The organism is Pseudomonas spelaei, assembly GCF_009724245.1.
Lineage (GTDB): Bacteria > Pseudomonadota > Gammaproteobacteria > Pseudomonadales > Pseudomonadaceae > Aquipseudomonas > Aquipseudomonas spelaei.
Genome location: NZ_WNNK01000007.1, coordinates 1 through 115,068, shown reverse-complemented (window position 1 = coordinate 115,068; position 115,068 = coordinate 1). Strand labels below are relative to the sequence as shown.

At 59.3% G+C, this 115,068-nt stretch carries 98 protein-coding genes, 1 other RNA gene and 1 pseudogene (1 of these 100 only partly in view); 52 read left to right on the top strand and 48 right to left on the bottom strand.

Annotation, left to right across the window (positions count from 1 at the left end; genetic code table 11):
* On the bottom strand, positions 1–253 hold the 5' portion of the coding sequence (gene dacB, locus GNF76_RS10350; RefSeq protein WP_155583067.1) for a D-alanyl-D-alanine carboxypeptidase/D-alanyl-D-alanine endopeptidase. 1,208 nt of this gene lie to the left of the window's left edge; the window shows 253 of its 1,461 coding nt (coding positions 1–253); the start codon lies at positions 251–253; the stop codon falls past the left edge of the window.
* Between the two features lie 238 nt (positions 254–491).
* Between dacB and GNF76_RS10345 the strand changes: the two genes are divergently transcribed.
* The gene (locus tag GNF76_RS10345) at positions 492–836 is read left to right on the top strand and encodes a YggL family protein (protein ID WP_155583066.1); all 345 of its coding nucleotides are present in this window, start codon (positions 492–494) and stop codon (positions 834–836) included.
* 55 nt (positions 837–891) lie between these two features.
* Here GNF76_RS10345 and GNF76_RS10340 read toward each other — a convergent pair whose 3' ends face one another.
* Positions 892–2,082, bottom strand: a complete 1,191-nt coding sequence (locus tag GNF76_RS10340; protein WP_155583065.1) for a benzoate/H(+) symporter BenE family transporter — start codon at positions 2,080–2,082, stop codon at positions 892–894.
* 224 nt (positions 2,083–2,306) lie between these two features.
* On the opposite strand from GNF76_RS10340, the gene GNF76_RS10335 reads away from it, so the two are divergent.
* The gene (locus tag GNF76_RS10335) at positions 2,307–3,071 is read left to right on the top strand and encodes a GntR family transcriptional regulator (protein WP_017134778.1); all 765 of its coding nucleotides are present in this window, start codon (positions 2,307–2,309) and stop codon (positions 3,069–3,071) included.
* A gap of 124 nt (positions 3,072–3,195) precedes the next feature.
* On the opposite strand, the gene guaD is transcribed toward GNF76_RS10335, so the two are convergent.
* The 4 genes from guaD to xdhA form a co-directional block, all read right to left on the bottom strand.
* The gene (gene guaD / locus GNF76_RS10330; protein ID WP_155583064.1) at positions 3,196–4,500 is read right to left on the bottom strand and encodes a guanine deaminase; all 1,305 of its coding nucleotides are present in this window, start codon (positions 4,498–4,500) and stop codon (positions 3,196–3,198) included.
* A 7-nt stretch (positions 4,501–4,507) separates the two neighbouring features.
* A complete protein-coding gene (xdhC, locus tag GNF76_RS10325) occupies positions 4,508–5,350 on the bottom strand; it encodes a xanthine dehydrogenase accessory protein XdhC (RefSeq protein WP_155583063.1) in 843 nt (280 codons plus the stop codon).
* Between the two features lie 118 nt (positions 5,351–5,468).
* The gene (xdhB, locus tag GNF76_RS10320; RefSeq protein WP_155583062.1) at positions 5,469–7,868 is read right to left on the bottom strand and encodes a xanthine dehydrogenase molybdopterin binding subunit; all 2,400 of its coding nucleotides are present in this window, start codon (positions 7,866–7,868) and stop codon (positions 5,469–5,471) included.
* Entirely contained in the window at positions 7,861–9,309 is a 1,449-nt protein-coding gene (gene xdhA / locus GNF76_RS10315) for a xanthine dehydrogenase small subunit (protein WP_178123266.1), read from the bottom strand. Before xdhA ends, xdhB begins: the two co-directional genes overlap by 8 nt.
* A gap of 280 nt (positions 9,310–9,589) precedes the next feature.
* Here xdhA and GNF76_RS10310 point away from each other — a divergent pair, with 280 nt between their 5' ends.
* The 8 genes from GNF76_RS10310 to GNF76_RS10275 all read left to right on the top strand — a co-directional run bounded on the left by GNF76_RS10310 (position 9,590) and on the right by GNF76_RS10275 (position 20,806).
* Positions 9,590–10,249 carry a GntR family transcriptional regulator gene (locus tag GNF76_RS10310; RefSeq protein WP_155583061.1) on the top strand — a complete coding sequence of 220 codons (660 nt, stop codon included), beginning with the start codon at positions 9,590–9,592 and terminating at the stop codon, positions 10,247–10,249.
* A 2-nt stretch (positions 10,250–10,251) separates the two neighbouring features.
* Positions 10,252–13,740, top strand: coding sequence for a chromosome segregation protein SMC (smc, locus tag GNF76_RS10305; protein WP_178123265.1), 3,489 nt, complete (start codon positions 10,252–10,254; stop codon positions 13,738–13,740).
* Between the two features lie 259 nt (positions 13,741–13,999).
* Positions 14,000–14,854 (top strand): cell division protein ZipA, encoded by an 855-nt coding sequence (gene zipA, locus GNF76_RS10300; RefSeq protein ID WP_155583060.1) that lies wholly within the window; start codon positions 14,000–14,002, stop codon positions 14,852–14,854.
* Positions 14,855–14,941: 87 nt separating this feature from the next.
* On the top strand, positions 14,942–17,299 hold the full coding sequence (ligA, locus tag GNF76_RS10295; protein ID WP_155583059.1) for an NAD-dependent DNA ligase LigA: 2,358 nt from the start codon (positions 14,942–14,944) through the stop codon (positions 17,297–17,299).
* A 185-nt stretch (positions 17,300–17,484) separates the two neighbouring features.
* Positions 17,485–18,651, top strand: coding sequence for a zinc-binding metallopeptidase family protein (locus GNF76_RS10290; RefSeq protein WP_155583058.1), 1,167 nt, complete (start codon positions 17,485–17,487; stop codon positions 18,649–18,651).
* Positions 18,652–18,773: 122 nt separating this feature from the next.
* Positions 18,774–18,870: signal recognition particle sRNA small type (gene ffs / locus GNF76_RS10285), an RNA gene on the top strand.
* Positions 18,871–19,137: 267 nt separating this feature from the next.
* Positions 19,138–20,184 (top strand): N-acetylmuramidase family protein, encoded by a 1,047-nt coding sequence (locus tag GNF76_RS10280; protein ID WP_155583057.1) that lies wholly within the window; start codon positions 19,138–19,140, stop codon positions 20,182–20,184.
* Between the two features lies 1 nt (position 20,185).
* Positions 20,186–20,806: a hypothetical protein gene (locus tag GNF76_RS10275; protein ID WP_155583056.1), complete on the top strand. Its 621-nt coding sequence runs from the start codon at positions 20,186–20,188 to the stop codon at positions 20,804–20,806.
* Positions 20,807–20,866: 60 nt separating this feature from the next.
* Here the strand turns inward: GNF76_RS10275 and GNF76_RS10270 are convergent, their stop codons facing one another.
* Positions 20,867–21,730, bottom strand: a complete 864-nt coding sequence (locus tag GNF76_RS10270) for a LysR family transcriptional regulator (RefSeq protein WP_155583055.1) — start codon at positions 21,728–21,730, stop codon at positions 20,867–20,869.
* Between the two features lie 102 nt (positions 21,731–21,832).
* Between GNF76_RS10270 and GNF76_RS10265 the strand changes: the two genes are divergently transcribed.
* Positions 21,833–22,801: a DMT family transporter gene (locus GNF76_RS10265; protein WP_155583054.1), complete on the top strand. Its 969-nt coding sequence runs from the start codon at positions 21,833–21,835 to the stop codon at positions 22,799–22,801.
* Here the strand turns inward: GNF76_RS10265 and GNF76_RS10260 are convergent.
* Complete coding sequence (locus GNF76_RS10260; RefSeq protein WP_155583053.1) at positions 22,715–23,086, bottom strand: VOC family protein; 372 nt, start codon at positions 23,084–23,086, stop codon at positions 22,715–22,717. The genes GNF76_RS10265 and GNF76_RS10260 overlap by 87 nt on opposite strands.
* Positions 23,087–23,237: 151 nt before the next feature.
* Positions 23,238–23,552, bottom strand: coding sequence for a helix-turn-helix domain-containing protein (locus GNF76_RS10255; RefSeq protein ID WP_155583052.1), 315 nt, complete (start codon positions 23,550–23,552; stop codon positions 23,238–23,240).
* Positions 23,553–24,013: 461 nt separating this feature from the next.
* Here GNF76_RS10255 and GNF76_RS29925 point away from each other — a divergent pair.
* From GNF76_RS29925 to GNF76_RS10220, 8 genes and pseudogenes are all read left to right on the top strand, one after another.
* Positions 24,014–24,343 (top strand): annotated as a pseudogene (locus GNF76_RS29925) (PAS domain-containing protein); the annotation flags it as partial.
* 357 nt (positions 24,344–24,700) lie between these two features.
* On the top strand, positions 24,701–25,579 hold the full coding sequence (locus tag GNF76_RS29920) for a methyl-accepting chemotaxis protein (protein ID WP_379652561.1): 879 nt from the start codon (positions 24,701–24,703) through the stop codon (positions 25,577–25,579).
* A gap of 18 nt (positions 25,580–25,597) precedes the next feature.
* The gene (locus GNF76_RS10245) at positions 25,598–27,289 is read left to right on the top strand and encodes a putative bifunctional diguanylate cyclase/phosphodiesterase (RefSeq protein WP_155583051.1); all 1,692 of its coding nucleotides are present in this window, start codon (positions 25,598–25,600) and stop codon (positions 27,287–27,289) included.
* Positions 27,290–27,431: 142 nt separating this feature from the next.
* On the top strand, positions 27,432–29,486 hold the full coding sequence (dnaX, locus tag GNF76_RS10240; protein WP_155583050.1) for a DNA polymerase III subunit gamma/tau: 2,055 nt from the start codon (positions 27,432–27,434) through the stop codon (positions 29,484–29,486).
* A gap of 66 nt (positions 29,487–29,552) precedes the next feature.
* Complete coding sequence (locus GNF76_RS10235) at positions 29,553–29,891, top strand: YbaB/EbfC family nucleoid-associated protein (RefSeq protein ID WP_155583049.1); 339 nt, start codon at positions 29,553–29,555, stop codon at positions 29,889–29,891.
* 271 nt (positions 29,892–30,162) lie between these two features.
* On the top strand, positions 30,163–31,197 hold the full coding sequence (locus GNF76_RS10230; RefSeq protein WP_155583048.1) for an NADP-dependent oxidoreductase: 1,035 nt from the start codon (positions 30,163–30,165) through the stop codon (positions 31,195–31,197).
* 66 nt (positions 31,198–31,263) lie between these two features.
* Positions 31,264–31,866 carry a recombination mediator RecR gene (gene recR, locus GNF76_RS10225; RefSeq protein ID WP_155583047.1) on the top strand — a complete coding sequence of 201 codons (603 nt, stop codon included), beginning with the start codon at positions 31,264–31,266 and terminating at the stop codon, positions 31,864–31,866.
* A gap of 196 nt (positions 31,867–32,062) precedes the next feature.
* Complete coding sequence (locus GNF76_RS10220) at positions 32,063–33,211, top strand: acyl-CoA dehydrogenase family protein (RefSeq protein ID WP_155583046.1); 1,149 nt, start codon at positions 32,063–32,065, stop codon at positions 33,209–33,211.
* A gap of 127 nt (positions 33,212–33,338) precedes the next feature.
* Here the strand turns inward: GNF76_RS10220 and GNF76_RS10215 are convergent, their stop codons facing one another.
* A complete protein-coding gene (locus GNF76_RS10215; RefSeq protein ID WP_155583045.1) occupies positions 33,339–33,887 on the bottom strand; it encodes an adenine phosphoribosyltransferase in 549 nt (182 codons plus the stop codon).
* A gap of 74 nt (positions 33,888–33,961) precedes the next feature.
* The gene (fnr, locus tag GNF76_RS10210) at positions 33,962–34,696 is read right to left on the bottom strand and encodes a fumarate/nitrate reduction transcriptional regulator Fnr (protein WP_155583044.1); all 735 of its coding nucleotides are present in this window, start codon (positions 34,694–34,696) and stop codon (positions 33,962–33,964) included.
* A gap of 155 nt (positions 34,697–34,851) precedes the next feature.
* On the opposite strand from fnr, the gene GNF76_RS10205 reads away from it, so the two are divergent.
* Positions 34,852–35,316 carry a hypothetical protein gene (locus tag GNF76_RS10205; RefSeq protein ID WP_155583043.1) on the top strand — a complete coding sequence of 155 codons (465 nt, stop codon included), beginning with the start codon at positions 34,852–34,854 and terminating at the stop codon, positions 35,314–35,316.
* 7 nt (positions 35,317–35,323) lie between these two features.
* On the opposite strand, the gene hemN is transcribed toward GNF76_RS10205, so the two are convergent.
* The 16 genes from hemN to ccoN (GNF76_RS10125) form a co-directional block, all read right to left on the bottom strand.
* Positions 35,324–36,706: an oxygen-independent coproporphyrinogen III oxidase gene (gene hemN, locus GNF76_RS10200; RefSeq protein ID WP_155583042.1), complete on the bottom strand. Its 1,383-nt coding sequence runs from the start codon at positions 36,704–36,706 to the stop codon at positions 35,324–35,326.
* A gap of 103 nt (positions 36,707–36,809) precedes the next feature.
* Positions 36,810–37,493: a sulfite exporter TauE/SafE family protein gene (locus GNF76_RS10195; RefSeq protein WP_155583041.1), complete on the bottom strand. Its 684-nt coding sequence runs from the start codon at positions 37,491–37,493 to the stop codon at positions 36,810–36,812.
* Entirely contained in the window at positions 37,486–37,704 is a 219-nt protein-coding gene (ccoS, locus tag GNF76_RS10190; RefSeq protein ID WP_155583040.1) for a cbb3-type cytochrome oxidase assembly protein CcoS, read from the bottom strand. The genes GNF76_RS10195 and ccoS overlap by 8 nt, the downstream gene beginning before the upstream one ends.
* A 22-nt stretch (positions 37,705–37,726) precedes the next feature.
* On the bottom strand, positions 37,727–40,177 hold the full coding sequence (locus GNF76_RS10185; RefSeq protein ID WP_155583039.1) for a heavy metal translocating P-type ATPase: 2,451 nt from the start codon (positions 40,175–40,177) through the stop codon (positions 37,727–37,729).
* Between the two features lie 115 nt (positions 40,178–40,292).
* On the bottom strand, positions 40,293–40,832 hold the full coding sequence (locus GNF76_RS10180) for a FixH family protein (RefSeq protein WP_155583038.1): 540 nt from the start codon (positions 40,830–40,832) through the stop codon (positions 40,293–40,295).
* Positions 40,833–40,847: 15 nt separating this feature from the next.
* Positions 40,848–42,263 (bottom strand): cytochrome c oxidase accessory protein CcoG, encoded by a 1,416-nt coding sequence (gene ccoG / locus GNF76_RS10175; RefSeq protein WP_155583037.1) that lies wholly within the window; start codon positions 42,261–42,263, stop codon positions 40,848–40,850.
* Positions 42,264–42,469: 206 nt separating this feature from the next.
* A complete protein-coding gene (locus tag GNF76_RS10170) occupies positions 42,470–42,880 on the bottom strand; it encodes a type II toxin-antitoxin system VapC family toxin (protein ID WP_155583036.1) in 411 nt (136 codons plus the stop codon).
* A complete protein-coding gene (locus GNF76_RS10165; RefSeq protein WP_155583035.1) occupies positions 42,880–43,134 on the bottom strand; it encodes a type II toxin-antitoxin system Phd/YefM family antitoxin in 255 nt (84 codons plus the stop codon). The genes GNF76_RS10170 and GNF76_RS10165 overlap by 1 nt, the downstream gene beginning before the upstream one ends.
* 125 nt (positions 43,135–43,259) lie before the next feature.
* A complete protein-coding gene (gene ccoP, locus GNF76_RS10160) occupies positions 43,260–44,237 on the bottom strand; it encodes a cytochrome-c oxidase, cbb3-type subunit III (RefSeq protein ID WP_155583034.1) in 978 nt (325 codons plus the stop codon).
* Positions 44,234–44,419, bottom strand: a complete 186-nt coding sequence (locus tag GNF76_RS10155; protein WP_003175465.1) for a CcoQ/FixQ family Cbb3-type cytochrome c oxidase assembly chaperone — start codon at positions 44,417–44,419, stop codon at positions 44,234–44,236. Before GNF76_RS10155 ends, ccoP (GNF76_RS10160) begins: the two co-directional genes overlap by 4 nt.
* 6 nt (positions 44,420–44,425) lie before the next feature.
* Entirely contained in the window at positions 44,426–45,034 is a 609-nt protein-coding gene (gene ccoO / locus GNF76_RS10150; protein ID WP_011060240.1) for a cytochrome-c oxidase, cbb3-type subunit II, read from the bottom strand.
* Positions 45,034–46,476, bottom strand: coding sequence for a cytochrome-c oxidase, cbb3-type subunit I (gene ccoN, locus GNF76_RS10145; RefSeq protein WP_155583033.1), 1,443 nt, complete (start codon positions 46,474–46,476; stop codon positions 45,034–45,036). The genes ccoO (GNF76_RS10150) and ccoN (GNF76_RS10145) overlap by 1 nt, the downstream gene beginning before the upstream one ends.
* Before the next feature lie 472 nt (positions 46,477–46,948).
* Positions 46,949–47,896 (bottom strand): cytochrome-c oxidase, cbb3-type subunit III, encoded by a 948-nt coding sequence (ccoP, locus tag GNF76_RS10140; protein ID WP_155583032.1) that lies wholly within the window; start codon positions 47,894–47,896, stop codon positions 46,949–46,951.
* Positions 47,893–48,093, bottom strand: coding sequence for a cbb3-type cytochrome oxidase subunit 3 (locus GNF76_RS10135; RefSeq protein ID WP_155583031.1), 201 nt, complete (start codon positions 48,091–48,093; stop codon positions 47,893–47,895). The genes ccoP (GNF76_RS10140) and GNF76_RS10135 overlap by 4 nt, the downstream gene beginning before the upstream one ends.
* 3 nt (positions 48,094–48,096) lie before the next feature.
* Complete coding sequence (ccoO, locus tag GNF76_RS10130) at positions 48,097–48,705, bottom strand: cytochrome-c oxidase, cbb3-type subunit II (RefSeq protein ID WP_155583030.1); 609 nt, start codon at positions 48,703–48,705, stop codon at positions 48,097–48,099.
* A gap of 10 nt (positions 48,706–48,715) precedes the next feature.
* On the bottom strand, positions 48,716–50,140 hold the full coding sequence (ccoN, locus tag GNF76_RS10125) for a cytochrome-c oxidase, cbb3-type subunit I (RefSeq protein WP_155583029.1): 1,425 nt from the start codon (positions 50,138–50,140) through the stop codon (positions 48,716–48,718).
* Positions 50,141–50,219: 79 nt separating this feature from the next.
* On the opposite strand from ccoN (GNF76_RS10125), the gene GNF76_RS10120 reads away from it, so the two are divergent.
* Positions 50,220–50,912, top strand: a complete 693-nt coding sequence (locus GNF76_RS10120; protein ID WP_155583028.1) for an alpha/beta family hydrolase — start codon at positions 50,220–50,222, stop codon at positions 50,910–50,912.
* An 85-nt stretch (positions 50,913–50,997) separates the two neighbouring features.
* Here GNF76_RS10120 and GNF76_RS10115 read toward each other — a convergent pair whose 3' ends face one another.
* On the bottom strand, positions 50,998–52,563 hold the full coding sequence (locus GNF76_RS10115; RefSeq protein WP_155583027.1) for a methyl-accepting chemotaxis protein: 1,566 nt from the start codon (positions 52,561–52,563) through the stop codon (positions 50,998–51,000).
* Positions 52,564–52,703: 140 nt separating this feature from the next.
* On the bottom strand, positions 52,704–53,495 hold the full coding sequence (locus GNF76_RS10110; RefSeq protein ID WP_155583026.1) for a CPBP family intramembrane glutamic endopeptidase: 792 nt from the start codon (positions 53,493–53,495) through the stop codon (positions 52,704–52,706).
* A 777-nt stretch (positions 53,496–54,272) separates the two neighbouring features.
* Here GNF76_RS10110 and GNF76_RS29815 point away from each other — a divergent pair.
* The 6 genes from GNF76_RS29815 (at position 54,273) to GNF76_RS29915 (ending at position 58,493) form a co-directional block, all read left to right on the top strand.
* Positions 54,273–54,713: a glycosyltransferase family protein gene (locus tag GNF76_RS29815; protein ID WP_343037817.1), complete on the top strand. Its 441-nt coding sequence runs from the start codon at positions 54,273–54,275 to the stop codon at positions 54,711–54,713.
* 4 nt (positions 54,714–54,717) lie between these two features.
* A complete protein-coding gene (rfbB, locus tag GNF76_RS10100; RefSeq protein WP_155583025.1) occupies positions 54,718–55,788 on the top strand; it encodes a dTDP-glucose 4,6-dehydratase in 1,071 nt (356 codons plus the stop codon).
* Entirely contained in the window at positions 55,785–56,681 is an 897-nt protein-coding gene (gene rfbD / locus GNF76_RS10095) for a dTDP-4-dehydrorhamnose reductase (RefSeq protein WP_155583024.1), read from the top strand. Before rfbB ends, rfbD begins: the two co-directional genes overlap by 4 nt.
* Positions 56,682–56,683: 2 nt before the next feature.
* Positions 56,684–57,568, top strand: a complete 885-nt coding sequence (rfbA, locus tag GNF76_RS10090; protein WP_155583023.1) for a glucose-1-phosphate thymidylyltransferase RfbA — start codon at positions 56,684–56,686, stop codon at positions 57,566–57,568.
* Entirely contained in the window at positions 57,568–58,113 is a 546-nt protein-coding gene (rfbC, locus tag GNF76_RS10085) for a dTDP-4-dehydrorhamnose 3,5-epimerase (protein ID WP_155583022.1), read from the top strand. Before rfbA ends, rfbC begins: the two co-directional genes overlap by 1 nt.
* Positions 58,114–58,241: 128 nt before the next feature.
* A complete protein-coding gene (locus GNF76_RS29915; protein ID WP_178123263.1) occupies positions 58,242–58,493 on the top strand; it encodes a transposase in 252 nt (83 codons plus the stop codon).
* Positions 58,494–58,679: 186 nt separating this feature from the next.
* Here GNF76_RS29915 and acnA read toward each other — a convergent pair whose 3' ends face one another.
* Positions 58,680–61,421 (bottom strand): aconitate hydratase AcnA, encoded by a 2,742-nt coding sequence (acnA, locus tag GNF76_RS10075; protein ID WP_155583020.1) that lies wholly within the window; start codon positions 61,419–61,421, stop codon positions 58,680–58,682.
* Positions 61,422–61,611: 190 nt separating this feature from the next.
* Here acnA and rlmM point away from each other — a divergent pair, with 190 nt between their 5' ends.
* Together rlmM and tusA are read left to right on the top strand one after the other, a co-directional pair.
* The gene (gene rlmM / locus GNF76_RS10070; protein WP_155583019.1) at positions 61,612–62,685 is read left to right on the top strand and encodes a 23S rRNA (cytidine(2498)-2'-O)-methyltransferase RlmM; all 1,074 of its coding nucleotides are present in this window, start codon (positions 61,612–61,614) and stop codon (positions 62,683–62,685) included.
* Between the two features lie 27 nt (positions 62,686–62,712).
* On the top strand, positions 62,713–62,964 hold the full coding sequence (gene tusA, locus GNF76_RS10065; RefSeq protein WP_063032275.1) for a sulfurtransferase TusA: 252 nt from the start codon (positions 62,713–62,715) through the stop codon (positions 62,962–62,964).
* Here the strand turns inward: tusA and GNF76_RS10060 are convergent.
* On the bottom strand, positions 62,961–64,343 hold the full coding sequence (locus GNF76_RS10060) for an MATE family efflux transporter (RefSeq protein WP_178123262.1): 1,383 nt from the start codon (positions 64,341–64,343) through the stop codon (positions 62,961–62,963). The genes tusA and GNF76_RS10060 overlap by 4 nt on opposite strands.
* A gap of 285 nt (positions 64,344–64,628) precedes the next feature.
* Here GNF76_RS10060 and pdxB point away from each other — a divergent pair, with 285 nt between their 5' ends.
* Positions 64,629–65,771 (top strand): 4-phosphoerythronate dehydrogenase PdxB, encoded by a 1,143-nt coding sequence (gene pdxB, locus GNF76_RS10055; protein ID WP_155583017.1) that lies wholly within the window; start codon positions 64,629–64,631, stop codon positions 65,769–65,771.
* Between the two features lie 51 nt (positions 65,772–65,822).
* Here pdxB and GNF76_RS29310 read toward each other — a convergent pair whose 3' ends face one another.
* The gene (locus GNF76_RS29310; protein ID WP_169355618.1) at positions 65,823–65,996 is read right to left on the bottom strand and encodes a PA1571 family protein; all 174 of its coding nucleotides are present in this window, start codon (positions 65,994–65,996) and stop codon (positions 65,823–65,825) included.
* Positions 65,997–66,241: 245 nt separating this feature from the next.
* On the opposite strand from GNF76_RS29310, the gene GNF76_RS10050 reads away from it, so the two are divergent.
* Positions 66,242–68,017, top strand: coding sequence for an ABC transporter transmembrane domain-containing protein (locus GNF76_RS10050; protein ID WP_178123261.1), 1,776 nt, complete (start codon positions 66,242–66,244; stop codon positions 68,015–68,017).
* 116 nt (positions 68,018–68,133) lie between these two features.
* Here GNF76_RS10050 and GNF76_RS10045 read toward each other — a convergent pair whose 3' ends face one another.
* Both GNF76_RS10045 and GNF76_RS10040 read right to left on the bottom strand, forming a co-directional pair.
* The gene (locus GNF76_RS10045; protein ID WP_155583015.1) at positions 68,134–71,940 is read right to left on the bottom strand and encodes a hypothetical protein; all 3,807 of its coding nucleotides are present in this window, start codon (positions 71,938–71,940) and stop codon (positions 68,134–68,136) included.
* A gap of 378 nt (positions 71,941–72,318) precedes the next feature.
* A complete protein-coding gene (locus GNF76_RS10040; RefSeq protein WP_155583014.1) occupies positions 72,319–74,247 on the bottom strand; it encodes a transglycosylase SLT domain-containing protein in 1,929 nt (642 codons plus the stop codon).
* A 212-nt stretch (positions 74,248–74,459) separates the two neighbouring features.
* Between GNF76_RS10040 and GNF76_RS10035 the strand changes: the two genes are divergently transcribed.
* Entirely contained in the window at positions 74,460–76,379 is a 1,920-nt protein-coding gene (locus GNF76_RS10035) for an ATP-binding cassette domain-containing protein (protein WP_155583013.1), read from the top strand.
* 182 nt (positions 76,380–76,561) lie between these two features.
* On the opposite strand, the gene GNF76_RS10030 is transcribed toward GNF76_RS10035, so the two are convergent.
* Complete coding sequence (locus tag GNF76_RS10030) at positions 76,562–77,002, bottom strand: universal stress protein (RefSeq protein WP_155583012.1); 441 nt, start codon at positions 77,000–77,002, stop codon at positions 76,562–76,564.
* 104 nt (positions 77,003–77,106) lie between these two features.
* Between GNF76_RS10030 and GNF76_RS10025 the strand changes: the two genes are divergently transcribed.
* The 7 genes from GNF76_RS10025 (at position 77,107) to GNF76_RS09995 (ending at position 85,421) form a co-directional block, all read left to right on the top strand.
* Entirely contained in the window at positions 77,107–77,544 is a 438-nt protein-coding gene (locus tag GNF76_RS10025; RefSeq protein ID WP_155583011.1) for a hypothetical protein, read from the top strand.
* 504 nt (positions 77,545–78,048) lie between these two features.
* Entirely contained in the window at positions 78,049–80,196 is a 2,148-nt protein-coding gene (gene fadB, locus GNF76_RS10020; protein WP_155583010.1) for a fatty acid oxidation complex subunit alpha FadB, read from the top strand.
* A gap of 29 nt (positions 80,197–80,225) precedes the next feature.
* Positions 80,226–81,401 carry an acetyl-CoA C-acyltransferase FadA gene (gene fadA, locus GNF76_RS10015; RefSeq protein WP_010176360.1) on the top strand — a complete coding sequence of 392 codons (1,176 nt, stop codon included), beginning with the start codon at positions 80,226–80,228 and terminating at the stop codon, positions 81,399–81,401.
* Positions 81,402–81,499: 98 nt separating this feature from the next.
* Positions 81,500–81,736, top strand: coding sequence for a DUF1653 domain-containing protein (locus GNF76_RS10010; protein WP_010176359.1), 237 nt, complete (start codon positions 81,500–81,502; stop codon positions 81,734–81,736).
* A 114-nt stretch (positions 81,737–81,850) separates the two neighbouring features.
* Positions 81,851–84,472, top strand: coding sequence for a type I DNA topoisomerase (topA, locus tag GNF76_RS10005; RefSeq protein WP_155583009.1), 2,622 nt, complete (start codon positions 81,851–81,853; stop codon positions 84,470–84,472).
* 128 nt (positions 84,473–84,600) lie between these two features.
* Positions 84,601–85,122 carry a DUF6586 family protein gene (locus GNF76_RS10000; protein ID WP_155583008.1) on the top strand — a complete coding sequence of 174 codons (522 nt, stop codon included), beginning with the start codon at positions 84,601–84,603 and terminating at the stop codon, positions 85,120–85,122.
* Positions 85,123–85,187: 65 nt separating this feature from the next.
* Positions 85,188–85,421: a hypothetical protein gene (locus GNF76_RS09995; RefSeq protein WP_003218969.1), complete on the top strand. Its 234-nt coding sequence runs from the start codon at positions 85,188–85,190 to the stop codon at positions 85,419–85,421.
* An 86-nt stretch (positions 85,422–85,507) separates the two neighbouring features.
* Here the strand turns inward: GNF76_RS09995 and sulA are convergent, their stop codons facing one another.
* Both sulA and lexA read right to left on the bottom strand, forming a co-directional pair.
* Positions 85,508–85,984 (bottom strand): SOS-induced cell division inhibitor SulA, encoded by a 477-nt coding sequence (gene sulA / locus GNF76_RS09990; RefSeq protein ID WP_155583007.1) that lies wholly within the window; start codon positions 85,982–85,984, stop codon positions 85,508–85,510.
* A 10-nt stretch (positions 85,985–85,994) separates the two neighbouring features.
* Positions 85,995–86,603: a transcriptional repressor LexA gene (gene lexA / locus GNF76_RS09985; protein WP_003172575.1), complete on the bottom strand. Its 609-nt coding sequence runs from the start codon at positions 86,601–86,603 to the stop codon at positions 85,995–85,997.
* A 263-nt stretch (positions 86,604–86,866) separates the two neighbouring features.
* Here lexA and GNF76_RS09980 point away from each other — a divergent pair, with 263 nt between their 5' ends.
* Together GNF76_RS09980 and nagZ are read left to right on the top strand one after the other, a co-directional pair.
* Entirely contained in the window at positions 86,867–87,574 is a 708-nt protein-coding gene (locus GNF76_RS09980; protein WP_155583006.1) for a TetR/AcrR family transcriptional regulator, read from the top strand.
* A 174-nt stretch (positions 87,575–87,748) separates the two neighbouring features.
* Positions 87,749–88,759 (top strand): beta-N-acetylhexosaminidase, encoded by a 1,011-nt coding sequence (nagZ, locus tag GNF76_RS09975; RefSeq protein WP_155583005.1) that lies wholly within the window; start codon positions 87,749–87,751, stop codon positions 88,757–88,759.
* A gap of 112 nt (positions 88,760–88,871) precedes the next feature.
* Here the strand turns inward: nagZ and GNF76_RS09970 are convergent, their stop codons facing one another.
* The 3 genes from GNF76_RS09970 to mfd are packed head-to-tail and all read right to left on the bottom strand — an operon-like array spanning position 88,872 to position 95,605.
* On the bottom strand, positions 88,872–91,565 hold the full coding sequence (locus tag GNF76_RS09970; protein ID WP_155583004.1) for a DEAD/DEAH box helicase: 2,694 nt from the start codon (positions 91,563–91,565) through the stop codon (positions 88,872–88,874).
* Between the two features lie 9 nt (positions 91,566–91,574).
* Positions 91,575–92,144: a CsiV family protein gene (locus GNF76_RS09965; protein WP_155583003.1), complete on the bottom strand. Its 570-nt coding sequence runs from the start codon at positions 92,142–92,144 to the stop codon at positions 91,575–91,577.
* An 11-nt stretch (positions 92,145–92,155) separates the two neighbouring features.
* Positions 92,156–95,605, bottom strand: coding sequence for a transcription-repair coupling factor (gene mfd, locus GNF76_RS09960; protein ID WP_178123260.1), 3,450 nt, complete (start codon positions 95,603–95,605; stop codon positions 92,156–92,158).
* Between the two features lie 339 nt (positions 95,606–95,944).
* Here mfd and GNF76_RS09955 point away from each other — a divergent pair, with 339 nt between their 5' ends.
* Positions 95,945–97,408, top strand: a complete 1,464-nt coding sequence (locus GNF76_RS09955) for a glyceraldehyde-3-phosphate dehydrogenase (protein WP_155583002.1) — start codon at positions 95,945–95,947, stop codon at positions 97,406–97,408.
* A 164-nt stretch (positions 97,409–97,572) separates the two neighbouring features.
* On the opposite strand, the gene tcuC is transcribed toward GNF76_RS09955, so the two are convergent.
* On the bottom strand, positions 97,573–98,871 hold the full coding sequence (tcuC, locus tag GNF76_RS09950) for an MFS transporter (RefSeq protein WP_155583001.1): 1,299 nt from the start codon (positions 98,869–98,871) through the stop codon (positions 97,573–97,575).
* Between the two features lie 278 nt (positions 98,872–99,149).
* Here tcuC and GNF76_RS09945 point away from each other — a divergent pair, with 278 nt between their 5' ends.
* The gene (locus GNF76_RS09945; protein WP_155583000.1) at positions 99,150–100,163 is read left to right on the top strand and encodes an FAD:protein FMN transferase; all 1,014 of its coding nucleotides are present in this window, start codon (positions 99,150–99,152) and stop codon (positions 100,161–100,163) included.
* A 190-nt stretch (positions 100,164–100,353) separates the two neighbouring features.
* Positions 100,354–101,748 (top strand): Si-specific NAD(P)(+) transhydrogenase, encoded by a 1,395-nt coding sequence (sthA, locus tag GNF76_RS09940; RefSeq protein ID WP_155582999.1) that lies wholly within the window; start codon positions 100,354–100,356, stop codon positions 101,746–101,748.
* A 42-nt stretch (positions 101,749–101,790) separates the two neighbouring features.
* On the opposite strand, the gene GNF76_RS09935 is transcribed toward sthA, so the two are convergent.
* On the bottom strand, positions 101,791–102,513 hold the full coding sequence (locus GNF76_RS09935) for a glycerophosphodiester phosphodiesterase (protein ID WP_178123259.1): 723 nt from the start codon (positions 102,511–102,513) through the stop codon (positions 101,791–101,793).
* A 65-nt stretch (positions 102,514–102,578) separates the two neighbouring features.
* Positions 102,579–103,163, bottom strand: a complete 585-nt coding sequence (locus GNF76_RS09930; protein ID WP_155582998.1) for a PilZ domain-containing protein — start codon at positions 103,161–103,163, stop codon at positions 102,579–102,581.
* 94 nt (positions 103,164–103,257) lie between these two features.
* Between GNF76_RS09930 and GNF76_RS09925 the strand changes: the two genes are divergently transcribed.
* Genes GNF76_RS09925 through GNF76_RS09915 form a run of 3 tightly spaced genes read left to right on the top strand, consistent with a single transcriptional unit; the run spans position 103,258 to position 106,502 of the window.
* A complete protein-coding gene (locus tag GNF76_RS09925) occupies positions 103,258–104,508 on the top strand; it encodes a lipoprotein-releasing ABC transporter permease subunit (RefSeq protein ID WP_155582997.1) in 1,251 nt (416 codons plus the stop codon).
* 7 nt (positions 104,509–104,515) lie between these two features.
* Complete coding sequence (gene lolD / locus GNF76_RS09920) at positions 104,516–105,199, top strand: lipoprotein-releasing ABC transporter ATP-binding protein LolD (protein WP_020372622.1); 684 nt, start codon at positions 104,516–104,518, stop codon at positions 105,197–105,199.
* Between the two features lie 58 nt (positions 105,200–105,257).
* Positions 105,258–106,502 (top strand): lipoprotein-releasing ABC transporter permease subunit, encoded by a 1,245-nt coding sequence (locus GNF76_RS09915; protein ID WP_155582996.1) that lies wholly within the window; start codon positions 105,258–105,260, stop codon positions 106,500–106,502.
* Between the two features lie 114 nt (positions 106,503–106,616).
* On the opposite strand, the gene GNF76_RS09910 is transcribed toward GNF76_RS09915, so the two are convergent.
* On the bottom strand, positions 106,617–107,972 hold the full coding sequence (locus GNF76_RS09910; protein WP_155582995.1) for a heavy metal sensor histidine kinase: 1,356 nt from the start codon (positions 107,970–107,972) through the stop codon (positions 106,617–106,619).
* Complete coding sequence (locus GNF76_RS09905) at positions 107,972–108,652, bottom strand: heavy metal response regulator transcription factor (protein ID WP_155582994.1); 681 nt, start codon at positions 108,650–108,652, stop codon at positions 107,972–107,974. The genes GNF76_RS09910 and GNF76_RS09905 overlap by 1 nt, the downstream gene beginning before the upstream one ends.
* 157 nt (positions 108,653–108,809) lie before the next feature.
* Here GNF76_RS09905 and copI point away from each other — a divergent pair, with 157 nt between their 5' ends.
* On the top strand, positions 108,810–109,340 hold the full coding sequence (gene copI, locus GNF76_RS09900) for a copper-resistant cuproprotein CopI (RefSeq protein ID WP_155582993.1): 531 nt from the start codon (positions 108,810–108,812) through the stop codon (positions 109,338–109,340).
* Positions 109,341–109,408: 68 nt separating this feature from the next.
* A complete protein-coding gene (gene queF / locus GNF76_RS09895) occupies positions 109,409–110,239 on the top strand; it encodes an NADPH-dependent 7-cyano-7-deazaguanine reductase QueF (RefSeq protein ID WP_155582992.1) in 831 nt (276 codons plus the stop codon).
* Positions 110,240–110,752: 513 nt separating this feature from the next.
* On the opposite strand, the gene GNF76_RS09890 is transcribed toward queF, so the two are convergent.
* Both GNF76_RS09890 and pcrP read right to left on the bottom strand, forming a co-directional pair.
* Complete coding sequence (locus GNF76_RS09890; RefSeq protein ID WP_155582991.1) at positions 110,753–111,016, bottom strand: DUF4404 family protein; 264 nt, start codon at positions 111,014–111,016, stop codon at positions 110,753–110,755.
* Between the two features lie 110 nt (positions 111,017–111,126).
* Positions 111,127–111,738: an HAD superfamily inactivated hydrolase PcrP gene (gene pcrP, locus GNF76_RS09885; RefSeq protein ID WP_155582990.1), complete on the bottom strand. Its 612-nt coding sequence runs from the start codon at positions 111,736–111,738 to the stop codon at positions 111,127–111,129.
* Between the two features lie 198 nt (positions 111,739–111,936).
* Here pcrP and GNF76_RS09880 point away from each other — a divergent pair, with 198 nt between their 5' ends.
* On the top strand, positions 111,937–112,626 hold the full coding sequence (locus GNF76_RS09880) for an MlaA family lipoprotein (RefSeq protein WP_155582989.1): 690 nt from the start codon (positions 111,937–111,939) through the stop codon (positions 112,624–112,626).
* A gap of 60 nt (positions 112,627–112,686) precedes the next feature.
* On the opposite strand, the gene GNF76_RS09875 is transcribed toward GNF76_RS09880, so the two are convergent.
* On the bottom strand, positions 112,687–112,986 hold the full coding sequence (locus GNF76_RS09875) for a PilZ domain-containing protein (protein ID WP_178123258.1): 300 nt from the start codon (positions 112,984–112,986) through the stop codon (positions 112,687–112,689).
* A gap of 277 nt (positions 112,987–113,263) precedes the next feature.
* On the opposite strand from GNF76_RS09875, the gene rssB reads away from it, so the two are divergent.
* Complete coding sequence (rssB, locus tag GNF76_RS09870) at positions 113,264–114,445, top strand: two-component system response regulator RssB (protein ID WP_155582987.1); 1,182 nt, start codon at positions 113,264–113,266, stop codon at positions 114,443–114,445.
* Positions 114,445–114,927 carry an anti-sigma factor antagonist RssC gene (rssC, locus tag GNF76_RS09865; protein ID WP_003218919.1) on the top strand — a complete coding sequence of 161 codons (483 nt, stop codon included), beginning with the start codon at positions 114,445–114,447 and terminating at the stop codon, positions 114,925–114,927. The genes rssB and rssC overlap by 1 nt, the downstream gene beginning before the upstream one ends.
* The last annotated feature ends 141 nt before the right edge of the window (positions 114,928–115,068 follow it).

The following is a 115,068-nucleotide window of genomic DNA, read 5'->3' as shown; positions in this document are numbered from 1 at the left end:
GGGCGGCGTAGGTGGTGACCAGTTTCATGGTCGACGCCGGGTTGACCGACACATCGGCATTGAACACGGTAGGTGTGCCTGGGCCGTTGAGGGGAATCATCACCAGGGACAGGGCATTGTTTTGCAACTTGGCCTTCTGCAGGGCTTCCTGGACTTTGGGGGGCAGACTGGTATTGACGGGAGCGGCAGCGACGGAGAAAGCCAGGGGAAGAAGAACACTGGCGAGCAACAATGGACGCAAAGATTTGATCATAAGTAATGAAACCCTGCTGCTGAGTAGGGTGAAAAAAGGCGAGGGGTATATAAGAAAAATCCCTCAGTGGTCACGAAAGTGTCGGCATTATGCCCCAAGCTTGATGCACTTGTGCCTGAACGATAGCTGCTAATCGCGGTTTTTTTTACTCGCCATGCACCGCCCATCCCAGAGAGTCGGGCAAAGGCCTGCTTAAACTGCTAAAGTGCCGCCCGTTATTACTTATGAGGATTGTTCCATGGCGACTAACCGTTCCCAGCGTCTGCGCAAAAAACTGTGCGTTGATGAATTTCAAGAGCTGGGCTTCGAGCTGAACCTGGATTTCAACGAAGGTTTGGACGACAAGGCTATCGACGCTTTCCTCGACGCATTCCTGAAAGAAGCGATGGAGGCTAATGGCCTCGGCTATGTGGGCGGCGATGACTACGGTCTGGTTTGCCTGCAGAAGCGCGGCTCGGTCAGCGAAGAACAGCGTGTTGCTGTTGAAGCCTGGCTCAAAGCCCGTAGCGAGCTGAAAAGCGTTGAAGCCAGCCCGCTGATGGACGTCTGGTACCCGGAAAAGCCGATCAATCCGGTAGCCTGATGTCATGAAAAAGCGACCCGCCCGGGTCGCTTTTTCGTTATGGCGTCTTAAAGAGTCAGGCCTTGCGCCAGTTCAGAATCACCAGCGTCAACACCCCCGCGACAATCCCCCAGAACGCCGAGCCGATGGAAAACAACGTCAACCCCGACGCGGTGACCATAAAGGTGATCAGTGCTGCTTCACGCTCCTTGGGCTCATTCATGGCAATACTCAGGCCATTGATGATCGAGCCAAACAACGCCAGTGCCGCAATCGACAGCACCAGTTCCTTGGGCAGGGCCGCGAACAAGGCCGCCAGGGTGGCGCCAAATACCCCGGCAATTGCGTAGAAGATCCCGCACCAGACCGCCGCCGTGTAGCGCTTGTTGCGATCCTCATGGGCATGGGGCCCGGTGCAGATCGCCGCGCTGATGGCCGCCAGGTTGATGCCGTGGGAGCCGAACGGCGCCAGCACCAGCGAGGCCAGGCCGGTGGTGGTGATCAGGGGCGAGGCCGGCACGTTGTAGCCATCGGCCCGCAGTACCGCGATTCCCGGCATGTTTTGCGAGGTCATCGCCACCACGAACAGCGGAATGCCGATGCTGATGGTCGCGGCCAGGGAGAAGTGCGGCGTGGTCCACACGGGGGTCGCCACTTCCAGGTGGAAACCACTGAAATCCAGCAGTCCCATCAGGCCGGACAAGGCCGTGCCGATCAGCAACGCTGCCAGCACCGCATAGCGCGGCGACAGGCGTTTGACCACCAGGTAGGTAAAGAACATTCCCAGCACCAGCGCTGTTCGGTGTTGTGCGGCGACGAAGATTTCGCTGCCGATCTTGAACAGAATCCCCGCCAGCAACGCCGCCGCCAAGGACGCCGGGATGCGTTTGACCAGTTTTTCAAAGCTGCCGGTGAGCCCGCAGATCGTCACCAGCACCGCGCAGGTGATGTAGGCGCCGATGGCCTCACCGTAGCTCACGCCGCCCAGACTTGTGATCAGCAGCGCTGCGCCGGGTGTAGACCAGGCGATGGTGATTGGCGTGCGATAGCGCAGGGACAGGCCGATGCTGCACACCGCCATGCCGATGGAAATCGCCCAGATCCACGATGAAATCTGCGCCGTGGTCAGGCCGGCGGCCTGTCCGGCCTGGAACATCAGTACCAGGGAGCTGGTATAGCCGGTCATCATGGCAATGAAGCCGGCGACGATAGCCGAAGGCGAGGTATCGGCCAGTGGGCGCAGTGGCGCCTGAGTCGCGTCGGTCATGGGGCAGTGTTCCTTTGTGCCTGGGGCTTATTGTCAGATTCAAGCCTAAACTCAAACGTAACGACTCATTGCAATACAGCCGGCGCTGCAAACAGCCGTACAGTCGTGTTGGCGCAACGGGTTGTGTACAATGTGCTCTGTTTTTACGCGATACTTGCCAGCGACCCTCAATACCGTATTACAGTCAACGTCAATTCGCCGCCGTTCTCCCGACCCGAGTGCCCATGAACGAACAGTTGCAACCCCTCAAGAAACAGCCGCGAGCCGGTAAGGCCGGTCGCAGTGGAACCCAGGACGATATCGTCTACGCGCATATCTTCGAGGCGATCCTTGAACAACGCCTGGCGCCCGGTACCAAATTGAGTGAAGAAGCACTGGGCGAAATCTTCGGCGTGAGCCGCACCATCATTCGCCGGGCATTGTCGCGCCTGGCCCATGAAGGCGTGGTGTTGCTGCGGCCCAATCGTGGTGCGGTCGTGGCCAGCCCGAGTGTCGAGGAGGCCCGCCAGGTGTTCCTCGCCCGGCGTCTGGTGGAACGTGCGATCACTGAATTGGCGGTGCAGCATGCCACAGCCGAACAGTTGGCCGAGTTGCGCCAGATGGTCAATGACGAGCGTGACAGCTTCTCCCGAGGTGATCGCGGGGCCGGTATCCGGCTTTCCGGCGAGTTCCACCTGAAGCTGGCCGAGGCGGCGAAGAACGCACCACTGATCAGCTTCCAGCGCAGCCTGGTGTCCCAGACTTCGTTGATCATCGCCCAGTACGAAAGTGGCAACCGCTCCCACTGCTCCTACGATGAGCACACCCAACTGATCGACGCCATCGAGGCGCGGGATGCGACGTTGGCCGTGAACCTGATGATGCACCACATGGATCACATCGACAGCAAGCTCAACCTCGATGAGGAAAGCGCGTCGGATGACCTGCATGCGGTGTTCTCGCATCTGTTGCAGACCAAGAAGCCGGGGCGGTCGTCTGTAAAACTGTAAACCCCGATCAAAAATGTGGGAGCTGGCTTGCCTGCGATAGCATCACCTCGGTTCAACTGAATGACCGAGGTGTCTGCATCGCAGGCAAGCCAGCTCCCACATTTGTTTTGCGGCGTCTGCTGAATCAGCGTTGATGCACGAGTTGCCCCGCTGCATATGTCTGCAACACCGCCCGATCATCCCCCAGCGTCATCAATACAAACAACGTCTCGGCAATGTTATTGGCCTGCTTCAAGCGATAGCTCAGCAGTGGCGTAGCGTTGTAGTCCAGCACCAGGAAGTCCGCATCGGTGCCTGGTTGCAGCGTACCGATCTTGTCTTCCAACCGCAGCGCCCGAGCGCCGCCGAGGGTCGCCAGGTACAACGATTTGAACGGGCTCAGCCGCGCACCCTGCAACTGCATCACTTTGTAGGCTTCGTTCAGTGTTTGCAGGAGCGAGAAACTGGTGCCGCCGCCGACGTCAGTGCCCAGGCCGACATTGAGCTTGTGCTTCTCCGCCATCGGCAAGTTGAACAAGCCGCTGCCGAGGAAGAAGTTCGAAGTCGGGCAGAACGCTACCGCCGAACCTGCCTCTGCCAGGCGCGCGCATTCGTCGTCGCACAGGTGTACACCGTGGGCGAATACCGAACGTTCCCCCAACAATTTGTAATGGTCGTACACGTCCAGGTAACCGCTGCGCTCCGGGAACAGCTCCTTGACCCATTCCACTTCCTGCAGGTTTTCACTGATGTGAGTCTGCATGTACAGGTCCGGGTACTCCCCGAGCAATTGCCCGGCGAGGGTCAGTTGTTCCGGTGTGCTGGTGGGGGCGAAACGTGGCGTCACCGCGTAGTGCAAGCGGCCCTTGCCGTGCCAGCGCTCGATCAGCGCCTTGCTTTCCTGGTAGCCGGATTCGGCGGTGTCGGTCAGATAGTCCGGGGCGTTGCGGTCCATCATCACCTTGCCGGCGATCATGCGCAGGTCGAGTTTCTCGGCCGCTTCGAAAAATGAATTCACCGACTGTGGATGCACGCTGCCAAACACCAGGGCGGTGGTGGTGCCGTTACGCAGCAGTTCCTTGATGAAAATATCCGCGACTTCTTCGGCATGGGCCTTGTCGGCGAACTGGCTTTCACAGGGGAAGGTGTAAGTGTTGAGCCAATCGAGCAACTGTTCGCCATAGGCGCCGACCATGCCGGTTTGCGGCAGGTGGATATGGGTGTCGATCAGGCCGGGGGTGATCAGCGCATCCTGGTAATGGGTGACCTCGATGTCGGACGCCAGGCTGGCGAGCAGTTCGCTGGCATGGCCCAGGGCGCTGATCTGGCCGTTCTCGATGATCAGCAGGCCGTCTTCAAAATACTCATAGGAGGCTTCAATGCCTACTTCAGCGGGGTCGGCGATGCTGTGCAGGATGGCGGCACGGTAGGCTTTGCGAGTCAAAGGCATGGTCGTCTCAGTTCGTGGCTTGACTGCGGCGCGAGGCCGGCAGCAGTTTGGCAATGGGTTCGGCGCTGGCGGTGTGCTGGCCGAAATTGGCGTTATAGGTGGCGATGATTTCACCGGCGATGGAGATCGCGATCTCCACAGGCAATTTGCCTTTGACCTCAGTGATACCCATCGGGCAACGCATGCGTTGCAGTTGTACGGCGTCGAAGCCGCGGTCCCGCAGGCGGTGTTCGAACTTGACGCGCTTGGTCTTCGAGCCGATCAGGCCGAAGTAGGCGAAGTCATTGCGCTTGAGCAGCGCGGCAGTCAATTCCAGGTCCAGGGCATGGTTGTGGGTCATAACGATGCAGTAACTGCCCACCGGCAAGTTGTCGATTTCATCCACCGGTTCTTCGCTGACGATTTTACGCACGCCCTGAGGGATCTGCTCCGGGAATTCCTGTTCCCGGGAATCGATCCAGCGCACGCGGCAGGGCAGGCTGGCCAATAACGGCACCAGGGCGCGGCCGACATGGCCGGCACCGAACACGGCAATCTGCGCCTGGACCTGGCCCATCGGTTCGAACAGCAACACCGTGACGCCGCCGCAGCACTGGCCCAGGCTGGCGCCGAGGCTGAAGCGCTCCAGGTGAGTGTTTTGCTGGCCGCGGACGAGCATGTCCCGGGCGATCTGCATCGCCTTGTACTCCAGGTGCCCGCCACCGATGGTGTCGAAGGCCTGGTGGGTGCTGATGACCATCTTCGAACCGGCATTGCGCGGCGTGGAGCCGAGCTCTTCGATGATGGTCACCAGCACGCAGGGTTCACCCTGGGTTTGCAGGTCGGCGAGGGCGCTGATCCAGTTGTTCATAGTCACCTCTTGTGGTGTCTGGCAGTGCGCTATCGCAGGCAAGCCAGCTCCCACATTTGATTGGGTTCGCAGATCAAAATGTGGAAGCCGGGCTTGCCCGCGATGGCAGCACCTCGGTCTAAAGCGAAGCCAGTTCGGTTTCAGGTTTCACAGCCTTTGCCGTGCTCAGCTGCCGCATCTGCTCACAGCCCCACAACACCCGCTCCGGTGTCGCCGGTGCATCAATCTTCGGCTGATGGCGGTAGTCACCGAGGCTGGCCACGGCATCCTTGATCGCACACCAGGACGCAATGCCGAGCATGAACGGCGGTTCGCCCACCGCTTTGGAATGGAACACCGTGTCTTCCGGGTTCTTGCGGTTCTCCACCAGTTTCACCCGCAAATCCAGCGGCATGTCCGCCACGGCCGGGATCTTGTAGCTGGCCGGCCCGTTGGTCATCAGCTTGCCCTTGGCGTTCCACACCAGCTCTTCCATGGTCAGCCAGCCCATGCCCTGGATGAAGCCGCCCTCGACCTGGCCGATATCGATGGCCGGGTTCAGCGAGGCGCCCACGTCGTGGAGGATGTCGGTGCGCAGCATCTTGTATTCACCGGTCAGGGTGTCGACGATCACTTCGCAACAGGCCGCGCCGAAGGCGAAGTAGTAGAACGGCCGCCCGCGCGCCTGGCTGCGGTCGTAGAAGATTTTCGGGGTCTTGTAGAAACCGGTACTGGACAGCGACACCTGGGCGAAATACGCCTGCTGGATCAGCGCTTCAAACGTCAGGATATGGTCACGGACCCGTACGTGGCCGTTGTGGAATTCCACGTCGGCTTCACTGACTTCGTACTTGCGCGCGGCAAACTCCACCAGGCGCTGCTTGATGATTTCGGCGGCATTCTGCGCGGCCTTGCCGTTCAGGTCAGCACCGCTGGAGGCGGCGGTCGGCGAGGTGTTCGGCACTTTGTCGGTGTTGGTGGCGGTGATCTGTACCCGGTCGGTTTCCACCTGGAATATCTCGGCGACCACCTGCGCCACCTTGATGTTCAGCCCTTGGCCCATCTCGGTGCCGCCGTGGTTCAGGTGGATGCTGCCGTCGGTGTAGATGTGGATCAGTGCACCGGCCTGGTTGAGGAAGCTGGCGGTGAAGGAAATGCCGAATTTTACGGGTGTCAGCGCCAGGCCTTTTTTCAGGATCGGGCTGCCTGCGTTGTAGCGACGAATCGCTTCGCGCCGTTCGACATATTGGCTGCTGGCTTCCAGTTCGGCGGTCATCTCTTCGAGCATGTTGTGCTCGACCGTCTGGTAGTAGTGGGTGACGTTGCGCTCGGTCTTGCCGTAGTAGTTGGCCTTGCGTACCGCCAGCGGGTCTTGGCCTAAGTGGCGCGCGATGGCATCCATCACTTCCTCGATGGCGACCATCCCTTGGGGGCCGCCGAAGCCACGATAAGCAGTGTTGGACGCGGTGTTGGTCTTGCAGCGATGGCCATTGACCGTGGCATCGCCCAGGTAATAGGCGTTGTCGGCGTGGAACATGGCGCGATCGACAATCGAGTTCGACAGGTCCGGTGAGCAGCCGCAGTTACCGGCCAATTCCAGATTGATCCCGTGCAGGCGCCCGCTGTCATCAAAGCCCACGTCGTATTCGATGTAGAAGGGGTGACGCTTGCCGGTCATCAGCATGTCTTCGACCCGCGGCAGGCGCATTTTGGTCGGCTGGCCGGTAAGGCGCGCGACCACCGCGCACAAGCATGCAGGGCTTGCCGCCTGGGTTTCCTTGCCGCCGAAACCGCCGCCCATACGGCGCATGTCGACGACGATTTTGTTCATCGATACGTCGAGTACTTCGGCTACCAGCTTCTGCACTTCGGTGGGGTTCTGCGTGGAGCAGTAGACGATCATGCCGCCGTCTTCGGTGGGCATCACCGAGGAAATCTGGGTTTCCAGGTAGAAATGTTCCTGGCCGCCGATGTGCAGGGTGCCCTGGATACGATGCTTCGCTGTCGCCAGCGCGCTCGCCGCATCACCGCGTTGGTGGGTGTGGCTGTCCAGCACGAAATGTTTTTTGCGAAAGGCCTCGACCACATCCAGCACCGGCTCCAGGTCTTCGTATTCGATCACGGCGGCCATGGCGGCTTTACGGGCGGTTTCCAGGTCGCGGGCGGCGACGGCCAGCACGACCTGGCCGACGAACTGCACGGTATCGATGGCCAGCAACGGGTCGCCGGGCATCAGTGGGCCAATGTCTTTCAGGCCCGGTACATCTTCGTGGGTAATGACGATACGCACGCCTTCAAAGGCGTAGCAGGGCGCGGTGTCGATGCTGATGATTTTCGCGTGGGCGCGGTCGGACATGCGCGCATACAGGTGCAATTGGTTGGGGAATTCCAGGCGGTCATCGATGTACTGTGCCTCACCCGATACGTGCTTGGCGGCGCTGTCGTGCTTGACGCTGCGGCCGACGCCGGAGGTCAGGTCCCTGGCAAACAGCTCGGCGAGTTCGGCCTGGGTTTTTTCCACTGCGTGATGGTTAGACATAAGCGGTCACCCGAGTCTCGATGTGCGGCGTTTGCAGTTCGATGAAGTATTTGCGCAGCAGGTTTTGCGCGCTGAGCAGGCGGTATTCCTTGCTGGCGCGGAAGTCCGACAGCGGGGTGAAATCCTCGGCCAGGGCTGCGCAGGCTTTTTCCACCGTGGCTGAATTCCAGGTCGCGCCTGTCAGGACCGCTTCGCAATGTTTTGCGCGTTTTGGCGTAGCCGCCATGCCACCGAAGGCGACACGGGCATCACTGATGACACCGTTATCAACCTTCAGATTGAAGGCCGCGCAGACGGCAGAAATATCGTCGTCCAGGCGCTTGGAGACCTTGTAGGCCCGGAACAGCTTCTGGCCCTTGGGCACGATGATCTTCTCGATAAACTCGCTGTCCTGGCGGGCCGTGACGCGGTAATCGATGAAGTAGTCTTCCAGGGCCAGGGTGCGGCGGGTGTTGCCTTTGCACAGGACGATGTGCGCGCCCAGGGCGATCAGCAGCGGCGGCGAGTCACCGATAGGCGAGGCGTTGCCGATATTGCCGCCCAACGTGCCCTGGTTGCGAATCTGCAGGGAGGCGAAGCGGTGCAGCAGGTCGCCGAAGTCCGGGTATTCCTTGTTCAAGGCGGTGTAGCAGTCGGACAGCGAGGTGGCGGCACCGATTTCCAGGCGGTCCTGGAAGGTCTCGACACGCTTCATCTCTTCGATATTGCCGACGTAAATCATCACCGGCAGTACGCGGTGGAACTGGGTCACTTCCAGTGCCAGGTCGGTGCCGCCGGCCAGCAGCCGGGCTTGAGGATAGGCGTCATAGAGGTCGGCCAGGTCGGCGACCGTCAGCGGTACCAGGCAGCGTTTGTCGCCGCTGTTCAACTCACCGGTTTGCGTTGGGGCAATGGCCTTGAGGCGGGCGATGGTCTCGGCTTCACGGCTGTCGAACTGGTCCTGGGGCTTGTTGCAGCAGGCTTGTTCGGCGGCGGCGAGAATCGGGCGGTAGCCGGTGCAACGGCAGAGGTTGCCGGCCAGGGCTTCGTGGGCCTTGTGGCTGTCGGGCGCCTCGCTGTTCTTTTGCAGGGCGAACAGCGACATCACAAAGCCTGGGGTGCAGAAGCCGCACTGCGAGCCGTGGCATTCGACCATGGCTTTTTGCACGCTGTGCAGTTCGCCCTGATGCTTGAGGTCTTCGACGCTGATCAGTTGTTTGCCGTGCAGGGACGACACAAAGGTCAGGCACGAGTTGAGGCTGCGATAGCGAATCTGCTCACGGCCCTGATCATCGGCATGCAACTCACCCACCACCACGGTGCAGGCACCGCAATCGCCGCTGGCGCAGCCTTCCTTGGTGCCGGATTTGCCCAGGTGCTCGCGCAGGTAGTTGAGCACGGTCAGGTTGGGGTCCAGGGCGTGCTCGCTACGGAGTTCCTGGTTAAGTAAAAACTGGATCACGGAAGGCCTCGCAGACTCATTATTGTTGTTAACCGCTTTGCGCCGAATCTAGTCATGTCTGACTTTTCGGTCAACGATTTTCTGACCGGAAGGTCAAGAAATTGCGATTTCAACCTCTTTAATTATGGTCCAGATCTTTGGAACCGACGTTTTGGGGGGCTTATGGGTTTTAACGGCTGCTTATTTCATGCCAAATTCCGGCTGGTGGGCCCTGCGCCATCAACCTGCAAGTGCGCTACACTGCCGCGCTCGTACCGATAGAAGATTTTGAAGGGAAAACATGACGTTCAAGGCGCCGGATAGTCTTGCCGAGCAAATCGCTCACCACCTCGCCGAACGTATCATTCGCGGCGACCTCAAGCCTGGGGAGCGGATCCAGGAGCAGAAGGTCACGCTGGCGCTCAATGTCAGCCGCGGCTCCGTGCGCGAAGCCCTGCTGATCCTTGAGCGGCGGCACCTGATTGCGATCCTGCCGCGCCGTGGTGCCCACGTCACCGAACTCACCGCCCATAAGGTGCAGAGCCTGTGTACGCTGATGTCCGAGTTGTACATCCTGCTGGGCAACTCGGTGGCCGAAGGCTGGAAAACCCAGACCGACATGGCGCCGTTCGTGCAGATTCAGCAGCGGCTGGTGAGTAATTTCGAGCGCCAGGACATTCGTGCCTTCGTCGAAGAAAGCTTCAACGTGATGCGCGCGGCTTATCCCTTCGCCAACAACCCGTATTTGCAGGAAACCGTCGAGAACCTGCAACCGGCGATGAACCGTGCCTATTACCTGGCGCTGGATCAGCGCAAGGCGGAAATGAGCGAGTACCTGGCGTTGTTCGAGCAATTGCTCGCCGCCGTACTGGCCCGTGACCTGCCGCAGATTCGCCTGGTGCTCTCGGCCTACGGCCAGCGCAGCAGTTCCCTGGTTATCGCTGCCTTGGCGGTTGCCTAAACGTGCGGCTCAAGTGCATCAAGCTGGCGGGGTTTAAATCCTTCGTCGACCCGACCACGGTGAACTTCCCCAGTAATATGGCGGCGGTGGTAGGGCCCAATGGCTGCGGCAAGTCGAACATTATCGACGCCGTACGTTGGGTGATGGGCGAGAGCTCTGCGAAAAACCTGCGTGGCGAGTCGATGACCGACGTCATCTTCAACGGTTCCACCAGCCGCAAGCCGGTGAGCCAGGCCAGCATCGAACTGGTGTTCGACAACTCTGACGGTACCCTGGTCGGCGAGTATGCCGCCTATGCGGAAATCTCCATCCGCCGCAAAGTGACCCGCGACAGCCAGAACAGCTACTTCCTCAACGGCACCAAGTGCCGACGCCGGGACATTACCGACATCTTCCTCGGCACCGGCCTGGGCCCACGCAGCTATTCGATCATCGAGCAGGGGATGATCTCCAAGCTGATTGAAGCCAAGCCCGAAGACCTGCGTAACTTTATCGAAGAAGCGGCCGGCATCTCCAAGTACAAGGAACGCCGCCGCGAGACCGAAAACCGTATTCGCCGCACCCATGAAAACCTCGCCCGCCTGACCGACTTGCGTGAAGAGCTGGAGCGCCAGCTCGAGCGTCTGCACCGTCAGGCCCAGGCTGCCGAGAAGTATCAGGAATACAAGGGCGAAGAACGCCAGCTCAAGGCGCAACTGTCGGCGTTGCGTTGGCAGGCCCTGAATGATCAGGTCGGCCAGCGTGAAGCGATCATCGGTACCCAGGAAATCAGTTTCGAAGCCCTGGTGGCCGAGCAGCGCAACGCAGATGCCAGTATCGAACGCTTGCGGGACGGTCATCACGACCTGTCCGAACGCTTCAATCTGGTGCAGGGGCGCTTCTATTCGGTAGGCGGTGATATCGCCCGGGTCGAGCAGAGCATTCAACACGGTCAGCAGCGCTTGCGTCAGTTGCAGGACGATCTGAAAGAAGCGGAACGCGCGCGCCTGGAAACCGAATCTCACCTGGGCCACGACCGCACCTTGCTGCTGACCCTCGGCGAAGAGCTGGACATGCTCACCCCCGAGCAGGAAGTCACCAGCGCCGCTGCCGAAGAAGCCGCTGCGGCCCTGGAAGAATCGGAAACCACCATGCACGGCTGGCAAGAGCAGTGGGACGCTTTCAACCTGCGTTCCGCCGAGCCGCGTCGCCAGGCTGAGGTGCAGCAATCGCGCATCCAGCAGTTGGAAACCAGCATGGAACGCTTGGCCGAGCGTCAGCGTCGCTTGCTAGAAGAGCGCGTGTTGCTCGCCGCCGATCCGGAGGACGCGGCGATCCTGCAACTGAGCGAGCAACTGGCCGAGAGCGAAATGACGCTTGAAGAGCTGGAGGCCAGCGAAGAACAACAAGTCGAGCGCCTGGAGCAACTGCGTCAACAGCTGCAACAGGCCGGTCAAGCGCAGCAGCAGGCTCAGGGTGATTTGCAGCGGCTCAACGGTCGCTTGGCGTCGCTGGAAGCCTTGCAGCAGGCGGCTCTGGATCCGGGCACCGGCACCGCTGAATGGCTGCGCGATCAACATCTGGCCGAGCGTCCGCGCCTGGCCGAAGGCTTGAAAGTCGAGGCCGGTTGGGAGCTGGCGGTGGAAACCGTGCTGGGTGCCGACCTGCAAGCGGTGCTGGTGGATGATTTTGGCGGTTTCGACCTGGCCGGTTTTGCCCAGGGCGATTTGCGCTTGCTCAGCCCGGCGGCGGACGGTGTGCGGGTGCCGGGCAGTCTGCTGGACAAGGTTGAAGCGGCGATTGACCTGTCGCCCTGGCTAGGCCAAATCAAGCCGGTGGAGAGCCTTGAGCAGGCCTTGGTGCTGCGTGGGCAATTGGCGGCCGGCGAAAGCCTGATCAGCCGTGACGGCTACTGGGTCGGCCGGCATTTCCTGCGGGTACGTCGCGCCAGTGAAGCGGAAAGTGGCGTGCTGGCGCGTGGTCAGGAAATCGTCAACCTGAGCGCCGAACGTGAAGAACGCGAAGCCACCCTCGAAGCCTTGGAAACCCAATTGCAAACCCTGCGCGCTACCCAGCGCCAGCAAGAGACCGGCCGTGAACACCTGCGCCGGCTGTTGCAGGACGAAGCGCGTCAGCAAGGTGAATTAAAAGCCCAGTTGTCGGCGAGCAAGGCCAAGGTCGAACAGTTGACCTTGCGCCGTACCCGCCTTGATGAAGAAGTGGCGGAGATGGGCGAACAGCGCGCCCTGGAGCACGAACAAGTCGGCGAAGCGCGCCTGCAATTGCAAGAAGCCCTCGACAGCATGGCCCTGGACACAGAGCAGCGCGAGTTGCTGTTGGCCCAGCGCGACAGTTTGCGCGAGCGCCTGGATCGAGTGCGTCAGGAAGCCCGTCAGCACAAGGATCACGCCCACCAATTGGCGGTGCGCCTGGGTTCGCTCAAGGCGCAGCACGATTCCACGCGCCAGGCCCTTGAACGCCTGGAGATGCAATCCGAACGGCTGACCGAGAAGCGTGAGCAACTGAGCCTCAATCTGGAGGAGGGCGAAGCCCCGCTGGAAGAGTTGCGGCTCAAGCTTGAAGAGTTGCTCGACAAGCGCATGACCGTCGACGTCGAACTCAAGACGGCACAAATTGCCCTGGAAGATGCCGACCGCGAACTGCGCGATGCCGAAAAACGTCGGACTCAGGCCGAGCAGCAATCGCAACTGATCCGTGGCCAGCTCGAACAGCAGCGTATGGAATGGCAAGCACTGACGGTGCGCCGTAAAACCTTGCAGGACCAGTTACTGGAAGACGGCTACGACTTGCACGGCGTACTCAATACCTTGACCGCCCAGGCCAACGAGAAAGAAGCCGAAGAAGAACTTGAGCGGATTGCCGCGCGTATTCAACGACTGGGTGCGATCAACCTCGCGGCTATTGATGAGTATCAGCAGCAGTCCGAGCGCAAACGTTATCTGGACGCCCAGGACGCCGATCTGGTGGAAGCCCTGGACACGCTGGAAAACGTTATTCGCAAGATCGACAAAGAAACCCGTAATCGTTTCAAAGATACCTTTGATCAGATTAATGGCGGTTTACAGGCGTTATTCCCGAAAGTTTTCGGTGGTGGCAGCGCTTACTTGGAACTGACGGGCGAAGATCTACTCGATACAGGGGTGACGATCATGGCGCGGCCCCCGGGCAAGAAGAACAGCACCATCCATTTGTTGTCCGGTGGCGAAAAGGCCCTGACGGCATTGGCCCTGGTATTTGCCATCTTCAAATTGAACCCGGCGCCGTTCTGCATGCTCGACGAAGTTGACGCCCCGCTGGATGACGCTAACGTTGGACGGTATGCCCGACTGGTTAAAGAGATGTCCCAGACGGTGCAGTTCATCTACATCACCCACAATAAGATCGCCATGGAAATGGCCGATCAGTTGATGGGGGTGACGATGCACGAACCGGGATGTTCGCGTTTGGTGGCGGTGGATGTCGAAGAAGCGATGGCGATGGTGGAATCTTAAGTCGCGCTTTGAAAGGGATTTTTCAGCAGGATGTAAGGTGTTTTACCGGTCGTGGGAAGATAGCCAATGGACATATTTGTTCAAGGCATTTTGACAGACGGTGTAAAGTTATCTTTGGTCGTGCTAGTTTAATGTCAAATTTTCGTATGCGTGGGCAAAACGTCATTCAGAACATAGAGTTGGCGCCACGTTTTAAAGCGGTTTGCACGGTGCTAAACCCCTTATTTTTCAGCATTTTTTATTAGAGGCACGGGATTACATGGAAATCGGTCTGCGCGAGTGGCTGATCGTCATCGGCATCATTGTCATTGCCGGTATTCTTTTTGATGGCTGGCGCCGTATGCGCGGTGGCAAGGGCAAGTTGAAATTTCGCCTGGACCGCAACCTGTCCAATTTACCGGACGACGACGGCAGTGCCGAGCTGCTGGGGCCACCCCGTGTCCTGGATACCCATAAGGAACCGCAACTGGACGAGCATGACCTGCCGTCGATGAGCGCGCCGGTGCGTGAAGCCCGCGAGCCGTCGGGAAAGCGTGGCAAGCGTGCTGCCAGCGAACCTTCCCAGGGTGACCTGAACCTCGACCTGGAAGACGGCCCGAGCTTCAGCAGCCGTGATGATGACTTCCCGGACGAAAGCCCGGCCAAGAGCGCCCCGCGTGAATCCACCAAGGATCAACCTGCCGCTGAAGAAGTGCTGGTGATCAGTGTGATCTGCCGCGACGCCGCCGGCTTCAAGGGCCCGGCGCTGTTGCAGAACATCCTCGAAAGCGGCCTGCGTTTTGGCGAGATGGATATTTTCCACCGGCACGAAAGCATGGCCGGCAACGGTGAAGTGCTGTTCTCCATGGCCAACGCGGTCAAGCCAGGCATCTTTGACCTGGACGACATCGACCATTTCAGCACCCCGGCTGTCAGCTTCTTCCTTGGCCTGCCAGGCCCGCGTCATCCGAAACAGGCGTTCGACGTCATGGTGGCGGCGGCTCGCAAGTTGTCCCAGGAGCTCAACGGCGAGCTCAAGGACGATCAACGCAGCGTCCTCACCGCCCAGACGATCGAACACTACCGTCAGCGTATTGTGGAGTTCGAGCGTCGCGCCCTGACACAGAAGCGCTGAGGTTCGATCTTAAGCGTTGCCTGTAGAATACGTGCACTAACATATTGAGCAGCTTCGGCTGCTCTTTTGCTTTATGAGAGAACACCCATGACCGCCGCTCACACCCGCATTCTCGAACTGCGCGCTGAACTGGATCAGCACAACTACCGTTACCACGTCCTCGACGAGCCGAGCATTCCGGACGCCGAGTACGATCGGTTGTTCCATGAGCTCAAGGCCCTGGAAGCCGAACATCCGGAGCTGGTCACCCGCGACTCGCCGACTCAGCGGGTTGGCAGTGCGGCGTTGTCGGCTTTCACTCAGGTACGTCACGAGATCCCGATGCTCAGCCTGGGTAACGCGTTTGATGAAACCACCATGCTGGAGTTTGATCGCCGGGTGACCGAAGGACTGGACCTGCCGGTGGGCGATCTGTTTGGTGGTGGCGCAGCAGTGGAATACAGCTGTGAGCCAAAACTCGATGGCCTGGCGGTCAGTCTGCTGTATCAGGACGGTGAGTTGGTACGCGGTGCAACCCGCGGCGACGGTACTACCGGCGAAGACATCAGTGTCAACGTGCGCACCGTGCGCAATATCCCGCTCAAGCTGCAAGGCACTGGCTGGCCGGCGACCCTGGAAGTGCGCGGTGAAGTATTCATGTCCAAGGCCGGTTTCGAGCGGCTCAACGCCACACAGCTGGAAGTCGGCGGCAAGACCTTCGCTAACCCGCGCAATGCCGCTGCCGGTAGCCTGCGCCAACTGGATTCGAAGATTACCGCCAGCCGCCCGCTGGAGTTCTGCTGCTACGGTGTGACCACTGATATCAGTGACACCCACATTGGCAACCTGCAGCAGTTGAAACAGTGGGGCATGCCCATCAGCCACGAATTGAAGCTGGCCAAGGGTATTCAGGATTGCCTCGACTACTACCGCGATATCGGCGAACGGCGTAACGCCTTGCCCTATGAAATCGACGGTGTGGTGTTCAAGGTCAATAGCATCGCCTCCCAGCGAGAGCTGGGTTTCCGTGCCCGCGAACCGCGTTGGGCGATTGCCCATAAATTCCCCGCCATGGAAGAACTCACCGAACTGTTGGACGTTGAATTCCAGGTTGGCCGTACCGGCGCGGTCACGCCCGTAGCGCGTCTGAAACCAGTCAAGGTCGCGGGTGTGACGGTGTCCAATGCGACCTTGCATAACATGGACGAAGTGGCGCGCCTGGGCCTGATGATCGGCGACACCGTGATCATTCGCCGTGCGGGTGACGTGATTCCGCAGGTGGTGTCGGTGGTGCTCGAGCGTCGTCCGGAAAACGCCCGGGCGGTGCAGATTCCCGAGAACTGCCCGGTGTGCGGCTCCCATGTCGAGCGCACCCAACTGGTCAAGCGCAGCAAGGGCAAGGAAACCGTCAGCGAAGGCGCGGTGTACCGCTGCGTCGGTCGACTGGCCTGTGGTGCCCAGCTCAAGCAGGCGATCATCCACTTCGTCTCGCGTCGCGCCATGGACATCGACGGCCTGGGCGACAAGACCATTGAGCAGTTGGTGGATGAAAAACTCATCGGCTCGCCGGCGGATCTCTACACGCTCAAGTACGAGCAGATCATCGATCTGGAAGGCTTCGCCGACGTCTCCAGCAAAAAGCTGATCGCGGCTATCGAAAACAGCAAGACCCCGACCCTGGCGCGGTTTATCTACGCCCTTGGCATTCCCGATGTGGGGGAGGAAACCGCCAAGGTCCTGGCGCGCTCCCTGGCGTCCCTGGAGCGGGTGCAACAGGCGTTGCCGGAAGTGCTGACGTACTTGCCGGATGTCGGGCTGGAAGTGGCGCATGAGATCCATAGCTTCTTTGAGGACGGCCATAACCAGGAAGTGATTGGCGCGCTGCTGTCCAAAGACGAGTGCGGGCTGGAGCTGCAGGAGCAGGGTGACCTGAGCGCCGAGTTCGCCGCCAGCACCACCTTGGGCGGCTTGCTGGACAAGCTGCATGTGCCTTCGGTGGGGCCGGGCGCTGCGCAGAAGCTGGCGGACAAGTTTGGCTCCCTGGAAGGCGTGATCCAGGCTGATTGGCTCGACATGCGCCAGGCGTTGCCGGAGAAGCAAGCCAAGGCGGTGCGGGATTTCTTCGACAACGAAGAAAACGCCAAGCGCGCGCTGGCCATTGAGCTGCAGCTCAAGGGCTTCGGCATGCACTGGCAGAGCGAGAAGAAGGTGGTCGAAGGCTTGCCTGAGGCTGGTCATACGTGGGTGCTCACCGGCTCCCTGGAACTGATGAGCCGCGATGTTGCCAAGGAAAAGCTCGAAAGCCTCGGCGCCAAGGTGGCGGGTTCGGTGTCGGCAAAAACCCACTGCGTGGTGGCGGGGCCGGGTGCGGGTTCGAAGTTGGCCAAGGCCAGCGAGCTTGGGTTGAAAGTGCTGGACGAAGAGGCGTTCGTGGCCTTTTTGGCCAAGCACAACATCACGGTCTGATCCAGAGGGAACGATCCCTTGAGGGTATCTACACTCGTTTCCCGTAGCAGCTGTCGAGCGCCAGCGAGGCTGCGTCGGGGACATTGATGTGTTGTGTCGGCATGCTTGAGGCCGGCGGTGCGCCCGACGTAGCCTCGCTGGCGCTCGACAACTGCTACGGGTATGTATGCCAAGGAGAGATCGCCATGTACCGCTTCTTCGAACAACTCAGTTCGCGCATTGCCGCACCATTCATGGCCGAGTCTTCGCGTAACAGCAAAGTGTGGCAATGCCACTGCGGTCAGTCGCTGTTCTTTCGCAACAGCCAGTGCCTGGCCTGCTCGGCGATGCTCGGTTATCAGCCGGAGCACAGCCGGCTTTCTTCCTTGCAGCCTGGACCTTACGTCGAGACTTGGCAGTTGGATGCCGATCCTGAGGCAGGATTGTTTCGCCGTTGCGCCAACCTGGATACCCCGGCCGCCTGCAACTGGCTGCTGCCGGCGGACAACGGCCAGACCTTGTGTGTCGCTTGCAGCCTGAACCGCACGATCCCCGACCTGTCGACCCCTGAAAATCCAGAGCGCTGGCGCAAGGTGGAAATCGCCAAGCGACGGCTGGTGGCACAATTGATTAGCCTGGGCTTACAGGTGATTCCCAAGAGCGTCGATGAAGACAGCGGTCTGGCCTTCGATTTTGTCGGTATCGACCTGGAAGGCAAGGCACCGACCACCGGCCACGCCAACGGCCTGATCACGCTCGATATCAAAGAAGCCGACGACGCCCACCGCGAAAAAGTCCGGGTGCAGATGCGCGAGCCTTACCGTACCTTGCTCGGCCACTTTCGCCACGAAGTCGGTCACTACTACTGGGATCGCCTGATCGCTAACAGCCACTGGCTGGAGTCGTTCCGCCGCCTGTTCGGTGACGAGCGCGCCAGTTATGCCGAGGCCCTCGAGCAGCACTATCAAAACGGCCCCCGCCCGGATTGGCAGCAAACCTGTGTTAGTGCCTACGCCACCATGCATCCCTGGGAAGACTGGGCGGAAACCTGGGCCCATTACCTGCACATGATGGACGCGGTGGATACGGCCCTGGGGTTTGGCATGAGCGCGCGGGAGATGGACCTGGACTACCAGCCGTTTCCCCTGAGCACCCTCTACGATCCCGAGCATCCGGGCGGCGCGGCGTTTCTGTCGTTCGTCAACGCGTGGATCGAATTGGCCAGCATGCTCAACGAATTGTCGCGGAGCATGGGGCAGCCGGATTTCTATCCTTTTGTCCTGCCTCCGGCGGTGATTGCCAAGTTGCACTTTATTCACCTGCTGATTCAGCAAGAGGGTGGCAAGGCGGACGAGGTGTTGCAGGCGCAATAACTCACCCGCAGGCAAGTGCTTGAACCCCAACATTTTTTATTCCGGAACCAACGGTTGTAACTTCCGATGAGATCGGTACAATGGCGCGGCTTGCCGAGAGGCGAGTGTCGTTATGGTGACTCCATCGGTCCCCCCGCAACGATTACCCGTGAACCTGGTCAGAGCCGGAAGGCAGCAGCCACAGCGGGAACATTGTGTGCCGGGGTGTGGCTGGTGGGGTTGCCTCCATAACGCTCTTCTTGCAGCACCCCCTCCTGTTTGAACCGCTTTTCGCCACATCAGAATGCTTGTTTGATCGCCTGCCTGTCTTTTACCCCGCAGCGGGTGATGGCCATTTCACAACTTTCAAAACCCTCTCTGGACAACCATAAAACGGCTTGTTAGTTTTCGTGCGCCACATGTTTCAATATATGACTGTGATGCACGGATGATATTAAAGTGATGGCCCTTGCTTGCCATCCTCAATAACTAATAAGGATGCGTGTCATGCAAAGCGTGCAAGGATTGCCCCGTCTTATCAGTGCTTCGGTCGGTGCCCCAGGCAAGGCACGCAACTTGCCCGCTGACGTTCAATGTATCCAGTACTTATTTAACCTGATTATTCCCAAGATGGGCTTTGCGCTGAATGAGAACGGCAAGTGTGACGGCCAGTTGGTGCAGTGCATCAGCCAGTATCAGTTCCGCCAGCTCAAGTACGCCCATCCCGATGGCGTCATCGACCCGACCGGCCGCACGTTCAACAGCCTGATCGAAGAAGCGATCAAGGTGCCGGTCAAGGTCAATCCGGCGCTACGTATCCCAAGTTTCCTCGGCGGTTTTGGCAATGCCAATTCGGAGATGATCCAGGCCACGGTCAATCACTACCTGGACCGTATGCGCGCAGTCATCGAAGCCGAGCGGCGCAACCGGCAGATGGTGCTCCAAGCCACGTGCGACGGGGGCATGACCCTTACTGACAAGGACTTTCAGAGCGCCGCCACCCAGCTGGGCAACGGTATCTCGGTGAATATCATCAAGGCATTTGCCACGGTGGAGTCGGGCGGGCGTTCCGGTTTTGGTCCAGCCAAGTTGCCGGTGATCGCCTTTGAGGGCCATCTGTTTCGCAAGTACACCAAACACAAATACGATCAGACGCACCCGTTGTTGTCCTACCCCTATTTGAAAAAAGCCGGGCCCCAGTGGCAGGCCAATAACAAGGATCAGACCAAAGCCTGGGAAACCATGGCCACCGCGTTTGGCCTGGACCAGGAAGCGGCCTTGATGTCGGCCTCCTGGGGTATGTTTCAAATCATGGGCTTCAATTTTTCGACGTGCGGTTACAAGACTGTTTTTGAATTTACCGCAGCCATGAAGATTAATGCCGGCAACCAGTTGAAGGCCTTCGTGGGCTTTTGCAGTAAAAGTTCGGCTTTGATCAAGGCCATGAAAAACAAGGATTATGCCGCGATGGCGTTGAACTATAACGGCAAGGATTATGGCGACTATGACTCGCGGATTAAAAAAGCCTACGAGGCGCTTGAAGGGAAAAAATAAGATGGCAATGACGCTTTCCACCCGATTGTTGGCTGCTGGTGTGTTTTCCTTTTGTGTAGCGGCTCCCGTGTTTGCCGCTGCTCCTGCACTGCATTCAGGCAAGTACGAGGCACTGATGCTGGCGGTAACGCCAGGGCATCAGGTCGAGGGTTTTTATGCGGAAGAGCGGGGTGAGGGCACAACGTTCAGTTGTGCTTTTTATCTGCAAGGCACGGTTGAGGCTGGCAAGCCTTCGGCAGTCTCCACGTGGTCTGATGAAGTCTACCCGGGCTCGATCGACGCGTCGGCGGACGGTGTGACCCTGACGGTCGAGAAAGGTCAGCAGCACCCTGGCTGCATGAATGTATTGATGCCTGATATCGCCACCGGTCTGGACCTGACCCAGACCGCCAGCAAAAAGTGGATCGGCCTGGTGACGGTCTCGGCTGACAAGGCGTTCCTGCAGAAGACCCCGCAGGTCGCGGCCGGTAAACGCCCTTATATCGTCAAGAACGATGTGGTGGGCGTGCTGGCGTACAAGAATGGCTGGGCCCAGGTGGAGTTCATTAATGACCAGGACCGATCCTTTACCGGTTGGATCAGCCAGGATCAGTACACTCGCTTGAGCGCACCGAAGAACTGAGGGTGCCCCCGCACCGCGACAGGCCTGGCCTGTCGCGGTGTTTTTTTGCCTGCAAGATACTCAGCCGAACGTCTCCCGCAGCAACCCGGCAAATGCGTCCCGGGCCAAGTGCCGCTGGGTGTCTTTGTGCCAGAACAGCAGGTTGTCCACTGCTGCCAGTTCGTCGAAGCGATAGGACGTCAGTTGGTTGGCCTGCTCGTAGCGAGCCAGGATGCCTTCTGGGGCCAACGCCACGCCAATGCCCGCACTGACGCAACCGATGATCGTGCCCCAACTGGCGTAGCTGGCAATGGCTGGCTTGATATCGTGGGGTTTGAGCCAATTCTCCAGGGCGGCGCGGTAAGGGCAGCCGGGCGGCCAGACCAGCAGGGTGCGGCCGGCCAGATCCCTGGCGTCTGCAATAGGAGCGCTGGAGGCGCTGGTGATCAGCACCAGACGTTCGCTGTAGACCACGCTTTGTTCGAGTTTGGGGCGTTTGCCGCCTGCTGCCACCAGCGCCGCATCCAGGCGATGGTGTTGCAGGTCATCGAGCAACTGTGCCCAAGCGCCAGTCACCAACTCCAATTCCACTTGCGGGTAGCGCCGGTGGTATTCGGCAAGCAGCGGAGGCAGACGGCCGCTGGCGCTGGATTCCACTGCACCGATGCGTAATTTGCCGCGAGGAATGGCGTTGCTGTCGACCGCACGCTTGGACTCCTCCACCAGCGCGAGGATACGCTCGCAGTAGTCGAGAAACACTTCGCCGGCAGCACTGATCGCCAACCCGCGTCCGGCGCGAATGAACAGCGGTGTGCCCAGCTCGCTTTCCAGTTGCTTGATGCGCGTGGTGATGTTCGACGGTACGCAGTGCAATTGCACGGCGGCCTGGGCCACGCTGCCGGTTTGCGCCACGGCTTTCACCATTTTCAGTTGGGCCAGTTCCATCGCTCAGTTCCAGTGATTACAGAAGTCAGAAACGGTTAATTGTCCTGCACCTTGCCCAGGACAAGACTGACGGCATTCCCCTTCAGTTTCTGGATGCCGTCGATGAATGCCCCGTCTCCCGTAAAGCTTACGCTAGTCACTGCCAGCGTGATCCTCTGTTGGGCGTATTCGCCCATTGGAATTCACGTGGCGCTGCATGGTTACAGTCCTGGCCAACTGGCCTTGGCGCGGTTTCTGATTGCCTCGCTGTTTATGGCGGGCGTGGCGTTGGTGGTGCGAATAGAGCGGCCTCGGCTGCGGGATCTGCCGTGGCTGCTGGTACTGGGATTTTTCGGGATCTTCCTGCATCACCTGTGCCTCAACCAGGGCCAGCAGTGGGTGACGGCGGCGGCTTCCAGTGTGCTGGCGCAATCGGTGCCACTGTTCAGTGTGCTGGTGGCGTTTGTCTGTTTGAAGGAGCGGGTGAGCGGCTGGCGTTGGGGATGTGTGCTGCTGGGGCTGACAGGGGTGTTGGTGGTGATCTGGGGCGAGCGCGGCCTGGGTGAGATTGATCCGCGCGGCCTGCTGATTCTGTTGGCGGCGATCTCGTGGAGTGTGTATTTCGTTATTCAAAAGCACTATTCCCGCCGCTACAGTCCGCTGACCACGGTGTGCTACACGGTGTGGTCAGGGACGCTGTTGCTCGGCGTCTATTTGCCAGGCTTGCCTGCGGTGGTGGTGCAGGCGCCGCTCTCGGCCAACCTGGCGGTGCTGGTGCTGGGTGTCTTCCCCAGTGCCTTGGCGTATCTCGCCTGGGCCTATGTGTTGAGGCATGTCGAGGTGAGTCGTGCGTCGGTGGCCTTGTACCTGGTGCCGCCGGTGGCGATGGTGATGGCGGCGACGATGCTTGGGGAGCAGGTTTCAATGCGTGTGGTGATGGGCGGTCTGATCGTGCTGACCAGTGTGGGCGCCATCAGCCTGGAAGGGCGCTGGCGCCGTCAGCCATTACTGGCGCACGGTGAACACACGCAGGCGGTGGCCATCGGGATCCAGGGCGGTAAAGGTGTAGCCAAAATCCATCTCGACGGGTGATTGCGCAATGTTCACCCCCTGGTTGACCCAGTGTGCATGCAGTTCATCCACGGTTGATGGCTCGGCGACGCGAAACCCAACCTCGCAGCCGCCCCCGGTGGCCTGGGCGGACGGCTCTGCGGCGTGCCGGGACCAAAGGCCAAGCTTGACGCCGTTATCGAGCATGAACAGGGCAAAGGTGGGGTTCAGCGCTACTGGCGGCTTGTCCAACAGACGGCTGTAGAAGTTGGCGCTGGTGGCGGGACTGTCGACGTACAACAGGAAGTAGTGGTCGAGGATCTGCATGATGGCTCCATGGAAGCTGGCAGCAATGGCGCGGCTCAGTCCCGTGAAGTCTAAGGGCCTGTCCTGTCAGTTCATGTCAGGAGTCGATGAACAAAGAGCAGACAACCCGGGTTGTCTGCTCTTTTTGCTACGGGTACTGGTGTTGCGAGCTCTAAGGCTTGGACAAGGCCTGGTCTACCGCCGCGATCAGCTTTCCCAGATCCTTCGGGGGGGCTTTGTGTATGACACCGAACAGGTAAGCGCGCTGTTCATCCTCGTCGACCAAGTCTGCGAAAAAGACTGTCAGCTTCACTTCCAACGCCTCTGCAAACAAAAACAGAGCCTCCACGCTGGGTGTATAGGTGCCGGTTTCGAAGCGGCTGATGGTTTTAGGGTCAAAACCGGTTTTTTCACCTAGTTCAGCCTGAGTAAGCCCGGCTACCTTGCGGTAGCGCCTGATGGCTGGACCCAAACTTGAAATTTGCATCGCTCAATTCCCATTTAGAATCAAGAACTTAACGATAAATCTTAGAATTAGACAACCGCTCGTACCATCACCTTTTCTTGCAAAATGTGATGTAATTCGTAGAATTGGTATTTAGGACAAGTATTTGGTGGTCTCGTTTCAGAAGGCAGGTTTATGAAACAGGAAATCATTGCTTTCTTCCTACTCTCATAAAGGTGCCTATAAGTCGGACGCTTGGCAGGGGCTAAAACGTCGCTCGTCAGTGCCGCTGCACCACCCCGCCTTTCGTGCCAGATACCCGTATTCAAGCCTAGTTGATCATCAAAGAATCGACGGTGAATTGCTGTGCAAAACCGTGGCTTCGCCGCCGATTGTGGCCAACCAGCCGATTGACGGCATAGCCGGACTAGAAATGCGAATCGACCCATCCTGCCTACCCGGCAGTCGACAGGGCGATCGAATGCTGTTCATGGAGCTTTAACGTGCGTCTCAACCTGCCGGTCACCGATGTTGAACAAACTTTTGGGGAGCAGCAACGGCTTATTTCCGCGACTGACGTCAACAGTCATATTACTTACTGCAACGCCGAATTCGCCGCCATGAGCGGTTTTACCCAGGCGGAGCTGATCGGCAGCCCCCACAATCTGGTGCGCCACCCGGATATGCCGCCCGCCGTGTTTCAACTGATGTGGCGCTACCTCAAGGCTGGGCAAAGCTGGATGGGCGTGGTGAAAAATCGTTGCAAGAACGGCAACTATTACTGGGTCAGCGCTTATGTGACACCGATCCTTGAGGATGGCCGGCTGGTGGGCTACGAGTCCGTGCGGGTCAAGCCCACCCGCGATCAGGTGCGTCGAGCCGAAGCCTTGTACGCCCGGTTGCTGGCGGGCAAGTCTGCCGTTTCGGCAAGGCGTCGGATCGCCTCTACGGCCCGGGCACTGGCGTTACCGTTGGTGGCTGCTGCGGCTTCGATCGGTGCCTTCCAACTGATTCCCGTGGCATGGGCGCAAGCACTGACCGCGGGTCTGTTTCTGGGCGTGGGTGTTTGGGCACAGCAGCGCCTGGGGCAGCAGCTTCAGCAAATTGTTCAGCACACTCCGAATACCTTTTCCGACCCGATCAGCGCCTTGACCTATAGCGACGCCACCGGCTCGGCTGCACAGTTGGAAATGATCCTGATCAGCGAGGACGCACGGTTGAAAACTGCCCTGACGCGTCTTGGCGACCTGGCCACCCAGATGGCCGAGGCCGCCAGCGACTCCAGCGTATTGTCGAGCAACACCGAATCAGCGCTGCTGGAGCAGCGGGCCGAAACCGATATGACGGCCGCCGCCATGACCGAAATGGCGGCCTCCATCGCCGAAGTCGCGGTGCATGTGCAGCAGACCGCCAATGAAGCCCACACCGCCAATGGCTTGGCCGAACAAGGCAGCCACGTGGCCGGTACCTCGCGTGAGGCGATCCAACTGCTGGCCGGCACCGTCACCCAGATCAACCAGGCCGTGGGTAACCTGGCCGGGCAGACCCAGGCAATCCAGGTGGCCGCGAGCATGATCCAGGCCATCGCCGACCAGACGAACCTGCTGGCCCTCAACGCCGCCATCGAGGCCGCCCGCGCCGGCGAGCAAGGGCGCGGGTTTGCCGTAGTGGCTGATGAAGTGCGGGCGCTGGCGGGCAAGACCCGTGAGTCGACCGAGCAGATCCAGGGCATTATCCAGAACCTGCGGGCCGGCGCCGATGATGCGGTCGATATCGCCAGCCTGGGTATTCGCGAAGCCGAGCAGGGCGTGCAGCAGGTGCTTGAGGCACAACAGGCGCTGCAAGGCATTCGTCAGGCGGTGGAGCGTATCACTGACATGAGTCAGCAAATGGCCGCCGCCTCCCAGGAGCAATCCCACGTCGCCGAGGAAGTTTCACAACAGATCAACAACGTCGCCGCCACGGTGCAAAAGACAGCGGGCAATGCCAACGCTGCAGTCCTGCGTGGCAGGGAACTCGAAAGCATCTCTTCCGGGTTGCGCGCCCTGGTCGAGCGGTTCAACCGCTAGCCAATGTGAGCCTGACTCATGGAAGAGAAATACCGCAGGGCCGTGGATGCAGCCGCCATTTTCTCCGAGACAGATCTCGCAGGCTGCATCACCTACGTCAATGATCAGTTCTGCGGCATGTCCGGCTACAGCCGCGAAGAGTTGCTGGGGAAGAATCACCGGATCCTCAGTTCCGGGCTGCACCCCGAGGAGTTTTTCCAGGGAATGTGGAGCGCCATCAGCCAGGGCCGGGTCTGGCGTGGCGAAATCTGTAACCGCGCCAAGGACGGCACGTTGTATTGGGTCGACAGCACCATGGTGCCATTGCTCGATGAGCAGACCGGTGAGGTGCAGAAGTATGTGTCGATTCGCTTTGATGTCAGCGAAAAGCGCCAACTGCTGCACACCTTGCAGTGGCGGGTCGGCCATGACGTGCTGACGGGGTTGCCGAACCGCGCTTACTTGTCTGAGTTGCTCAACCAGTCCCTGGAGTTTTCCCGTAGCGAAGACATTCCGTTGGCGCTGTGCATGCTTGACCTGGACGGGTTCAAGGCGGTCAATGATGGTTACGGCCATGCCTGCGGCGACCTGCTGCTGGTGGAGGTTGCCAGCCGTCTGCGGGAAATCATCCGTGGCGAGGATGTGGTGGCCCGGCTCGCGGGTGACGAGTTTGTGCTGATCCTGCGTTACGTGCGTGACATCGACGAACTCAACAGAGCGTTGATGCGCATCCTCAAGTCGATCTCCGAGCCGTATTCGATCCAGGGCGCGGAGATCAATGTGTTTGCCAGTATCGGCGTCACCTTGTTTCCCCTGGATGATGAGGACGCCGACACTTTGCTGCGCCATGCCGACCAGGCCATGTATGTGGCCAAGCAGAGTGGGCGCAATCGTTTCCAGCTGTTCGATGTCTCGCTGGAGCAGGAGGTCAAGGCGACCCACCAGACGGTGCAGCAGATTCGCCAGGCCCTGGCGGCGGGCGAGCTGTGCCTGCATTACCATCCCAAGGTCAATCTGCGCTGCGGTACGGTGGTGGGGTTCGAAGCGCTGTTACGCTGGCAACACCCTGAACGCGGGCTGGTAGCACCGGGGGATTTCTTGCCCTTGATCGAGCAGACCGACCTGATCGTCGACATCGGCGAATGGGTGATGAACCAGGTCCTGACCCAAATGTATCAATGGCAAGGGGCAGGGCACTGCTGGGCGGTCAGCGTGAACATTGCGGCGCGGCATTTCCAGCGGGCGGACTTCGTTGAGCGGCTGCAGCAATTGCTGGCGCAGCACCCTGGTGTGGAGCCGCATATGCTCGACCTGGAAATCGCCGAGTCAGTGGCCATCGACAATATCCAGCGGGTCACCCAGCACCTTGAAGCCTGCCAGGCCCTGGGCGTGCGGTTTTCCCTGGATGATTTCGGCACTGGCTATTCGTCCCTGAGCTACCTCAAGCGTTTGCCCACCCAGACCATCAAGATCGACAGATCCTTTGTCCGCGACATTCTCCACGACAAGGATGACCTGGCGCTGACCAAGGCCGTCATCAGCCTGGCCCGGGCCTTTGGCCGTGAGGTGATCGCCGAGGGCCTGGAAACCCTGGAGCATGGCCAGTTGCTGATGCGCATGGGTTGCGAAGTGGCCCAGGGCTATTTCATTGCGCAGCCCATGCCGGCGGGTGAGGTGCCCGCTTGGGTCGATGGCTTTGCGCCTCCGGTGCAGTGGTTGAGGGGCGAATGAGCCAGGCTGGACGCCCGCAGGTTCAGGCTTTTCAACGGGTCGTAAGACCCGTTTAGTCAGATTAGGCGAGCGTGCCGGATGCAATTTCCCCCCTGCTCCGCTAGCATTACCCGCTTCCGCTTCCCAGTTGCGACGGTTTTCGATGAGTTATCAGGTTCTTGCACGTAAATGGCGTCCGCGCTCGTTCCGCGAAATGGTCGGCCAGACCCATGTGCTCAAGGCTCTGATCAATGCCTTGGACAGCCAGCGGCTGCACCACGCCTACCTGTTCACCGGTACCCGGGGTGTCGGCAAGACCACCATTGCACGGATCATCGCCAAGTGCCTGAACTGTGAAACAGGCATCACGTCGACGCCCTGCGGCACCTGTTCGGTGTGCCGGGAAATCGACGAAGGGCGGTTTGTCGACCTGATCGAGATCGATGCCGCGAGCCGCACCAAGGTCGAAGACACCCGTGAACTGCTGGACAACGTGCAGTACGCACCGAGCCGTGGTCGCTTCAAGGTTTACCTGATCGACGAAGTGCACATGCTGTCCAGCCACTCGTTCAACGCATTGTTGAAAACCCTGGAAGAGCCGCCGCCCTACGTCAAATTCATCCTGGCCACCACTGACCCGCAGAAACTCCCTGCAACGATTTTGTCGCGGTGCCTGCAGTTCTCCCTGAAGAACATGACCCCGGAACGGGTGGTCGAGCATTTGACCCATGTCCTCGGTGTCGAGAATGTACCGTTCGAAGACGATGCCCTGTGGTTGTTGGGTCGTGCCGCCGATGGTTCGATGCGCGATGCCATGAGCCTCACCGACCAGGCCATCGCTTTTGGCGAAGGCAAGGTCATGGCTGCCGACGTGCGGGCCATGCTCGGCACCCTGGACCATGGTCAGGTGTTCGATGTGCTGCATGCGCTGATCGAAGGCGACGCCAAGGCGTTGCTCGAAGCGGTGCGTCACCTGTCCGAACAAGGTCCGGACTGGAATGGTGTGCTTTCGGAAATTCTTAACGTGCTGCACCGTGTGGCCATCGCCCAGGCCTTGCCAGAAGGGGTCGACAACGGCCATGGCGACCGCGACCGCGTGCTGGCCCTGGCCCAGGCGCTGCCGGCCGAAGACGTGCAGTTCTACTACCAGATGGGCCTGATCGGCCGTCGTGACCTGCCCCTGGCGCCGGACCCGCGAGGCGGCTTCGAAATGGTCCTGCTGCGGATGCTGGCGTTCCGGCCCGCCGATACGGCAGATGCACCGAGACAGCCGCTAAAGCCAGTGGGGATCAGCCAGGCCACAGTTGATTCCGCCAAACCAGTGGCTGCGGCGGTTGTCGCGCCAGTGGTTGCGCCGAGTATGGTGGCGCCGGAGCCTGTTGTACCTGCACCTGTTGTTGCCGAGCCAGTCGCCGCGCCAGAGCCGGTTGTCGAACCTGTGCCTGTGGAAGCCGTGGTCGATCTGCCCTGGAACGACCCGGCAGAAGCGGTTGTCGAGCAACAACCCGCTGTCGAACCGGTGCTGGAAACCGCCAGCGAACAGCCTGAACTGACGCCCATGCCTACGCTGACCCCGGACAGCGTGGTGCCGGATGCGCCGGAGTGGGTCTCGGCGCCGGTGCCGGAACCCACTATTGCTGACGTGGACGCCGCGACGCCGGGCACCGACCTCGATGACGAGCCGCCGCTGGACGAAGACTACATCGAGCCGGATATGGATTCGGCCTACAGCTACCTCGACGATCTGGCCAGCGAACATACCGCCGAGCCCGCCCCGGAGCCTGAACCGGAACCTGCGGCGATGCCGGCCACCGGCCTGGCGCTGCAGTGGCTGGAGCTGTTCCCGAAACTGCCGATTTCCGGGATGACCGGTAGCATCGCCGCCAACTGCACCTTGATCGCCGTCGATGGCGATCACTGGTTGCTGCACCTGGACCCGGCCCACAGCGCGCTGTTCAATGCCACCCAGCAGCGCCGGCTCAACGATGCCCTGAACCAGTACCACGCACGCACCCTGACCATCAGCATCGAACTGATCAAGCCCGAGCAGGAAACCCCGGCCCAGGCAGCGTCCCGCCGTCGGGTCAACCGCCAGCGCGAGGCTGAGGAGTCGATCCACGGTGATCCGCTCATCCAGCAGATGATGGAACAGTTTGGTGCGGTGGTGCGTCACGATACTATTGAACCTGTCGAAGCCCCGGTGGCAGCACAGGGCTAATAATTGAAGGCGTGGTGCCTGCGGGCACCACGCTGTCTTGATCCACGTACTTTTGAGGTGATTCCCATGATGAAAGGTGGCATGGCCGGCCTGATGAAGCAGGCGCAGCAGATGCAGGAAAAAATGGCCAAGATGCAGGAAGAACTGGCCAACGCCGAAGTCACCGGTAAAGCCGGTGGCGATATGGTCAGTGTGGTGATGACAGGCCGTCACGACATCAAGCGTGTGAGCATCGACCCAACTGTATTGCCCGGCGCGAGTGAAGACGACCTGGAAATGCTCGAAGCCCTGTTCGCCGCGGCCGTCAACGACGCCGTGCGCAAGATCGAAGCCAACAGCCAGGACAAAATGTCCGGCGTGACCGCTGGCATGCAACTGCCTCCGGGTATGAAGCTGCCGTTCTGATTCAAGAGCGGGATCACAAAAATGCCAGGCCTCGTGCCTGGCATTTTTGTTTCGCTTGAGAGGCTTGTTGAAGGGGCTATCGTCATCGCGGGCAAGCCGGCTCCCACCATTTGACTGAGTGCTTCCTGAAGCATACGGTCAGAGGTGGGAGCCGGGCTTGCCCGCGATGAAGGCACCTCGGTGCCTGTGACGAAACATCGAACCTCAGACTCTCAATCATGGTCTGCACCCTATACCGTTGAACTCACTCACCGATAAAGGAGCCTCGCTGATGACTCAAGAACCGACTCTCAACCAGCGCATCGTCCTGGTCTCACGGCCACAAGGCGCTCCGGTGCCGGAAAATTTCCGCCTCGAACGCGTGACCCTGCCGGACCTGGCCGATGGCCAGGTCTTGTTGAAGACGCTGTTCCTGTCCCTGGACCCTTATATGCGTGGCCGTATGAGCGACGCACCGTCCTACGCCGCTCCCGTGGAAATCGGTGAAGTCATGACCGGTGGCGCTGTCAGCCGTATTGAACAGTCGCGCAACCCGAAGTTCTCGGTCGGTGACGTGGTAGTCGGCTCCACCGGCTGGCAAAGCCATAGCATCTCTGACGGTCGCAACCTGATACCGGTACCCAAGGGGCTGGCCAGTCCATCCATGGCCCTGGGCGTACTGGGCATGCCGGGCATGACCGCCTACATGGGCCTGACAGACATCGGTCAGCCCAATGCCGGGGAAACCCTGGTGGTGGCGGCAGCATCCGGTGCGGTGGGCTCGGTGGTGGGCCAGGTGGCCAAGCTCAAGGGCCTGCGGGTGGTGGGCGTGGCGGGCGGTGCGGACAAGTGCCGGTATGTGGTCGACGAGTTGGGCTTTGATGCCTGTATCGACCACAAGAGCGCCAGCTTTGCCGATGACCTGGCTCTGGCCTGCTTCAAGGGGGTGGACATCTATTTTGAAAACGTCGGTGGCAAGGTGTTCGATGCGGTCGTGCCGCTGCTCAATCCCAAGGCGCGGATCCCGCTGTGTGGCCTGATCGCCAGTTACAACGCCCATGAAGCGCCCGGTGGCCCTGACCGGTTGCCGGCATTGCAGCGCACCTTGCTGACCAAGCGCGTGCGGGTCCAGGGCTTTATCGTGTTTGACGACTACGGCGATCGTCAGCCTGAATTCCTCAGTGCCATGGTGCCCTGGGTGCGCGATGGCAAGATCAAGTTCCGCGAGGATGTGGTCGATGGCCTTGAACAGGCCCCTGAGGCTTTTATCGGTTTGCTGGAAGGGCGCAATTTCGGCAAGTTGGTAGTGCGTGTCGCACAAGATTGAGCATTTGACGCTAATCCGGGGCGCGGGTATAAACCGCGTCTCGTTGTTTTGTCGGACCTTGCCCTCATGAGCTTCAGCCCCCTGATTCGTCAACTGATCGATGCCCTGCGCACCTTGCCAGGTGTGGGTCAGAAAACCGCCCAGCGTATGGCGCTGCAACTGCTGGAGCGTGATCGCAGCGGCGGCTCCCGATTGGCCCTGGCGTTGAGCCAGGCCATGGAAGGGGTGGGCCACTGCCGTTTGTGCCGCACCCTCACCGAGGAAGAACTCTGCCCGCAATGCGCCGACCCTCGCCGCGACGACACGCTGCTGTGCGTGGTCGAAGGGCCGATGGATGTGTATGCGGTGGAACAGACCGGTTATCGCGGCCGCTACTTTGTACTCAAGGGTCATCTGTCGCCGCTGGACGGCCTGGGCCCGGAAGCCATCGGCATTCCGCAACTGGTGGCGCGGATCGAAGAGCAGGGCACCTTTACCGAGGTGATCCTGGCCACCAACCCGACGGTGGAAGGTGAGGCCACGGCGCATTACATTGCACAGTTATTGACCAACAAAGGGTTGATCACCTCGCGTATCGCCCATGGCGTACCGCTGGGCGGTGAGCTGGAACTGGTGGACGGCGGCACCTTGGCTCACTCGTTCGCCGGGCGTAAGCCAATCGCCCTCTAAACAACACCGCAGAACAACTGTGGGAGTAGGCTTGCCTGCGATGGCGTAGTACCAGGCGACATCATCGTCACCGACCTGACGCTATCGCAGGCAAGCCAGCTCCCACACTGTTTGTGTTGAGCTTGAAGGTTTCATTTGGCTTGATAACCAAGCAAGCGCTTGGTAAGTTCGCTCCACCGTCTCGTGGAGCTTGCCGATGTCTGCCTATCAGGAATACTTCGACCCCAGCCACCAATTGGTCCGCGATAGCGTGCGCCGCTTTGTCGAACGCGAGATTCTGCCGGGTATCGAGCAATGGGAAGAGGCTGAAAGCTTCCCTCGTGAGCTCTACCTCAAGGCGGGTGCGGCCGGGATTCTTGGTATCGGCTATCCCGAAGCCCTCGGCGGCAGCCACGAAGGGGATCTGTTCGCCAAGGTCGCTGCGAGCGAAGAACTGATGCGTTGCGGCTCCGGTGGTGTGGTGGCGGGCTTGGGTTCGCTGGATATCGGCTTGCCCCCCATCGTCAAATGGGCCCGGCCCGACGTGCGCGACCGTGTCGCACCGCTGGTATTGTCCGGCGAGAAGATCATGGCCTTGGCAGTCACCGAACCGGGTGGTGGGTCCGATGTCGCCAGCCTGCAAACCCGTGCGGTGCGCGACGGTGAGCATTACCGTGTCAGCGGTAGTAAAACCTTTATCACCAGCGGCATACGTGCCGACTTCTACACCGTGGCCGTGCGTACCGGCGGGCCGGGGTTCGGCGGTATCAGCCTGCTATTGGTGGAGAAGGGCACGCCGGGCTTCACCACTGGCCAACCGCTAAAGAAAATGGGCTGGTGGGCGTCAGACACGGCTGAACTGTTCTTCGATGATTGTCGGGTGCCGGTGGGCAACCTGATCGGTGTCGAGAACATGGGTTTTGCCTGCATCATGGGCAACTTCCAGAGTGAACGCCTGGCCCTGGCGTTGATGGCCAACATGACCGCACAGCTTGCCCTGGAGGAGAGCCTGAAATGGGCTGCCCAGCGCGAAGCGTTCGGCAAGCCTATCGGCAAGTTCCAGGTGCTCAAGCATCGCCTGGCGGAAATGGCCACGGCGGTGGAAGTCTCCCGGGAGTTCACCTACCGCCAGGCCGCGAAGATGGCCGTCGGCCAGAGCGTGATCAAGGAGATTTCCATGGCCAAGAACGTTGCCACCGACACCGCCGACCGCGTGACCTACGATGCCGTGCAGATCCTCGGTGGCTTGGGTTACATGCGCGGCAGCCTGGTGGAGCGGCTGTGCCGGGACAACCGGATCCTCTCCATCGGCGGCGGGACCCGAGAAGTGATGAACGAAATCATCAGTAAACAAATGGGGCTGTGAGCAGTGTTGTTCTCTCGGACGCCATCGCGGGCAAGCCCGGCTCCCACAATGAAATGCGATCACCTGTGGGAGCCGGGCTTGCCCGCGATGACATCAGTCCAATCAACCCAAGGCCTGGATCGAACGATTATTGTTCGGTCAGCGCGAACTGGGTCAGGCAAAACGTCGGGATTCCCATGTCTTCCAGGCGCTGGGAGCCTCCCAGTTCCGGCAGGTCGATAATCGCCGCCGCTTCGAAAATCCGCGCGCCCATGCGTCGCGCCAGGTTGGCCGCCGCAACCAAGGTACCGCCGGTGGCGATCAGGTCATCGAACATCAGCACAGAATCACCTTCGCACAGGCTATCGGCATGCACTTCCAGGAACGCCTCGCCGTATTCGGTCTGGTAACCCTCGCTCAACACATCCGCCGGTAATTTGCCCTGCTTGCGGAACAGGATCAGCGGTTTGTTCAGTTGATAGGCAATGATTGAACCGATCAGGAAGCCCCGGGCATCCATCGCGCCAATGTGGGTGAAGTCGGCTTCGACGTAGCGGTGGGCAAAGCTGTCTGCCACCAGGCGCAATGCCCGTGGGGATTGGAACAGCGGCGTGATATCGCGAAAGATCACCCCCGGCTTGGGAAAGTCGATGACTGGGCGAATCAGGGATTTGATGTCGAATGAATCGAAGACCATCGTCGGGGTGTCCTGGGAAGAAGGGCGGCTGGGCAGTATAACCCGCGACCGAACCTCGGTCGCGGGCGTCTGGATCAGCCTTCCAGGGAGCCTCCGGCCAGGGCGCAAAGCTGGATCGGGTCGAGGATATGCACTTCCTTGCCCTCGGCGGCGATCAACTCGTTCTGCTGGAAGCGGGTGAACACTCGGGACACGGTCTCCACCGCCAGCCCCAGGTAGTTGCCGATTTCGTTGCGCGACATGCTCAGCCGGAACTGATTGGCCGAAAAGCCTCGGGCGCGGAACCGCGCGGAGAGGTTGACCAGGAAGGTGGCGATACGTTCGTCGGCGGTTTTCTTCGACAACAGCAGCATCATCTGCTGGTCGTCGCGAATTTCCCGGCTCATGACCCGCATCAATTGCCGGCGCAATTGCGGCAATTGCAGCGCCAGTTCATCCAGGCGCTCGAAGGGAATTTCACACACCGAGGTGGTCTCCAGCGCCTGGGCCGACACCGGGTGCGTCTCCGTGTCCATGCCTGACAGACCAACCAGTTCGCTGGGCAGGTGGAAGCCGGTGATCTGCTCTTCGCCGCCATCACTCAAACTGAAGGTCTTCAACGCACCCGAGCGCACTGCGTAGACGGAATCGAACTGGTCGCCCTGGCGAAACAGAAACTCACCTTTTTTCAGCGGGCGACCACGTTTAACGATTTCGTCCAGCGCGTCCATGTCTTCCAGATTCAGCGAAAGTGGCAGGCAGAGGGGGGCCAGGCTGCAATCCTTGCAGTGGGCCTGGTTATGAGCGCGCAGTTTGACTGGCTCGGACATTTCTTAAATCCTTGTGGGAAATCACACATAAGACGTAAGGGTACCGCACTGGGGGCGGGTCAGGCCAGCGTGTACAAGAAGCCGGTCGGGGTATAAAGAATGTTCAACAGCCGCCGATGAACTGGTATTGACCCACGAGCCAGGAGGCTCAAGCCATGCTTTCCTTCAGTACCAATCTTGCAGCACACACGGTTATTCCTACAGTACCTGAGCCGAAGAAGGTGAATGCCGAGGACGACAACTCGGTTGTTCCTGTTGCTGCTGAGTCCAAGCCTGGTGTGGCTGTCACTATTTCCGGTGCGGCCATGAAAGCGGCGGCGGCGGAGAATGCTTCCAACAATGATATCGACGACAGCGGGCTGGCCGATAACGTTAAGCAGTTGCTCAAGCTGATTCGCCAGATCAAACAGCAGATTGCCGAGAAACAGGCGGAGATGGCCGCAGTGATGGCTGACAAGAACCTCAGCCCTGAACAGGCCCAAGCCAGGCTCGGCAGTTTGCAGTCGGCCATTAGTACGTTGCAGGCGGGCTTGACGGCGGCCCAGGCATCCCTGCTCAAAGCCATGAAAGACATGAGCTCGGATGACGCCATGAAGACCGCCAGTCTCGCGATGAAGTAACCGACCTTCAGATCACCCGTGAAAATCGCTGCCTATTCTGTTGTTCCAGGTAGGCATCGAACACCATGCACACCGAACGCACCAGCAGGCGTCCCGCCGGCAAGACATGGATGCCCTGGGCGTCGAGTTCGATCAGGCCGTCCTTGGCCATGGCTTCCAGCTGCGGCCAGAGCGCTGCGAAGTAGCCGCGAAAATCAATATTGAAGGCCTGTTCGATCCCCTCGAATACCAGGTTGAAGTTGCAGATCAACTGTTGAATCACTTCCCGCCGCAACCGGTCATCCGGGTTGCACACCAGGCCACGGCTGGTGGCTAGTTGTGCGCCGGCGAGGGCGTTCTGGTAGTGGTTCAGGTCGCTGCTGTTCTGACAGTACAGGTCACCGATCTGGCTGATGGCCGACACCCCAAGCCCGATCAAATCGCAATGCCCGTGGGTGGTGTAGCCCTGGAAGTTGCGCTGTAGCGTTAATTCTTCCTGGGCGATGGCCAGTTCGTCATCCGGCAGGGCGAAGTGGTCCATGCCGATGTAGCGGTAACCGGCGTTGGTCAGTTGCTCGATGGTGGTTTGCAGCATCAACAGCTTTTCGGCCGGGGCAGGCAAGTCAGCGGTGTTGATCCGCCGCTGGGGCATGAAACGCTCCGGCAGGTGGGCATAGTTGAACACCGACAGGCGGTCGGGTTGCAGGCTGATCACTTCCTCCACCGTACGGGCGAAATTCAACGGCGTCTGCTTAGGCAAGCCGTAGATCAGGTCGATGTTGATAGAGCGAAATTGCAGGGTACGTGCCGCGTCGATTACCGCCCGGGTCTCTTCCAGGCTTTGCAGGCGATTGACCGCCCGCTGCACGTCGGGGTCCAGGTCTTGCAGGCCGATGCTCACACGGTTGAAACCTAACTCTCGGAGCAGGCCCATGGTGGACCAGTCGGCTTCCCGTGGGTCGATTTCGATGCCGTAGTCGCCGGAGTCATCGTCCAGCAGGTTGAAGTGCCTACGCAATTGGGCCATCACCTGGCGCAGTTCGTCATGGCTGAGAAAGGTCGGTGTGCCACCGCCAAAGTGCAGTTGCTCAACCTTCTGGCTGGGGTCCAGGTGGCAGGCCAGTAACTGGATTTCCTGCTCCAGGCGTTGCAGATAGGCCTGAGCGCGGCCGCGGTCCTTGGTGATGACTTTGTTGCAGGCGCAGTAGTAGCAAATATTGGCGCAGAACGGCACGTGCACGTACAGCGACAGAGGCCGTACGGCCTTGCGACTTTCGCGCAGGGCGTGGAACAGGTCGAAGGTGCCGACCTGGCTGTTGAATTGCACGGCAGTGGGGTACGAGGTGTAACGCGGCCCCGCCAAGTCGTAGCGGTGAATCAGATCGGTATCCCAACGAATGGCGTCGAGCATGCGGGCGCTCCCCCGGATAGGCTAGTGGGCCGAGTCTAGGGGGAGTGCCGGCGGGCCATCTTGATTTGCATCAACGGGGAGCGGCGCTATGCCACAGGGCGACTCAGTGGCCCATTAGCCAATGCTGGTGGGGCCCGGGCAAGGTCCAGAGACCGAACAGCATCACCAGCAGGCCGCCGGTCATTCGCACACTGCGTTTGCGCAACAGCGCAGTGACGCGCTCAGCCGCGAGCCCGGTAGCCAGCAACACCGGCCAGGTGCCAAGGCCGAACGCGAGCATCAGCAATGCGCTGTCCAGTGCATTACCTTGGCTGGCGGCCCAGAGCAAGGTGCTGTAGACCAGCCCGCACGGCAACCAGCCCCAGAGCGCGCCCAGCAGTAACGCCCGGGGCAGGCTGGACACCGGCAGTAAACGGTTGGCAATGGGCTGGATATGGCGCCACAGGCCGCGACCGAGGCTTTCGATTCGGGTCAGGCCGCTCCACCAGCCAGCCAGGTACAGGCCCATGGCAATCAACAACAGACCTGCAAGGATGCGCATGAACATCGCTGCCGGGCTGTTGGCCACGGCCCAGCCTGCCAGGCCGATCAGCAGGCCGGCGCTGGCATAACTGAGGATTCGTCCCAGGTTGTAGGCCAGCAGCAAGCGAAAACGCCGGCTGCGTTGTTCCTTGGGAATCGCCAGGGTCAGTGCGCCCATCAGTCCGCCGCACATCCCCAGGCAATGACCGCCTCCCAACAAGCCAAGAATGACTGCCGAGACCAGCAGTGGCGCCAGCTCAAGCATGGGGTGGGTCTTTGGGTTTTGAAGGTTGATCAGGCCCGTTGGCTTCGTCGACCGCTGCCAAGTGATTGGGGTCCTGATCGTCGAACAGCACACTGTGGGCCGGGCCGTCGAGGTCGTCGTACTGGCCGCTGTCCACCGCCCAGAAGAAGATATAAATGGCGATGGCCACGATCAACAGCGCTGCCGGAATCATCACGTAAAGAGCTGGCATCTGCACTCCATGCCCACGCGGCTCAGGCCGGCAGCGGACGGGTTACGAGGGTGGGGCTGGCCGTGTGCGTGCTCGGCAGGCGAGTCAGGCGCAAGGCGTTGAGCACCACGGTCAACGAACTGAGGGACATGCCGATCGCGGCCCAGATGGGGGTGATCCAGCCGAGGGCGGCGAACGGCAACATCAGGCCATTGTACAGCCCGGCCCACAGCAGGTTCTCAATGATTACCCGGCGGGTACGCCGCGCTAGGGTAAAGGCTTGCACCAGGGCGTCCAGGCGGTTGGACAGCAGCACCGCATCGGCGCTGGTTTTCGCAAGGTCAGTGGCCGAGCCCATGGCCACACTGATATCGGCGGCGGCCAGTACCGGTACATCGTTGACGCCGTCGCCGAGCATCAGCACCTTGCGGCCTTCCTGATGCAGGCGTTGCAGCACCTGCAGTTTGTCATCGGGGCGCAGGCCGCCCTGGGCTTCGTCGATCCCCAGTTCCTGCGCCACGCTGGCGACCATGGGTGAGCTGTCCCCAGACAGCAGCAAGGTGCGCCAGCCCCGTGCCTTGCAGGCTGCCAGCAACGCCGGGGCATCGCTGCGCAGGCGGTCATCCAGAACAAACCAGGCGAGGGCGCCGTGGCTGTCGCCCAGCAGCAGCCATTGGCCTGCTTCGTCCGGCGCACCCGGGATTGCGCAGCCACTCAACGCGCAAACAAACGCCGGCTGGCCAATGCGCAAGCGTTGTTCGCCCACCCGTCCCTCCAACCCGAGGCCAGGGGTACTGAGTACTTCGTCTGCTGCCAGTGGTGCGCGGCCGAAGGCGCGGGCGATTGGATGTTCGGAGCGGTTTTCCAGAGCAGCGGCCAACCCCAGGCATTGATCGCTGTCCAGCGCGCCCAGTGGACGAATCGCGCGCAGGGCCAGGCGTCCTTCGGTGAGGGTGCCGGTCTTGTCGAAGATCACTGTATCGATCTGGTTCAGGCCTTCCAGCACGTGGCCGCGGGTCAACAGCAGGCCGAGTTTGTGCAGGGTGCCGGTGGCGGCGGTCAGGGCGGTCGGTGTGGCCAGGGACAGGGCGCAAGGGCACGTGGCGACCAGCATCGCCAGCACAATCCAGAACGCTCGCGACGAATCCAACTCCCACCACACCAGGCCAATCACGGCGGCGGTAATCAGTGAGCACAGCAGGAACCACTGAGCGGCGCGGTCGGCGATCTGCGCCAGGCGCGGTTTTTCCGCCTGGGCCCGCTCCAGCAGGCGCACGATGGCCGACAGGCGCGTGTCGTGGCCCAAGGCCCGGACTTCCACGGTCAGCGCACCTTCGACATTGAGGGTGCCGGCGGTAATGGCATCCCCGGCATGCCGTGGTTGCGGCAGGTATTCGCCGGTCAGCAGGGATTCGTCGATGCTCGATTGACCATCAAGGATCAGGCCGTCGGCCGGCAGGATTGCGCCTGGGTGCACCAGCACGCGGTCGCCCAGTGCCAGCTCGGTCAGCAGGATTCGCTCGCTCTGGCCGTCGGCGTTCAGGCGCAGACACGAGGCGGGCAACAGGTTGACCAACTGTGCAGTGGCGGCGGCGGTGCGTTCCCGGGCGCGACGTTCCAGGTAGCGCCCGGCCAGCAGGAACAGCGCAAACATGCCCACCGCATCGAAATACAACTCGCCTACGCCGGTGATAGCGGTCCAGATACCCGCCAGATAGGCGCCGCCGATGGCCAGGGACACTGAGACATCCATGGTCAGGTGGCGTGTGCGCAGGTCGCGCAGGGCGCCCTTGAAAAACGGTGCGCAGCTGTAGAACACAATGGGGGTGGTGAGAAACAGCGCGACCCAGCGCAGGATCGTGTGTAGCTCCGGGCTCAGATCGATATTGAATTCCGGCCAGGTGGCCATGGTTGCCATCATCGCCTGGAACCACAACAACCCGGCGACGCCCAGTTGACGCAGGGCCAGGCGGTTTTCGCTGGCCAATTGTTCGGCAGCACGGTCGGCCTGATACGGGTGGGCGGCGTAACCGATATGGCGCAGCTCGCTGAGGACTTGGCTCAGGGGTAATTGCGCGTCGGCCCAGCGCACTTGCAGGCGGTGGTTGGACAGGTTCAGTCGCGCTTCGGCCACGGCGGGCAGGCTGCGCAGGTGTTTCTCGATCAGCCATCCGCAGGCGGCACAACTGATGCCTTCCATCAGCAGGGTGGCCTCGGCCAGTTCACCTTCGTGGCGTACGAACGGTTTTTGCACGTCGGCGCGGTCATACAGCGCCAGCTCGTCCACCAGTTGCACCGGCAGCGCCTCGGGGTTGGCCGAGGCTTCGCTGCGGTGCTGGTAATAGCTTTCCAGCCCGCCGGCGACGATCGCCTCGGCCACCGCCTGGCAGCCCGGGCAGCAGAGCTCGCGGGGCTCGCCGAGGATCACGGCGACGAACCGGCTGCCGGGCGGAACGGGGAGAGCGCAGTGGTAGCAGGGGGTTGGGGTGGTCATGGTTTTGGATCTGTGTCGGCTGGGAGGGCCTCATCGCGGGCAAGCCCGCTCCCACAAGGACACCGCGTTCCAAGGTGGGAGCGGGCTTGCCCGCGATGCGCGAAGCGCAAGCTATTCAGTTTTTCAGGTCTTCAGCGCCTTGCAATGGCTCATCACCCAGCAGCAAGTCCTTGTCGTGGCTGACTTGTTCTTCTTCAAACATGCGCCAGGTCTGGTCGTCTTGTACGCCCAGCAGTTCCACGAAACGACGGCCTTCGACCTTGTCGGACAGTTGGCCGATATAACGACCCTGTTCGCTTTCACTGCGTGTCAACACGACCTTGCGGTCCTTCTCGGGCTGGGTCGGCGAAATCAGGTTCAGCTCAAGAGTGGCGGGCTGACTGTTGCCGGTCAGGCGCAGATCGACCTCACCGGTCAGGTCGTCCAGGTGCACCATGGCGCGCAATTGCAGGGTCTGGGCCAGCAACTCACGGTCGAGGGAGCGGTTGATGCCTTTACCGGCCTCGTAGTAGTTGTCGTTGACCAGGTTGTCCGGGTTCTTCACCGCGATGGTCACCATGGACAAGGTCAAGGTCACCGAGCAGGTCAGGATACCAATGATGATCCAGGGCCAGAGGTGCTTGTACCAAGGGCTTGCGGCAGTTGCTGCGGGCATTGTTCTGCTCTCTTGTTAACGGACTTGTGGGCCAATGAATCGGCTCTTGGCTTCAATGTGGACGCTGTCGTCATCGGCATCCTTGAGGATGAATTTCACCTCGTTGGTGCTGGACGGCAGTTGCTCCGGCGCGCTCGACAGCTCCACCGGCATGCTGAAGATCTCCCCGGCGGCGACGCTGATCTCGCGCTTGCCTTGCAGCTTGAGATCCGGCAGGCCCGAGGCTTCCAGCACGTAGGTGTGGCCGCGCTGGTCCTTGTTCATGATCTTCAGGCTGTACACGTTTTCGATCCGCCCTTCGGCGTTCTCGCGGTACAGCACCCGGTCTTTGCTGACATCAAAGCCCACCAGCGAACGCATGAAAAACGCCGTGACCAACAGGCTGATCATCGCCAGCAGTACCAGCGCGTAACCGATCAGGCGTGGGCGCAGCTTATGGGTTTTCTGTCCTGAAAGGTTGTGCTCGGTGGTGTAGCTGATCAGCCCGCGGGGGTATTCCATCTTGTCCATGATGTTGTCGCAAGCGTCGATACACGCGGCGCAGCCGATGCACTCGATCTGCAAGCCATCGCGGATGTCGATGCCGGTCGGGCAGACCTGCACGCACATGGTGCAGTCGATACAATCCCCCAGGCCCTCGGCTTTGTAGTCGATGCCTTTCTTGCGCGGGCCACGGGATTCGCCACGGCGCGGGTCGTAGGAAACGATCAGGGTGTCCTTGTCGAACATCACGCTTTGGAAGCGCGCATACGGGCACATGTAGATACACACTTGTTCGCGCAACCAGCCGGCGTTGCCGTAGGTGGCGAGGGTGAAGAAGCCGACCCAGAAATACGACCAGCCGTCGGCCTGGCCGGTGAAGAAGTCGAACACCAGCTCACGGATCGGTGAGAAGTAGCCGACAAAGGTCATGCCGGTGACAAAACCGATGATCAGCCACAGGCTGTGCTTGCTGAACTTGCGCAGGAACTTGTTGGCGCTCATCGGCGCCTTGTCCAGCTTGATGCGTTGGTTGCGGTCGCCTTCGGTGACCTTTTCGCACCACATGAAGATCCAGGTCCACACGCTTTGCGGGCAGGTGTAACCGCACCAGATCCGCCCGGCGTACACGGTGATGAAGAACAGGCCAAATGCGGAAACAATCAGGATGCCCGACAGCAGAATGAAGTCCTGAGGCCAGAAGGTCGCGCCAAAAATGAAGAACTTGCGCTCCGGCAGGTTCCACCACACAGCCTGGTGCCCCCCCCAGTTCAGCCACACCGTGCCGAAGTACAGCAGGAACAACCCGGCGCCACCGAGCATCCGCAAGTTGCGGAATAAACCGGTAAAGGCTCGGGTGTAGATTTTCTCCCGAGACGCGTAGAGATCGACGGTGTTGCTCGAGTTTTTGGCAGGCGGGGTAACGTCATGTACCGGAATCTGGTTGCTCATCATTGCATCCCACGGCAGTGGAGATTGCCTCGGCCAGTACGTGCCAACCGGGGTCAAAATTGAGGTGTTGCAGTGGCGTAATGATACGCCTGTAGTACCGACGAACGGGTGCGACCTTTGGTCGCGTTGGGGGAAATCAATTGATGGTGTACGTGATCTGGGTCAATTGACTTGTGAAGTATGGACGGTTTTTTCCGCTGGGGAGGTCATTCGTCCCATGGGTTGATCAGTGCAACGCCACTGGACTGAAAATCTCCGGTGTTGCGGGTGACCACTGTCAGGCCATGAACCAGGGCTGTCGCAGCGATGAGGGCGTCGCTCTCGTTGGCTCGATCCGGAACATGCAAGCTGGCGCAGCGCAGTGCCACAGCGGCATCAACCGGCAAGATTCTGGCATCGAATGCTGGCATTACGTGGCGTCTTAACCACGTGCGCAAGACCTTCCCTTGAGCGGGGTCTCGGCGCTCCATGCGGAGTACCCCGGTCTCCAGCTCCTTCAAGGTAATGGCCGAGATATACAGGCGGGGAGCAATGACGCTCTTGGCCCAGGCGACGACGTTGGCGTCTGCCTGGGGTTTACGGAGCTCAGAGATCACGTTGGTGTCGAGTAGGTACATCAGGACAGGTCCACGGGGCGATGAATGATCACGGCGCGTTCGGTTTCGAACTCGATGTCTGCCGCTTCTGGCATCACCAACAGGTCAACGATGTCGGCATTGAGACCTGTCAGTTTTTGATAGTCTTCAATGCTTAGCAGTACATGAGCGGGCTTGCCTCGATCAGTGATAAAAACCGGGCCTTGGCGAGCGGCTTTTTTGGCACCGCTTGTGTCTTGATTGAATTCACGGCTGGAAATGGTAGTGATGGTCATGGGGGGCGCCCCCTGGTCAGGATGAATGTAGTTACGTTACTACGCTGCGCTGGCAAGCCACAAGCCTCAGAAACAACAAAGCCCCGCCAGCTTTCGCTGTACGGGGCTTTGTTGTTGCTGAGGTCCTACTTGGCGTCAGCCGGCTTGTCCCCATGGGACAGGCTGTAAACATACGCCGCCAGCAAGTGCACCTTGTCATTACCTTGCAACTGCTCCTGCGCAGGCATCTGGCCCTGACGGCCGTAACGGATGGTCTGCTGCAGTTGGGCGAAGCTCGAACCGTAGATGAACGCGCCCGGATGAGTCAGGTCAGGTGCGCCCATCGCTGGCGTACCTTTACCGGCCGGGCCGTGGCAGGCCACGCAGTTGGCGGCGAAGAGTTTCTCGCCGTTGGCCACATCCGCCTTGGCGCCTTCAGGCAGTTTGCGGCCATCGAGGTTGCTCACCACAAAACCGGCCACATCGGCCACGCCTTGCTCGCCAATGACGTCGGCCCAGGCCGGCATCACCGCGTGGCGGCCTTTCATGATGGTTTCCTTGATGGTGGCCGGCTCGCCGCCCCAGCGCCAGTCGGCGTCGGTCAGGTTGGGGAATCCGTAGGCGCCCTTGGCGTCGGAGCCGTGACACACCGAGCAGTTGGAGGCGAACAGGCGGCCACCCATCTTCAAGGCTTGTGGGTCTTTAGCCACTTCTTCGATGGGCATTGATGCGAACTTGGCGAAGATCGGCCCGAACTTGGCGTCCGACCTGGCCATTTCCTTTTCCCACTCGTGTACGCCGGTCCAGCCGGTCTGGCCGTTGGCGAAGGGGGTTTGTTTGTCGTTGTCGAGGTAGGCATAGCCCGGCAACAGGCCTTTCCAGTTGCCCAGGCCTGGGTACAGCGCCAGGTAACCCAAGGCGAAGATGATGGTGCCGACAAACAGCATGAACCACCATTTCGGCAGCGGGTTGTCGTATTCCTCGATCCCGTCGAACGAGTGGCCAACGGTCTCGTCCGTTTGCTCGGCGCGCTGGCCCTTACGGGTCGACAGCAACAGCCAGGTCAGGGCGAAAATGGTACCCAGGCTGAGGACTGTGACGTACAGACTCCAGAACGTAGTCATTCTTTGTTACTCCTAGAAGCTTGCTCGACGTGCTTGATGGCTTCGGGATCATCCGCAAAGGGCAGCAAGGTCGCGTCTTCAAACTCCGACTTGCGCTTGGGGCTGAACACCCACAGCGCCAGACCGATAAAGGCCACCATCACGACAACGGTGCCCAGGCCTCGAATCATCCCGATATCCATGAAGAATCACCGTTTGCTTTTGATGATGGTGCCCAGGCCTTGCAGATAGGCCACCAGTGCGTCCATTTCGGTCTTGCCCTTCACGGCATCCTTGGCCCCGGCGATGTCTTCGTCGGTGTAAGGCACGCCCAGGGTGCGCAAGACTTCCATCTTCTTCGCGGTGTCCTTGCCGTCGAGCTTGTTTTCCACGAGGAACGGGTATGCCGGCATTTTCGACTCCGGCACCACGTTGCGCGGGTTGTACAAGTGCGCACGCTGCCAGTCATCGGAGTAACGACCGCCCACACGGGCCAGGTCCGGACCGGTACGCTTGGAACCCCACAGGAACGGGTGATCCCACACACTTTCACCGGCGACCGAGTAGTGGCCGTAGCGTTCGGTTTCAGCGCGGAACGGACGGATCATCTGTGAATGGCAGCCAACACAACCGTTGGCGATGTAGACGTCGCGGCCTTCCAGTTCAAGGGCGGTGCGCGGCTTCATGCCTTCCACCGGCTTGTTGGTCACGTCCTGGAAAAACAGCGGGACGATCTGAGTCAGGCCGCCGATACTCACGGCGATGACCATGAAGAAGGCCAGCAGGCCAATATTCTTCTCGACTACTTCATGCTTCATCAGTGAGCTCCCACTACAGCGATCTGAGCGGCGGCTTCAGCTTCAGCCGGGTTCGAGGCGCGAACGGTGCGCCACACGTTGTAGGCCATGAACAGCATGCCGCTGGCAAAGAACGCACCACCGATGGCGCGCACGATGTAGCCCGGATGGCTGGCTTGCAGTGCTTCGACAAAGGAGTAGGTGAGCGTGCCGTCATCGTTGATTGCACGCCACATCAGGCCTTGGGTGATGCCGTTGACCCACATCGAGGCGATGTAGAGCACGGTGCCGATGGTGGCGAGCCAGAAGTGGGTGTTGATCAGCGCGACACTGTGCATCTGCGCGCGTCCGAACAGTTTCGGAATCATGTGGTACAGCGCACCGATGGAGATCATCGCCACCCAACCGAGGGCGCCGGCGTGTACGTGGCCGATGGTCCAGTCGGTGTAGTGGGAAAGCGAGTTGACGGTCTTGATGGCCATCATCGGGCCTTCGAAGGTCGACATACCGTAGAACGCCAGGGAAACCACCAGGAAGCGCAGGATCGGGTCGGTGCGCAACTTATGCCAGGCGCCCGACAGGGTCATCATGCCGTTGATCATGCCGCCCCAGCTTGGTGCCAGCAGGATGATCGACATCGCCATGCCGAGGGACTGCGCCCAGTCCGGCAGGGCGGTGTAGTGCAAGTGGTGGGGACCTGCCCAGATGTACAGGGTGATCAGCGCCCAGAAGTGCACGATGGACAGGCGATAGGAGTAGATCGGACGCTCGGCCTGTTTCGGCACGAAGTAATACATCATCCCCAGGAAGCCGGTGGTAAGGAAGAAACCTACGGCGTTGTGGCCGTACCACCATTGGATCATCGCGTCAGTCGCACCGGCGTAGGCCGAGTAGGACTTGAAGAAACTCACCGGCAGCGAGGCGTGGTTGACGATGTGCAGCATCGCCGTCACGACGATGAAGGCGCCGTAGAACCAGTTACCCACATAGATGTGCTTGGTCTTGCGCTTGACGATCGTGCCGAAGAACACCGCCGCGTAAGTAACCCAGACAATTGCCAGCAAAATGGCGATAGGCCATTCCAGCTCGGCGTATTCCTTGGTGGTGGTGTAACCCAGCGGGAGGGTGATGATTGCGCCGATGATGACTGCTTGCCAGCCCCAGAAGGTAAAGGCTGCCAGTGAGTCTGAAATCAGTCGGGTCTGGCAGGTTCGCTGCACGACGTAGTAAGAAGTGGCAAACAATGCACATCCACCGAAGGCGAAGATCACCAGGTTGGTGTGCAGTGGGCGCAGGCGTCCAAACGTCGTCCATGGCAGGCCAAAATTCAACTCTGGCCAAACCAGTTGCGAGGCGATGAAGACGCCGAGCCCCATGCCAAGGATCCCCCAGACCACCGTCATGATGGCGAACTGGCGGACTACCTTATAGTTATAAGCAGTCGGACTGATTGCTGTGCTCATTCTAAGGTTCCACGGTTTAGGTTTTTTTATAGGGTAAAAATCGGTCGCAAGTATGGAGAAAGCAGGATTCCATTGCAACGCAAGGTGACCTGCGTCAATGCGTTCCGAACCAGATTCTGCGCCCTTTCCATGTTTGGCGTAAGGACAAAATCCAATATGAAAAGCTGACGAGTTGGACAGGAAATTTGAAGGGTCGAAGGTACTTGTAACTTGGTGTGTGTAAACAAGCGGCCCGGGTGACGACGGGGTAGTGGCACGACAGCCGGTCACTGCCAGCCTTTGCGCCTGTCATCGAGCAGAAATGTTCAACCCATCGAGTGCAAGTCGGCCGTCGACCGGCCAATGCCAGTCCACTGTGGGAACAAGCGTAGACCCGAATGGCAGGAGGGGAAAGTCAGCAATAAGGAGGGTGCGACAATGGGTCGCAAAAAAGCCGCACCTGAATCAGGCGCGGCTTTTTGGTAGGGCAGGATTACTGGGCCTGGCTTTCAGGCGTTGCACTGTCGGCGTTATGGGACAGGCTGTAGACGTAGGCTGCGAGCAAATGCACCTTGTCATTGCCTTGCAACACGTCCTGCGCCGGCATTTGGCCCTGACGACCGTGGCGGATGGTCTGCTGCAACTGCGCCAGGCTGGTGCCGTAGATAAAGCCGCTCGGCTGCGTCAGGTTCGGCGCGCCCATGGCTTCGACGCCGTGGCCATCCGGTCCGTGACAGGCCACGCATGTGGCACTGAACGCCGTTTGGCCAGCCGCCACATCGGCGGTGCTGTCAGCCGGCAGCGGCAATTTGGCCAGGTCGTGGCGCACATAGGCGGCGACGTTTTTCACGCCGTCCTCACCCAGCACTTCGCCCCAGGCCGGCATGGCTGCATGGCGGCCGTTCATGATCGTCGCCTTGATGGCTTCTGCCGAACCGCCCCAGCGCCAGAGGTTGTCTGCCAGGTTCGGGAAGCCATAGGCGCCCTTGGCATCCGAGCCATGGCACACCGCGCAGTTGGACGCGAACAAGCGACCGCCCATTTTCAGCGCTTGCGGGTCTTTCGCGACGTCCTCTACAGGCATGGCCGAGAATTTGGCGAAGATCGGCCCGAACCTGGCGTCGGCCCTGGCCATTTCCTTGTCCCATTCCTTGGTCTGGGTCCAGCCGTCTTCATAGCCCGGCAACACGCCCTTCCAGTTGCCCAGGCCCGGGTAGAGGATCAGGTAGCCGACGGCAAACACCAGGGTCCCGGCGAACAGCATGAACCACCATTGCGGCAGCGGGTTGTCGTACTCCTCGATCCCGTCGAACGCGTGGCCCATGGTCTGGTCGACGCTGCCCTTGGTTTCGCCCTTGCGGGTGCCGACCAACAGCCAGGTCAGGCCGATCAGGCTGCCGAGGGTCAGTACACAGATCCATGTACTCCAAAAGGTGGTCATGGCCGAATGCTCCTTGTTGCAGGCTCTTCTTGAGCGTCGGATGGAAGGGGTTCATCGGCAAACGGCAGCAGGCGTGCCTGCTCGAACTCCGCGTTACGCCGGTTGTTGAACACCCAGAGCGACAGGCCGATAAAGGCGATGGCCACGACCAGCGTGCCCAGGCCACGGATGGTGCCTGCATCGAATTCAAATCCCATGGCTCACCTCTTGCTCTTGATGGCAGTGCCGAGCACTTGCAGGTAGGCGACCAGCGCGTCCATCTCGGTCTTGCCCTTGAGGGTGGCCACTGCGCCGTTGATGTCGTCGTCGGTGTACGGCACGCCGAGGGTGCGCATCACGTTCAACTTGGTTGCGGTGTGGCTGCTGTCGACCTGGGCGGTGACCAGCCATGGATAAGCCGGCATTTTCGACTCCGGTACCACGTTGCGCGGGTTGTACAGGTGCGCACGGTGCCAGTCGTCCGAGTAGCGCGCCCCCACGCGAGCCAGGTCCGGCCCGGTACGCTTGGAGCCCCACAGGAACGGGTGATCCCACACGCTTTCACCGGCGACCGAGTAGTGGCCGTAGCGCTCGGTCTCGGCGCGGAACGGCCGAATCATTTGCGAGTGGCACTGTACGCAGCCTTCGCGGATGTAAATGTCGCGGCCTTCCAGTTGCAGCGCGGTGTAGGGCTTCATGCCCTCCACCGGTTTGTTGGTCACGTCCTGGAAGAACAGCGGGACGATTTGGGTCAGGCCGCCGATGCTCACGGCGAGCACCATCAGCAGCATCAGCAGGCCGACGTTCTTTTCAATGGTTTCGTGTTTCATCATCGACTCCTCAGGCCATCTGCGCGGCAGTGGTGGCTTCGGCCGGTTGCGCCGAACGCACGGTGCGCCAAGTGTTGTAAGCCATCAGGAACATGCCGCTGAGGAAGATCGCACCGCCCACCAAGCGCACGATGAAGCCTGGGTGGCTGGCCACCAGGGTTTCGACGAAGGAGTAGGTCAAGGTGCCGTCTTCGTTGATCGCACGCCACATCAGGCCCTGGGCGATTCCGTTGACCCACATCGAGGCGATGTACAGCACAGTGCCGATGGTGGCGAGCCAGAAGTGCGCGTTGATCAGGCCGAGGCTGTACATCTGCTCGCGGCCGAAGATCTTCGGGATCATGTGGTACAGCGCGCCGATGGAGATCATCGCCACCCAGCCGAGGGCGCCGGCGTGGACGTGGCCGATGGTCCAGTCGGTGTAGTGGGAGAGGGCGTTGACGGTCTTGATGGCCATCATCGGGCCTTCGAAGGTCGACATGCCGTAGAACGCCAGGGACACCACCAGGAAGCGCAGGATCGGGTCGCTGCGCAACTTATGCCAGGCGCCCGAGAGGGTCATCATCCCGTTGATCATGCCGCCCCAGCTTGGCGCCAGCAGCACCAGGGACATCACCATGCCCAGCGACTGTGCCCAATCCGGCAGCGCGGTGTAGTGCAGGTGGTGGGGACCCGCCCAGATATACAAAGTGATCAGTGCCCAGAAGTGCACGATGGACAAACGATAGGAATACACCGGGCGTTCGGCCTGTTTCGGCACGAAGTAGTACATCATCCCCAGGAAGCCTGCGGTGAGGAAGAAACCTACGGCGTTGTGGCCATACCACCACTGCACCATGGCATCTGTCGCACCGCCGTACAGGGAGTAGGACTTGGTCAGGCTGACCGGGATTTCCAGGTTGTTGACGATGTGCAGGATGGCCACGGTGATGATGAACGCACCGAAGAACCAGTTACCGACGTAGATGTGCTTGGTGTTGCGCTTCATCACCGTGCCGAAAAACACGATGGCATAGGCGACCCAGACAATGGTGATCAGGATGTCGATGGGCCATTCCAGCTCGGCGTATTCCTTGGAGCTGGTGTAGCCCAGCGGCAAGGTGATCGCAGCCAGGACAATGACCAACTGCCAGCCCCAGAAGCAGAACTGGGCGATCTTCGGCGCGAACAGTTGAGTCTGGCAGGTGCGTTGCACTGAGTAGAAGGAGCTGGCAAACAGTGCGCAGCCGCCGAAGGCAAAGATCACCGCGTTGGTGTGCAGCGGACGCAGGCGACCGAAACTGGTCCAAGGCAGGTTGAAGTTGAGTTCGGGCCATACCAACTGGGCAGCGAGAAAAACCCCGAGCCCCATGCCGACGATGCCCCACACCACCGTCATAATGGCGAATTGGCGGACCACCTTGTAGTTATAGGCGGTACTTAAAGTAGTGTTCATGGTTCCCCATCCACGGTTCAACCCAAGCCAATGCGGCACTTGGGCTGGAGTTATAGGCAGACTAAAAAGCGAGGCAAGCATGGGCAAAGAGCACAAGGCCAGTATTGACGGGGATCAATGGGTGCAGTGTGTGCGGGAACGCGGCTGGATTTGGGAGGTCGCGTCAGGCGCCCTCCCGGGCGAGCCTGTGACGTTGATCCTGGCTCATGGTGCTGGCGCACCGATGGACTCGGGCTTCATGACTGACATGGCTGCACGCCTTGCGGGGCATGGCGTGAACGTGTTGCGCTTCGAGTTTCCCTACATGGCCCAGCGCCGTGTGGATGGCGGCAAGCGCCCGCCGAACCCTGCGCCGAAACTGCTGGAGGCGTGGCGCGAGGTCTATGCCGAGGTGCGACGTCATGTCGCTGGGCGTTTGGCTGTTGGTGGTAAGTCCATGGGCGGGCGGATGGCCAGTTTGCTGGCCGATGAGTTGGGCGCGGATGGTCTGGTTTGCCTGGGGTATCCGTTTTATGCGGTCGGTAAGCCGGAAAAACCACGGACGGAGCATCTGGCTGGATTGAAGACGCCGACGTTGATTGTTCAAGGCGAGCGGGATGCGCTGGGCCATCGGGCGGCGGTGGAAGGGTATGTGCTGTCGCCGAGCATCGAAGTGATGTGGCTGGTGGCAGGGGATCATGATTTGAAGCCGTTGAAGGCTTCGGGGTTTAGTCATGAACAGCATTTGGAGGCGGCGGCGGTGAAGGTGGCAGGATTCCTTGCTGGCCTCTAGGGCCTCATCGCAGGCAAGCCAGCTCCCACATTTTGAATGGGTTCACAAATCCAAATGAGGGAGCTGGCTTGCCTGCGAAAGCGATTTATCGGTTAAACCGCTCCACCAGTGAATACTGGGTATTCGCCGTATGCGTCAGCTCTTCACTCAACTGCGCCGAGTTCAGGGCTTGTTCCGACGTTTGATCCGCCAACAACGCAATCGTGCTGATATTGCGACTGATCTCTTCGGCCCCGGCGCTTTGCTCTTCGGTGGCGGCGGCGATCTGTGTGGTCATGTCGGTGATATTGGCCACCGCTTCACTGATCCCCACCAGCGCCGCATCCGCTTCCATCACCCGTGCCACACCTTCTTCCGCCTGACGATGCCCGGCGTCCATGGTCTGCACCGCCGCGCCAGCGGTCTGCTGCAGCTTGGCGATCAGTGCATGGATCTGCCCGGTGGACTCAGCAGTGCGTTGTGCCAGTTGCCGCACTTCATCGGCCACCACCGCAAAGCCACGCCCCATCTCCCCGGCACGGGCCGCTTCGATGGCCGCGTTCAAGGCCAGCAGGTTGGTCTGGTCGGCAATGCCCTTGATCACGTCGACTACGCCGCCGATTTCATCGCTGTCCTTGGCCAGTTGGGTAACAGTCACGCCGGTTTCGCCGACGGCCGCTGACAGACGCTGGATGGCCTCGCGGGTTTCCCCGGCAATATCGCGACCGCGACCGGTGAGGCGATTGGCTTCCTGGGTGGCATCCGCCGTGCGCTGCACATGGCTGGCCACTTCCTGGGTCGTTGCCGCCATCTGATTGACCGCCGTCGCCACTTGCTCAGTCTCCACGCGTTGGCGTTCCAGGCCGGTGGAGCTGTTATGCGCCAGGGTATTGGACTGCCGCGCTTGCTCGTTGAGGTGCTCGGCGGTGTCCTGCAAGCGTGTCAGACAGGTCTTCAGGCGGGCTTCCTGACTCAGGATCGACATCTCCAGGCGCGCCTGTGCGCCGCGACTGTCGGTGTACATCTGCGCGATCAGCGGGTCGGAAGTGGTCTGTTCAGCCAGGCGCAGCAGGCGCTTGAGGCCACGCTGTTGCCAAGTCAGCCCCAGAAGGCCCAGCGGCACCGAAAGCGCCGCGGCCAGCGCAAAGCCCCAATGCGAGTTAAGCCACACGCCAATCAGGAAGCTCAACTGGCTGACCAGGATAAACGGCAGCCAGTCCTGCAGCACCGGCAGCCACTTGTCACGGCGTGGAATGGCCGGCTTGCCCTGGTTGATGCGTTGGTACAGCGCTTCGGCACGGCGGATCTGCTCGGCGGTGGGCTTGACCCGCACCGACTCGTAGCCGATTACCTGATTGCCGTCGAAGACTGGCGTCACATAGGCGTTGACCCAATAGTGATCGCCGCTCTTGCAGCGGTTCTTGACGATGCCCATCCATGGCAAGCCTTGTTTGAGCGTGGACCACATGTGTGCGAACACAGCCGCCGGTACGTCCGGATGGCGAACCAGATTGTGCGGCGCGCGCATCAGTTCGTCGTGGGAAAACCCACTGATTTCGACAAAAGCGTCGTTACAGTAAGTGATCACACCTTTGGCATCAGTGGTGGAGATCAACCGTTGTTGCGCGGGGAAGGTCCGTTCACGCTGGGTAACGGGTTGGTTATTACGCATGGTGGTTCAATCCGCAAGGCTTTGACAGGTTGTCGACCGTTACGGGGTTTTATTTAACTTATTTTTGCAACAATCGGCACAGCCTCACACCGTTGAGATCCGGAGCTGGCGCAGGCTGTGCTGGTTTGATAAGCCAGTTATTAGCCCGCCAACATCGGGTAGGTAAACAGTGCAAAGTGCAGCAGATTCAAGCCGAAGTGCGTGGCAATCGCTGCACCCAGGCCACCAAAGCGATAGGCCAGCCCGTAACCGACGCCAGCAATCCCTGCCAGTAACGTCCACTGCCAGCCTGCGCCCAGGTGGACCAGGCCGAACAGCAAGGACGCCAATAGCAGCGCCAGGTTTTCCCCGTAGGGCAACTGTTTGAAACGCCGGCTCAGGCCGCCCTGGATATAGCCACGAAACAACGCCTCTTCCACCAGCGTCACCAGCAACAGGTTATTCAACACCCACAGCCAGGCCTGGTCAGGCCACTTCGGTGCCCAACTGATGATACCCAGCAGCAGCGCGCCACCGAGGGCGGCGATGGTCGTCAGGGTCAAAGCCATGGTGGTGGCGTAAATCGAAAGGCGCAGGGAGCGCCGGGCGACAATCCATGGGCACGCCAGCAACAGCCAGAAGCCGATCAGGGGTTTGTCCTGGTTCAAGTACATCGAGAAGGGCACGGAATCAGCTGTAAAGCGTTGTGGGGCAATTGCTCGGCCGTTGTAGAAACCGGGTAGCCAGTGCATTGCCAGGCCTAAGGCCAGCACGATGAACAGGCCATGGCCGAGGTAGCGTGCCCAGGGGTTTCTCTGTTGGCGTACGGCGAAACCGGCGATGAGCAGCAGGGCGACGGAGACGATTGCCAGCAAACCGACTTGCCCGTAGGTGAAGGCGAGTACATAGCCGATGGAGAGAAGCGCCAGGTACAGCCAGGGTAGAGCGGGCATGGGGGATCCTTGTGGAGGGAGCTATTTGAAGTAAAACGGTGTCTATAAAAAACAGCGGGGCATTATAGCGGCCGCACTTTCGACAAAAAATGAAAAACGAGACATGCACAAAACTTGCGCAATTTTCGTCAAAATAATGGTTATTGACTCACAAAATGATCACTTTGCTGGTCAATTGAGATGAGACCTGAGAGGGGGCGGGTAAGCTCAGCATGATTATCTTCATGGAACTTGGCGGTGGACTGGAAGTCTGGTTGAACGAACTGATTGTCTATGTCTCCTCAAGCGAGTAATGGCACTTGGCCTTGATTGGTGGCGTGAGCAAGCAAGGATAGCAGCCTGCAGAGGTTGCCAGGCTCGACCATCGGTCAAAGACCAGATTGTGTCTGGGGTAATTAGCTGTAATAATTCTGACCTTTTAGGGCGCATATCCGAATCGCTTTTGCAGGCGTACGGTGATCGTTGGGGCGGTGAACGCCTGACAGTCGTTACGGGGCCCAAGCAAGGCTTCGTTGCCAATTTTCTTTCACTGACTTGCCGTACAGACATTGACGCTGATTTTTTTGCGTGGGCAGATCAGGACGACAGTTGGAATGAGGACAAACTCCAGACGGCGTTAGATTGGTTGCAAACCATCCCGGCGCAGACACCGGCACTTTATTGCGGTCGTACCCAGTTGGTCAGTGAGTCAGGCGCACCAGTGGGGTATTCGCCACGCTTCAGCCTTCCTCCGCATTTTGCCAACGCGCTTGTCCAAAGTATCGCAGGTGGTACACCATGGTGTTTAACCAGGCTGCTCGCGAACTTTTACGTGAGGCGGGTGCCGATTTGAACGTACCCTCTCACGACTGGTGGGCCTATCAACTGATAACCGGCGTGGGTGGAGTTGTTTGCTACGACCCTGAGCCTAAAATGCAGTACCGCCAGCATGATGAAAATCTGATTGGCAGCAACTCCAGTTGGACTGCACGCCTGACTCGGCTAAGGATGGTTTTTCAAGGACGTTTTTACGAGTGGAATGAGCAGAACATTCAGGCACTCGAAGCCATGCAGCATCGTCTTTGTAAAGAGCATCAGGTGACCCTTGCTCACTTCAAGGGTGCGCGGGGTCAAACATTATTTCGAAGACTCCTGGGGATCCGGTTAGCCGGCCTGTACCGGCAAACCTTTTTGGGAAATCTGGGGCTGATCCTCGCAGCATTACTGAAAAAGATCTGAATCAATGACTATCTTAGTGACTGGCGGTGCTGGCTTTATTGGGGCGAACTTTGTATTGGATTGGTTGGCCCAGGCGGATGAGCCGGTGATCAATCTGGACAAGTTGACTTATGCAGGCAACCTTGAAAACCTCAGTCGGCTTGAGGGCGACAAGCGGCACATTTTTGTGCAGGGCGATATTGCTGATAGCCAACTCCTTGAGCGCCTGCTGGTTGAACACAAGCCCCGTGCCATTCTGAATTTTGCCGCCGAGTCTCATGTCGACCGCTCCATCCATGGGCCGGAAGAGTTTATCGAGACCAACGTCGTCGGTACTTTCCGCCTGCTGGAGGCGGTACGCGCCTATTGGAAGAGCCTGGCGTCTGATGCGCAGCAGGCATTCCGTTTCCTGCATGTGTCTACTGATGAAGTCTACGGCTCGCTGGCCAAAGATGATCCAGCCTTCAGCGAAAGCCATCAATACGAGCCCAACAGCCCTTATTCGGCAAGCAAGGCCGCCAGTGACCACCTAGTTCGTGCCTACCATCACACCTATGGTCTGCCAGTTCTGACGACCAACTGCTCGAACAACTACGGGCCTTATCACTTCCCGGAAAAACTCATTCCGTTGATGATCGTCAACGCCCTGGCTGGCAAGGCTTTACCTGTGTATGGCGACGGCCAACAGATTCGCGATTGGCTGTATGTGAAAGACCACTGCAGCGCCATTCGTCGTGTCCTGGAAGCAGGTGCCGTGGGTGAGGTCTATAACGTGGGCGGCTGGAACGAGAAGCCCAATCTGGACATCGTCCACACCGTTTGTTCTTTGTTGGATGAACTACGTCCACGTGCTGACGGCGAGCTCTACAACACTCAAATTACCTACGTCACCGACCGTCCCGGCCATGACCGCCGTTATGCCATTGATGCCCGCAAACTCGAGCGCGAGTTGGGGTGGAAGCCAGCAGAAACCTTTGACAGTGGTATCCGCAAAACGGTCCAGTGGTACCTGGATAATCAAGGTTGGGTCAGTAACATCCAGTCTGGTGCTTACCGTGAGTGGGTCGAGAAGAACTACGCAGGGCGTACAGCATGAAAATTCTTCTGCTCGGCAAAAACGGCCAAGTGGGGTGGGAATTACAGCGCAGCTTGGCCTCCTTGGGCGAGTTGCTCGCGTTGGACTCGAAAAGCCAGGACTACTGTGGTGATTTGAATGACCTGGTCGGATTGGCTGCTACCGTGCAGCGTTTCGCGCCTGATGTCATTGTCAACGCCGCCGCCTACACTGCGGTAGACAAAGCCGAAAGCGAGCCACAACAGTCCCGCAGGGTCAACGCAGAAGCGCCTGCTGTTCTGGCCCAGGAAGCGAAAAAGCTAAACGCCTTGTTGGTGCATTACTCCACCGACTATGTGTTCGCCGGGAATGGCAACACTCCTTGGCAAGAAAGCGACCCGGTAGCGCCGTTGAGTGTCTATGGCTCCACCAAGCTTGAGGGTGAGCAAGCGATCCAGGCCTCTGGCTGTTCGCACCTGATCTTTCGCACCAGCTGGGTGTATGCCGCGCGAGGCAATAACTTCGCCAAGACCATGCTGAAGCTGGCCCAGCAACGCGACAGCCTGAATGTCATCGATGATCAGTTCGGCACGCCAACAGGCGCTGATCTACTGGCCGACGTAACGGCTCATGCCATCCGCGCCCTGCGTCAGCAGCCGGAACTGTCAGGGGTCTACCACCTTGCAGCCGCGGGCGAAACCACATGGTGTCGCTACGCTCGCTTTGTTCTCGAGCAGGCTCTGGCAGCAGGAACGGAACTCAAGGTTACCCCGGCCATGGTGGGCGCTATAGCCACAGAGGCTTATCCTACCCCGGCCAAACGGCCTAACAATTCGCGACTCAATACCCAAAAACTGCAAAATGCCTTCTCATTGCGCTTGCCTGAATGGCAAGATGGTGTGGCACGGATGCTCATAGAAACATTAGAGAAATGAACATGCTCAAACGTAAAGGAATCATCCTGGCTGGCGGCTCAGGCACTCGTCTTCACCCTGCAACCTTGGCCATTTCCAAGCAGTTGCTGCCGGTCTACGACAAGCCAATGATTTACTACCCGCTGACCACGCTTATGTTGGCTGGCATCCGCGATATTTTGATTATATCGACGCCTCAGGACACCCCACGTTTTGAGCAACTTCTGGGAGACGGTAGCAATTGGGGGTTGAATATTACCTATGCTGTGCAAGCCTCCCCGGACGGTCTTGCCCAAGCCTTCATCATTGGTGAGGACTTCATTGGTAACGATCTATCGGCGCTAGTGCTCGGTGACAACATTTACCACGGTCACGAGTTTGATCAGTTGCTGCAGAGTGCCATGGTGCGCCAGGAAGGGGCCAGCGTCTTCGCTTACCACGTGCATGATCCGGAGCGTTACGGGGTTGTTGAGTTCGATGCTCAGGGCAAAGCCATCAGTCTGGAAGAAAAACCGGCCAAGCCCAAGTCAAATTATGCGGTTACAGGTCTTTATTTTTATGATCAGGAAGTGGTTCAGATGGCTAAGAGTATCAAGCCATCACCTCGCGGCGAGCTGGAAATCACTGACCTGAATCGTCTCTATATGGAACAGGGAAAGCTGTCGGTAGAGATTATGGGGCGCGGCTATGCCTGGCTGGATACTGGTACTCACGATTCTCTACTCGAAGCCAGTCATTTCATTGCTACGCTTGAGCATCGCCAGGGTCTCAAAGTGGCTTGCCCTGAAGAGATTGCCTTCCGGCAGAAGTGGATTGATGCCGAGCAGCTTGAGAAGCTCGCGGCTCCGCTTGCAAAAAATGGATATGGCCAATATCTCAAGCGCCTTTTGCACAAGACCATCTACTGATGAAGGTCACGCCATTAGTTATAGCTGAAGTAGTGCTATTTGAGCCCAAGGTATTCGGCGATGATCGTGGGTTCTTCTTTGAAAGCTTCAATCATCGGCAGTTCGAAAGTGCTATCGGTCGTTCGGTACAATTCGTGCAAGACAATCACTCACGCTCTGCTAAAGGCGTTCTGCGTGGTCTGCATTACCAGATACAGCAGGCCCAAGGGAAGCTTGTACGCGTTGTTCAAGGTGAAGTGTTTGATGTGGCTGTGGATATTCGTCGTAGTTCTGCGACGTTTGGGCGGTGGGTGGGTACATATCTGTCTGCAGAAAATAAACATCAGCTATGGGTGCCGGAAGGCTTCGCCCATGGTTTTGTGGTGCTCTCTGAAACTGCAGAGTTTCTTTATAAAACAACAGACTATTATGCGCCTGAGCACGAGCGTAGTATTCGTTGGGATGATCCTGCGTTAGCTATTGGTTGGCCATTTAAGGGGGAGGTTATCTTGGCGGCCAAGGATGCTAATGCCAAGCATCTTGCTGAGTCAGAAGTGTTCGATTGACGTAACCCTACAAAGTCGTGGCTCGGCTTAAAGGTGGAACTCGCGTCTCTGGGGCAAAGTAATCGTCCGGCCAGCACCCTCTCCTGACAGCCCTCCAAATTAGCCAAGATAGTGGACACCATTTTTTAGTGGACACTATCTTGGATACAGTTGCCCCCGCTCGTCGAACCGGTCGCCGCCCCAACTTTTCGCTGGCGTTCAAACGCCAAGTCGTCGAGGCCACCCTCCAGCCTGGCGCCTCCGTGTCGTTGATCGCTCGTGAGCATGACGTCAATGCCGTAAGCGTCCGGCCAAGACGCCCCCTCGAAATCACAATCAGTCGGGACTTTCGAAACCCGTCTACCAACACAGCTGTCGCAGAGAAATTTCAAAATTTTTGAACCGAGGTTAATCTTCTACCCCTTCGACTATGACGCGTGCTCTATTTTCTACGAACTAATATCACGCGTTGATCGTTTATGTAGCAGGCGCTAGGGAGGCGAGCCGCGTCGACGTTGCTGCCGGCGCGCTGGTTGGCAAAAGTGAGGAGGCGGCAGCTACCGCCTCCTGCTTAAGGTTAACCCCGGCTACGAAGCAATCAACCCCCGCAACACATAATGCAAAATCCCTCCCGCCTTGAAGTACTCAACCTCATTGAGCGTATCAATCCTGCACAACACCTCAACCTTCTCACTGCTCCCATCCTCCCTCGTAACCACCAGCGTCAAATTCATCCGCGGTTCAATATCGGCATCCGTCAGCCCCAAAATATCGACCTTCTCCTTCCCCGTCAGCCTCAACGTCTTCCGGTTCTGATCCAGCTTGAATTGCAGCGGCAACACCCCCATCCCCACCAGATTAGACCGGTGGATCCGCTCAAAGCTTTCGGCGATTACCGCCTTGACCCCCAGCAGATTGGTACCCTTGGCTGCCCAGTCGCGACTGGAGCCGGTGCCGTATTCCTGGCCTGCAATGACCACCAGCGGCGTACCCGACGCCTGGTATTTCATGGCCGCGTCGTAGATTGGCATTTTCTCGCCAGTGGGGATGTAGATCGTATTGCCACCTTCTTCACCGCCGAGCATTTCGTTGCGGATGCGGATGTTGGCGAAGGTGCCGCGCATCATCACTTCGTGGTTGCCTCGGCGTGAGCCGTAGGAGTTGAAGTCCCGGGGTTCGACGCCTTGTTCGCGCAGGTAGTGGCCGGCAGGGCTGTCGGTCTTGATGTTGCCGGCGGGGGAGATGTGGTCGGTGGTTACCGAGTCGCCGAGCAGGGCCAGGACGTTGGCGCCTTTGACGTCTTTGATCACGGGCAGGGGCCCGGCGATGTCGTCGAAGAACGGTGGGTGCTGGATGTAGGTGGAGTCCTTCTGCCACACGTAGGTTGCAGCTTGCGGCACTTCAATGGCTTGCCATTGTTCGTCACCGGCAAACACTTCGGCGTATTCCTTGTGGAACATGCCGGTGCTGACTTGTGCGACGGCGTCGGCGATTTCCTGGCTGCTGGGCCAGATGTCCCGCAGGTAAACCGGTTTGCCATCCGAGCCGTTACCGAGCGGTTCGCTGCTGATATCCATGCGCACGGTGCCGGCCAGGGCGTAGGCGACCACAAGGGGAGGGGATGCCAGCCAGTTGGTCTTCACCAGTGGGTGGACGCGGCCTTCGAAGTTGCGGTTACCGGATAGCACCGAGGCTACGGCCAGGTCGGCTTTCTGGATGGCCTTTTCAATCGGTTCCGGCAGGGGGCCGGAGTTGCCGATGCAGGTGGTGCAGCCGTAACCCACCAGGTCGAAGCCCAGTTGGTCCAGGTATTGAGTCAGGCCCGCAGCCTTGTAGTAGTCGGTGACCACTTTCGAGCCCGGTGCCAGGGAGCTTTTCACCCAAGGTTTGCGTTTGAGGCCTTTTTCCACGGCCTTCTTCGCTACCAGGCCCGCCGCCATCATCACGCTGGGGTTGGAGGTGTTGGTGCAGGAGGTGATCGCGGCGATCACCACTGCGCCGTTTTTCAGGCGATAGGTCTGGCCTTCGAAGTCGTAGTCGGCTTCGCCCACCAGGTCGGCGTTGCCCACGGCGACACCGCCGCCGCCTTCGCTTTCCAGGCGGCCCACGTCCTTGCTCGACGGTTTGAACTGCAGGTCGAGGAAGTCGGTGAAGGCTTGGCCGACGTTAGGCAGGGAGACACGGTCTTGCGGGCGTTTCGGTCCGGCGAGGCTGGCTTCGACGCTGCCCATGTCCAGGGCGAGGCTGTCGGTGAATACTGGCTCTTGGCCGGCGTTACGCCACAGGCCCTGGGCCTTGGTGTAGGCCTCCACCAGTTTCACGGTGGCAGTCGGACGGCCCGACAGGCGCAGGTAGTCCAGGGTCACTTCATCCACTGGGAAGAAGCCGCAGGTGGCGCCGTATTCCGGGGCCATGTTGGCGATGGTGGCGCGATCGGCCAGTGGCAGGTCGGCAAGTCCGTCGCCATAGAATTCGACGAATTTGCCCACCACGCCTTTTTTACGCAGCATCTGGGTGACGGTCAGCACCAGGTCGGTGGCGGTGATGCCTTCTTTCAGTTTGCCGGTGAGCTTGAAGCCAATGACCTCCGGGATCAGCATCGACACAGGTTGCCCGAGCATCGCCGCTTCGGCTTCGATCCCGCCCACGCCCCAGCCCAGTACGCCGAGGCCGTTGATCATGGTGGTGTGGGAGTCGGTGCCTACCAGGGTGTCGGGGAAGGCGTAGGTGCGGCCGTCTTCGTCCTTGGTCCACACGGTGCGGCCGAGGTATTCCAAGTTGACCTGGTGGCAGATGCCGGTGCCTGGCGGCACCACGCTGAAGTTGTCGAAGGCGCTCTGGCCCCAGCGCAGGAAGGCGTAGCGCTCGCCGTTGCGCTGCATTTCGATGTCGACGTTCTGTTCAAAGGCGCTGGAGGTGCCAAATTTGTCGACCATCACGGAGTGGTCGATCACCAGGTCCACCGGCGATAGCGGATTGATCCGTTGGGGATCGCCACCGGCCTTGGCCACGGCAGCACGCATGGCCGCGAGGTCGACTACGGCAGGCACGCCGGTGAAGTCTTGCATCAGCACGCGTGCCGGGCGGTATTGGATCTCGCGATCGGAGCGGCGCTCTTTGAGCCAGGCGGCAATGGCCTTCAAATCGGCACCTGTGACGGTTTTTTCGTCCTCCCAGCGCAGCAGGTTTTCCAGCAGGACCTTGAGCGACATTGGCAGTTTGTCCAGATCACCCAGGCTCTTGGCGGCTTCGGGCAGGCTGAAGTAGTGGTAGGTCTTGTCGTCAATTTTTAAAGTTTTAAGGGTTCTCAGGCTATCAAGGGATGACATTACATGACTCCTTATGGTCCGCACGGCTACGGACCTGACGGGACGGACAGAGCTTCTAAACTAGCCCTGTTTTAAGTAGCTGGCTAATAACTGGACTCTATGGACAGATCCAAGGTTCCGAAGTCGGCTATCATGCGCGCGTTTTCATGACAGGCATTGCGCTAGAGCAGGCCGGTTACCAGGAGAGTCAATGAACACCCTTTTTATGCACTGTCGCCCGGGTTTTGAAGGCGAAGTCTGCTCCGAGATTGCGGAACACGCCGCTCGCCTGAACGTCTCGGGCTATGCCAAGGCCAAGACCAGCAGCGCCTGCGCCGAATTTGTCTGCACCGAAGAGGACGGCGCCGCACGCCTGATGCGCGGCCAGCGCTTTGCCGAGCTGATCTTCCCAAGGCAGTGGGCGCGCGGGGTGTTTATCGATTTGCCGGAAACCGACCGTATCAGTGTGATCCTCGCCCATCTGCAAGGCTTCCCGCTGTGCGGCAGCCTGTGGCTGGAAATGGTCGACACCAATGATGGCAAGGAACTGTCGAACTTCTGCAAGAAATTTGAAGTTCACCTGCGCAAGGCGCTGATGGCGGCCGGCAAACTGGTGGAAGACCCGAGCAAACCGCGTTTGCTGCTGACCTTTAAAAGTGGCCGTGAGGTGTTCATGGGGCTGGCCGAGTCGAATAACTCGGCGATGTGGCCCATGGGCATTCCCCGGTTGAAATTCCCTCGGGACGCGCCAAGCCGCTCGACCTTGAAGCTGGAAGAGGCCTGGCACCACTTTATCCCTCGGGATCAGTGGGATGAGCGCCTGCACAGCGACATGACCGGAGTCGACTTGGGCGCCGCACCGGGTGGCTGGACCTGGCAACTGGTCAATCGTGGCATGTTGGTCACCGCCATCGACAACGGCCCTATGGCCGAAAGCCTGATGGACACGGGGCTGGTGCAGCACTTGATGGCTGACGGTTTTACTTACACGCCCAAACAGCCAGTGGACTGGATGGTCTGCGATATCGTCGAGAAGCCGGCGCGTAACGCGGCCCTGCTGGAGACCTGGATCGGTGAGGGGCATTGCCGTGAGGCGGTGGTTAACCTGAAACTGCCGATGAAGCAGCGTTATGCCGAAGTGAAGCGCTTGCTGGAGCGGATCGAGGAAGGCTTCAAGGAGCGGGGCATTCGGGTGGAGATCGGTTGTAAGCAGCTGTACCACGACCGCGAAGAAGTAACCTGCCATTTGCGTCGGTTGGATGTGAAGAAGTCAAAGGCCCGGTAAACTGATGGCCAGTTTCAGGAGTGAATAATGAGCGACATTTTTGACACCCCCGTCGACGGCACCCTCGACGCCACCGGCCTCAACTGCCCGGAACCGGTCATGATGCTGCACCAGCACATTCGTGACCTGGCACCTGGCGGTTTGCTCAAGGTCATCGCGACCGATCCCTCGACCCGTCGCGATATCCCCAAGTTCTGCGTGTTCCTCGACCATGAACTGGTGGGCCAGCAGGAACAGGCCGGGACCTACCTGTACTGGATTCGCAAGAAGTCCGCTTAATCCACGCGAATCCGCCGGCGCGCACTGCGTGTCAGGCGGATCACCAGCATCGCCGCCGCGCAGCTCAGGCCGACAATCAGCCCTTGCCACAAGCCGCTTGGGCCACTGGCCTTACCCAGCCAGTCCGTAAGCCCCAGCACATACCCCACCGGCAACCCCACGCCCCAATAGGCAAACAGCGTCAGCACCATGGTCACCCGGGTGTCCTGATAGCCACGCAATGCGCCAGCGGCCGTGACCTGGATCGCGTCGGAAAACTGGAACAAGGCAGAAAACACGATCAGCATCGCGGCCACCTGGAGCACCAGCGGGTCCGAGGTGTAGATCGCGGCGATATGTTCGCGAAACAGCAGCATCAGGCTGCAGGACAGGCAGGCATATGCCAGCGCCGTGCCCATCCCCACGCCCGCCGCGAAGCGTGCTTCCCGGGGTTCGCCCCGGCCCAGGGCCTGGCCTACGCGCACGGTGACGGCCATGCTCAGGGAGTAGGGAATCATGAACACCAGCGAGCTGAAGTTCAGGGCGATCTGGTGCCCGGCCACCACAGTGGCGCCCAGGCTGCCGATCAGCAGGGCGATCACCGCGAAGATGCTCGACTCGGCAAAGATCGCGATGCCGATTGGCAGACCGATGCTCAGCACGCGCTTGATCACCGACCATTGTGGCCAGTCGAAGCGCTTGAACAATTCACTCGCCTGATAGACCGGCGCCCAGCGGGTCCAAGCGGCCAGGCCGAGCATCATCACCCACATCACAATCGCCGTGGCCCAGCCGCAACCGATGCCGCCCATGGCCGGCACGCCGAAATGGCCGTAGATGAACACGTAGTTCAGCGGAATATTCAGCGCCAGCCCGCACAGGCCCATGACCATGCTCGGCCGAGTACGGCCCAGGCCGTCACTGAAGCAACGCAGCACGTAATACAGCGCAATCGCCGGCATGCCCGAGGCGATGCCGTGCAGGTAGCCCATGCACGGCTTGATCAGCTCGGGGTCGACATTCATGGCATGCAGGATCGGTTCGGCACTGATCAGCAACAGCAGCGCGGTGATCCCGACCACCAGTGCCAGCCACAGCGACTGGCGCACCAATGGGCCGATTTCACTGTGGTTGCCGGCGCCAAAGCGTTGGGCGACCTTGGGGGTGGTGGCCAGCAGCGTGCCGGTCATCAGCAGGTACACCGGAATCCAGATCGAGTTGCCCAGGGCGACTGCCGCGAGGTCCCGGGCGCTGACTCGCCCGGCCATCACCGCGTCGACGAAGCCCATGGCGGTGGTCGCCAGTTGGCCGATCATGATCGGCAGTGCCAGGGCCAGCAAATTGCGTACTTCCAGGCTGACGCGTGCAGGGCGGGTGAGGGTGTTGGCGGCAGTGTTCACGAGCAGGTGTCCAAAAAAGGGGGAGCGCAGGACGGCGCATTCTACGCTTTGACGGAGCGGTCAGGAAAAAACCTGTGTTGCGCATTTGTAAGTGGTTTCCCAGGTAACCCAGAACCCTGTGGGAGCCGGGCTTGCCCGCGATGGCGGCCTGACAGTCGACGCCGGTGGTGGCAGACACACCCTCATCGCGGGCAAGCCCGGCTTCCACAAGGTATCGGCGTTGTTCGACCAATCTCATTCCCTCCCTGATCCCTGTACACTGCTGATCCGCGAAAGGAGCCTGCCATGCTGATTGTTGCCGACGAAAATATCCCGCTACTCGATGCGTTTTTTCAAGGGTTTGGCGAGATTCGCCGCGTTCCCGGCCGCTCCATCGACCGTGCCGTCGTCGAGCACGCGGATGTGCTGCTGGTGCGCTCGGTGACCAACGTCAACCGCGCCTTGCTCGAAGGCACACCTGTGGGTTTTGTCGGAACCTGCACCATCGGCACCGACCATCTGGACCTCGACTATTTCCAGCGGGCCGGCATCCAGTGGTCCAGCGCGCCTGGCTGCAACGCCCGAGGTGTGGTCGATTATGTACTGGGCAGCTTGCTGACCCTGGCCGAGATCGAAGGCGCAGACCTCGCCCAACGCACCTATGGTGTTGTAGGGGCTGGTGAAGTCGGCGGGCGGTTGGTCAAAGTCCTCAAGGGGCTGGGCTGGAACGTGCTGGTCTGCGATCCGCCACGGCAGACCGTCGAGGGCGGTGATTACGTCAGCCTGGAACAGATCATTGAGCAATGCGACGTCATCAGTTTGCACACTCCGCTGAACAAATCCGGCAACGGTTCCACCTGGCACCTGTTTGATCGCCAGCGGCTCAACCAGCTCAAGCCTGGCGCGTGGCTGATCAACGCCAGCCGTGGCCCTGTGGTGGATAACGCGGCCCTCAGAGACGTGCTACTTGAGCGCGAGGATCTGCAAGCGGTGCTGGATGTCTGGGAAGGCGAGCCGCAGGTGGATGTCGAGTTGGCTGACCTGTGTGTATTGGCCACTCCACACATCGCGGGTTACAGCCTGGATGGCAAGCAGCGTGGCACCGCGCAGATTTATCGGGCGTTTTGTCAGCATCTTGGCCAGGCACCGACTATTCAGCTAAGTGACTTGCTGCCTGAACCGTGGCTGGCCGAAGTCAGCCTCAACGCGAATACCGACCCGGCGTGGGCCTTGGCGACCCTGTGCCGCAGCGTCTACGACCCGCGCCGCGACGATGCAGATTTCCGCCGCAGCCTGGTAGGAAACGTGGAAGAGCAGCGTAAGGCGTTTGACCTGCTGCGCAAGCATTACCCCGAGCGGCGTGAGATTGACGGGTTGAAAGTGCGGATCAGTGGAGAGTCGGCCGGGTTGTCGAACATCGTTTCAGCGTTGGGCGCACAGGCAATCTGAGGACATAAAAAACCCGGCCATCAAGGCCGGGTTTGAAAGAGCTTGGGCGATTCAGCCTTGCTGGGCAGGCTTGACCAATTTCTGTTCCAGTTCGCGGCATGCGTCCTGGATCATGTCTTCGGTAATCTGCACCTCACGGCCTTGAGCATCGATATACGAGCAAGGCAGATGCTGGGGCTGGCGGATCACTTCAATTTTGGCATTGCTGCTATTTTGCAAGGACATGGCCTGTCTCCTCATCAGGTTGTGTACCTACTCTAAAACCCCCGCGTGACCAAGTTGTTACAACTCCGTACAAGGTTGCGGTTCGAATGCCCAGTCCAGCAGAAACCCCTGCGAATTTCCAGCCGGACATTAGACCGTTAACGTCTACGGGCTAGCACCAGCGGGCATAATTAACCTGACTCATTATGATTTACCCAAGTTCCAACGGATTGCAGTGTAGGCTTGAGGTTGTACCCCCTCAGGTGATGCTCTCCATGCTCTCAGCCCGTCAACGCCGCGCCATTCGCCTGGCCACCCGCTTTGTTTCTCCCTACCGCTGGCAGGCGCTGGGTGCCTTGTTGGCACTGATCGTCACGGCGGGGATCACCTTGTCCATGGGGCAGGGCATCAAGCTGCTGGTGGACCAGGGCTTCATGACCCAGTCGCCGCATCTGCTCAACCAGTCCATCGCTTTGTTCATGATTCTGGTACTTGGCCTGGCGGTGGGCACCTTTGCGCGGTTCTACCTGGTGTCGTGGATTGGCGAGCGTGTTGTGGCGGACATTCGCCGGCAGGTGTTCAACCATCTGATCTATCTGCATCCCGGTTTTTACGAAAACAACCGCAGTTCGGAAATCCAGTCGCGCCTGACCGCTGATACCACGTTGCTGCAATCGGTGATCGGCTCGTCGCTGTCGCTGTTCCTGCGCAATGCGTTGATGGTGATCGGCGGTATCGTGCTGCTGTTTATCACCAATCCCAAGCTCACCAGTATTGTGGTGGTGGCGTTGCCATTGGTACTGGCGCCGATCCTGATTTTCGGCCGCCGGGTACGCAGCCTGTCGCGGCTGAGCCAGGATCGGATTGCCGATGTCGGCAGCTATGTGTCCGAGACCCTTGGCCAGATCAAGACGGTGCAGGCCTACAACCACCAGGTACAGGACGAGCAGCGCTTCGCCGTCACTGTGGAAGAGGCTTTCACTACCGCTCGCAAACGTATCGTGCAGCGGGCCTGGCTGATTACCCTGGTGATCATGCTGGTGCTGGGCGCTGTGGGGGTGATGCTCTGGGTCGGTGGTATGGACGTGATCGCCGGGCGCATCTCCGGCGGGGAGCTGGCGGCGTTTGTGTTCTACAGCCTGATCGTCGGCAGTGCCTTTGGCACGTTGAGCGAAGTGATTGGTGAGCTGCAGCGGGCGGCAGGGGCGGCTGAGCGGATTGCCGAGCTGTTGCAGTCAGGCAATGAGATTCAGGCGCCTGCTGAAGGCACGATCAAGTTGCCAGACCGGGTGAGCGGCCGCTTGGAGTTACAGGACCTGCGTTTTTCCTACCCTTCGCGTCCGGATCGCTTTGCCATTGATGGCTTGAGTCTGACGATCAATGCGGGCGAAACCCTTGCGTTGGTCGGCCCGTCCGGTGCGGGCAAGTCGACGATTTTCGACCTGTTGTTGCGCTTCTACGACCCTCAGCAAGGTCGTGTGCTGCTGGAAAACCACGCTCTCACCGAGCTCGACCCGCTGGACCTGCGCCGCTGCTTTGCCCTGGTGTCCCAGAGCCCTGCGCTGTTCTTCGGCAGCGTCGAAGAAAATATCCGCTACGGCAATCCATCGGCGACCTTCGCCCAGGTCGAGGAGGCTGCGCGTATTGCCCACGCCCATGACTTCATCCTGCAAATGCCTGACGGCTATCAGACTCACTTGGGTGATGGCGGCATGGGGCTCTCCGGCGGCCAGCGCCAGCGCCTGGCGATTGCCCGGGCTCTGCTGGTGGATGCGCCGATCCTGCTGCTGGACGAAGCCACCAGCGCCCTGGATGCCCAGAGTGAACACCTGATCCAGCAAGCCTTGCCCAGCCTGATGCAGGGCCGTACGACGCTGGTGATCGCCCACCGCCTGGCCACGGTGAAAAACGCCGATCGGATCGCGGTGATGGATCAGGGCAAATTGGTGGCGGTGGGCACGCATCAGCAATTGATTGCCAGCAACCCGCTGTATGCGCGGTTGGCGGCGTTGCAGTTCAGTGATGCGGTGGGCATGGAATGACGCTGCGGTGTCCGTCCCCGAGGCAGAAGGCATAGGTGAGCCTTGCGCGGGTAGGGGCTGCGCAGCAGGGACGGCAGGCAACTGTCATCCCTGCTGCGATCATTGGTAGCCTGTCCTTAACGGTTGAAATGAATAGGTCGGTACGAAATAACATCATCTATATAGCGCGCGGGTTCGCCGAGTTCTGCGACATTGATTTTTATCGTGCTGCCATGATCCTTAACAACTTTTTGCTCGATTACTCCAATGAAATCCATTTGCATTCTTAAGTTGGCGAGCTCTTCGGTCTTTTTAGCAGTTAGGTTCGGGTTTATTTGATTAATTTGTTTGATAAGGTCGTTTCGGGCCTCTGTTATAGCGGTGGAACCGTGCTGCATCGAAACCGTACCTTCGAATGCCTTGACTGGCCGATTGATTTCCTGTTGCAGTAATCGACCAAACGAACGGCTTCCCCCCTCACCCGAGTGGCAAACCAGAAGCCGGACATTGTTAAATGTAGCGGGGTTGATCCCTTTGGATTGTAATAAGAAAACCAACGCTTTGGGGGAGAAAACGGCGTTGTCAATAATGATGCTGCTGCCCCGGTCCAAGAAACTTATTGATGGGCCATGTTGAGCGCCATGGGCGACGATATTGAGGCGGTCCACGCCTTTATAGGTGTCGACAAAAATATGCATCTCATTGGCAACCAGTTGGAGGTCTTTCATCGTGCCCTTCATTTGTATAACGTTGTCTAAGGCTAGGCTTTTCTCCGTGTTAGTGAGCGCTGTGGTGGTTTGACGACTACCGTCCTTTAAAAGGGTGTGAGGCACGTCGGGTGAAAAGTTATCCAGTTTTTTTCCATAGGCCTTGTTTTTAATAACATCATACTGCGACCAGTTTCCGGTTTTCTTATCAACGATGGCGGTTACTTTGGCTGGTTCAGGTGCCGCGTAAGCTCGATAGGTGCCTTCGGCAATGTCGGGTCTTTTGGCAAAATCGCTCAGTTGCGCATGGTCCATGCTGCGTTGCGACAGTTGCCGCACATTCGTGGTTTTTACGCGGGTGGCCAATCGGCCGCTGCTGCCAGGCGTCAGTGGCGCTTTACCGAGCACACCACGCCCCATTTGCCTGCTTGCTGCCGATGCCGCCCGTGTTCCTCTGGCGCCGCCGGCTGCACCCGCGCCTTTGCCGAATGCCGAGCCGGTCAAATACATGACCCCGTCAAAACACAGGTCGCCCAACGCGGCCCAGACATCTCCGTTGATCAGGTGCCTGATGGAGGAGGCGCCAGGTATAAAACCGAGCGCTATATTAAATATCTGGGCTTCCTTGGCTGCCACCTCATCGAAAGTGGTGACGCTTTTGCTTAATTCAAACAGCTCGTGAAAGTCGTAGCCGGCTTTTCCATGGTTGGCGACCAGCTCACTGATGTAGGCGCTTCGCGGGCTGTTAAATGAGTCAGGGGTCGTCACCGGCAACGGGCTGAGTTGTTGCTTGTCGGCGTTGTGAACGGAGTATTCCTTCTCATAGATAGCCGTACTTTTCCACTTGCGACCAATATGGTTGGGAGTTTCAACCCACTCCTTTTGAAGGCCTTCCTTGAAGTTTTTCTTGAGGTCGTCGCGCTTTTTTATTTGCCCTTGCTGCGTTGAAATCTCATAAAATTCCAGGTTTGCGTCGCGCTCGGTCTGGAAGATCAGAGCCCTCTGGTTCTTCGGCTGGCTTGGGACGCGGCTTTCATCGCGTAGGGTGCCCATGGGGGTAGAGGTCTCTGACTTTGTGACCTCCCCTTCTGTGAACACGCGTATTTTACCAAACTCAAGATTCTGACGATCTTCCAGGGGTAAAGCCGAGATCTGGCCTTTTACAAGGTTGAGTAGGGCGTCCTCGACACCTGTTTTATAAGCGGCGAATGCGTGCTCATGCTTGGCCTTGGCGTCTGGCAATTCTGAAAGGCGCGCGATCAGGCTGACGGGCATTTGGCGGTTATCTGATACCCAGTTTGAATACTGATCGATGTCAGGTTTTGAAAGATAAAAGTCCAATAGGGAATACATAGGTTGCGTGGGGCTGGCAAGGTTTCCGGGGCCCCTGCCGTGTGGACTGTTATCCCTGAAGCATTTGACTTCGTAGGGCAGTTCCACACCAAACTTCTGCTTGAGTTGCTCCAGGGCAACATCCCGTTGGGTAGGAACCTTCGTCGAGAGTTGTTCGACGGTTTTTTGCAACGTTGTTGTCTTTTCCGAAAGCGCTCGTTTCACGCGCTGGATTTGTATCTCAGGGTAGTTCTCATCATCTCGTGGGACGAGCACCCCGTTGACCTTACCCCACTCAATAATTGCCGGTTGCGAGGTCGCTTCCTGAATGGCATGACCAGAAAGTGAAATCGGGTCCTGGGAGTCTCGCGCAGCGACTTGTGCAAACGTCATCTGCATCGTGCTGCCCGGGCTGTAGGCTTCGATTCGCGCCACGGCCGCCTTCAAGCTTGCCCAGGCGGCCGATCCAAAAGTAACGCCACTGGGAATATCTTTAACCAGTAATTCCGGAGCTGCACGCGACAGCAGCAGATGCGCGGCAATGGGCGCCATTTCTGCAGAGGCTCGGTTCAGTTTGATCAGGTGGGTAGTAAGCGCTTGCTTGATGGTTTTCAAGGGTTGCCCGTTGAAGCGTCCATCGGCCAAGTTGAAACCTGCCACATGGTTGGGTTTGGGGTGATACATACTCTCTGGATCCAGAGTGGTCGCGATGGCGCTCAGCACCCAGTCATGGCTGGAACTGGTCTTCCAGTCATCGCCCATCTTCTGTTGCAAGGCCGCTTCGAGTTCGACGGCTTTGGGGGGGCTGACAATCTTCTCGATAACCCGCAGGGGGTTGCGTAATTCACTTTGAGAAAAGTGCAGGTTTTTTGTCAGATAACCCAGGGCACCTCTGGGATCCACACGTAACGTTCTATCGTTAGCCAGGGCCGGCAGTGTCAGGTTGTAGTAAAAATGACTGTAGATGGTTTTTTGGTCGTAGTTTTCCAGTGGGGCTGGCCAGGACATGGCCCCACCAAGACTACCCAGGCTCGGCACCGGCAGCGCAGGGGAGTTAATGACGCGTATCAGGTTTTCAAGCTCATCGATTGTCTTGGGCAGGAACCAGTTGTTTGCCAGGATCAATTGCTCAAGTGTAACGGGAGCGCTATGACCGGCGTCACGCCTTTGCCCGAATGTCGAGTGCGGATTTATATCCAGGGTCGTATTTTTCAACGCCTCCTCAATCTGGCTGGAACCACTGCGCGCAATGCCCTTGAGCTTTTCGGAGAGTGAGTGAATATCCTCAAGATCGCCCAGTGCAGTTCTCGCCAGATCCAGCTTGTATGTACCGGCCGGCCCGCTCTCAACGTTACTTGAGACAGCGTTGGCGGCGTTCTTGTTGAATGTTTGAGTCTGTTCCAGCTCTGCAGCCCTTGAAGCATTGCCTGGTGGCCATTCACCATAGAAATTCCCTACGACCTCATCGGGAGCGGATGAGGGGTTGGAAGAGGTTAATAAAAGTGGGCCGTTACCTGCGGCTACTACCTTGGCGGCGCTGAGAATTGGTGCCAAGACGACCGGCCAAAGGGGATCCTCATCTGCGGCAGTAAACATCTCACGTCGGCCGCTGGATGTCGTAAAGACGATATGGTCACGCAAACTGATCGATATCGGTTTGGACAGATCAATGTGGTTTTGCTCTGCCCACTCGACCAATTGTGGACTTTTGAGCAGGTTGTGCAGGTGCACCCACCATTTCCCGAAGGTTGAGTCTGGCGGGATGCCATTGGTGAACTCTATGCCATCGTACGATGGGCCGGCCTTCGCTATCCCACGTAGAACCTTGGCGAATATCACTGCCAGGTCCTGATCGGCCTTGGCTTGAGGTGCGATGTCGGAGGGTTGATTGGCCGGGTGCGTCATTTCGCTCCTTTCCTGGGCTGGGATAGGAGCAGTAATGAGATCGGAAATTATGGTGTTGCGAAAGGGGATACTGCTGGATATTGGGGTCATCTCGGATGTTCTCTATATGCCACTTCAGGATCAGCCATTCAGTCATTGCGTTGTCGACTGAGCTCATATGCTGAGTGGATAGCCGAGGATTTTGACTCCACTTATTCCGGCAATATTTCTCTCCGGATGTATCCTTGGCCTTCTGGAATCCTACGCTTAAAGCGCCTTGCTCTATGTCTCCCGTGTTGACTTTATATCGGGGCCGGCTGCGTGATTCGGCCGGCGGAATTTTCCAAAAAAAATGCCCGCCTCGTTTGAGGCGGGCATTTTTTATGAAGGCTTCACGCCTTATTGATCATCAAAATACCGCTCATGCCAATCCACCAGCGGCTGTGGTGCATTGAGTTTTTGCCCGTAGATCACCGAATAAGACAGCACGTTCTGCACATACTGGCGGGTTTCATCGAACGGGATGCTCTCCACCCACACGTCGAAACTCAGGTGGTCAGCACCGCGTAGCCATTGGCGTACGCGACCTGGGCCTGCGTTGTAGGCGGCGGAGGCGAGCACGCGGTTACCGTTGAACTGGCTGTGGACCTGGCTCAGGTAGGCGGCACCGAGCTGGATGTTCTTGTCCGGGTCCAGCACCTGGGCCGGAGAGGCCAGCGGGATGCTGAACTTGCGTGCGGTTTCCTTGGCGGTGCCGGGCATCAGTTGCATCAGGCCACTGGCGCCGACGCCGGAGCGGGCGTCGTCCATGAAGGCGCTTTCCTGGCGGGTAATGGCAAACACCCAGCTTGAATGCAGGCCGCGAACCTTGGCTTCGCGCACCAGGGTGTCGCGGTGGGCCATTGGGAAGCGGATGTCCAGGTCATCCCAGTATTGCGCCTGGCTGATGGTACGGATTGCCGGGAAATACCACTTCATGTCGTAGGCCAGCTTGGCCTGAGCGACCATTTCGTCGCGGTTGAAGTGACGGCTGACGTGGTACCACTCGCGGCGACCATCGACGATCTGGCCACGGGCGTAGAACTCCAGGGCACGCCGTACGCCTGGGGTATTACGCACCTTGTTGATCAGCGCCTGGCTCATCACCAGCGGCTTGTTGTTCAGTTGGTACGGTGCTTGGGAGCGATCCGCGGCGAGGAAGCCATAGAAGTCCCGCTCCTTCGCCAGGCCTTTGTACAGCACCAGGGCTTGCGGGTTCTTCGGCTCTGCCAGTTCCAGGCTGCGGGCTTGCCAGTAGCGCCAGCGGTTGGTGGTGGCCAGGTCTTGCGGCAACTTGCGGGTCAACTGGTAGGCGTCTTCCCAGCGAGCCAGGCGCAGCAGCAGGCGCAGGCGCCATTCGGAAACGGTGTTGTCCCGCAGTTCCGGGTCGTACTTGGTCATTACGTCCAGGGCGCGGGGGTCGAAACGTCGTGCCAGGGTCAGGCCGATCTCCCGGGCGATGGACACTTTTTCGTCACGGGAGAAGTGCATGCTGCTGGCGTAGCCGTCGAGCAGGCCCATGGCCTTGTCAGGATCCTGGCGTGCCAGGCGACGAAGGCCGAGACCAACTGCGTCAGACATTGCCTCGTTAGCCGGCAGGAAGCGTGACGGATCGCTGAGCATGTCTGGTCTTTGCGCCACGTCCACCATCAAGCGGCCCTGAGGCCCGAGGGTGCGCAAGGTTTTTACCAGGCTGTTGGCCAGCGCGTAATTGCGGGCTTCGGCAGCCAGTTTGGCGCGTTCCCAGATTTTCTGTTCAGTCAGTTGGCCATCAGCGGCCCATTGACCAAAGGTGGCATCACAGGCAGCCGGTTGGGATTTGCCGGTCATCCACAGTTTTTCAGCGGTTTTGTAACCTTCGGCCTTGAGGTTGTGGCTCAGCTGGTATTGGCCATGGAGGCAGTCCAGTTCGACGAAGTTGAGTTTCGCGTCGTAGTACTTTTCAAAGGTCTGCCAGTCCCCACGGTCGGCCAGCCAGCGCAACCAGCGCAATTTCATCCAGTTGGCCTGGGGCAGGTCGCCGTTTTTAGCGAGGAACTGTTCGATTTCCTCGTTACTGGCGGACTTCAGGCGGGCGGTCAGCTCGTCGTAGGCCAGGTAGGGTGTCAACGGATAATCGGCCAAGGCCTGGCTGTATTGCATGTAGGGACCGCTGTCACCTTTGGCCAAGGCGCGCTTGGCTTCATCGTAATACTGGCGTTGGGTGGTCAGATCCACGGCCTGGGCAGACTGAACGGCGGTGGCAGAAAGAAGCAGACAAGATAAAAAGTTGAAAAGGCGACTGCGCATGAGACGTCCGTGCAGAGGAATCAGGACTAGTGCCGGCATCGCCGACACTGATTGCCCCTAGCTTAGCCTTTTGCTCGCAGCCGGTGAAAGCTTTGACGGTCGCTTCGTTCAAGTTCACTGGAAATGTCCTACAGAACGTGTCGACCGCGAAAATGCCGGCCGCCTCAGGCCCTAAGTCAGGTAGAATGCGCGCCCAGTTTTTGGAGAAGCTCATGACCCTGCTCAAATTCAGCGATGTGTCCCTTGCTTTCGGCGCTATGCCGTTGTTGGACAAGGTGTCCTGGCAGATCGCCCGTGGTGAGCGGGTGTGCATCATCGGCCGCAACGGCACCGGCAAGTCCAGCATGATGAAGCTGGTAAAAGGCGATCAGAGGCCCGATGACGGCTCTGTCTGGCGCGCGCCGGGCCTCAAGATCGGCGAATTGCCGCAAGAGTTGCCGGTGGCCGACGAGCGGACGGTGTTCGACGTGGTTGCCGAAGGCCTTGACGGCGTGGGCGCACTGCTCGCCGAATACCATCACCTGGCGCAGAACTGTGTCACCGAGGAAGACCTGGACAAGCTGATGCATGTCCAGCACGACCTGGAAGCCCGTGACGGCTGGCGCCTGCAGCAATTGGTCGACAGCACCCTGAGCCGCCTGCAACTGCCGGCTGACAAGACCCTTGCCGAATTGTCCGGCGGCTGGCGTCGTCGCGTCCTGCTGGCCCAGGCCCTGGTTTCCGAACCGGATCTGCTGCTACTCGACGAACCGACCAACCACCTGGATATCGGTGCCATTGCCTGGCTTGAAGAAGCCCTGAAAGATTTCCAGGGCGCCGTGCTGTTCATCACGCACGACCGTTCTTTCCTGCAAAACCTGGCGACGCGCATCCTGGAACTGGATCGCGGCGGCCTGATCGACTGGAACGGCGACTACGCCAGCTTCCTGGTGCACAAGGAAGCGTCGCTGGCCGCTGAAGACACCGCTAACGCACTGTTCGACAAGAAGCTGGCCCAGGAAGAAGTCTGGATCCGCCAGGGCATCAAGGCGCGTCGTACCCGTAACGAAGGCCGCGTGCGTGCCCTCAAAGCCCTGCGCAATGAGCGTAGCGAGCGCCGTGAGCGTACCGGCAAGGCCAACATTCAGCTCGACACTGCCGATAAGTCGGGCAAGCAGGTAATGGTCCTGGAAAACGTGAGCTTCGCTCACCCAGGCGGCCCGTTCCTGATCAAGGATTTCTCCATGGTCCTGCAGCGCGGCGACCGGATCGGTCTGCTCGGCGCCAACGGTACCGGCAAGACCACCTTGCTCAAGCTGATGCTCAATGGCCTGCAGCCGACCAGCGGTAAAGTGGAAGAGGGCACCAAGATCGATGTGGCCTACTTCGACCAGTTGCGCCACCAGTTGGACCTGGAAAAAACCGTGATCGACAACGTCGCCGAGGGTCGCGACTTTATCGACATCGACGGCCAGAGCCGCCACGTGCTGAGCTACCTGGGCGACTTCCTGTTCAGCCCGCAACGTGCGCGCACGCCGGTCAAGGCATTGTCGGGTGGTGAGCGTGCGCGCCTGCTGCTGGCCAAGCTGTTCAGCAAGCCGGCCAACCTGCTGGTACTCGACGAACCGACCAACGACCTCGACGTTGAAACCCTGGAGTTGCTGGAAGAGGTCTTGCTGACCTTCAACGGTACCGTGCTGATGGTCAGCCACGACCGGGCATTCCTCGACAACGTGGTCACCAGTACCCTGGTCTTCGAAGGTGAAGGCAAGGTGCGCGAATACGTCGGTGGTTATCAGGACTGGCTACGTCAAGGCGGCTCGCCGCGCCTGCTGGGCGTGACCGAGAGCAAATCTGGCAAGGCTGACTTGAACTCGGCGGTAGTCACTCCGGTGGCGGCCGCTGCCCCAACTCAGGAAGCCGCTCCGGCCGCGAAGAAGAAACTCAGCTACAAGTTGCAGCGTGAGCTGGAAGCCTTGCCGGGTGATATCGACGCCAAGGAAAAGCAGATCGCTACTGTTGAAGCGGAAATGGCTGACGCAGGTTTCTATCTGCGTCCTGCGGCTGAAACCGCTAAGGTCATTGCATCCCTGGAGACGTTGAACCAGGAGTTGGAAGTGCTGGTTGACCGTTGGGCCGAGCTGGATGCCTGATTGATTCAAAAGCAATAAAAGCCCGGCGCTCATTTAGATGGGCGCCGGGTTTTTTATATGAAATGCAGTCAAAAAAGTGGGAGCTGGCTTGCCTGCGATAGCGGAGGGTCAGCGCCAGATATATCAACTGATCCGCCGCTATCGCAGGCAAGCCAGCTCCCACGCTTTGACTTTCGCTATTCTTACGAGCTTTTTACCAGCTTCACCGCCAGCACATCGCACGGCGCGCCGTGCAGTACATCGTTGGCAGTAGAACCCAACAGCAAGGCCAGGCCATGCCGGCCATGGCTGCCGACCACGATCAGGTCGCAGTTTTGTTCCTTGGCCAGGTGGTGGATTTCCTGGCGCGGCTGACCGTAGGTGAGGTGAGAGTTTTCCTTCGTCACTTCAGGGTATTTAAGGATCAAGCGTTCAAGGCGCTCTTTGGCCTGATCAAACTGTTGTTGCTGCAACTGGGAGAGATCCATGGGCACGTCGCCACCAAAGGCCATGGCCATAGGCTCGACGATATGCACCAGTGACAGTTTTGCGTTGCTGGCGACTGCGAAAGCCCGCGCGCGCTTGATCACTGGATCGCACTCTTCGGTCAGGTCCACGGCGACCAGAATATGTTCGTATGACATGGGGCGTTCCTCCAGGGGACTGCAATAAGTTCAGTATGGCTGGTTTCAAGCGGATGGGGTTGCGTCAGGTCAAATCCGCTCATCAAGAATTCGGGAGTACACATATGACGGTCTGGATAGTGGTGTCAATCCTTGTGGTGGTCTTGAGCCCTCTGGCATGGCTGCGTCCCTCGCGGCATCAGAGCGGGCGCATGGCCCTGCGCATGGAGGCGCGCCGCATCGGCCTGGCCATGCAGTTGTCGCCCCAGGAGTGGCCGCACTGGCTCAAGCAGGAGCCGCCTAGCCCGTGTGCGCAGTACCACCGGCCACGACGCGGCAACCGGCCTCAATGCTGGAGTTATTGGCAGTTGGAGCCAGGAGTCTGGGTCAATCAGTGGCAGGAAATCTGTGTTGATGAAAAGTTGTTGCCGCATTTTTCGACGCTACCGGCCAACGTCTACAAGGTCGAAGCGGACAAGCAAATGATCGCCCTGTATTGGGGCGAGAAGGGCGAGGCGAGTGTTTTGCAAGACATCGCGTCTTTGCTGAAGGCGTTGGCCTGAACGGCAGGCAATAAAAAGCCCGACATCAACATCGGGCTGGAGTTGGCCAGGCAGGCCGGTAATTCGTCACTAGCCAGGTCGCTCGATCACGCTGGATGTTCATCCATGCGCTCATACTCCCCCGCTAAGGTTGCCCTAGCCTAGTCGTATATCCCGGGCTGTACAGGTTTCTGTGCGAATTTTCCTACTATTGATTTGGTGAATGCTTAAACATTGGCGAGGCGCCGATGTATAGCGCGGGTTCTGAAATGACTGAAAAGTCGCGTTTTGCCTGCTCTTTCGGACGATTGACAATTGCCCGGATTTGGATGAAGGTGGCGTACCCAAATCAAACGGGCGTATGAATTGAGCGTTTGTATTTCAGACCGCTCTTACAGAATCCCGACTATCGCGTTGACGGGTGTGCCTGGCGGATTGGCGTAGCATCGACGGTAACGTCCCTGCTGAACCTGCGGCCAGCGTCCAACGTGTACTGTTCAGCTTCCATATCGTGGAGATCAGTTGATGATTTACGAAGGTAAAGCCATCACGGTTAAGGCTCTTGAAAGTGGCATCGTCGAATTGAAATTCGACCTCAAGGGTGAGTCCGTCAACAAGTTCAACCGTCTAACCCTGAACGAACTGCGTCAGGCCGTAGACACCATCAAAGCAGATGCATCGGTCAAGGGCGTGATCGTCTCCAGCGGCAAAGACGTGTTCATCGTCGGCGCTGACATCACCGAATTCGTCGACAACTTCAAGCTGCCCGATGCCGAGCTTGTGGCTGGCAACCTCGAAGCCAACAAGATTTTCAGCGATTTCGAAGACCTCAACGTGCCGACCGTTGCCGCGATCAATGGCATCGCCCTGGGCGGCGGTCTGGAAATGTGCCTGGCGGCGGACTTCCGCGTCATGTCCGCTACCGCGAAAATCGGCCTGCCGGAAGTCAAGTTGGGCATCTACCCAGGCTTCGGCGGTACCGTGCGCCTGCCACGCATCATCGGTGCCGACAACGCCATCGAGTGGATTGCCGCCGGCAAGGAAAACCGCGCTGAAGACGCGCTGAAAGTCGGCGCTGTCGATGCAGTGGTTGCTCCCGAGAAGTTGGCGGAAGCGGCACTGAACCTGATCAAAGGCGCCATCTCCGGCGAATTCGATTACAAGGCCAAACGTCAGCCAAAGCTGGAAAAGCTCAAGCTCAACGCCATCGAACAAATGATGTCGTTCGAAACCGCCAAAGGTTTCGTGGCAGGCCAGGCCGGTCCGAACTACCCGGCGCCGGTTGAAGCGATCAAGACGATCCAGAAAGCTGCAAACTTCGGTCGTGACAAGGCTCTGGAAATCGAAGCGGCTGGCTTCGTCAAACTGGCCAAGACCTCGGCAGCGCAGAGCTTGATCGGTCTGTTCCTGAACGATCAGGAACTGAAGAAAAAGGCCAAGGCCTACGACGAAATCGCCCGTGACGTGAAACAGGCTGCCGTACTCGGCGCCGGTATCATGGGGGGCGGTATCGCCTATCAGTCGGCGTCCAAAGGCACACCGATCCTGATGAAGGACATCAACGAGCACGGGATCGAGCAGGGTCTGGCAGAAGCCGCAAAACTGCTGGTGGGCCGCGTTGATAAAGGCCGCATGACTGCTGCGAAAATGGCTGAAGTGCTTAACGGCATTCGTCCTACGCTGTCCTACGGTGATTTCGGCCATGTCGACCTGGTGGTCGAAGCCGTTGTCGAGAACCCGAAGGTCAAGCAGGCAGTACTGGCAGAAGTCGAAGCCCAGGTTAAAGAAGACACTATCCTGGCTTCCAACACCTCGACCATTTCCATTACGTTGCTGGCGAAAGCCCTCAAGCGTCCGGAAAACTTCGTCGGCATGCACTTCTTCAACCCGGTGCACATGATGCCGCTGGTGGAAGTGATCCGTGGCGAGAAGTCCAGCGAACTGGCGGTAGCGACCACCGTTGCCTATGCCAAGAAAATGGGCAAGAACCCGATTGTCGTCAACGACTGCCCGGGCTTCCTGGTCAATCGCGTACTGTTCCCGTACTTCGGCGGTTTCGCCAAGCTGGTCAGCGCGGGTGTGGATTTTGTGCGCATCGACAAAGTCATGGAAAAATTCGGCTGGCCAATGGGCCCGGCGTACCTGATGGACGTGGTCGGTATCGACACCGGCCACCACGGTCGCGACGTCATGGCTGAAGGCTTCCCTGATCGTATGAAAGACGACCGCCGTTCGGCGATCGACGCACTCTACGAAGCCAAGCGCCTGGGCCAGAAGAATGGCAAAGGTTTCTACGCTTACGAGACCGACAAGAAGGGCAAGCAGAAGAAAGTCGCCGACCCATCGGTGCTGGAAGTGCTCAAGCCAATCGTCTATGAACAGCGTGAAGTGTCCGACGAGGACATCATCAACTGGATGATGATCGCTTTGTGCCTGGAAACCGTGCGTTGCCTGGAAGATGGCATCGTTGAAACCGCAGCCGAAGCCGACATGGGCCTGGTCTACGGTATTGGTTTCCCTCCGTTCCGTGGTGGTGCGCTGCGTTACATCGATTCGATCGGTGTGGCTGAGTTCGTTGCCCTGGCTGATCAATACGCTGATTTGGGCCCGCTGTACCACCCGACTGCGAAGCTGCGTGAGATGGCCAAAAACGGCCAGAGCTTCTTCGGTTAAGTGCCCAGACGACTAGAGCGAGAATATTTATGAGCTTGAATCCAAGAGACGTCGTGATTGTCGACTTCGGTCGTACTCCGATGGGCCGCTCCAAGGGCGGCATGCACCGCAACACTCGCGCCGAAGATATGTCGGCGCACTTGATCAGCAAGTTGCTGGAACGCAACGTCAAGGTCGACCCTAACGAAGTCGAAGACGTGATCTGGGGCTGCGTCAACCAGACCCTGGAGCAGGGCTGGAACATCGCACGCATGGCGTCGTTGATGACCCAGATCCCGCACACGGCTGCCGGCCAGACCGTCAGCCGCCTGTGTGGTTCCTCGATGAGTGCGCTGCACACCGCTGCACAAGCGATCATGACCGGCAACGGTGATGTATTCGTGGTCGGCGGCGTGGAGCACATGGGCCACGTCAGCATGATGCACGGCGTTGATCCTAACCCGCACATGTCCCTGTACGCGGCGAAAGCCTCGGGCATGATGGGCCTGACTGCTGAAATGCTTGGTAAGATGCATGGCATCACCCGTGAAGCCCAGGACGCTTTTGGCCTGCGCTCCCACCAGCTCGCCCACAAGGCGACCCTGGAAGGCAAGTTCAAGGATGAAATCATCCCGATGAACGGCTACGACGAGAACGGTTTCCTGAAACTGTTCGACTACGACGAAACCATTCGTCCGGATACCACCCTGGAAAGCCTGGCGGCCCTCAAGCCTGCCTTCAATCCAAAGGGCGGCACCGTGACAGCCGGTACTTCGTCGCAGATCACCGACGGTGCCTCGTGCATGATCGTGATGTCGGCCCAGCGTGCCCAGGACTTGGGCATCCAGCCGATGGCCGTGATTCGTTCGATGGCAGTGGCGGGTGTGGATCCGGCAATCATGGGCTATGGTCCAGTACCGGCCACACAAAAAGCATTGAAGCGCGCAGGCCTGACTATCTCCGATATCGACTTCTTCGAGCTCAACGAAGCTTTCGCCGCACAGGCCCTGCCGGTGCTGAAAGATTTGAAAGTACTCGACAAGATGAACGAGAAGGTTAACCTGCACGGCGGCGCGATTGCCCTGGGTCACCCGTTTGGGTGTTCCGGTGCACGTATCTCCGGCACGTTGCTTAACGTGATGAAGCAAAATGGCGGCAACCTTGGGGTTGCTACCATGTGCATTGGTCTCGGCCAAGGCATCTCCACCGTCTTCGAACGCATCTAAGCGTTCGGTTGACGGAAGCCGGGGCCCAGTGCCCCGGTTTTTGTTTTTTGGAAGGTTTGGTAATTTTTTTTTAACAATTTTTGTGAGAGGGCCAGAGCATGAAAGTCGAACCAGGGCTCTACCAACATTATAAAGGTCCGCAGTACCGCGTTTTTAACGTGGCACGGCACTCGGAAACCGAAGAAGAAGTGGTGTTCTACCAAGCACTGTATGGCGATTACGGCTTTTGGGTGCGTCCCCTGAGCATGTTCCTGGAGACCGTCGAGGTTGACGGCGAACAGGTCCCGCGCTTTGCTTTGATCCAGGTCGAACCCAGCCTTTTTTCAGCGCAATAAAGGCAGGCCGCGCAGAATGCTGCGCTTGACCTCACCTTGTTGCCACTATATATAGCGTTGCCGCGTCAGGCGCCAACCGCCTTTCACTTCTCGAATTCAGGAATTTTCCGATCCATGGGCAAATCGCTGGTCATTGTGGAATCCCCGGCTAAGGCCAAGACCATCAACAAGTACTTGGGTAACGAGTACGTGGTGAAGTCGAGTATCGGCCATATCCGAGACCTGCCCACCAGCGGTTCGGCTAGCGCCAGCAAGGAGCCTGCCGCCAAGCGCGGCAAGGCGGCTGCGGGCGAAGGTCCGGTGCTCTCGCCTAAAGAGAAAGCGCGCAAGCAGCTGGTCTCGCGCATGGGTGTCGATCCCGATCATGGCTGGAAAGCCAAGTACGAGATCCTCCCGGGCAAGGAAAAGGTCATCGAAGAGCTGCGCCGGCTCGCCAAAGATGCTGACACCATCTATCTCGCAACCGACTTGGACCGCGAAGGGGAAGCCATTGCCTGGCACCTGCGGGAAGCCATCGGTGGTGATGACAGCCGCTACAAGCGCGTGGTGTTCAACGAAATTACCAAGAAGGCGATCCAGGAAGCCTTCTCCAAACCGGGTGAACTGGATATTGACCGCGTCAATGCCCAGCAGGCCCGTCGTTTCCTCGACCGCGTCGTGGGTTACATGGTCTCGCCGTTGCTGTGGGCGAAGATCGCCCGTGGCCTGTCTGCCGGTCGTGTGCAATCGGTTGCGGTGAAGCTGGTGGTGGAGCGTGAGCGCGAGATTCGTGCGTTCAACCCCGAAGAGTACTGGGAAGTCCATGCCGACCTCGGCACCGCCAAGGGTGCGAACGTGCGCTTTGAAGTGGCCCGAGAGAAAGGCGAGGCGTTCAAGCCGCTCAACGAAGCCCAGGCCATGGCCGCGCTGGAGAAGCTCAAGGCCTCCAGCTACAGCATCGTCAAGCGTGAAGACAAGCCTACCAGCAGCAAGCCATCGGCACCGTTCATCACCTCCACCCTGCAACAGGCCGCCAGCAACCGTCTGGGCTTTGGGGTGAAGAAGACCATGATGATGGCCCAGCGTCTGTATGAAGCGGGCTACATCACGTATATGCGTACCGACTCCACCAACCTGTCGTTGGATGCGGTCGCGATGGCGCGTACTTATATTGAAGGTGAGTTCGGCAAGAAGTACCTGCCGGAAAAGCCTAACGTCTACAGCAGCAAGGAAGGTGCACAAGAGGCTCACGAAGCAATTCGTCCTTCTGATGCCAACACCGAGCCAAGCAAGCTGACCGGCATGGAGCGCGACGCTGAGCGCCTCTACGAGCTGATCTGGCGTCAGTTCCTCGCCTGCCAGATGTTGCCGGCGCAATACCTGTCGACCACCGTCAGTGTCGGTGCCGGGGACTTCGAGTTGCGGGCCAAGGGCCGGATCCTCAAGTTCGACGGCTACACCCGCGTCATGCCACAAATTGCCAAGCCGGGCGACGACGATGTGCTGCCGGACATGGCTCAGGGCGACGTGATGAAGCTGATCAAGCTTGATCCGAGCCAACACTTCACCAAGCCGCCGGCCCGTTATTCGGAAGCCAGCCTGGTCAAGGAGATGGAAAAGCGCGGCATCGGTCGTCCCTCGACCTACGCGGCGATTATTTCCACCATCCAGGACCGTGGTTACGTTGCGCTGCATAACCGTCGTTTCTACTCGGAAAAGATGGGCGATATCGTCACCGAGCGTTTGTCCGAGAGCTTCTCCAATCTGATGGACTACGGCTTTACCGCCGGCATGGAAGAGCACCTCGATGACGTGGCCCAGGGCGAGCGCGACTGGAAAAATGTGCTCGACGAGTTTTATGGTGACTTCAAGAAGAAACTCGAAGTAGCCGAAAGCGCCGAGAACGGCATGCGTGCCAACCAGCCGGTGATGACGGACATTCCGTGCCTCACTTGCGGGCGGCCGATGCAGATTCGTACCGCGTCCACTGGCGTGTTCCTCGGTTGCTCGGGCTATAGCCTGCCGCCGAAAGAGCGCTGCAAGGCGACCGTCAACCTGGTGCCGGGCGATGAAATCGCTGCCGATGACGAGGGTGAGTCCGAGTCGTTGGTACTGCGTGGCAAGCACCGTTGTCCTATCTGCAGCACGGCGATGGACGCCTACCTGCTGGACGAGAAACACAAGCTGCACATCTGCGGTAACAACCCGGATTGCAACGGATACGAGATCGAGGAAGGCACTTACCGCATCAAGGGCTACGAAGGTCCGAGCCTGGAGTGCGACAAGTGTGGCAGCGAGATGCAGCTCAAGACTGGCCGCTTCGGCAAGTTCTTCGGGTGCACCAACCCTACCTGCAAGAACACCCGAAAACTGCTGAAAAGTGGTGATGCCGCGCCGCCGAAGATGGACCCGGTGAAGATGCCTGAACTCAAATGCGAGAAGGTCAACGACACCTACATCTTGCGTGACGGCGCTTCGGGCCTGTTCCTGGCTGCCAGCCAGTTCCCGAAAAACCGTGAGACCCGTGCGCCGCTGGTGATCGAGATCGTGCCCCACAAGGACGAGATCGATCCGAAGTACCACTTCCTCTGCGAAGCACCGAAGAAAGATCCGGACGGTCGCCCGGCTGTGATCCGCTACAGCCGCAAGACCAAGGAGCAGTATGTGCAGACCGAAGTCGAGGGCAAGCCTACTGGGTGGAAGGCGTTTTATGATGGTGGCAAGTGGAAGGTCGAGGACAAGCGCCAAGGTGCTTGATCCCGCAGCCGCTTAGCGACAAAGGCCGCCGTTACAGGCGGCCTTTTTTTGCGCTTGCAGTGGGCTTGGTTGATCCATGACACTGCTGAACCAGCATCACGTCTTATGTCGTTTTGGAGACTGCCGTCATGGCCAACGAACTCTATACCCGTACCAATCAGAAAATTTACTTCGCGGGTTTGTCCCTGGAAGCCCTCGGCCGTGCCGAAGAGGGAAAGGAGATGAATGCTATCGCGTTGGTGCAGGCTGGACGTGAGTCGGCGTTGTTCCACCTCTACGGGGCTTTGTTGGGGTTGTGCCATGAGATCGCCGGGTTCTATCGCTTGCCTCAAGCGGGTGCACCACGGGCCGAAATGATCCTGACCCGCGAAGTGCTGGACTCGATGGCGATTCCGGAGTTGGCCGAACTGGTGGAAATGGCACAGAGCCCAGACAGCTGGCTGGCGCGCCTGCTGGTGGCTCACTCGTCGATGTTTCAGCCGCCAAGGGTTCCGCACAAGCCCAAGGGGGACGTGACCCAGCCACTGATTGTGGCGGTGAGCCTGGAAGAAGAGGGGCCGGAACCTTTAAGTCGTGAGGAGCTGGAGAGTTGGCGACAGGAGCTGAAGAAACTGGCAATTCGTTTTCGGGATGGTCTTAACGAGTGCTGAGTTGTGGTGAGCCCGCTTGCCACAAGACTGATATAATCCCGGCCTTTCGTGGAGAACAGATTTTTATGCCAACGTCCTTTCTGGAAATTGTTGAACTGCCCGACGGCCGAATTGAGCTGCGCAGGGCCGAGGACGAGGGTTCTCTGGTGATTCTGGACTTTTCCGAGGACGCCAAGGCGTTCCTGCAAGGCCAACATGTAGAAGTGGCAAAAGCCATGTTAAGCGTTGGTGTGCAGATGGCGGGGCGCCTGGCTGAAGGCGAACCGGAGAAAGAAGACGGCCCACGTATTCTTCACTGAGCCCGTTTGTCGGTTTTTTGCGAGTTTGAAGTTACCGATCGGCTTCTCAATCCTCGAGAAGCCTCGCGTTGATGTTGGCCCGGTATTTATCCCAATCGAATATTCAGGCTCTGTGCGTCGCCGTCCCGTGCCGCGCTGATCAACTGCTGCCTGGCCGTTGTATTCAGCGGGTTCAGCCAACTGACCACTGTATGGCTGCGGCCCAGGCGCAAGGCTTCGCAGGTCAATTGTTGGGCGCTCTGTGTGCCACGGGGTTGCAGCAACAGGATGCGCTCGCGATTCAGGCCCGCGTCCCGTAACCAGGCCTGAGTCAAGCTGGAAGGTGGGGCAATCAGTGTCAGCCAGCGTGCATCCTGTTCTTCACTCAGCTCGCGAAGAATGGGGGCCAGCAGGCTCAGGCAGTTCCCCGCAGCACCGCGCAACGACAGTTCACTGAACGTCTCGGCTTCGGCGTTCCAGGGCGCCTCGACCGACTCCTTGAGGATTGGCGCAAGGGGTTGCGCCATCATGAAGGCTTCAAACAGCGGAAGCTGAGTGTGTTGTGGTGTGTGTGGGAACTGCATGATGCCTCCGTTAGCGGCGAATAACGCCGACGCTCAAGCCTTCAATCACCAGATCCTGATCCTTCAGGTTGACTTCAATGGGCGCGAACTCAGGGTTCTCGGCCAGGAGCCAGACCTTGCTGCCTTCGCGTTTGAAGCGTTTGACCGTCACTTCGTCGCCGATGCGGGCAACGACGATCTGGCCGTTGCGGGCTTCACGCGTGGTATGGACAGCCAGCAGGTCGCCATCGAAAATGCCGACGTCCTTCATGCTCATGCCATGGACCCGCAGTAGGTAGTCGGCGCGGGGATGGAAGAAGGTCGGGTTGATGTTGCAGGATTCCTCGACGTGCTGTTGCGCCAGGATTGGCGCACCGGCAGCGACACGGCCGATGATCGGCAGGGTCGACTCGTCGGCCTTGGCTTCGAAACCGGGGATACGAATGCCCCGTGAAGCGCCTGGGGTCATCTCGATCGCGCCTTTGCGGGCGAGGGCCTTGAGGTGTTCCTCGGCAGCGTTGGGCGACTTGAACCCCAGTTCCAGCGCAATTTCCGCCCGAGTCGGTGGGTAGCCGTTGTCATCGAGGCAGCGCTTGATAAAAGCGAGAATCTCAGCTTGGCGTGGCGTCAGTTTTAGCATGTTGATCGCTCTGTCTTTTTATACAGTGACTGGGATTATATACAGTGGACTGCGCTTGGCAATCACCGTTTTTACTCACTCCGCTGGACGGTCATCCGTCACCTGTCCTACATGACTGAGATAGCGCTGCCTACAGACTGTGGAGGATGTGATTAAATAGCCATGGAAGAGATGACTGCCCAGCCGGAAAACGGACCTGCAGGCTTGACAAGACACAAAGTGAAACGTATGTTTCAAACAAGTGTTTGTCAGGCGGAGTAGCCATGGCCCAGTCGGAAACCGTTGAACGCATTCTCGATGCTGCCGAGCAGTTGTTCGCGGAAAAAGGATTTGCTGAAACTTCATTGCGGCTGATCACCAGCAAGGCCGGGGTCAACCTGGCGGCAGTGAACTATCATTTCGGCTCGAAAAAGGCCCTGATCCAGGCAGTCTTCTCACGTTTCCTGGGGCCGTTTTGCATCAGCCTCGATCGTGAACTGGAGCGCCGCCAGGCCAAGCCTGAGAACAAGCCGAGCCTGGAAGACCTGCTGGAAATCCTGGTTGAACAAGCGTTGGTGGTCCAGCCGCGCAGTGGCAACGACCTGTCAATCTTCATGCGTCTGTTGGGCCTGGCATTCAGCCAGAGCCAGGGGCACCTGCGCCGTTACCTGGAAGACATGTACGGCAAGGTGTTCCGCCGCTATATGCTGCTGGTCAATGAAGCTGCGCCGCGTATCCCGCCTATCGAATTATTCTGGCGCGTTCACTTCATGCTCGGCGCTGCGGCGTTCAGTATGTCCGGAATCAAGGCCTTGCGAGCGATCGCCGAGACCGATTTTGGCGTCAATACCTCCATTGAGCAGGTGATGCGCCTGATGGTGCCGTTCCTGGCCGCTGGCATGCGGGCCGAGACTGGCGTCACCGACCAGACCATGGCTGCCGCCCAATTGCGTCCGCGCAGCAAGTCCATACCGGCTGCCGCCAAGGTTTGACCGTTCCCGGGTGGGCGTGGCCGCTGGCATCCGCTAAGCTAGCCGCCCATGCCGATTTCAGATGTTTATCCACAACCCGTTGCTCACGCTGAGCGTCCATTGCCAGGTTTGATCCGGCGATGCGACCCCGCGAGGGCTTCGGGTTGTGCGCTATTTAAGGATTAAGGAAGGTTTATGACTGCGGCCCTGCAAGGCTCTTTGATGGTGGATGTCGCCGGTACCTGGCTGACGGCTGAAGATCGCCACTTGTTGCGTCAGCCCGAGGTGGGCGGCCTGATCATTTTTGCGCGCAATATCGAGCATCCGCGCCAGGTGCGTGAGCTGAGCGCGGCCATCCGCGCCGTGCGTCCTGACCTGCTGCTGGCGGTTGACCAGGAGGGTGGCCGTGTCCAACGTCTGCGCCAAGGGTTTGTGCGGCTGCCGGCGATGCGTGCCTTGGCGGACAATTCCAACGCTGAGTACCTGGCTGAGCAATGTGGCTGGATCATGGCCACTGAAGTATTGGCAGTCGGCCTGGACCTGAGTTTTGCCCCGGTACTGGACCTGGATTACCAGCGCAGCGCCGTCGTGGGCAGCCGTTCATTCGAAGGCGACCCTGAGCGTGCCGCCGTGCTGGCCGGTGCTTTTATCCGCGGCATGCACAGCGCCGGTATGGCCGCCACCGGCAAGCACTTCCCTGGCCACGGTTGGGCTGAGGCCGATTCCCACGTCGCCATTCCCAATGACGAGCGCAGCCTGGAACAGATTCGCGCCAACGATCTGGTGCCGTTTGCGCGACTGAGCAAACAGCTGGCGGCGGTCATGCCGGCCCATGTCATTTACCCACAGGTTGATTCGCAGCCGGCCGGTTTCTCCCGTCGTTGGTTGCAGGACATTCTGCGGGGAGAATTACAATTTGACGGCGTGATTTTCAGCGATGACCTGTCTATGGCGGGCGCTCATGTGGTTGGCGACGCTGCCAGCCGTATCGAAGCTGCGCTGACTGCCGGTTGCGACATGGGGCTGGTGTGCAATGACCGAGCCGCCGCTGAGCTGGCCCTGAGCGCCGCCCAGCGCATGAAGGTCACGCCATCGACGCGTATTGCGCGGATGCGCGGGCAGGCGATTGCGTCGACGGACTACAAGCAGGATCCGCGTTGGTTGGTGGCGATCGGGGCGCTTCGGGATGCTCAATTAATCGACTGACAGCTGCGGTGCGCCCTTCGCGAGCAAGCCCGCTCCCACACTTGACCCCGTATAGCCTGAAGAAATGCGGTCGAATGTGGGGGCGGGCTTGCCCGCGAAAGCAATCTGACAGTCAGCGCTTCTCTTGCTTGTGTGGCAGCGGCGCAAACAGCGCTTCGATATCCTCGTTGCCCAACTTCCAATCCCCGGTCGTCCGGCCATCCAGCACGCCCGCAGCCAGATCGGATTTTTCCTTCTGTAAATGCTGGATTTTCTCCTCTACCGTGCCCCGGGCGATCATCTTGTAGACGAACACCGGTTTCTCTTGACCGATCCTGTACGCGCGGTCGGTGGCCTGATTCTCTGTGGCCGGGTTCCACCATGGATCGTAATGGATCACCGTGTCGGCTTCCGTCAGGTTGAGCCCGACGCCACCGGCCTTGAGGCTGATCAGGAATATCTGCAGCTTGCCGCTCTGGAAGTCTTTCACCGGCGTGCGCCGATCCCGGGTCTGGCCAGTCAACAGCGCGTAGGCAACGTTGCGCTTCTTCAGTTCAGCCTCGATCAGGCTGAGCATTGAAGTGAACTGAGAGAACAGCAGAATCCTGCGTCCTTCGGCAAACAACTCCTCAAGCATCTCCATCAGACTGTCGAGCTTGCCCGAGCTGCTGCCTCGTGCGGGCAAGGTCGCGTCATTGACCAGGCGCAAGTCACAGCACACCTGACGCAACTTGAGCAGTGCTTCGAGGATGATGATCTGGCTGCGGGCCACGCCCTTGCGGGTGATCTCGTCGCGGACTTTCTTGTCCATGGCCAGGCGCATGGTTTCATACACGTCGCGCTGGGCCTCGTTGAGGTCGACCCAGTGGATGATCTCGGTCTTGGGCGGTAACTCCGTCGCCACCTGCTCCTTGGTTCGGCGCAGCAGGAAGGGCTTGATCCGACCGTTAAGGTGCTGCAATCGCACTTCACTGGCGCGCTTTTCGATGGGCACGCGGTAATCACGATTAAAACTTTTCACGTCCCCCAGCCATCCCGGCAACAGGAAATGAAACAGCGACCAGAGCTCGCCCAAGTGATTTTCCAGCGGTGTACCTGAAAGGCACAGGCGCTGGCGGGCGTTCAGCTCGCGAGCGGCCTGAGCGGCTTTGCTGGTGGGGTTCTTGATGTACTGGGCTTCGTCGAGGATCAGTACGTGCAGGGGCAAGGCGGCCAGTGCTTCAATGTCCTTGGGCAGCAAGGCATAGGTGGTAAGCAGAAGGTCGTAGTCCTGCAGTTGCGCAAAATGCTTTTTGCGCCCGGCGCCATACAGCGCCAGCACTTTGAGCTGTGGCGTAAAGTGCGCGGCCTCGTCGAGCCAGTTGGGGATCAAGCTGGTGGGCATCACCACCATGCACGGGCGATCCAGGCGTCCGGCGATTTTTTCGCTGAGAATATGCGCCAGGGTTTGCAGGGTTTTACCCAGGCCCATGTCGTCCGCAAGAATTCCGCCGACTTCCAGTTGCCGCAGCGATTGCATCCAGCTCAAGCCTTCCAGCTGGTAGGGGCGCAAGGTTGCATTCAGGCCTTCGGGTGCCGTGACGGTGAAATCCTTGATGTCCCGCAGTCGCTGGGCGAAGTTACGGATCTGCTCGCCGCCTTCCCACTGCAGTGGCAAGTCTTCCAGTGGGTTGAGGCGGATCGCATCGGCCTTGCTCAGGCGCAACGTGGTGGTGCCAGGCTCTTGCAGGTAGAACTCGCCAAGCGTGGCCAGCACCGGTTTCAGCCGGCCGTAGGGCAGGGCGACTTGCAGCGGCCCGTGGCCGCCGTTGGGCATGGCCGGGATGTTCACCAGGATCAGTTCGTCATCGCGGCGGCGCGCCAGTTTTTCCGGGTTGAGGATCTCGGTGTGGGAGCGCATCAGGTTCAACAGGATCGGCAACAGGCTCAGCCGCTCGCCGTTGACGATGATCCCCAGCTCCAGATCGAACCAGTCCCGCTCCGGTACTTCATCGACGGTGGCGTACCAGTCGTCCACGGCCGTCAGGTCGAAGCCAAAATCCTCATCAATCTGCAATTCCCAGCCTTGGGCGCGTAACCCCGGAGAAGCATTCAAGGTGAAGTTCAGCCAGGCGCTGTCATTGACCATCTCAAACAGTTCGCCGGCACTTTCCGGCAACGCTTTGCTCTGGCGGGTGGCGATCTTGAATCCAAGCACGCGCAGCTGTTCGCGAAACTGTTGCTCCACCTCGGGATGGCGTTTGATCCGCAGGCTCTGGGTTTCCTGGCGGACGATGATGTCGGCATTCTTCTGGCCGCTGACGTAGTTGTCCTGATAATTGAACGACAGCGCCGCCCGGTGCTGGATATAACGCTGCATCTTGCCGTTGCGCGGTTCGAACGCGCTGAACTCGATACTTGCCAACCACAGGCGCGGCACCGGCTGTACGTCGTCCAGCACTACTTGGGGCAGCACTACACGGTTGTCCAGCACTGCCTGGAGTTTTTCCAGCAGTTCGGCGTCCTTGGCGGCGGCCGGGTAGGCCAGGGTTTCCTGAACCTTGAGCAGCACCGCGGCGATGTGTTTGCAGTTGGTGTGCACGGGGCAAGTGCAGCGGCTGTCCACCAGGATCAAAGTGCCTTTGGCTGACTCGCGTAACTCGATGGTCTGTCGGTAGACGTTGCCGCCCGAGCCCTCGCAACTGGCAATGATCGTGCTGTCACCGGACTCGACGATCCGCACGCGGTTTTCCAGGGCGTAGCGCCGGCCGCGCTCAAGGCTTTGCTCTTTAAAGCGATTGGCCCACGAAGGGGCCAGGGGTTTGGTCAACGACGACGTCAGGGGCATGGTGCTGGATCAGTCCTGAACGTCAGGCGGTGGAGCGCTGGGCGGCTTGGCGGTCAGCGACGTGATCTTGATCAACAGGGCGAGATGGCCGCCGTCCAGGTAGTTGAGCTGGTTGTTCTTGGTGCGCACGTCTTGCTGGCTGAGGTGTTCGCTGGCGATGACGCTGCCGTTGCTGTCGAACTGGTTGACCCAGAAGTCTGCGTCGATATCGGTAAAGCGCCCCAGTTGCAGTTTCAGGGTGCCTTCGATGGGGAACTGGCCGAACTGTTCCGGGCCGTCGCTGATGGCTAGTTTGACGGGTTGCTCGCCGAGGCTTTGTTCCCAGGACTTGTGCAGTAATACGGTGTAGTCGCTGCTGGCTTGCAGCTTCTCGACAATATTTCCCAGGCGCGGCGGGCTCATTTTGTCAGCGCCAAGGCGTGGTGCGCCCGCGTCCCAGTTTTCCGGAGCTGCGCGGCTATTGATCACGGGCTCCGCATTTTGGCGGACCAGAATCATCTCCACCAGGTACGGGCTGTCGGCAAATGCCGAAGGCGCAATGACCACCAATAACAGGCTCAAAATGCGGAACAGGCGCATTGGGGCGTCCTTCAAGCAGATTTCGGGATGAGGCGCTCAAACAGCGCCTCCAATGTATTAAAGCGTTCTTCGGCACGTTCCATCGGCACCATGAACTTGAACAGCGTAGCCCCTTCGAACTTGTAGCGATTGGGCTGGCCCTGAATCAGTTTGATCAACACCAATGGATCCACCGGCGTCTGTGCTTCGAACTCGATACGCCCACCTTGCGGCCCGGCGTCGACCTTCTTGATCCCCAGCTGCTCGGCCTGCAATTTGAGCAGGGTCAGGCGCACCAGGTTCTTGGTCGGCTCGGGCAGCAGGCCGAAGCGGTCGATCATTTCCACTTGCAGGTCCTTGAGACCCTCTTCGTCGGTGGCCGAGGCGATGCGTTTGTACAGAATCAGTCGCGCATGCACATCCGGCAAGTAGTCTTCGGGAATCAACGCAGGCAGGCGCAGGTTGATTTCCGGGCCACCACCCAGCGGTTGATCGAGGTTCGGCTGCTCGCCCTTGCGGATGGATTTCACCGCGCGCTCGAGCATTTCCATATAGAGGGTGAACCCCACCGCCTGGATCTGTCCGCTCTGGCCGTCGCCCAACAGTTCGCCGGCGCCACGGATTTCCAGGTCGTTGGTGGCCAGTACAAAACCGGCCCCGAGGTCCTGGGTATTGGCGATCGCTTCCAGGCGCTTCTCGGCGTCGGAAGTAATCTGCTGGCGCGGTGGCGTCAGCAAATAGGCATATGCCTGGTGGTGACTGCGCCCGACCCGGCCGCGCAACTGGTGCAACTGCGCCAGGCCGAACTTGTCGGCGCGCTCGATGATGATGGTGTTGGCGCTCGGCACGTCGATGCCGGTCTCGATGATGGTCGAGGCGATCAGTACGTTAAAGCGCTTGTGGTAAAAGTCGCTCATCACCTGCTCGAGTTCGCGCTCGCGCATTTGCCCGTGGCCGATGGCGATTCGCGCTTCCGGTACCAGTTCAGCGAGGTCGGCGGCGCACTTCTCGATGGTTTTCACATCGTTGTGCAGGTAATAAACCTGGCCGCCACGCAGCAACTCACGCAGCAGCGCTTCCTTGACCGTGCTTTTGTTCTGTTCCATGACGAACGTGCGCACCGACAGCCGGCGTGCCGGCGGCGTGGCGATGATCGACAGGTCGCGCATGCCCGACACCGCCATGTTCAGCGTGCGTGGGATTGGCGTGGCGGTGAGGGTCAGGATGTCGACTTCACTGCGCAGGGCCTTGAGCTGTTCCTTCTGACGGACACCGAAGCGATGCTCTTCGTCGATGATCACCAGCCCGAGGTTTTTGATCTTCACATCGTCCGACAGCAGCTTGTGAGTGCCGATGACAATATCGATCTTGCCTTCTGCCAGATCAGCGATGGCCGCATTCACTTCCTTGGCGGACTTGAAGCGGCTCATCACTTCCACGCTGACCGGCCAATCGGCAAAGCGGTCGCGGAAACTGTTGTAGTGCTGCTGGGCGAGCAGGGTGGTCGGTACCAGGATCGCCACTTGACGCCCGCCGTGTACCGCAATAAAGGCTGCACGCATGGCCACTTCGGTCTTGCCGAAACCCACGTCGCCGCAGACCAGGCGATCCATCGGTTTGGGCGCGAGCATGTCAGCGCGCACAGCGTCGATGGTGGTTTGCTGGTCCGGGGTTTCCTCGAAAGCGAAGCCGGCGCTAAAGGTGGCGTAGTCGGCTTTCGGGTCGGCGAACGCATAACCCTCGCGGGCGGCGCGGCGGGCATAGATGTCCAGTAATTCAGCGGCCACATCGCGCACTTGTTCGGCGGCTTTGCGCTTGGCTTTCTGCCAGGTCTCGGAACCCAGGCGGTGCAACGGTGCCAGGGCGTCGTCGCTGCCGGTGTAGCGGGCGATCAGGTGCAGGTTGGCCACGGGCACATACAGCTTGGCGCCCTCGGCGTACTCCATGGTGAGGAATTCGGCGACCTGATTGTCGATTTCCAGGGTCTGCAGGCCCAGGTAGCGACCGACGCCGTGGTCGATGTGCACCACCGGCGCGCCTTCGCGCAGCTCGGTGAGGTTCTTGATCACGGCATCGTTGTTGGCGTCGGCGCGTTTTTCGCGACGACGACGCTGCATCACGCGCTGGCCGAACAGCGGGCTCTCGGCAATCAGCGCCAGGGCCGGATCATCCAGCAGCAGGCCTTCATCCAGCGGCGCAATGGTGATTGCCAGGCGATGTTTGCTGGCGACAAAGTCCGGCCAGCTGTCGACCGTTTTGGGTCGCAGCTTCAGGCGTTCCAGCAATTCCAGCAGTACTTCGCGACGCCCGGCGGATTCGGCGGTAAACAGCACGCGGCCGGGGAAGTCACCGAGGAAGTTCGACAGCGCTTCGAGCGGTTGGCTGGCTTTGGCTTCAATCGCGAGATTGGGCAAGGCTTGAGCCGGGAAGCGCTCACGGCCAACGCCGGTTTCCACGTCCTGTTGGCTGGCAACCACCCGTGGCCAGTTTTTCAGGCGGGCGAAGCAGTCTTCCACCGGCAGGAACAGCTCGGCGGGCGGTAATAAAGGACGGGATGGATCGACGCGGCGCTCTTCATACCGGTTGCGCACGTCATTCCAGAAATTTTCTGCTGCCTGTTCGATGCCTGGCAACGAGAACACCTGGGTGTCCTGGGGCAGGTAATCGAAGAGCGTCGAGGTCTCGTCGAAGAACAGCGGCAGGTAGTACTCGATACCGGCGGGAGTAATCCCGCTGCTCAAGTCCTGAAAGATCGGACAGCGGCGGAAGTCCACATCAAAGCGTTCGCGAAAGCGTGCCTTGAAGCGCGTGACGGCGTCTTTTTGCAGCGGGAATTCCCGGGCCGGCAGCAGCTTGACCGACTCGACCTTGTCGATGGAGCGCTGGTTTTCCGGGTCGAAGGTGCGCAGGGTTTCGATTTCGTCATCGAACAGGTCGATTCGATAGGGCAGTTTGCTGCCCATCGGGAACAGGTCGATCAAGGCACCGCGTACCGCGAACTCACCGTGTTCGTACACCGTATCGACGCAACGATAACCGCTGGCCTCAAGCCGGGTGCGCATCTGTTCCACATCGAGCTTCTGGCCGATATCCAGCACCAGGCTGCTGCCCAGCAGGAATTTGGTCGGCGCCAGGCGGTGCAGTGCCGTGGTGATTGGCACCACCAGCACACCGTGGGCCAGTTCCGGCAAGCGATAAAGGCTGGCGATTCGCTGGGAGATGATGTCCTGGTGCGGCGAAAACAGATCGTAGGGCAGGGTTTCCCAGTCCGGGAAATGCAGCACTGGCAAATCGGGGGCGAAGAAGCTCAGCTCCTGCTCCAGTCGCTCGGCGCTTTGGCTGTCGGCGGTCAGGAGCAAGGTAAAGCGCTTGGCTGCGCTGGCAGCCTCGGCAATGGCCAGGCTCAGGGCGGCACCGGGCAGATTGCCCCAATGCTGTTTACCTGCCTCGGCAGGGAGTAGCGGTAGACGCAGAACGGGCACGGAAGGTTGAGCTCCAAGCGTTGCGACAAAGTCGGTAATTGTAACGGCCCAGGGTGCCGCCTGTCAGTTGCTGACTGTGCCTAATACGTATTGAGGGAAATGTAGTGGCTAAGACAAACAAAGGTCTCTTTTGACTCATTATGTAGTGCAGAAAACGGCATATGTTTCGGAGGGTTACGGACACTTTACCCGAGTGCTCCTGTAAGGGGTGGGCTGAAGGCCGCGTATTTACTGGGCTCCAGCGTGGCGATATTTTTTTGCAAGAGGTTTTGTTGCGGGGCGTGCATTGCTCCGAGGGCGGTCGGGCGGCATAATGTAGCCCCTTTTTTCTGCCCCTACATGTGGAAGGTTCCCGTGACTCAGAAGCCCGACCAGTGTCTTGGTGAATGGATCGACCGTGAAGCACTCGCTGAAGCGATGATTCCGCTTATCGGTCAGCTGTACCGCAATAACAATGTGGTGAGCTCGATCTATGGCCGCAGCCTGATCAACCAATCAGTCATCGCGATTCTCAAGGCTCATCGCTTTGCTCGCCATCGTTCTGCCGACGATAGCGAACTCTCCGTCCACGAAACATTCCCTCTGCTCAAAGCCATGAGCGAGCTCAAGCTCGGCGCGGCCTCGGTAGACCTGGGCAAGTTGGCCTACAAATTCCGCAACGAAGCCAATGGCCGCACTGCTGAGCAGTTCGTCCGTGAAGAAATGGCCGACGTGGTTGGCCAGCAAAACGCAGCGGCCCGCAAAGGCACCGACGTTGTGCTTTACGGCTTCGGTCGTATTGGCCGTCTGCTGGCGCGTATCCTGATCGAAAAAACCGGTGGCGGTGACGGCCTGCGCCTGCGTGCCATCGTTGTGCGCAAAGGTGCCGACAACGACCTGACCAAGCGCGCAAGCCTGCTGCGTCGCGACTCGGTACACGGTCCGTTCAACGGCACCATCGTCATCGATGAAGAAAACAACACCATCACCGCCAACGGTAACCTGATCCAGGTGATCTACGCGAAGAACCCGGCTGAGGTGGACTACACCCAGTACGGCATCAAGGACGCACTGCTGGTAGACAACACCGGTGTGTGGCGTGACGCCGAAGGCCTGGGTCAGCACCTGGCCTGCCCAGGTATCGACCGCGTTGTTCTGACGGCGCCTGGCAAAGGCAAGCTGAAGAACATCGTGCACGGTATCAACCACGGTGAAATCACTGCTGACGACAAGATCGTGTCCGCTGCTTCCTGCACCACCAACGCCATCGTGCCGGTGCTGAAAGCGGTGAATGACAAGTTCGGCATCGTGAACGGTCACGTTGAAACGGTTCACTCGTACACCAACGACCAGAACCTGATCGACAACTTCCACAAGGGCGATCGCCGTGGCCGTAGCGCCGCGCTGAACATGGTCATCACCGAGACCGGTGCGGCGACCGCTGCTGCCAAGGCCTTGCCTGAGCTGGCCGGCAAGCTGACCGGTAACGCGATCCGTGTTCCGACACCGAACGTGTCGATGGCCATTCTCAACCTGAACCTTGAGAAAGCCGCCACCCGTGAAGAGATGAACGAGTACTTGCGCTACATGGCGCTGCACTCCGATCTGCATAAGCAAATCGACTTCGTCAATTCCCAGGAAGTGGTTTCCACCGACTTCGTTGGCTCGCGCCATGCGGGCGTGGTGGATGCCGAGGCGACCATCACCCAAGACAACCGTGTTGTTCTGTACGTCTGGTACGACAACGAATTCGGTTACAGCTGCCAGGTGGTTCGCGTGATGGAAGACATGGCCGGGGTCAACCCGCCAGCATTCCCGCGCTAAGCGTCAGCGATAAATGAAAAAGCCCCGACTGGTTCGGGGCTTTTTTGTGTCATGCAGTTTTTTGTGTGGGTTGTACTGGCCCCATCGCAGGCAAGCCAGCTCCCACATTTTGATGTGTGAATACATTCAAATGTGGGAGCTGGCTTGCCTGCGATGGCTATCTATCAGGCGCCGCCAACCACCGAGGCCTGGGCAGTCCGCAGCTCATGCCGATTGCCTTTGAACAGGATCAACGTCGCAATCAACCCCAGCACCGCCGCGCCACTGAGCCAGATCCCCGGTGCTGCTTTGTTATCCAATACATGGATCAAGTAAGTACAGGCCGCCGGAGTAAAGCCACCAAAGGTCGCCGTCGCCAGGCTGTAGGCCAGGGAGAATCCGGTGGTGCGCACTTCTACCGGCATGATTTCAGTCAGGGCTACCACCATGGCGCCGTTATACGAGCCGTACAGGAACGACAGCCACAGCAGCACAATCAACAGGTGGCTGAAGCTTGGGTTGGCGACCAGCCAGGACAGCGCCGGGTAAGCGGTGAGGATCGCCAGAATGGTCGCTCCCAGCAGCAGGGGTTTACGGCCGACCTTGTCGGACACTGCCCCCATCACTGGCAACCAGAAGAAGTTCGAGATACCCACGCACACGGTCACCAGCAGCGCGTCGAAGTCCGACAGGTGCAGCTCGGCCTTGCCGAAGGTCGGCGTGTAGGCGGTGATCAGGTAGAACGACACAGTGGTCATCACCACCAGGGCCATGCCGGCGATGACGATGCCGAAGTTCTGACCGATCGAGCGGACGATTTCCTGCAGGGTAGGGCGGTGTTTACGTGCCTGGAACTCCGGGGTTTCTTCCAGCGAGCGGCGAATCACGAAGATCACCGGCACGATCAGACAGCCGATCAGGAACGGCACACGCCAGCCCCAATCACCCATTTCTTCCGGGCTCAGCCAATGGTTCAGGCCCACGCCCAGCAGGCCGGCGAACACCACTGCCGCTTGCTGGCTGGCGGACTGCCAACTGACGAAAAAGCCCTTGCGGCCCGGTGTGGCGATTTCCGCCAGGTACACCGACACGCCGCCCAGCTCGACACCGGCGGAGAAGCCTTGCAGCAGGCGGCCAAACAGCACGATCAGCGGCGCCGCGACGCCTAAAGTGGCATACCCGGGAACACAGGCGATCAGGATCGTACCGGCGGCCATCAGTGCCAACGTGATCACAAGGCCCTTTTTACGGCCGTGACGGTCGATGTAGGCACCGAGGAAAATCGCCCCCAACGGGCGCATCAGGAAGCCGGCGCCGAAGGTCGCCAGGGACAACATCAGTGAAGCGAATGCGCTGTCGGCAGGGAAAAATGTCTTGGCGATGGCCGTGGCATAGAAGCCGTAGACCATGAAATCGAACATTTCGAGAAAGTTACCGCTGACAACGCGAAAGATCGCTTTGCCTTTGCCCGTCGTGGTGGACATGTCATTCACTCATCTTGGCTATCTTGTTAGAAATCCCTGGTCACAACTCGTCCTTGCTGCAAAGTCTGGGCGCGAGGCTGTGCTGAACAGTTTTGTAACGATATGTGTATCAGGCCCTACAGGCAACAAAAACCGTTGGCAAGCTGGCCAATTGCCGCAGGGTCGTGAAATAGGCGAGTTTGAGCCTGCCGGCCACGATGAAAGGTCGCATAATGGCTGCCCTTGGCGGAGGGCTTGCCTACCGATCCAGTCAATTTAGCGATAAGGGTGTGTTGCCTATGGTTGGCCTGCGGCACGTGGTTGTGCTTTGTCTGCTGGCGATGCTTGCGGGCTGTGGCGCCAGTGAAACCCTGGAAAGCTTCGGCGGCCCGACCATGGGCAGCACCTATTCGATCAAGTATGTACGCACCGCCGAGGTGCCTGGTCCGGATGAAGTCCAGCGTCAAGTCGAGGGGATACTCGCTGAGGTCGACCGGCAAATGTCGACCTACCGCAGTGATTCCGATATTGAGCGCTTCAACGATCTGCCTGCCAACAGTTGCCAGCCGATGCCGGAACCGATCCTGCACCTGATACGCACCGGGGAGCAGTTGTCCCAGGCCAGCGATGGCGCCTTCGACCTGACGGTCGAGCCTCTGATGAATCTCTGGGGATTTGGTCCGCAGGCGCGGGAGATAAAAGTCCCGGACGCGGCAGCGCTTACGCAGGTGGGCCTGCGTGTCGGTCATGCTCATCTGCACATCGACGGTCAGCAGTTGTGCAAGGACGCAGCGGTCGAAGTCGACTTCAACAGCATCGCTGCCGGTTATGCCGTTGACCGGATCGCCGCACAACTGACGCAGTTGGGCATCCGCAGTTACCTGGCCGAAGCCACCGGCGAACTCAAGGCTGTCGGTCAAAAACCTGATGGCACAGCCTGGCGCATTGCCCTGGAAGAGCCCAGGGACGATCAACAGGTGGCTGAACGGGTCATCAACGTCGATGGCTTCGGTGTGTCCACATCAGGTGACTATCGCAATTATTTCCAGCAGGATGGTCGGCGTTATTCCCACACCCTTGATGCGCGTACGGGAGCACCGATCACCCATCAACTGGCCTCGGTGACGGTGTTGCAGCCTTCAGCGTTGATGGCCGACGGATTGTCGACCTTACTGCTGATCCTCGGCCCGGAGCAAGGGTGGGCGTACGCGGAAAAGCACCAGGTCGCCGCGTTTTTTGTGATGCGCGAGGGGACTGGCTTCGTCACACGGAGCAACAAGGCGTTCGAGCAACTGACGGCAGTGAAGCCGTAACGAACACTGTGTAGTAAAGGCAAAACTGGCCTACGACGCGACCAAGGGTTAATGTGCGCGGCGTTGAGGCTTATATAGACTGTGCCCCGGTTCATACACCTGAGCCCATTTGATCCTTCATGACCGCTGGCCGCGGCATGATTTAGCCAGGCGCCCAACCGTGCGCCTTGGCCTGTTCTGAGGAGTACGCATGGCTGTCTACAACTACGACGTAGTGGTGCTGGGTTCCGGCCCGGCTGGAGAAGGTGCGGCGATGAACGCCGCCAAAGCTGGGCGTAAGGTGGCGATGGTCGATAGCCGTCGCCAGGTCGGCGGTAACTGCACCCACCTGGGTACCATCCCGTCCAAGGCCTTGCGTCACTCGGTGCGCCAGATCATGCAGTTCAACACCAACCCGATGTTCCGGGCCATTGGTGAGCCGCGCTGGTTCTCGTTCCCGGACGTGCTCAAGAGCGCTGAAAAAGTCATCGCCAAACAGGTTGCCTCGCGTACCGGCTACTACGCCCGTAACCGCGTTGACCTGTTTTTCGGCACCGGCAGCTTCGCCGACGAGCAAACCGTCGAGGTGGTCTGCGCCAACGGTGTGGTCGAGAAACTGGTGGCCAAGCACATCATCATCGCCACCGGCTCGCGCCCGTATCGTCCGGCCGATATCGATTTCCATCACCCGCGTATCTACGATAGCGACACCATCCTCAGCCTGGGCCACACCCCGCGCAAACTGATTATCTATGGCGCCGGCGTGATTGGCTGCGAATACGCCTCGATCTTCAGCGGCCTGGGTGTATTGGTGGAGCTGGTGGATAACCGCGACCAGTTGCTGAGCTTCCTCGACTCGGAAATTTCCCAGGCGTTGAGCTACCACTTCAGCAACAACAACATCACCGTGCGCCACAACGAGGAATATGACCGCGTTGAAGGCCTGGACAATGGCGTGATCCTGCACCTCAAGTCCGGCAAGAAGATCAAGGCCGATGCCTTGCTCTGGTGCAACGGCCGTACCGGCAACACCGACAAGCTGGGCATGGAAAACATCGGGGTCAAGGTCAACAGCCGTGGCCAGATCGAGGTGGACGAGAACTACCGCACCTGCGTGACCAACATCTACGGTGCCGGTGACGTGATCGGCTGGCCGAGCCTGGCCAGTGCTGCCCACGACCAGGGCCGTTCGGCTGCTGGCAGCATTGTCGACAATGGCAGCTGGCGCTACGTCAACGATGTGCCGACCGGGATCTACACCATTCCCGAGATCAGCTCCATCGGCAAAAACGAGCACGAGTTGACCAAGGCCAAGGTGCCTTACGAAGTGGGCAAGGCATTCTTCAAGAGCATGGCGCGTGCGCAGATCGCCGGTGAGCCGCAAGGCATGCTGAAGATTCTGTTTCACCGCGAGACTCTGGAAGTCCTTGGCGTGCATTGCTTCGGCTACCAGGCCTCGGAGATCGTGCACATCGGCCAGGCCATCATGAACCAGCCGGGTGAGCAAAATACCCTCAAGTATTTCGTCAACACCACGTTCAACTACCCGACCATGGCTGAAGCCTATCGGGTAGCGGCCTACGACGGCCTCAACCGGCTTTTTTGAGCGGCTCCGGCCGGTGGCCTGAGCCGGCCGGGGAGACCGATTTCAGTAATTCCCGAGAGTGGCAGTGGCCAAACCGGGAAAGTCTGTAATCAGGCTATCTACGCCGAAGTCGGCGAGCCTGCGCATCAGCGCGGGTTCGTTGACCGTCCACACGGACACGTGCAGCCCTTGGCGCTGGGCCTTGGCCAGGCGCTCAGGGGTGCACAACGTCCAGTTCAGCGCCAGAATTTCACAGCCATAGTTTGCCGCGACCTTCAAAGGGTCGAGCCAGGCGTATTCGGCCACCAGTCCCCGGGACAGGTCCGGCGTCAGCTCCAGGGCCGCTTTCAGTACTTCCCGCGAGCTTGAGGTCACGGTGACCTTGTCCATCAGGCCAAACCGCTGGGCCATTTCCCGAATCGCCAGCACCGTCGTCGCAGCGCGCATGCGCGAAGCGCTTTTGACTTCCAGTTGCCAGTGATCGAAGTCGCATTGCTCGAACAGTTCTTCCAGGCGTGGAATCGGGCAAGGCTTGACCCAGCCCGGGCCGCCCTTGCGCGCGTCCATCTTCACCAGATCGGCGGCCGAGTACTCGACCACCTTGCCGCGCCGGTCGGCGGTGCGTTTGAGGGTGGGGTCATGGATGACCATCAACTCGCCGTCCATGGACAGGTGCAGATCCAGTTCGCAGCGGCGAACGCCGTGCTTGAGGCATTCCTGGAAGCTGGTCAGGGTGTTTTCCGGTGCTTCGCCTTTGGCACCGCGGTGGCCATAAATCAGGGTCACAGTTGCTCCTTTACGCCAGGTGTCCTGGCTGGTGGATGGCACAACGGGCCATTCAATGATCGTATTCAGGTGTCTTGGGCGTCGCTTTGTTCCCGGGCCAGGCGTCGTTCCTGGGCCTGTTTTTGCAGGATGTAGCGCGCCAGCAACTGGCGCTGGGCGTCGGTCATGGCTTCGAACTCGGTGCCGATCTCAAACCCGCCGCTCTCGGCATCGCAATGGGTGACCTTGGCGCGCAGCAGCAGGCCCAGTGCCTGGGGCATCAGCACCAGCTTGACCGCCAACGGGCTGTCGGGTGCCAGGGCGGTGGGGTAGTGGAACTCAATACCGCCCTCGGAAATGATCACCGGTTGCGGCGTGCCAATCTCGCCCAGCAGGCTTTGCGCCATGATCTGGCTGAGCAGGTCGATCCGCTTGTTCTGTACTTTGAGGAACGCGGCCAGGGTTCGGTCCCGCTCGCCAATCTGGCGCAGCAGGTGCTGGGACTCGAATTCGCTCAGGTGCAGTTCACTGAGCAGATTGAACAGCGGCGAATCATCCAGCAACACTTCCTTGCTCGCCGCTTCCGGGCCGGACAGAGGGCTAATTTCCAGTGCGATCATGTCCTCGATACGGTAGTATTCGCGGCGATCTTCTTCATCTAATGTCGACATGGCGAACCCAAGGTAGCGGTGATGGTCTGAGTGTAAAGCTGCTTACCTGACCCCGCCACAAGGACGTCTTCTTTTCCTCCGAACAAGCCCCGACATGTTCAGACCTCTCTTCGTATTTATCGGCACGCGTTATACCCGTGCAAAGCGTCGCAATCATTTTGTGTCATTCATTTCCTTGACCTCGATGATCGGACTCGCCCTTGGCGTCGTCGTGATGATCGTGGTGCTTTCGGTGATGAATGGCTTCGATCATGAGATGCGCACCCGCGTGTTGGGCATGGTGCCCCACGCCACCATCGAATCGGGTGAGCCCATCAGTGACTGGCAAAGCCTGGCCGCCAAGGTCAAGGAGAACCCCAAGGTTCTGGCGGTGGCGCCCTTTACCCAGATGCAGGGCCTGCTGACCAACAATGGCAAGGTGCAGAAAGTCCTGCTCAATGGCATTGATCCGGCGCAGGAGCGCAACGTCTCGATCATCGATAAGTTCATGCAACAGGGCAAACTGGACGACTTGTCGCCCGGCAGCTTTGGTATCGTGATCGGTGACAAGGCCGCCGCCAAGCTCGGCGCGGCTATCGGCGACAAGCTGACCTTCGTCGCACCGGAAGTCACTGTGACCCCGGCTGGCATGTTTCCGCGTATGAAGCGCTTCACCGTGGTCGGCATCTTCCACGTCGGCGCCGGCGAAATCGACGGCTACCTGGGCGTGACCAACCTCACCGACCTGGCCCGCCTGCATCGCTGGAAGCCGGATCAGGTGCAGGGCCTGCGCCTGAAGTTCAACGACCTGTTCGACGCGCCGCGTACGTCGTGGGAAATCGCCCAGCATCTGGGTGAAAGCCAGTACTACGCCCGCGACTGGACCCGTACCCACGGCAACCTGTACCAGGCCATCCGCATGGAAAAAGCCATGATCGGCCTGCTGTTGCTGCTGATCGTCGCCGTCGCCGCCTTCAACATCATCTCCACCCTGGTGATGGTGGTGAACGACAAGAAGGGCGATATCGCCATCCTGCGCACTCTCGGCGCCACACCGGGGCAGATCATGGCGATCTTCATGGTCCAGGGCACGGTCATTGGCGTGGTGGGCACCTTGATCGGCACTGCGGTGGGGATTCTCGCTGCGCTGAACGTCAGCGCCGCCATCGCCGGTGTCGAAACGTTGATCGGCCACAAGTTTCTTAACTCCGACGTTTACTTCATCGACTACTTGCCGTCCCAGGTGCAGAGCCAGGACGTGTTGATGGTCGGCGCTGCCGCGTTGGTCCTGAGTTTCCTTGCCACCCTGTATCCAGCCTGGCGCGCGGCACGTACCCAGCCAGCGCAGGCTTTACGTTATGAGTGAATCGGGCATGAGTGAAAAAGCAATCCTGAGCTGCCGCGACCTGGGCAAATCCTACGAGGAAGGCCCGGAGTCCGTGGTGGTGCTGTCCAATCTGCAGTTGGAGCTTCATCCCGGCGAACGCGTGGCGATCGTCGGCAGTTCCGGTTCCGGCAAAAGTACCTTGCTCAACCTGTTGGGCGGCCTTGATACGCCGTCCCAGGGCAGCGTCTGGCTGGCCGGTGAAGAGTTGTCGGCCCTGGGCGAGAAGGCCCGTGGCCAGTTGCGCAATCGGTCGTTGGGCTTTGTGTACCAGTTCCACCACCTGTTGCCTGAGTTCACCGCCCTGGAAAACGTCTGCATGCCGCTGTTGATCGGCAAGACGGCAATCCCGGAGGCCCGTCAGCGGGCCAAGGCGTTGCTGGAGCGGGTTGGCCTCGGCCATCGCCTGGAACACAAACCGGCCGAATTGTCCGGTGGCGAGCGCCAGCGTGTGGCAATTGCCCGAGCCCTGGTCAACAACCCAGGCCTGGTGATGCTCGACGAGCCCACCGGCAACCTCGACTCCCACACGGCCCAGGGCATCAAGGACTTGATGCTGGAACTGAGCACCCAGATGCGCACTGCGTTCCTGGTGGTGACCCATGACATGAGCATGGCCCGGCAGATGGACCGCGTGTTGCACCTGCAGGAAGGTCATCTGGTCGCCATCTGACCCGTTTCAAGCCCGGCGCCTGGCACCGGGTTTTCTATTTTTTCAACGGTGCCCGCGAATGTTCAGACCGTTATCGATTTTCATCGGCACGCGCTATACCCGCGCCAAGCGCCGCAACCGTTTTGTTTCGTTTATCTCGATGACCTCGATGATCGGCCTCGCCCTGGGCGTGCTGTCGATGATCGTGGTGTTGTCGGTCATGAACGGTTTCCAGCGGGAAATGAGCTCACGCATCCTCGGCATGGTGCCGCACGCCACCATCGTGGGCGTCAATCCGATCGATGATTGGCAGCCGGTGGCTGCCGCGGCGCTGAAAAACCCGGAAGTGACTGCTGCCGTGCCGTTCACCCAGATGGATGGCATGTTCTCCTATAAGGGCGCGATGCAGCCGATTGAGATCAGCGGTGTCGACCCGGCCCAGGAAGGCAAGGTGTCGATTGTTGCCCAGCATATTGTCCAGGGCAGCCTTGAAGACCTTAAGCCTGGTGAGTTTGGTGTGGTGGTCGGCGAGATTACGGCGCGGCGTTTCCGTCTGAATGTCGGTGACAAGCTGACCCTGATCGTCCCGGAAGTGAGCAGCGCCCCCGGCGGTATCACCCCGCGTATGCAACGCTTGAACGTAGTCGGCGTGTTCAAGGTCGGTGCCGAGCTGGATGGTTCCATGGCGTTGATCAACGTGGCCGACGCCGCGGAGATGCAGCACTGGCAGCCGAACCAGGTGCAAAGCGTGCGCCTGGCGGTGAAGGATCTATATGCGGCGCCGAAAGTCTCGGCGGACATCGCCAGCAGCCTGGGCGCGGACTACAAGGCGGACGACTGGACCCACACCCAGGGCAGCCTGTTCAGCGCGATGAAGATGGAAAAGACCATGATCGGCCTGCTGTTGCTGATGATCGTCGCCGTCGCCGCGTTCAATATCATCGCCACCTTGATCATGGTGGTGAACGACAAGGGCGCAGACATCGCCATCCTGCGCACCATCGGCGCCACGCCACGGCAGATCATGGCGATCTTCATGGTCCAGGGCACGGTGATCGGGATTGTCGGTACGTTGATCGGCGGTGTGCTTGGTGTGATTGCGGCGCTGAACGTCAGTGAACTGGTGGGCTGGCTGGAGCGTGTGACCGGGCAGCATATCTTCAGTTCGGATGTGTATTTCGTCAGCAACCTGCCGTCGGAACTGCAGGGTGGGGATGTGTTGCTGATTTGCACGGCTGGGTTTGTGTTGAGCTTCCTGGCGACGATTTATCCGGCGTATCGGGCGGCGAAGATTGAGCCGGCGCATGCCCTCAGATATTCGTAGTTCTTAAGTCCGCTATCGCAGGCAAGCCAGCTCCCACAGTTGACCGCGTTCGCCAGAACAACTCGGTCAACTGTGGGAGCTGGCTTGCCTGCGATGAGGCCGGTACAACTTGCATCAATTTTCCTGCGGTAACTCAATCACAAACCTCGTCCACCCCACCCCCGACTCACACCGAATTGTCCCTCCATGAGCCCGCACTATCGACCGGGTAATCGCCAACCCCAGCCCCGCATGCTCACTGCTACCTTCATGTCGCGCCGGATCCGCCCGGTAGAACCGATCAAACAATCTCGGCAGTAGCGTCTGCGGAATACCTTCCCCGGTGTTTTCCACGCTCAGCTTCACGCCTTGCGTTTCTTCAACAATGTTCACGCTGACTTTCCCACCTTGCGGGGTAAAGCGCAGCGCGTTATCCAGCAGATTGGAAAGCGCCCGGCGCAGCATGCTGCGATCGCCAAGGATGACGGCGCTGCCTTCCCGGGACATGTTCACCTGGGCGTCCTCTGCCAGCGGGGCAAAGAATTCCAACAGCACATCCGCCTCATCCGCCAAGGCCAATGGCTCGCGCTTGGGAATCAACAAGCCGTGATCGGCCTTGGCCAGGTACAACATGTCATTGACCAGTTGCGCCATCCATTGCAGCTCTTCCAGATTACTGTGCAAAGCTTCGCGGTAATCCTCAAGAGGGCGCGGCTGGGTGAGGATGACTTGTGTATGGGTCAGCAGATTTGACAGGGGCGTGCGCAGTTCATGGGCGATATCAGCGGAGAACGCTGAAAGACGTTGAAAGGCGTCATCCAGCCTGCCGAGCATGGCATTGAACGCTTGGGCCAGCTCCGCGAGTTCCGTCGGCATCTGTTCCTGAGGCAGGCGCTGGGTCAGGGAGTGCGCGGACACGCCAGCGGCGACCTCGCTCATGCGGCGTAACGGTCGCAACCCACTGCGGGCCGCCCAGGCACCGAGCAGCGCGGTGGCCAGGGCCGAGAGGCCGACGGTCAGCCAGATCAGGCGCTGCATGCGTTCCAGGAAGTGCTGGTGATGAGTAGTGTCGAGTATCAGGCTTAATTGCGGGGAATCTGGCTTGCCCGCTACCAAAGGTGCGTTGTACACGCGGTAGTCAGTGCCGGTGCTTTGCAGGCTGTACAGCCCGGCGTTTGAGGGCAGGGTAATGTTCGGCGCACTGTCGAACCAGCGCTGGCCGTCCATAGCGCTGATCCGCAAGGCCAGGTCCGGCTGGTGACGGAGTTCTTCGCGTAATGGGTCTTCACGTTGGGCAAACAACGGGCGTGTGTCGGCACCCTGCAAGACACTGCGCAGCGCCACCAGCTTGCCGTCGAGCAATTGCTGATCCAGTTCAATGAAGTGGGCTTCGCTGGCGCGGTTGAACAGCACACCCGCCAACAACGAGACCACGGCGGTACAGGCGGCAAACAGCAGCGCCAAGCGGGTGGCCAGGGATACTCGCCTCATCAGCAGAAGCGCTCTTCAAGCACATAGCCCATGCCGCGCACGGTATGAATCAGCTTATTGGGGAAGTTGTCATCGACTTTCAGGCGCAGACGACGGATGGCCACTTCGATGATGTTGGTGTCGCTGTCGAAATTCATGTCCCAGACCTGGGAAGCAATCAGCGATTTGGGCAGCACTTCACCCTGACGGCGCAGTAGCATTTCCAGCAGGGAAAACTCCTTGGCAGTGAGGTCGATGCGCTGGCCGTTGCGCTCCACCCGCCGACGAATCAGGTCCAGGCGCAGGTCGGCCAATTGCAGGCTGGTTTCCTGAGGGGCGCTGCCGCCACGGCGTAACAGGCTACGCACCCGCGCCAGTAGTTCGGAAAACGCAAAAGGTTTGACCAGGTAGTCGTCGGCCCCCAGTTCCAGGCCGTGCACCCGATCTTCCACGGCATCCCGCGCCGTGAGGAACAGCACCGGTATGTCCAGTCCGGCACTGCGCACCGCCTGGAGAATCTGCCAGCCGTCGCGACCCGGCAGCATCACATCGAGGATCAACAAGTCATAGTCACCGGTCAGCGCCAGGTGCTGGCCGGTGGTGCCGTCGGCCACCAGTTCGGTATTGAATCCAGCTTCGGCCAGGCCCTGGCGCAGGTAATGGCCGGTTTTCGGTTGGTCTTCGACGATCAGCAATTTCATGGGCAGCTCATGGCAACGGGTAACAGCAGGCTTTATACCGTGGGCGTCAGGATGCAAGTCCAACCTGACAAAGTTGTAATCTAGCAGTCAGCTGGCTGGCAGCGGTGCATCATTAGAGTTTCCCACAGGCTGATTCGAAACCCTTTGGAGTGTAACCATGTTTTTGCGTAAACCCTGGTTGTTGGCAGGTTGCCTGCTGGTGTTGAGTGTTCCGGTGCTGGCTTCTCCGGCTGAAACCTTTGCGTTCGGTGAGGCAGCGCCTGCCGCCAAGGCCACGCGTACGGTGGAAGTAGTGCTGCAGGATATTTCCTTTTCTCCCAAGTCTCTCGACGTAAAAGCCGGTGAGACCGTGCGTTTTGTGCTGGTCAACAAAGGCCAGTTGCTCCACGAATTCAACCTTGGTGACGCGGCGATGCACGCCAGCCATCAACAGGAAATGCTCAAGATGCAGTCCAGTGGGATGCTGACTCCGACGGGCATGAAGATGGGTGATATGGACCACAGCGCCATGGGGCATGGCGATACGGGCGGCATGAAACACGACGACCCTAACAGCGTACTGGTAGAACCAGGCAAAACCGCCGAACTGACCTGGACCTTCAGCAAGGCCGGCGCCCTGGAGTTTGCCTGCAACATCCCCGGGCACTACCAGGCGGGGATGGTGGGCAAGCTGACCGTCAGTCAGTAAACACCTGAGGCGCAAAGGCGGGAGCAAGGCTGGTAGACTGGCGGGGTTTATTTAGCCAGGTTTCCGCCATGCATCCCGCAGCCGAACATTCGCCGCTGGGCAAGTCCAGTGAATACATCTCCACCTACACCCCATCGTTGCTGTTCCCGATTCCGCGCGCCGCCAAGTGGGCCGAGCTGGGCCTGAGCGCCGATACCCTGCCGTATAAAGGCGTGGATTTCTGGAACTGCTTCGAGTTGTCCTGGTTGCTGCCGTCCGGCAAACCGGTGGTGGCCATCGGTGAGTTCAGCATCCCGGCCGACTCGCCAAACATCATCGAGTCCAAATCCTTCAAGCTGTACCTGAATTCGCTGAACCAGACGCCGTTTGCCGATACCCAGGGCCTTGAAGCTACATTGCGCACCGACCTGAGCGCCGCTGCCGGCAAGCCGGTGGGCGTGCGAATCCGCACCCTGGGCGAGGTTGAGGCCGAAGGCGTGGTATCGCTGCCGGGCGTGTGTATCGATGGCCTGGAGATCAGTGTCAGTAACTACGAGCATCCACGCCCGGAACTGCTGCGTTGCGATGAGTCGCGCGTGGTGGAGGAGAGCGTTCACAGTCATCTGCTCAAATCCAACTGCCCGGTGACCAGTCAGCCTGATTGGGGCAGCGTGGCGGTGGAATATCGTGGTGCAGCGCTGGATCATGCCAGTCTGCTGGAGTATCTGGTGAGCTTCCGTCAGCACTCGGATTTCCACGAACAATGCGTGGAGCGGATCTTCCTGGACCTGCAACGCTTGCTGAAGCCGGAAAAGTTGACGGTGTATGCACGTTATGTGCGCCGTGGAGGGTTGGATATCAACCCGTATCGCAGCACGGAAGAGGTGGCGTTCCAGAACCTGCGTCTGGCCCGTCAATAAAACCGGAAAATGCTTTGAGGTGGCGCAAAGGTTCGCTTGCGCCACCCTTTACCTACGTCTTCAAATCGTTACGTTCAGTAAGTGATTTGATTGTCCATGTCCGGTTCAGGCAGGGTAAAGCTCCCAAGTGCAGCTTGATCCGCCTGGCCCTGTGACGATCCTAAGGCCGCCGACGAACTTGAGGCTTGTTCTGTTTCCAGATCGTTGGGTTGAACCGGTTGTTGCATTTGCGACGATGCTGGGATGTTTGAAGTAGCGTCCATTGTAGGTAAATACTCCGAAATCAAATAAGAGGGACATTCCTCTCACAAGCTGGGTGGCATATACCGAAGCTTGGGTTCCGGCAGGCGACGAAATTTTTTCAAGGGTCGTTAAAAAACAGGCGTTTGTCGGTCAGCGACGACGAAGTTGTGAAGCGGTACCCGTGCGGTAATAGAAAATCCGATGCCGGTTAAAGCCTCGGATTTTTATGGGGCGGTAACAGATCCAGCGGGAAACCATGGGGATCGGCGTTCAGATGCCGATATTGCCCAGGGTTTGCACAATATTGCGCAAGGTTCCGGCAATGCCCGGGTGGTCGAGTTCAAAGCGTTCCACTGCCAGATTCACGCCGTCGGCGAGACTGGCGTCTTGGGTTGCCGTCTCCAGTTTGATCTGGGCGTCAATTTGCCCCATCAGTGTTTGCAGGTGTTCGCGCTCTTCAAGTGAAAGCGGTGGGTTCTGCTCCAATTGCTCGCGCAAAGTATTGAGCTGGTCTTGCAGTTCGCGGGCAGGCATGGCGTTCTTCCTTTTATCGATAGGCACTGGCATAGACCGCGGCACGCCGAGAAAGGTCTATGAACTGACCTGTAGATTAATCCACTCAGGCCTGTTGTGCATGATCTCGGTCAGGGCTTCTCGCCTTTGAGTTGCCGTAGGCTGATGTCTGCCAGGCACGTTTCCAGCTCGCCCAGGTGATCGATCACCGAGTGCACGCCCAGCCTATACAGCGCCATGGTCGCCTTGGCGCGCTTGTGCTCCCGCTCTTGCTGGCTCAGCGCCTGCCATTGCGCAGGGGAAAGCCCGCACAGCGAGCCGCAGGACGCCAGGCCAATTGTCCACAGCCCGGCGTTGAGCCCTGATTGCAGCAGGCGCGGTTCACCGCTGACCAATACACAGCCTTCCAGACGCTCAATGTTCAATGCCATCAATGCCTGCCAGCAGGCATGGGGTGCGGGCCAGTGGGTGGGGGAGGGAGGCGTTGCTTTGACCCAGCGTGGTAGCTCGGTAGCCAAGGCTGTGGAAACGGCGTTCGGTAACTCGTCCAGCCAGGCACAGGGAATGCCTCGTTCTTCCAGGCTGCACAGGACCTTCAAGGCACCGGGCGTGGTGTGGGTATCGGGGGAGGCCGTAGTGCTATTACGGGCCTGGGAACCAAAATCCACCAGGCAGCCACTCAAGCCGAACAGTACAGCGGTCAAGGACGGGGCACTGGCGACAGCAATCTCGGCGTGAGGCATTTCGACGTCCCTGAAAATAGCTGTGACGCTATCCGAGGGCTATGACAGGCAGATGACAGTCGATTCTAATTGTGGGAATTTTGTATATCTGCTGAACGAAATTTCCTCGAGACTGCCTTATCTGTCGCTTCCGTCATATACTGACACCCTTCATTCAGGGCATAGCGCCCATGACAGACCATTCAAGGAGTTCAAGCTATGCGCTGGAGTCAATGTCTAGCTCAGCTATCCGTGTGTGCCGGCATCCTGCTGGTGCCTTTCGTTGCCCAGGCGGCTTCGGAAGACGATCCATGGGAAAGTTTCAACCGTCCGATCTTCACCTTCAACGACACCGTTGATACCTACGCCCTCAAGCCTTTGGCCCAGGGCTATCAGTTCGTGACCCCGCAATTTGTGCAGGACGGTATCCACAATTTCTTCCGCAACATCGGCGACGTTGGCAACTTTGCCAACGATGTGTTGCAACTCAAGCCCCATGCCGCTGGCGTCGATACTGCCCGTTTGCTGGTGAACACCACTTTCGGTGTGCTGGGTTTCATTGATGTCGGCACCAAAATGGGGCTGCAGCGCAATGACGAAGACTTCGGCCAGACCCTGGGCCACTGGGGCGTAGGCAGCGGTCCTTACGTGATGTTGCCACTGCTGGGCCCAAGCACCCTGCGTGATGCGCCGTCCAAGTACGTGGACAGCTACACCCAGCCATACCGCTACATGAATGATATTGGCTGGCGCAACAGCACGTTCGGCCTGAACATTGTCGACACCCGCGCCAGCTTGCTGTCGAGCGAGAAGCTGATCAGCGGCGACAAGTACACGTTCATCCGCAACGCCTACTTGCAGAACCGCGAGTTCAAGGTCAAAGATGGCAAGGTAGTGGACGATTTTTAAGGCTTAGGCTCTTAAATGAAAAAGGCGACCTTAGGGTCGCCTTTTTTGTGTGCATTGATTTCAGTTCATCTTCAGGATCGACAGGCCCAGCTTCTGACCGCCATCGTCCTGATCCGCCACCCACACCACTTCGGTGTCGGCGTTCAGGCCCTTGAGCGCGGCGTGATCCGAATCGATACGCACGCTTAGTCGATCTCCAGCCTTGAATCGCTTGGGTGCCTGCACCTGCATGCCCGAGCCCGAAAGGTCGACGCATACCGCGGCAATCACTTGTCCGGCGTGGATCAGAGAGACTTCGGCGTCCACCCGCATGCGGATGAAATCGCGTTTTTCAGCGTAGTCGCGCTCGTGTTCGCTCACAGGTTCCATCCTTCCATTGCGTTGTGGTTTTGTCTGTTCTTATAACTCCCAGTGATTTGCGGTGTAAAGACGCCCGGCGACCATCGGCATGAGCTTGAAACCCCTGGCGGATGGGAGTACCGTCTGCGCCTTAGAAGGGCACCTCTGGTTTACTTTTGTGCGTGGGTAAAAAGCTCGCACTTTGTAGGACAGAGAGGCTAGAAAGCGAATCCAGTAGTGTGAGTCCGGCCTTTGCCGAGCCGCCTACGCCAACCTAATTCTGGCGCCGTTTGCCCACATGCAAAAAACCAGTGCCACGCTGCTGATAATCGATGACGACGAAGTAGTGCGCGCGAGCCTCGCGGCCTATTTGGAAGACAGTGGCTTCAGCGTCCTGCAGGCCAGCAACGGCCTCCAGGGTCTCCAGGTGTTCGAGCGCGACAAGCCCGACCTAGTGATCTGCGACCTGCGCATGCCTCAGGTGGGCGGCCTCGAGCTGATCCGCCAAGTGACCGATATCGCCCCGCAGACGCCGGTGATTGTCGTGTCAGGTGCCGGGGTGATGAATGATGCGGTCGAAGCCTTGCGCCTGGGCGCCGCCGATTACCTGATCAAGCCTCTGGAAGACCTGGCGGTGCTGGAGCACTCGGTGCGCCGCGCCCTGGATCGTGCACGGCTGTTGCTGGAAAACCAGCGCTACCGTGAAAAGCTGGAAACCGCCAACCGTGAACTCGAAGCCAGCCTGAACCTGCTCCAGGAAGACCAGAACGCCGGTCGCCAGGTACAGATGAACATGCTGCCGGTCAGTCCCTGGACCATCGACGAGTTCCAGTTTGCCCACCAGATCATCCCGTCGCTGTACCTCTCGGGTGATTTTGTCGACTACTTCCGCGTTGATGAGCGGCGTGTCGCGTTCTACCTGGCCGACGTTTCCGGTCATGGCGCATCCTCTGCATTCGTGACCGTGTTGTTGAAGTTCATGACCACACGGCTGTTGTTCGAATCCAAACGCAATGGCACCTTGCCGGAGTTCACTCCCTCGCAAGTGCTGGGCCACATCAACCGGGGCCTGATCAGCTGCAAGCTGGGCAAGCACGTGACGATGGTGGGCGGCGTGATTGATGAAGAAACCGGTCTTTTGACCTACAGCATTGGCGGTCACCTGCCATTGCCGGTTTTATACACTCCAGACAGTGTGCGTTATCTGGAAGGGCGTGGTTTGCCAGTGGGCTTGTTCAATGAAGCCACCTACGAAGACCACATCCTGGAGCTGCCGCCGACCTTCAGCCTGACGCTGATGTCCGACGGTATCCTGGACCTTTTGCCAGAGCCTACACTCAAAGAGAAAGAAGCCGCCTTACCCCAACGGGTCAGGTCGGCGGGCGGCAGCCTGGATGGCCTGCGGCAAGTTTTTGGATTGGCCACGCTAGGGGAGATGCCGGATGATATCGCCCTATTGGTGTTGAGCAGGAATCTTTGATGAGTACCGGAAGAATCCAATTCGCCGAGCAAGACGGGACTTTTGTCCTGAAGTTTGTCGGTGAAGTGCGCCTGACCTTGTGTTCGGCGCTGGATGCGACGATTGAGCGGATCTTTACTGCGCTGAATTTCTCGGCAATAGTGATTGATCTGACCGAAACCCGCAGCATCGATAGCACCACCCTTGGGCTGTTGGCCAAGTTGTCCATTCTGTCTCGGCAGAAGGTCGGACTGCTGCCGACCGTCGTCACCACCCACGAAGACATCACCCGGCTCTTGCAGTCCATGGGCTTCGATCAAGTGTTCAACATCGTTGACCGCCCGATCCCGTGCCCGGAATGCCTGACCGACCTGCCGTCCCAGGATCAATCCGAGGAGGTGGTACGGGTCAAAGTTCTGGAGGCCCACAAGATCCTGATGGGCTTGAACGACTCCAACCGCGAGGCGTTCCACGACCTGGTGAATGCGCTGGAGCGGCACTAACCAGCGACACAGACTAACTGTGGGAGCTGGCTTGCCTGCGATGGCGGTCTATCAGACGAAAATTCGTTACCTGATGACCCCTTTCGTAACCCGCATAGAAAAGGGCGGTACCTGTGAAGGTACCGCCCTTTTTGCCGTGGC

Coding starts and splice junctions, on each gene's coding strand:
- GNF76_RS10345 (WP_155583066.1), top strand. CDS start 492: ATGGCGACTAACCGTTCCCAGCGTCTGCGCAAAAAACTGTGCGTTGAT.
- GNF76_RS10340 (WP_155583065.1), bottom strand. CDS start 2,082: ATGACCGACGCGACTCAGGCGCCACTGCGCCCACTGGCCGATACCTCG.
- GNF76_RS10335 (WP_017134778.1), top strand. CDS start 2,307: ATGAACGAACAGTTGCAACCCCTCAAGAAACAGCCGCGAGCCGGTAAG.
- guaD (WP_155583064.1), bottom strand. CDS start 4,500: ATGCCTTTGACTCGCAAAGCCTACCGTGCCGCCATCCTGCACAGCATC.
- xdhC (WP_155583063.1), bottom strand. CDS start 5,350: ATGAACAACTGGATCAGCGCCCTCGCCGACCTGCAAACCCAGGGTGAA.
- xdhB (WP_155583062.1), bottom strand. CDS start 7,868: ATGTCTAACCATCACGCAGTGGAAAAAACCCAGGCCGAACTCGCCGAG.
- GNF76_RS10310 (WP_155583061.1), top strand. CDS start 9,590: ATGACGTTCAAGGCGCCGGATAGTCTTGCCGAGCAAATCGCTCACCAC.
- zipA (WP_155583060.1), top strand. CDS start 14,000: ATGGAAATCGGTCTGCGCGAGTGGCTGATCGTCATCGGCATCATTGTC.
- ligA (WP_155583059.1), top strand. CDS start 14,942: ATGACCGCCGCTCACACCCGCATTCTCGAACTGCGCGCTGAACTGGAT.
- GNF76_RS10290 (WP_155583058.1), top strand. CDS start 17,485: ATGTACCGCTTCTTCGAACAACTCAGTTCGCGCATTGCCGCACCATTC.
- GNF76_RS10280 (WP_155583057.1), top strand. CDS start 19,138: ATGCAAAGCGTGCAAGGATTGCCCCGTCTTATCAGTGCTTCGGTCGGT.
- GNF76_RS10275 (WP_155583056.1), top strand. CDS start 20,186: ATGGCAATGACGCTTTCCACCCGATTGTTGGCTGCTGGTGTGTTTTCC.
- GNF76_RS10270 (WP_155583055.1), bottom strand. CDS start 21,730: ATGGAACTGGCCCAACTGAAAATGGTGAAAGCCGTGGCGCAAACCGGC.
- GNF76_RS10265 (WP_155583054.1), top strand. CDS start 21,833: ATGAATGCCCCGTCTCCCGTAAAGCTTACGCTAGTCACTGCCAGCGTG.
- GNF76_RS10260 (WP_155583053.1), bottom strand. CDS start 23,086: ATGCAGATCCTCGACCACTACTTCCTGTTGTACGTCGACAGTCCCGCC.
- GNF76_RS10255 (WP_155583052.1), bottom strand. CDS start 23,552: ATGCAAATTTCAAGTTTGGGTCCAGCCATCAGGCGCTACCGCAAGGTA.
- GNF76_RS29920 (WP_379652561.1), top strand. CDS start 24,701: ATGATCCTGATCAGCGAGGACGCACGGTTGAAAACTGCCCTGACGCGT.
- GNF76_RS10245 (WP_155583051.1), top strand. CDS start 25,598: ATGGAAGAGAAATACCGCAGGGCCGTGGATGCAGCCGCCATTTTCTCC.
- dnaX (WP_155583050.1), top strand. CDS start 27,432: ATGAGTTATCAGGTTCTTGCACGTAAATGGCGTCCGCGCTCGTTCCGC.
- GNF76_RS10235 (WP_155583049.1), top strand. CDS start 29,553: ATGATGAAAGGTGGCATGGCCGGCCTGATGAAGCAGGCGCAGCAGATG.
- GNF76_RS10230 (WP_155583048.1), top strand. CDS start 30,163: ATGACTCAAGAACCGACTCTCAACCAGCGCATCGTCCTGGTCTCACGG.
- recR (WP_155583047.1), top strand. CDS start 31,264: ATGAGCTTCAGCCCCCTGATTCGTCAACTGATCGATGCCCTGCGCACC.
- GNF76_RS10220 (WP_155583046.1), top strand. CDS start 32,063: ATGTCTGCCTATCAGGAATACTTCGACCCCAGCCACCAATTGGTCCGC.
- GNF76_RS10215 (WP_155583045.1), bottom strand. CDS start 33,887: ATGGTCTTCGATTCATTCGACATCAAATCCCTGATTCGCCCAGTCATC.
- fnr (WP_155583044.1), bottom strand. CDS start 34,696: ATGTCCGAGCCAGTCAAACTGCGCGCTCATAACCAGGCCCACTGCAAG.
- GNF76_RS10205 (WP_155583043.1), top strand. CDS start 34,852: ATGCTTTCCTTCAGTACCAATCTTGCAGCACACACGGTTATTCCTACA.
- hemN (WP_155583042.1), bottom strand. CDS start 36,706: ATGCTCGACGCCATTCGTTGGGATACCGATCTGATTCACCGCTACGAC.
- GNF76_RS10195 (WP_155583041.1), bottom strand. CDS start 37,493: ATGCTTGAGCTGGCGCCACTGCTGGTCTCGGCAGTCATTCTTGGCTTG.
- ccoS (WP_155583040.1), bottom strand. CDS start 37,704: ATGCCAGCTCTTTACGTGATGATTCCGGCAGCGCTGTTGATCGTGGCC.
- GNF76_RS10185 (WP_155583039.1), bottom strand. CDS start 40,177: ATGACCACCCCAACCCCCTGCTACCACTGCGCTCTCCCCGTTCCGCCC.
- GNF76_RS10180 (WP_155583038.1), bottom strand. CDS start 40,832: ATGCCCGCAGCAACTGCCGCAAGCCCTTGGTACAAGCACCTCTGGCCC.
- ccoG (WP_155583037.1), bottom strand. CDS start 42,263: ATGAGCAACCAGATTCCGGTACATGACGTTACCCCGCCTGCCAAAAAC.
- GNF76_RS10170 (WP_155583036.1), bottom strand. CDS start 42,880: ATGTACCTACTCGACACCAACGTGATCTCTGAGCTCCGTAAACCCCAG.
- GNF76_RS10165 (WP_155583035.1), bottom strand. CDS start 43,134: ATGACCATCACTACCATTTCCAGCCGTGAATTCAATCAAGACACAAGC.
- ccoP (WP_155583034.1), bottom strand. CDS start 44,237: ATGACTACGTTCTGGAGTCTGTACGTCACAGTCCTCAGCCTGGGTACC.
- GNF76_RS10155 (WP_003175465.1), bottom strand. CDS start 44,419: ATGGATATCGGGATGATTCGAGGCCTGGGCACCGTTGTCGTGATGGTG.
- ccoO (WP_011060240.1), bottom strand. CDS start 45,034: ATGAAGCATGAAGTAGTCGAGAAGAATATTGGCCTGCTGGCCTTCTTC.
- ccoN (WP_155583033.1), bottom strand. CDS start 46,476: ATGAGCACAGCAATCAGTCCGACTGCTTATAACTATAAGGTAGTCCGC.
- ccoP (WP_155583032.1), bottom strand. CDS start 47,896: ATGACCACCTTTTGGAGTACATGGATCTGTGTACTGACCCTCGGCAGC.
- GNF76_RS10135 (WP_155583031.1), bottom strand. CDS start 48,093: ATGGGATTTGAATTCGATGCAGGCACCATCCGTGGCCTGGGCACGCTG.
- ccoO (WP_155583030.1), bottom strand. CDS start 48,705: ATGAAACACGAAACCATTGAAAAGAACGTCGGCCTGCTGATGCTGCTG.
- ccoN (WP_155583029.1), bottom strand. CDS start 50,140: ATGAACACTACTTTAAGTACCGCCTATAACTACAAGGTGGTCCGCCAA.
- GNF76_RS10120 (WP_155583028.1), top strand. CDS start 50,220: ATGGGCAAAGAGCACAAGGCCAGTATTGACGGGGATCAATGGGTGCAG.
- GNF76_RS10115 (WP_155583027.1), bottom strand. CDS start 52,563: ATGCGTAATAACCAACCCGTTACCCAGCGTGAACGGACCTTCCCCGCG.
- GNF76_RS10110 (WP_155583026.1), bottom strand. CDS start 53,495: ATGCCCGCTCTACCCTGGCTGTACCTGGCGCTTCTCTCCATCGGCTAT.
- GNF76_RS29815 (WP_343037817.1), top strand. CDS start 54,273: ATGGTGTTTAACCAGGCTGCTCGCGAACTTTTACGTGAGGCGGGTGCC.
- rfbB (WP_155583025.1), top strand. CDS start 54,718: ATGACTATCTTAGTGACTGGCGGTGCTGGCTTTATTGGGGCGAACTTT.
- rfbD (WP_155583024.1), top strand. CDS start 55,785: ATGAAAATTCTTCTGCTCGGCAAAAACGGCCAAGTGGGGTGGGAATTA.
- rfbA (WP_155583023.1), top strand. CDS start 56,684: ATGCTCAAACGTAAAGGAATCATCCTGGCTGGCGGCTCAGGCACTCGT.
- rfbC (WP_155583022.1), top strand. CDS start 57,568: ATGAAGGTCACGCCATTAGTTATAGCTGAAGTAGTGCTATTTGAGCCC.
- acnA (WP_155583020.1), bottom strand. CDS start 61,421: ATGTCATCCCTTGATAGCCTGAGAACCCTTAAAACTTTAAAAATTGAC.
- rlmM (WP_155583019.1), top strand. CDS start 61,612: ATGAACACCCTTTTTATGCACTGTCGCCCGGGTTTTGAAGGCGAAGTC.
- tusA (WP_063032275.1), top strand. CDS start 62,713: ATGAGCGACATTTTTGACACCCCCGTCGACGGCACCCTCGACGCCACC.
- pdxB (WP_155583017.1), top strand. CDS start 64,629: ATGCTGATTGTTGCCGACGAAAATATCCCGCTACTCGATGCGTTTTTT.
- GNF76_RS29310 (WP_169355618.1), bottom strand. CDS start 65,996: ATGTCCTTGCAAAATAGCAGCAATGCCAAAATTGAAGTGATCCGCCAG.
- GNF76_RS10050 (WP_178123261.1), top strand. CDS start 66,242: ATGCTCTCCATGCTCTCAGCCCGTCAACGCCGCGCCATTCGCCTGGCC.
- GNF76_RS10045 (WP_155583015.1), bottom strand. CDS start 71,940: ATGACGCACCCGGCCAATCAACCCTCCGACATCGCACCTCAAGCCAAG.
- GNF76_RS10040 (WP_155583014.1), bottom strand. CDS start 74,247: ATGCGCAGTCGCCTTTTCAACTTTTTATCTTGTCTGCTTCTTTCTGCC.
- GNF76_RS10035 (WP_155583013.1), top strand. CDS start 74,460: ATGACCCTGCTCAAATTCAGCGATGTGTCCCTTGCTTTCGGCGCTATG.
- GNF76_RS10030 (WP_155583012.1), bottom strand. CDS start 77,002: ATGTCATACGAACATATTCTGGTCGCCGTGGACCTGACCGAAGAGTGC.
- GNF76_RS10025 (WP_155583011.1), top strand. CDS start 77,107: ATGACGGTCTGGATAGTGGTGTCAATCCTTGTGGTGGTCTTGAGCCCT.
- fadB (WP_155583010.1), top strand. CDS start 78,049: ATGATTTACGAAGGTAAAGCCATCACGGTTAAGGCTCTTGAAAGTGGC.
- fadA (WP_010176360.1), top strand. CDS start 80,226: ATGAGCTTGAATCCAAGAGACGTCGTGATTGTCGACTTCGGTCGTACT.
- GNF76_RS10010 (WP_010176359.1), top strand. CDS start 81,500: ATGAAAGTCGAACCAGGGCTCTACCAACATTATAAAGGTCCGCAGTAC.
- topA (WP_155583009.1), top strand. CDS start 81,851: ATGGGCAAATCGCTGGTCATTGTGGAATCCCCGGCTAAGGCCAAGACC.
- GNF76_RS10000 (WP_155583008.1), top strand. CDS start 84,601: ATGGCCAACGAACTCTATACCCGTACCAATCAGAAAATTTACTTCGCG.
- GNF76_RS09995 (WP_003218969.1), top strand. CDS start 85,188: ATGCCAACGTCCTTTCTGGAAATTGTTGAACTGCCCGACGGCCGAATT.
- sulA (WP_155583007.1), bottom strand. CDS start 85,984: ATGCAGTTCCCACACACACCACAACACACTCAGCTTCCGCTGTTTGAA.
- lexA (WP_003172575.1), bottom strand. CDS start 86,603: ATGCTAAAACTGACGCCACGCCAAGCTGAGATTCTCGCTTTTATCAAG.
- GNF76_RS09980 (WP_155583006.1), top strand. CDS start 86,867: ATGGCCCAGTCGGAAACCGTTGAACGCATTCTCGATGCTGCCGAGCAG.
- nagZ (WP_155583005.1), top strand. CDS start 87,749: ATGACTGCGGCCCTGCAAGGCTCTTTGATGGTGGATGTCGCCGGTACC.
- GNF76_RS09970 (WP_155583004.1), bottom strand. CDS start 91,565: ATGCCCCTGACGTCGTCGTTGACCAAACCCCTGGCCCCTTCGTGGGCC.
- GNF76_RS09965 (WP_155583003.1), bottom strand. CDS start 92,144: ATGCGCCTGTTCCGCATTTTGAGCCTGTTATTGGTGGTCATTGCGCCT.
- GNF76_RS09955 (WP_155583002.1), top strand. CDS start 95,945: ATGTGGAAGGTTCCCGTGACTCAGAAGCCCGACCAGTGTCTTGGTGAA.
- tcuC (WP_155583001.1), bottom strand. CDS start 98,871: ATGTCCACCACGACGGGCAAAGGCAAAGCGATCTTTCGCGTTGTCAGC.
- GNF76_RS09945 (WP_155583000.1), top strand. CDS start 99,150: ATGGTTGGCCTGCGGCACGTGGTTGTGCTTTGTCTGCTGGCGATGCTT.
- sthA (WP_155582999.1), top strand. CDS start 100,354: ATGGCTGTCTACAACTACGACGTAGTGGTGCTGGGTTCCGGCCCGGCT.
- GNF76_RS09930 (WP_155582998.1), bottom strand. CDS start 103,163: ATGTCGACATTAGATGAAGAAGATCGCCGCGAATACTACCGTATCGAG.
- GNF76_RS09925 (WP_155582997.1), top strand. CDS start 103,258: ATGTTCAGACCTCTCTTCGTATTTATCGGCACGCGTTATACCCGTGCA.
- lolD (WP_020372622.1), top strand. CDS start 104,516: ATGAGTGAAAAAGCAATCCTGAGCTGCCGCGACCTGGGCAAATCCTAC.
- GNF76_RS09915 (WP_155582996.1), top strand. CDS start 105,258: ATGTTCAGACCGTTATCGATTTTCATCGGCACGCGCTATACCCGCGCC.
- GNF76_RS09910 (WP_155582995.1), bottom strand. CDS start 107,972: ATGAGGCGAGTATCCCTGGCCACCCGCTTGGCGCTGCTGTTTGCCGCC.
- GNF76_RS09905 (WP_155582994.1), bottom strand. CDS start 108,652: ATGAAATTGCTGATCGTCGAAGACCAACCGAAAACCGGCCATTACCTG.
- copI (WP_155582993.1), top strand. CDS start 108,810: ATGTTTTTGCGTAAACCCTGGTTGTTGGCAGGTTGCCTGCTGGTGTTG.
- queF (WP_155582992.1), top strand. CDS start 109,409: ATGCATCCCGCAGCCGAACATTCGCCGCTGGGCAAGTCCAGTGAATAC.
- GNF76_RS09890 (WP_155582991.1), bottom strand. CDS start 111,016: ATGCCTGCCCGCGAACTGCAAGACCAGCTCAATACTTTGCGCGAGCAA.
- pcrP (WP_155582990.1), bottom strand. CDS start 111,738: ATGCCTCACGCCGAGATTGCTGTCGCCAGTGCCCCGTCCTTGACCGCT.
- GNF76_RS09880 (WP_155582989.1), top strand. CDS start 111,937: ATGCGCTGGAGTCAATGTCTAGCTCAGCTATCCGTGTGTGCCGGCATC.
- rssB (WP_155582987.1), top strand. CDS start 113,264: ATGCAAAAAACCAGTGCCACGCTGCTGATAATCGATGACGACGAAGTA.
- rssC (WP_003218919.1), top strand. CDS start 114,445: ATGAGTACCGGAAGAATCCAATTCGCCGAGCAAGACGGGACTTTTGTC.